The sequence below is a fragment of the Streptomyces klenkii genome, assembly GCF_003626645.1.
Lineage (GTDB): Bacteria > Actinomycetota > Actinomycetes > Streptomycetales > Streptomycetaceae > Streptomyces > Streptomyces klenkii.
The window spans coordinates 1-112,628 of record NZ_RBAM01000016.1; the positions used below are offsets into that span (position 1 = coordinate 1).

The window sequence follows — 112,628 nt, forward strand, 5'->3', positions numbered from 1 at the left end:
TGAGCTGGAAGTATGCCGCCCGCTCAGCGGTCAGCTTCTTCCGTCCCTGCGGCCTCCGGTCCCCCCGGATCTGGTGGTCCATCGCATCCCCTGAGCTGGGGTGTTGCGACGACCACTAGAACGGAAGTGACCCGGGCGGGCTCTTCTCCACCGACTGCGACTGCGGGCCGAGCTCAGCCCGCCGGCGCCGCTGCCCGCGCCTTCTCCTCCTGCGCCCCGGCCCGCGGGGTCAGGAGCCGCTCGGCGAAGTGGCCGAAGAGGAGGCCGAAGCCCGTCCACAGCAGGAGCTGCATGGCGAGGGCCGACAGGCGGAACTTCCAGAGCAGGCCCGCCGGGAAGTCGTCGGGCAGTTCGTTGACTCCCGGCAGGAACGCGTACGCGAGGCCGACCGCGACCACGAAGGCCGCGCCCGCCACGACGGTGGCGTTCCAGTTGCCCAGGCGGGGCGCGAGGCGCTTGCCGAGGATGACCGTGCCGACCGACAGCAGGACGCTGAGCGCGATCATCAGGAAGTACAGCGCGGTGCGCTTGCCGATCGTGTCCGGGTCGCCGACGGACGGCGGGTTGGCCGGATACTTCAGGAACGGCACGAGGTAGACGGCGATGAGCGCGCCGAGCGAGATCAGCGCGGCCGTGGCCCGGGGGCCGAAGCGGCCGATCCGGCCCAGTGCCGTGCAGAAGGCCAGCGAGGCGATGCCGCCCAGGGCGACGCCGTACACGAGGACGCCGGTGGCCAGCCCGGCCGTGGATTGCAGGGTGCGGCTGACCGGCTCCTCACCCCCGCCGTGGTCGTGGCTGTGCGCCTCCTCGAAGGAGATGGCCGCGTCCACGTGCGGCTCGCCGAGCAGATAGGCGACGATGAGGGCCAGGACGCCTGCGGCGAGGCCCGCGAGCATGCCGCGGACGAGCAGGGCTCTGACGGAGATCGAGTTCACGGTGGTACCCCCGGCCGGTCGTCAGTGGCAGGGGAAGCCGAGCAGGTGGCGCCCGTCGTGGACCCACTCGTGGACGTTCTCGCCGGAGACGAGGGAGGTGGCGCCCTGCTCGGCGCCGACGAAGTACAGCAGGAGCAGCATGAGGACGCCGACGAAGAGCGCCCACGGAGCGATCTCCTTCAGCGAGATGGGCGCTACCGCGGGTATGGCGGTGGACGCAGCGGGGGCGGGGGCGGCTGACTGAGCCATGGCAGAACCTCCTGGGAAAACACGCGTCCCAATAGTCGGGGCCTAGGACGACAGTGCGGGGTCTGACTTCCCTGCGGGCGTTCCGCCGGGTACACAGTGGCGCGACCGTGCCGGGTTCTCACCGGGCTTCCGTCACACCGTCGTCGTTGCCACGCGACCGTACCGCGCGCCGGTGGCCCGCGCCACGGCGTACGGATGCGCACCCCGGCGCGCGCCTCCGGCCGTGTCCGTGATCTGCTGATTCGCGGCGGACACCGCCCGCCCGCAGACCCGTTGGCAGAGGGGGACGACGATCACCATGACCGTCCGTGTGATGCTGATCTCACCGGCCGCCGTGGCCGTGCGCGAGGCCCGGTTCGGGGAAGACGGCCCGCTCGACGCGGCGGGGCTGCGCCGCACGAAGGCGGCCGGGCGGCTGCCCGCGGCCGGCCGGGTGCTGACCGCGCCGTCCCCCCGCTGCCGTCAGACCGCGGAGGCCCTGGGCGCGGACGCCGCCCGCGCCGAGCCCGCCCTGCGCGACCTGGACGCGGGCCGCTGGCGGGGCCGCGAGCTGGCGGAGGTCGGCGCGTCCGAACCGGAGGCGGTCGCGGCCTGGTTGACGGACCCGGACGCGGCGCCGCACGGCGGCGAGTCGGTCCGGGACGTGGTCGCCCGGGTCGGGAGGTGGCTGGACGGCCTGGAGGACGGCAGGGTCCTGGCCGTCGCCGCCCCGGCGGTGATCCGCGCCGCGGTCGTCCACGGTCTGGCGCTGCCGGCGCAGTCGTTCTGGCGCCTCGATGTCCAGCCCCTGTCCCTGACCGGGCTGACGGGCCGCGGCGGCCGCTGGAACCTGCGCTGCGGCGTTCCGCTGACGCAGGAGCAGGAGGAGCCGCCCGGCGGCGCGGCGGGCGACCGAGGTCACCCCACCTCGCCTGCGGGAACCCAAAGTTCTTAGGCTAGCCTTACCTTATGACTGTCTCGCAAGTGGGCCCCCCGGAGGTGCAGCCCGCCGCCCAACCGGCCCCGGCGGGGCGCCTGCACGGCAACCGGGCCCTCCTGACCGCCTCGGCCGCACTCGTGCTGGCGGTCCTCGTGCTGTCCGCCCTGTCGCTGTCCGTAGGGGCGGGCGAGGTCGGGGCCGGGGACGTACTGGACTACGTCCTCGGGCGGCACGGGGCGCGGGACAGCTCCCGCCTGTCGCTGGTCGTGGGCGACCTGCGCCTGCCCCGCACGCTCACCGCGCTGGCCGTCGGCGCCGCCCTCGGCACGGCCGGCTGCCTGCTCCAGGCCGTCACCCGCAACCCCCTGGCCGAGACGGGCCTGCTCGGCGTCAACGCGGGCGCGTCACTCGGCGTCGTCGTCGGCATCGCCTTCCTCGGCGTGCACAGCGGCTACGGCTATCTGCTGTGGGCGTTCGGCGGCGCCGTCCTCGCCAGCGCGCTGGTGCTGCTCATCGCCAACCGCCGCGGCGGCGGCTCGCCGATGCGGCTGGTGCTCGCCGGGTCCGCGCTGGGGGCCACCTTCGGCGGCATCACCAGCGTGCTCATCGTGAACTCCGCCGAGACCTACGACCGCTTCCGCTTCTGGGTCCTCGGCTCGCTCGCGGGCGTCGAGGGCTTCACCAAGCTGACGAGCCTCGCCCCCGTCCTGGCCGCCGGCTTCGTCGTGGCGCTCCTCATCGCCCGCCCCCTGTCGGCCCTCGCCCTCGGCGACGACCTCGCCAAGGGGCTCGGCCACCGGCCCGGCGTCATCCGCGTCGTCGTGGCCGTCGCCGTCACCCTGCTCACCGCGGCGTCGGTGGCGCTCGTCGGCCCCATCTCCTTCCTCGGCCTGCTCGCCGGATTCCTCGCGCGGGCCGTCACCGGGCCCCGCCTGACGGCGCAGCTCCTGCTCGCCGGCCTCATCGGCGCGGGCGTGCTCACCGGCTCCGACGTCCTGGCCCGCGTGGTCTCCCGCCCGTTCGAGGCGCCCGTCTCCGTCATCATCGCGCTCTTCGGCGCCCCCGTCCTCATCGGCATCGTCCGCTCCCGGCGGATGGCCTCGATGGGCATGACCGACCCCGCCGCGGACGAGAGCCCCAAGGGCGGCCGCGCGGCGGCCGTCCGGGCGCCCCGCCCCGCCGGCAGCGACAGCCTCGTCGTCCGCACCGGCTCCCTGTCGCTGCTCGTGCCGCGCCGCGCCGCCGTCGCCGCGTTCGCCCTCGCCGCCCTGCTCGTCGGCGCCGTCGTGCTGTCCGCGTACGCCGGGCAGAGCCAGATGGGCCTGAGCCGTACGTTCGGCGCCGTCTTCGGGTCGGGCGACCGCTTCGACGTCCTGCTCGTCCAGAAGTTCCGGCTCGGCCGGATCGTGGCCGGGCTGGCCGCGGGCGCGGCCCTCGGGCTCGCCGGCTGCCTGACGCAGACCCTCGCCCGTAACCGGCTCGCCACGCCCGAGCTGCTCGGCGTCAACGACGGCGCCACCGCCGCGGTCCTGCTGTCGGCGACGCTCAGCGGCACGTTCGGCGCCTGGTGGGCCGGGCCGCTCGGCGCGCTCGCCGCCGTCCTCGTCGTCACCACCGTCTCCGGCGGCCTCGGGCAGCGCGGCTACCGCGTCCTCGTCGTCGGCCTCGCCATGTCGGCGCTCGCCTCGGCGGTCACCCAGGTCGTCCTCTCGCGCCGCTCCCTGAACTCGGCCGGCTCGCTGTACGTGTGGACGTCCGGCAGCCTCAACGGCCGCAGCTACTCCGTGGCCGTCCCCGTCCTCATCGGCCTCGCCGTGCTCGTGCCGCTCGCCCTCGCCGTCACCCGCCACCTCAACGTGCTGCGGTTCGACGACTCCACCGCGGCCTCGCTCGGCGTCGCGCCGGGGCGGGTGCGGCTGGTGTGCATGCTGCTCGCGGTCGGCCTCGCCGGCCTCGCGGTCGGCATCTGCGGCCCGGTCGGCTTCGTCGCCCTCGCCTCCCCCGTGATCGCGGGGCGGCTGGCGGGGCCGCTGCGGGTGCCGGTGGTCGGCTCGATGCTGGTCGGCTCGGCGCTGGTCGTCCTCGCGGACACGGTGGGGCGGATCGCCCTCGACGGGGCGGAGATCCCGGTCGGGATCGTCACGACGGTGCTCGGCGGGCCGTTCCTGCTGTGGGTGCTGCTGGGGCGGTCGGCGGCGACGCGGGTGTAGCCACCGCCCGGCCGCTTGTCCTTCCCCGTGGTTCCGCCTGCCTGAGACAAGGAAGCCTATGGAACTCCAGAGTCCCCTCCTCCGCGAGCTCGACGCCGCCGTGCGCCACGGCATACCCGACGCCCTCGGCGTCTTCTGGCGGCACGCCGCCACCGCCGGCACCCCCCTGGTGGAGCCGGACCCCGACGGCGACCCCGCTCGGCGGCTCGTCACCTTCCTCCGGCGCGACGACCCCGCCCGGCCCGCCACGGACGTGCTGGCCCTCCTCCACACGGTCACCGACAAGGACCGGCACGCGGGGAACCTCGCGCCGCACCTCATGCGCAAGGTGGGCGGCACCGACGTGTGGGCCATCAGCCACCGGCTGCGCGCCGACCACCGGGCCTCGTACCAGTTCTTCGTGGCCCGCGGCCCGCGCGAGGACACGCTGCGCGCGGACCGCCGCTCCTGGCTGCGCGTCCTGGACGCGGCCGAGCCCGACCCGCTCAGCACGCGCCCGCAGCTGCCCTCGCGCGACGGGCGCAACCCGTCCTCGGTGCTGGAGCTCCCGGACGCGCCCGCCCAGGAGTGGGCCGCCCCGCGCCCCGGCACGGCCCGCGGCGAGCGGGCCGACGCCGTCGTCGACGGGCGGCGCGTCCACGTGCACCTGCCCGCCGGGCACCGGGCGGACGGCGGCCCGTACCCCGTCGTCGTGCTCCTGGACGGCGAGATGTGGGGACCCGTCCTGGACTTCGGCACCACGCTCGACAACCTGTACGCGGACGAGCGCCTGGCGCCGGCCGTCACGCTGATGGTGGACACCATGGGCCGCGCGCGCCGCATGGAGGACCTCAGCTGCAGCGAGGAGTTCATCGACTGGCTGGCGGACGTGCTGCTGCCGTGGGCCGCGACGGCCTACGGGGCGTCGGACGACCCGGCGCGCACGGCCGTCGCGGGCCAGAGCGCGGGCGGGCTCACGGCCGCGTTCGCGGCGTTCCGCCGGCCGGAGCGGTTCGGCAACGCCCTGTCCCAGTCGGGCTCCTTCTGGTGGCCGGACGGGACGGAGTTCGACAGCGGCAGCGAGTGGCTGACCCGGCAGTTCGCGGTGACCGAAAAGCGGCCGGTGCGGATCCGGCTGGAGGTGGGCCTCCAGGAGTGGATGCTCCTCCCGCAGAACCGCCACCTGCGCAACGTCCTGGAGGCCCGCGGCTACGACGTCGCCTACGGCGAGTTCAACGGGGGCCACGACTACGCGTGCTGGCGCGGGGGGCTCGCCTCCGGGCTGGCGGCCCTGCTGGCGCCGGAGTAGGCCTGCCCAGCGGGTCACGACGCAGTTGTACGGCGGGGCCGTCCCGGGCCGCAGCGCGGTCCGGGACGGCCCCGCCGGGACTGCCCTTGCGTCAGGCCGCGGCCGGTATCGCCTCGTCCCGCGGCTCGTCGTCGAACGGCGGCGGAGCGGGGGCGTCCTTGGGCATCCGCAGCGCGACGAGCGCGCCGAGGGCCACCAGGCCCGCCGTGACCAGGATCGCCGCCCGGTACGGGCCCGGGGCCGTGTCCTGGGCGTGCGAGCCGCCCCCGGCGGCGATCACCGCGGCCGTCGCCGCGATGCCCAGCGCGCCGCCGAGCGTGCGGACGATGGTGAACAGGCCCATCGCCTGGCCCATGGCCGGCGGCGGGACGTCCGCGAACCCGGCGATCTGGACGGTCAGGACGGCCGTGCCGAGCACGAGGCCGACGCAGAACATCAGCGCCCGCACCGCCCACGCGCTCTCCGCGACGCCCGGCACGGCCAGCGCGGCGAAGACCCCCGTGGCCAGCAGCAGGGCGGGCACGGCGAGCAGGCGCGGGCCGAGCTTCGGCATCAGCCGGTCGGCGACCTGGGAGGCCAGCATCAGGCCGAGCGCCTCGGGGAAGACGCTCAGGCCCGCGTCCAGGGCGGAGGCCCCGAGCGCCGCCTGGTAGAGCAGCGGGAACGCGAAGAGGACGCCCATGAGGCCGGCCGAGGTGAGCAGGGCGAGCACCGAGGCCGAGGCGAACACCTTGTCGGCGAGCAGCCGCAGCTCCAGGAGCGGGTTCTTCGCCCGCAGCTGGTGCACGCACCCGGCGACGAGCAGGGCCAGCCCGAGCGGGCCGGCCACGGCGACGGACGGCGAGGTCCAGCCGTGCGCGGGGCCGAAGCCCAGCGCGTACGTGAGCAGGCCGAGCGCGGGGGTAGCGAGCAGGAAGCCGGTGAGGTCAAAGCCGCCCTCGGCGTTCTCCTTGTGCTCGCGCAGTCCCACCATGCCCAGCAGCACCGCCGCCGCGCCGATCGGCACGTTGACGAAGAACAGCCAGTGCCAGGAGAAGTGCTCGGTGAGGAAGCCGCCGAGCGGCGGGCCGAGGGCGGGCATCAGGGCCGTCGGCACGATGAGCACCTTCGACAGCTTCATCCGCTCGTGCGGCGGGAAGGCGCGGAAGAGCAGCGTCATGCCGACCGGGGTGAGCAGGCCGCCCGCGATGCCCTGCACGACGCGCGCGAGGACCAGCGCGGTGAGGCCCTGGGAGAGCCCGCAGGCGGCCGACGCCGCGGTGAAGACGGCGAGGGAGCCGAGGAAGACGCGCTTGGTGCCGAAGCGGTCGCCGAGCCAGCCCGCGACGGGCAGGGCGACGGCGAGCGCCACCAGGAAGGCGACCTCCACGGTGTTGGCGGCGGAGACCGGTTCGCCGAAGTCCCGGGCGATGGTGAGGAGCGCCGGGCCCACGATGGTGGAGTCGAGGCCGTTCATGCACATCGCCGCCGTGTACACGATCACGACGGCGACGCGCGGGTTCACGCCCTTCACCCCTGGGCCGCCGGGGTCAGGTCGGTCCAGTTCTCGGTGATCCAGTCCAGGGCCTGCTGCCGCTCGCAGGGGCCGTGGACGGCGGTCCAGCCGTCCGGTACGGCGGCGAAACCCGGCCAGAGGCTGTGCCGGCCCTCGGCGTTGACGAGGACGTGAAAGGGTCCGTCGCCGTCGAAGGGGTTGGCGGGTGCGTCGCTCATGGGGTCAGTTCTCCAGGTTCTGCAGGCGGTCGGCGATCACGCTCGCGATGTGCGCGATCGGTTCGGGCAGGGTCATGTCCTTGTGCGAGCACGCGACGTCCGTGTTGTCGATGCGCCCGGTCACGTACGGGGTCCAGGTCTCGGGGGTGAGCTCGTCGTCGATGGTGTCGACGGTCGCGCGGAAGAAGAGCACGTCGCCCTCGTAGACGCGGTGGTCGAAGGCGCGCACCAGGTGGTTGGTGTTGAGGTAGGTGCGGTTGAGGGCCTCGATGGTGGCGTCGTCGAGGCTGGCCAGCGGGGAGCCCTCGCGGCGCAGCACCTCGGTGACGTGGGCGAGTTCGAAGGGCTTGCCCTCCAGGCTGTCCGGCCCGTAGCCGCCCATGGCGAGGAGCGCTTCGAGGGCCTCGGCCTGGTCGGGGACGGGCAGCTCGCGGAAGCCCTCGGCGGGGTAGGCGTCGAGGATGGCGAGCAGTTCGACCGCGTGGCCGAGGTCTTGCAGGCGGGTGGCCATGGCCTGGGCGATGATGCCGCCGGTGGACCAGCCGAGCAGCCGGTACGGGCCTTCGGGCTGGACCTCGCGGAGCCGGTCGGCGTAGTGCGCGGCGAGCTCTTCGAGGGTCTGCGGCAGCGGCTGTGCGGCGGTGGCCGGGCCGACGCCCTGGGCCTGCATGCCGTAGATGGGCACGTCGGCGGGGAGGTGGCGGATGAGGCCCGCGTAGCACCAGCTGAGGCCGCCGGCGGGGTGGACGCAGTAGAGCGGCGCCTTGTCGCCTTCGGCGGCCGGGCGCAGCGGCAGCAGGACGTCGAGGGCGTCCGTCTGCCGGGAGGCCTCGATCGCCGTGTCGAGGGCGGCGACGGTGGGCGCCTGGAAGATGGTGCCGATGCCGACGTCGGCGCCGAGGGCGTCCTTGACGCGTCCGGCGAGGCGCACGGCGAGCAGGGAGTGGCCGCCGAGGTCGAAGAAGTTGTCGTCGACGCCGACGCGGGGCAGGCCCAGCACGTCGGCGAAGATCGCGCAGAGCTGTTCCTCGCGGGGGCCGCGGGGGGCGCGGCCCTCGGTGACGGCGGAGGCGAGGTCGGGGGCGGGGAGGGCCTTGCGGTCGAGCTTGCCGTTGGCGGTGAGGGGCAGGCGGTCGAGGAGGACGACGGCCGAGGGCACCATGTGGACGGGGAGCCCGCCGGCGGCGTGCTCGCGCAGTGCGGCCGGGGTGGTCTCGCGGGCGGGGACGGCGTAGGCGACGAGACGCTTGTCGCCGGGGGTGTCCTCGCGGACGACGACGGCCGCGTCGGCGACGTCGGGGTGGTCGGCGAGGACGCCCTCGATCTCGCCGAGTTCGATGCGGAAGCCGCGGATCTTGACCTGGTGGTCGGCGCGGCCGAAGTAGTCGAGGTTGCCGTCGGGGCGGCGGCGGGCGAGGTCGCCGGAGCGGTACATGCGGGTGCCGCTCTCGCCGAAGAGGGCGGCGTACGGGTCGGCGACGAAACGTTCCGCCGTGAGGGCGTGGCGGCCGAGGTAGCCGCGGGCGAGGCCTTCGCCCGCGACGTACATCTCGCCGGTGACACCGGGCGGCACGGGTTGCAGGTACGGGTCGAGGACGTAGACGCGCAGGTCGGGGATGTTGACGCCGATGGTGCTGGAGGCGCCGGCGGCGGCCTTCTCCCGGTCGAGGGCGATGTAGGAGACGTGCACGGTCGTCTCGGTGATGCCGTACATGTTGACGAGCGTGGGGGCGTCCTCGTCGTGGCGCTCGTACCAGTCGGCGAGCCGGGCGAGCTCCAGTGCCTCGCCGCCGAAGACGACGTAGCGCAGGGCCAGTTCGCTGCCGGGGTTCTCCTTGTCGGCGGCCATGAGCTGGTAGAAGGCCGACGGCGTCTGGTTGAGGACGGTGACGGACTCGGCGGCGAGCAGGCGCAGGAAGGCGGCCGGGTCGCGGCTGACGAGGTGGGGCACGACGACGAGGCGGCCGCCGTGCAGCAGGGCGCCCCACATCTCCCACACGGAGAAGTCGAAGGCGTAGGAGTGGAAGAGCGTCCAGACGTCGGTGTGGCCGAAGCCGAACCACTGGTCGGTGGCGGTGAACAGCCGGACGACGTTGTGGTGGGTGACGGGGACGCCCTTGGGGCGGCCGGTGGAGCCCGAGGTGTAGATGACGTAGGCGACGTCGTCGGGGCGCACGGTCCGCACGCGCTCGTCCGGGGCGAGGTCGGTGCTCGCGTACGCGTCGGCGTCGGTGCCGTCGACGAGGACGACCGGGAGGTCGTGCGCCGGGATGCGGGCCGCGGTCGCGCTGTCGGTGACGACCGCGGCGGGTGCGGCGTCCTGGAGCATGTACGCCAGGCGGTCGGCCGGGTAGTCGGGGTCCATCGGGAGGTAGGCGGCGCCGGCCTTGGCGACGGCCAGCAGGCCGGTGACCAGCTCCAGCGAGCGGGGCAGGGCGAGCGCGACGATGGAGCCGGGGCCGATGCCGCGAGCGGCCAGCAGCCGGGCGAGGCGGTTGGCGCGCGCGGACAGCTCCGCGTAGTCCAGGGACGCGCCGTCGCAGGTGACGGCCGTGCGGTCCGGGTGGCGGCGGGCGGCGTCCTCGTAGAGCTCCACGAGGGTCTGCTTGGCGGGCGCGGGGGCCGGGGTGCCGGTGTTCCACTCGACGAGCAGCCGGTGGCGCTCGTCGTCGCCGAGCAGCGGCAGCCGGCCGATGGGCGCGCCGGGGTCGGCGGCGGCCGCGGCCAGCAGGCGGGCCAGGTGGGCGGAGAGGCGCTCGGCGGTGGCGCGGTCGAAGAGGTCGGTGCGGAACTCCAGGAAGCCGGCGATGCCGCCGCCGGGCCGCTCCCCCGCGTTCAGGGTGAGGTCGAACTTGGCGGTGCCGGACGGGGTGGCCGCCATCGCGGCGGTCAGGCCCGGGCCCATGGCGAAGGCGGCGTCGGGCAGGGACTGCCAGGCGAGCATGACCTGGAAGAGGGGGTGCCGGGCCAGCGAGCGCGGCGGGTTGAGCTCCTCGACGAGCCGGTCGAAGGGCAGGTCGCCGTGTTCGTACGCGCCGAGGGTGGCGGTGCGGACGCGCCCGAGGAGGGTGCGGAAGTCCGGGTCGCCGGAGGTGTCCGCGCGCAGCACGAGGGTGTTGACGAAGAAGCCGACGAGGCCGGCGGTCGCGTCGTCGTCGCGCCCGGCCACGGGGGTGCCCAGCGGGATGTCGGTGCCGCAGCCGTAGCGGGTCAGGAGGGCGGCGAGGGCGGCCTGGACGACCATGAAGACGCTGGTGCCGGTGGTGCGGGCGAGCGCCTCGACGGCGGCGTGCGCGTCGGCGCCGAGGTGGAAGGGGACGGTGTCGCCCGCGTAGGAGGCGACGGCGGGGCGCGGCCGGTCGGTGGGGAGTTCGAGCTGGTCGGGCAGGCCGGCGAGGGCCTGCTTCCAGTGCTCCAGCTGCCGGGCGGCGAGCGGGGTGGGGGCGTCGGCGGTGCCGAGGAGCCGCTGCTGCCAGGCGGTGTGGTCGGCGTACTGGACGGGCAGGGGCGCGAGTTCGGGCGCGCGGCCGGCGGCGCGGGCGGTGTAGGCGGCGGCGAGGTCGTGGGCCAGCGGCGTGGTGGAGGCGCCGTCGCCGGCGATGTGGTGCAGGAGGAGGAGCAGGGTGTGCTGCTCGCCGCCGTCGCTGAAGAGCGTGACGCGCAGGGGCGGTTCGGCGGCGAGGTCGAAGCAGTGCCGGACGGCGGCGGTGACGTCGGCCGTCAGCGGGGCGGTGTGCAGCTCGGGGTGCGCCTGGCCGGCCGTCAGGATCCGCTGGTGGGGCTCGTTGTCAGTGGCCGGGTATACGGTCCGGAGTGTTTCGTGACGCTCGGTGAGGTCCCGGAGGGCGAGGCGGAGTGCGTCCTGGTCCAGGGGGCCGGTGAGGGTGAGGAGCAGGGGGATGTTGTACGTGGGGCTGGGGCCTTCGAGCCGGTGCATGAACCACAGCCGCTTCTGCGCCGGGGAGAGCGGCATCCGCTCGGTGCGCGGTGCGGGCACGAGGGCGGGGCGCTCGTCGGCGGCGGCCCGGGTCGCGCGGGTGCTCTCCAGGAGGGCGGCGAGGGCGGCCGGGGTGGGGTTGCGGAAGACGTCGGCGAGGCCGAAGTCCTCGTCGTGGGCCTCGCGGATGCGGGCGGCGAGGCGGCCGGCCAGCAGCGAGTGGCCGCCCAGCGCGAAGAAGTCGGCGTCGGGGGACGCCGGGGCGTCCAGGCCGAGCACGTCCTGGAAGAGGCCGCACAGCGCGGCTTCCCGCGGGGTGCGGGGCTCGCGGGCGGCCGGGCCCGCGGTGGGCTCCGGGTCGGGCAGGGCGCGGTGGTCGAGCTTGTCGTTGGCGGTGCGGGGCAGGGCGTCCAGGGCGAGGATCGCGGCGGGCACCATATGGGCGGGCAGCTGCCCGGCGAGGTGGGCGCGCAGGGCCTCGGTGTCGAGGTCCGCGGCGGCGGTGCCCTCGGCGGGGACGGCGTAGCCGAGGAGGCGCTTGCCGTGGGCGGTGTCGCGGGCGATGACCGCTGCCTGGGAGACCGCGGGGTGGGCGGCCAGCGCGGCCTGGATCTCGCCGAGTTCGATGCGGAAGCCGCGGATCTTGACCTGGTCGTCGGCGCGGCCGAGGAATTCGAGGGTGCCGTCGGCGCGGCGGCGCACCAGGTCTCCGGTGCGGTACATGGCGGCGCCCGGGTCGCCGTGGAGGGCGCCGAAGGGGTCGGCGGTGAAGCGCTCGGCGGTGAGGTCGGGGCGGCCGAGGTAGCCGCGGGCCAGGCAGGCGCCGGCGATGTAGAGCTCGCCGGTGACGCCGTCGGGTGCCGGACGCAGCGAGTTGTCGAGGACGTAGGCGCGTGAGCCGCGGACGGGGCTGCCCTGCGGGGTGCCGTCCTCGCCGGGCAGCCAGTAGTAGGCGTCGACGGTGGTCTCGGTGGGGCCGTAGAGGTTGACGGGACCCACGCCCTCGGTCGCGGCGAGGCGGTGCCAGAGCGGGTCGGGCACGGTCTCGCCGCCCACGACGACGACGGCCGGGCGGTGCCGGCCCGGATCCAGCAGGCCCTCGGCGAGGAGGGCTTCGGCGTAGGAGGGGGTGACGTCGAGGTAGTCGAGGCGCTCGTCGTGGACGTAGGCGGCGAGAGCTGCGGGGTCGCGGTAGCCGGCGTCGTCCAGCAGGTGCAGCTCGTGGCCGTGGACGAGCCAGATCAGCGGGTCCCAGGAGGCGTCGAAGGCGAAGGAGGCGCTGTGGCCGATGCGCAGGCGGTCGCGGCCGGTGCGGGCGGTGGCGCGGGCGATGTGGTCGCTGCCGTGCCCGGCGTGGAGGTTGGCCAGTGAGGCGTGGGTGACGACGACGCCCTTGGGGCGGCCGGTGGAGCCGGAGGTGTGGATGATGTACGCGTCCTGACGGAGCGCGGGCGCGGCCGGTGCGGTCGCGGGGCGGGCGTCGATGCGGGCGCGGCTGGCCGGGTCGTCCAGGAGCAGGACGGGCACGCCGTGCGGGGGCAGTGCGCGGACGGCGTCGGCGGTGCCGATCAGGCAGCCGGGGCGCGCGTCGTCGAGGACGGCGGTGATGCGCTGGGCGGGGTGGCCGAGGTCGAGGGGCTGGCAGACGCCGCCGGCCTTGAGGACGGCGAACAGGGCCACGACGGTGGCGGCGCTGCGGGGCAGGGCCAGGGCGACCGGGGTGCCGGGCGTGACGCCGGCCGCGGCGAGTTCGTGGGCCAGGCGGTTGGCGGCGGCTTCGAGCTCGGCGAAGGTGAGGGCCTCGCCGGCGCTGCGCACGGCGACGGCGTCCGGGGTACGGGCCGCCTGCGCGGCGAAGAGCTCGGGCAGGGTGTGCTCGGCGGGCGGCTCGGTGCGTCCGGCGGTGGCCCGGCGGATCGTTTCGGCGTCCAGCAGGTCGAGGCTGCCGACGGGCCGCTCCGGGGTGTCGAGCAGGAGGGCGGCGAACGCGTCGAGGTAGCGCAGGAAGGCCGCTTCGTGGGCGGCGAGCTCCTCGGCGGTGTAGCGGCCGGGGTTGGCGTCGAGGCCGACGACGAGGGAGTCGCCGGGCCCGGGGGTGACGGTGACGGCGAGGTCGTCGACGGGGCCGGCGGCGAGGTTGCGGACGGTGCCGGGCAGGCCCGCGAAGTCCAGGTCGCCGTCCTCGAACGGCTTGATGTTGACCATCGGGCCGAAGAGCGGCCGCTCGCTGCCGGAGAGCCCGAGGTCGCGGCGCAGCTCCTCCAGGCGGTAGCGCTGGTGGCGGCCGGCGGCGCGGGCGCCGAGGACGGCGCGCTTGAGGAGCGCGGCGCCGGAGTCGTGGGGGCGGACGGCGAGGCGCAGCGGCATGACGTTGACGGTCATGGCGGGCGTGCGGAGGGCCTCGGTGCTGCGCCGGTTCTTCTGCGGCAGGCCCAGGAGGACGTCCTGGGCGCCGGATATGCGGTGCACGTAGCCGGCGCTCGCGGCCATGACGAGGTCGGCCCAGGTGCTTCCGGGGCGGGCGTGCGCGGCGGCCTCGGCCAGCCGGGTGCGGGTGCCGCCGGGGAGGGTGGTGAGGCGGCGCAGGACGGTGGTCGCGGGCGCGGCGGGGCGGGCGGAGAGCGAGGCGGGCTCGGGCCGGTCGGCGAAGGTCTCGCGCCAGTAGTCGCGGTCGGTGGCGTGCCGGTCGCTCGCGCGGTAGGCGGCTTCCTCGTCGGCCAGGGCGCGCAGGGAGGCGAAGCCGGAGGCGGCGGGCTCCTCGCCCGCGGCGAGGGCGGTGTAGACCTCGGCGGCGCGGCGGCCGATGAGCGTCAGGGCGTAGGCGTCGACGGCGAAGTGGTGGACGCGCTGGTACCACCAGTGCAGTTCGCCGTCGATACGGAAGAGGGCCTGGGTGACGAGGGGGCCTCGGGTGAGGTCGACGGGGCGGTCGAGGTCGGCGCGCATCCACGCCTCGGCCTCGGCGCGCGGGTCGCCGGCGGTGCGCAGGTCGATCCGGTGGAGCGTCAGTTCCCGCCCGGCGGCGAGGCGCTGGGCGGGGACGGCGTTCTCGTCGGCCGGGTCGGCGGGCACGGCGAGGAGGGAGAGGGTCTCGGCCTCGGCGGCGGTGCGGAGCAGGGCGCGCTCGAAGAGCTCCTCGTCCAGGGGGCCCCGGATCTCCACGCAGTCACCCGTGTTGTAGACGGGGTTGTCAGGGGCGAGTTCCTGGGCGTACAGGATTCCGGCCTGGGCGGCGAGCAGCGGCAGCTCGGCCTGATCGGTCTCGGCCTCGTGGTGACGCATGGTGTGGGGACTCCCGTTGTAGGACAGCGATCTGGCCACACCGGTACCCCCCGGTATGTCAGCTTAGGTAAGCCTAAGCTATTTTCGGCCTATCCGTGAGAGTCTCCCACCACAGCGTGCGGACGGAACAGGAGCACCAGAACATGACCGCGGCCGACGGCCTCAAAGCAGCCCTGCGCGAGCGCGTACTCGCCCACCGCGACGACCTCCTGTCGCTGAGCCGGCGCATCCACGCGCACCCCGAGACGGCCTTCGCCGAGCACCGCGCCGCCGGCTGGTGCGCCGACTTCCTGCGCGGGCACGGCTTCGCCGTCACCGCGCCCGCGTACGGCCTCGACACCGCGTTCGCCGCGACCGTGGGCAGCGGGCCCGTGACCGTGGCCGTCGCCTGCGAGTACGACGCGCTGCCCGGCCTCGGGCACGCCTGCGGCCACAACCTGATCGCCGCGGCCGGCCTCGGCGCGGCCCTCGCCCTCGCCCCGCACGCGGACGAACTGGGCCTGACCGTACGGGTCCTCGGCACGCCCGCCGAAGAGCGCGGCGCGGGCAAGGCGCTGATGCTGGAGGCGGGCGCCTTCGAGGGGGTCGACGCCGCGATGATGGTGCACCCGTGCCCGTTCGAGGTCGCCGAGTTCCGCTCGTTCGCGCTCGGCACCCTCTCCGTCGCGTACACCGGCAAGGCCGCCCACCCGAGCCTCAACCCGCACGAGGGCCGCAACGCCGCCGACGCCCTGACCGTCGCCCAGGTCGCCCTCGGGCTGCTGCGCCAGCAGCTGCCGCCGCAGTGGAAGGTGCACGGGGTGACGACGGGCGCGGGCACGGCGCCCAACCTGATCCCCGACCGGGCCACGGCCGAGTACGAGATCCGCGCCTCGGCCGCGGAGGACCTGCGGGAGCTGCGCGAGCGCGTCGAGGCCTGCTTCCGCGCGGGCGCGCTGGCCACGGGCTGCGAGGTCGAACTGACCCGCCCCGAGCCGGACTACCTCGACTTCCGCACCGACGCGGAGCTCATCGCGCTCTGGCAGGACAACGCCCGCGCGCTGGGCCGGCCGGAGCCGCTCCAGCGGGACGCCTTCGCCTGCACGGACATGGGCAACGTCTCGCACGCCGTGCCGTCGATCCACCCGGTGCTCGACATCACCGGGGGCGCCTGCGGGCCGCACGAGGCGGAGTTCGCCGAAGCGGCGGTTTCGCCTCGCGGCGAGCAGGCCGTCCTCGACGGGGCGGTCGGGATGGCGTGGACGGCCGCGGACTTCGCCGCAGCACGCCGCTGACCCCCCGGGGCTCCGCCCCGGACCCCGGTCCTCAATCGCCGGACGGCTCTCTTCATTGCCTGTCCGGCGATTGAGGCGAGGGGGTTACTTCGCCGAGAGCGCCTTCACGATGTCGTCCACGACGACGCCGCTCGCGATCGGGCCGCCGCGGGTCGACCAGACCGAACCGTCCACCGTCACGGCGTGGTTCTTCTTGACCGCGTTCAGGTCCTTGTACGCCGGCTTCTCCTGGACGTCCTTCAGCGCCTTCTCACCGTCGGAGGTGAGGGTCGACAGGAACAGCCAGTCGCCGTCGATCTCGTTGATCTTCTCCAGGCTGAGCGCCGGGGTGTGGGCGTTGCCGTCCTTGTCCTGGTTCTTGGGCCGCTTGAGGCCCATGTCCAGGGCGACGCCGCTGGCGAACTGCTTCTTCTCCATCCAGCTGGGGCCGTCCGGGTTCCAGCGGACGATGCTGACCTCGGCGCCCTTGTTGCCGCCCAGGCCCTCGCCGGCCTTCTTGGCCTTGGCCTCGTAGTCGCTGATGACCTTGTTGGCGTCGTTCATCTTGTTCAGGGCGTTGCCGATGCCCCGGAAGGAGAGCTTCCAGTCATCGGTCGGGGCCATGGTGACCAGCGTGGCCGGCGTGATCTCGCGCAGCTGCTTCAGCATCTGCTCGTCCTGCATGTCACCGGCCAGGATGAGGTCGGGCTTGGCGGCGACGACCTTGTCCATCACCGGCTGGAGCAGGTTGCCGACGACGTTGATGTCCTTGACCTTGCCGGCGAGGTAGGCCGGCGGCTTGCTCAGGCCCTGGCCGTTGGTGATGCCGACCGGCTTGACGCCGAGCGCGAGCACCGCGTCCAGGTCCTCCTGGGTGAGCGTCACGATGCGCTTGGGGTTGGCCGGGACCTTCACCGCGGTGCCGGTCGCGTCCTTGACCGTACGGGTGCCGCCGCTCGCCTCGGAGGCGTTGTCCGACTTCTTGTCCGAGCCCTTGTCGGAGTCGGAGCCACAGCCGGTGACCAGCAGCGCGGCCGCCCCCACAGCGGCGAGCACCTGCACCGCGCGGCGCGGGGCGAAGGGGAGGAGGCGGGTGGGTGTGGTCATCGAATGCTCCGGACGTGGTGAAGAAATGGGGGATGGAAAAGAAAGGACAAAGGGGCGGCAGGAAGCACGAGGAACCCCTCGCACCCACCCGCAATAGACATTAGGTTAGCCTTACCTTAAAGCTCTCCCCCCGGGAGGGTCCACAAAGAACCGGCGATCTTCTGGAAAGGCCCGCCCGTGGAGCTCCGCGTCGAACAGCTCGTCGCCGGTTACCCCGGCCACCGCGCCGTGGCAGGGGTCGACCTGACGATCCCTTCCGGCCAGGTCGTCGCGATCGTCGGGCCCAACGGCTGCGGCAAGTCCACGCTGCTGCGCTCCGTCGCCCGGCTCCACCAGCCCGAGTCGGGCCGGGTGTACGCGGGCGACGCCGACGTCTGGCAGCTCAAGCAGCGCCGGGCCGCGCACCGCATCGCCCTCCTCCCCCAGGCGCCGCTGGCCCCCGAGGGCGTCACCGTCGCCGGGCTCGTGCGCTACGGACGCCACCCGCACCAGGGCCTGTTCCGCCAGTGGTCGCGCGACGACGAGCGGGCCGTGGCGGAGGCGCTGCGCGCCACCGGCGTCGACGGGCTCGCCGACCGCCGCCTCGACCAGCTCTCCGGCGGCCAGCGCCAGCGCTGCTGGCTCGCGATGGTCCTCGCCCAGGAGACGCCGGTCGTCCTCCTCGACGAGCCGACCAGCGCCCTCGACATCGGCCACGCCGTCGAGGTCCTCGACCTCGTGCGCGAGGTGGCCCTCGCCGGGCGCACGGTCGTGATGGTCCTGCACGACCTCGCGAGCGCCGCCCGCTACGCCGACGGCATCGTCGCCATGAAGGACGGCCGCGTCGTCGCCCACGGCGCCCCGCGCGACGTCGTCGACACCGCCCTCGTGCGCGAGCTCTACGGCATCGAGGCCGACATCCTGGAGGCCCCCGCCGACGGCTCGCCCGTCGTCGTCCCGGCCCGCCGCGCACCGGTGGCGGCGGCCGCGGCCGTCTCGTAGGCCGGGCGCGCCGTCCGTCAGAAACCGGCCGCGTACCGCCAGAAGTCCCGCATCAGGGCGGACGGGGTCGGCCCGGTCATCAGGACCTGCGTGAGCAGGATCGCGACCAGCCCGGTCGACGGCACGATGTGCGCGGCCGTCCCGGTGCCGCCGACCCAGCCGTAACGGCCCGGCACGTTCCACGGCTCGGCCGCCGTGATGTCGACCGAGCCGCCGTACCCCCAGCCCTGGCCCTCCAGGAACAGCGCGCCGCCCTCGCGCTGGGCCGGCGTCAGGTGGTCGGTGGTCATCCGCCGTACGGACGCGGGCGACAGCAGCCGCTGCCCGCCGGGCGCGGTGCCCCCGGCGAGGAGCATCCGGGCGAAGGCGTACAGGTCGCCGGCGGTGGAGACGAGCCCGCCGCCCGCGGCCGGGAACGCGGGCGGGCGGCTCCACTCCCCGTCAGGAGGGTCCACCGGCTCCGGGCCGCCCTCGCCGCCCTCGGGAGCGGGCCGGTAGAGCGTGGTGAACCGGCCGAGGTCCGCGGCCGGGACCGAGAATCCCGTGTCGGCCATGCCCAGCGGTTCGAAGAGCCGCTCGGCGAGGAAGGCGGGCAGGGAGCGGCCCGCGGCCCTGGCGATGAGCACGCCCAGGATGTCGGAGCAGGTCTGGTAGAGCCAGGCCTCCCCCGGCTGACGGAGCATCGGGATGCGGGCCAGGTCCGCCAGCCACGCGTCCGGCAGCGGGGCCTGCTGCGGGGCCAGGAGGTGCCGGTGCGCCTCCTGGTGCAGGAGCACGACCGCCGGCAGCGAGAAGTCGGCCGGGAAGCCGTAGCCCGCGCGGAAGGTGAGCAGATCTTCCACGGTGATGGGGCGGGCGGCCGGGACCACGTCGTCGACGGCCGCGTCCGGCGTACGGACCACGACCGGCGACGCGAGCTCCGGCAGCCACTGTTTCACCGGGTCGCCGGGCGCCATCCGGCCGTCCTCGATCAGCATCATGGCGGCCGCGGCGATCAGGGGCTTGGTGAGCGACGCGATGCGGAACAGCGAGTCCTGCGCCACGGGCGCGCTGCCCGGGCCCCCGGCCGAGCCGGTGGCCTCCGCTTCGGTGCGGTCGCCGCGCGCGACCAGCGCCACCGCGCCGGGCACCGCTCCGCCGCTGACGTACGGCCGGAGGACCTCGCGCAGGCCCGTCACGATCCCGCCGCGGGCCCGGCCGTCCGGAGCGGGGTGATCTGCTCGATGTCGTAGCGGACGCGCAGCTTCGCGATGGCCTCCAGGTCGACCGGCGGGCCCGCCTCCAGGATCTCGAAGAGCTCCTCGAAATAGCGCTCGTGGTCGGGCGGCGGCGAGGCCTGGAAGAACATCCGCACCGGCTCGGACGTCGGGTTGGCGAAGGCGTGCGGGCAGCCCGGCGGGACGACGATCACCGTGCCCGGGGTGGCCCGTGCGTACCGCTGGCCGGCCGCCGAGCGCCACTCCCGCCAGTGGTCCGGCGTCCGCACGAGCGGCTCGAAGGCGAGCACGTCCAGCTCGCCCTCCAGGACGTAGAAGAGCTCCTCGCTGCGGGTGTGCAGGTGCGCGCCGACGTCGAAGCCGGGCGGGACGACGACCTCGAAGCTGGAGGCCGCGCGCGAGTGCTCCCCCGTGACCTTGAAGGTGACCTGCTGGGCGGGGCTGACGAGGGTGCGGCCCCCGCCGGGTGGCACGACGAGACCGTCCTGGGCGGAGATCAGGGTCATCGCGGCGGTCCTTCCCGGCGGCGCTCCACGGCGTGGCGGAACCACGGCGTCCGATATTCCGTAGATTTCCCGTTCGGACCGCGCGGCACCCCTGCCCTCACCCGTACGGGTCACACCTCGCGGGACAGCCGCTCCACGAGCCCGGGGTCGGGCTGCGGCACCTCGCCGAAGTCCGCGTCGTCGCCGGCGACCGTGAGGCGGTTGACGACGCTCTCCAGCGCGGCGGGCAGATGGGGCGTCAGGCCGCTGTGCCACTGCACGAGCAGCTCGTGGCGGGCCGCGTCGGACAGCAGCTTGCGGCGGCCGGCCGGCCGGGGCGCGGACCGCGGCGGCTCCTGCGGGTCGTGGGCGGCCTGGGCGCGCCAGAACGCGGCGTCGCGGAACTCGCCGTTGCGGCGGTGCGAGAGGTGGAGGCAGTACGCGGCGGTCCGGCTGCCGCCGCCGGCGGCGAACTGCCACCAGAAGCCGGCCGCCCCGGTGTGCCCGGTGACGTGCAGCAGGCAGGCGAAGACGAGGGCGCCCTCGGGGTCGATGCCCCGGTCGTCCGCGAACCGTTCGAGGCTGGCCGCCGCCTCGGCGGCGTTGATCACCAGCACGCAGGCGAGGTCGAGCTCGTGCCCGGCCTCGTCGCGGGCGCTCGGGCCGCCGGACGGGGCGGCCCGCTCCGGCCTGCGGCGGTCCGGCCGGCGCCGGCTCTCGAACGCCACAGCGATGGCGCGGGCGTCCGAGGTGAGCATGGCTTCGATGACGTCGCCGTCGGTGTCGTCGTGGCTGCGCGGCATTACTTCCCCCTGCCGGAGTGCTGGACCTCTGATCCCGATAATCCGGAGTGCTGGACCTCTAATGCGGACAAGGCCGCGGAGACCTTGCGTTTGGCGTGGCCGACGAGGGAGCGCACGGCCGCCCGGTCGACGCCCAGCAGGTCCGCGACCTGGCCCACGCTGTAGCCGATCACCAGGTTGAGGACGAGGGCGTCGCACTGCCGCTCGGGCAGCCGGGCTATCGCCGCGTACAGCGCGATGCGGCTCTCCAGGAGGCGGAAGCGCTCCGCGCGGTCCGGGCCCGGCGTGTGCGCCGCGCGGTGGAAGGCGGCCGTCGCCAGCGCCGTGCCGCGGCGGTGCCGGGCCAGCCGGCCGGCGACGTGCTCCTTGAGCAGCGACCAGGCGTAGGAGTCGGCGGAGGGCTGGCGCAGGGCGTGCGGCCACTGGACGCACAGCCGGTCGAGGGCGGCCTCCGCGATGTCCGCGGCCGCCTCGGCGTCCCCGGTGTGCAGGAAGGCGTAGGCGCCCCACCTGTGCTCGTGCAGTTCTCGGAAGGCCGTGAAGGCGATCTCCATCCGGCGCTCGGCCGGGACCGTGGTCCCGGCGGGCGCGGGCGTCCGACCGCTGTCCGTCATGGGCGCCTCTCGTCGTGTGTCCCGCTGCTTCTTCTGCGTTGTTCCAATGAACCGGAAAAGCGGGCCCCGCCGTGCCGTAACCCCGCAAATGGTCCGGCCCTCCGCTTCGGCGCGGTTTCCCGCCCGCGACCGGGGACAGGTATGGGGCAGCCGTAACGCGAAGGGGAGGCAGAGAAGATGGGCGAGGCCCGCGAGGAGCCCGTGGTCGACCTCCGGCTGGACCGGGCCCACTCGGCCCGCATCTACGACTGGTTCCTGGGCGGGCGGACGAACTTCGCCGCCGACCGCGAGGCCGCCGGTCAGGTCCTCGCCGTCTTCCCGTCGGCCGGGGAGGCGGCCCGGATGAACCGGGCGTTCCTGCACCGGGCCGCGGCCCACCTCGCGCGCGAGGGCCTGACCCAGTTCCTCGACATCGGCACGGGCATCCCCACCTCGCCCAACCTGCACGAGACCGTGCAGGACATCGTCCCCTCGGCCCGCGTCGTCTACACCGACAACGACCCGATCGTCCTCGCCCACGCCGCCGCGCTGCTGCGCGGCCGCCCCGAGGGCCGCACGGCGTACGTGGAGGCCGACGTCACCGACCCCGGCAGCGTGCTGCGGGCGCCGGAGCTGCTCGCGACGCTCGACCTCGGCCGGCCGGTGGCCCTGACCCTCAACGCCCTGCTGCACTTCATCACCGACGACGGCCGGGACCGCGCCCATGCGGTCGTCGAGCGTCTCAAGGCGGCGCTGCCCAGCGGCAGCGCGCTCGTCCTCACGCACGGCACCTCCGACTTCTCCCCGCTGGCGACGGGCCGGATCATGGACATCTACGCGCGGGCCGGGACGCCGCTCCAGCTGCGCAGCGAGGCCGAGTTCCGCCGGTTCTTCGACGGCTGGAAGCTGGTGGAACCGGGCGTCACCCTCGCCCACCGCTGGCGCCCCGGCGGGCCGGAGGGGCCCGGAGAGGCGGACCGGCCGACGGCGGCGGAGGCGGTCTGCTACGCGGCGGTGGCCTTCAAGCCGTAGCGGCTGCCGCCGGTTCCCGCGGACGTACGAGCCGCGGCCCGGCGGGATCGCACGCTCAAATCGCGTACTTCCACACCGTGAGCATGAACGCGCCGTACCAGCAGCCGAACAGGGTCGCCGCGCACAGCACCGTCACGGCCGTGCGGGTGCGGGCCGCCGCCAGGGCGCGGGCCGCGGGGACGAGGAAGAGGACGGCGGGTATGAGGAGCCGCAGTTTGGAGTGGGAGTAGTTGCTCTGGGCCAGGGTGAGGACCACGATGCCGGTGCCGTACACGAGCAGCGGCGGCCAGGTGCCGCGGTGCCAGGTGAGGACGGTGGCGCAGAGGAGGGCGAGGAGGAGCACGGCGGTGCTCACCGACACCCAGCCGTCGCCCCGGCGCAGCGTCTCGCCGAGGAAGTCGAGGAAGGCGGCGCCGTTGTCCCAGTGGGTGCCCCAGCCTGCCTCCTGGATGCGGAACCAGGCGCCGAGGTCGCCGACGCGCTGCCCGACCCACCACAGGTAGAGGGGCGTGCCGAGGCAGCCGAGGGCGACCGCCGCCAGGGGCCTTGGGCGCAGGCGGCGTTCGCGCAGCAGGTGCAGTCCGGCGGCGACGGCGAGGGCGGCGACCACGGCCGCGGCGGCCGGCCGGGTGAGCCCGGTGAGCAGGGCCAGGGTGCCGGCGGTGAGCCAGGCCTTGCGGTGGGCGGCCAGGAGCGTGCCGGCGGCCAGGGCGAGGAAGAGGGACTCGCTGTAGGACATGAGGAAGGACAGGGACATCGGCTGTGCCCCGGCGAGGAGCACGATCGCGATGAGGGCGGTGCGGGTTCCGTGGAGCGCGGCGAGCAGGCGGTGCACGGCGATCAGTGCGGCGATCAGCGCGAGGTGGGCCGCGACGATGCCGGAGGTGCCCCAGCCGAGGCCGGTGACGGCGTGGACGGCGCGGATCAGCATGGGGAACAGCGGGAAGAACGCGAGGTCGTTGCCGGTGAGGGTGCCGTCGGCGGCGTAGGAGTAGCCGTGCGGGTAGCCGTGTTCGGCGATGCTCACGTAGAGGTTGCCGTCCCAGGCGAGGAGGCGCTCGCGCAGGGCGGGGCCGTACGGGTCGCTCATGGCGGCCAGGACCAGCAGGTGGAGGACGGTGGTGACCGCGTACACGGCGAGCGCGGGCAGCGCCAAGCGGAAGATACGTTTCCCTCGCTGCCGCACGGACGGGGCGGACGGGTCCGGCGGGGTCGGAGTTGCCGGTATCGCGCCGGGGCCGGCGGTGGAGGGGTCGGGTGCGAGTGCCGTCATGGGCGGTCATGCCGTTTCGTCGGGGGCGTACGGGAGTACGCGGTGGGGTGGTGCGGGGCCGGGCCGTCACACGGCGGGATAGTGCTCCGCGCGGGCGGCCGTGATCAGCGCGGAGACGTCCGTCCAGTCGAGGCCCTCCCGGCGGGCCCGGCCCATCCAGTCCGCGAGCTCGCCGCGCAGCGGGGAGTCGGCGAGGGTGCGGGGCCGCGCCGGGGAGGTGCTCACGAAGGTGCCGACTCCCGGCCGGGCCTCGACGAGCCCGAGGTGTTCGAGCTCGCGGTAGGCCTTGAGCGTCGTGTTCGGGTTCAGCTTGGTGACGGCGGCGACGCGGGCGGCGGTGGGCAGCTGGTCCCCGGCGGCGAGGATGCCCATGCGCAGCGCCTCCTGCACCTGCTGGACGATCTGGAGGTAGGCGGCCATGCCGCTCTGCCGGTCGATTCTGAACTCGACCATGGTGCGGCCCCCCTCATCCCGTCCCGGCGTGCGGTGACCGTGCGGCGCGGTTCACAGCGGGCGCCGCCGGCCCCACCACAGGGTGAGGGCGAGGATCGCGAGGGCCGCCGCCAGCACGAGAGCCGCGTAGGTCCACTGCATGCCGGGCATCTGGTCGTACCCGAAGTATTCCAGGCGCTCGGCGACGATGCCCTTGGCCCTGCACTCCGCGGGGGTGCGCGCGTTGAAGCACTCGCCGAAGCCGTGGAGCCCGCCGTGCGCGTCGACGGTCCAGTTGTCGAACCGCACCGCGCCTTCGGGCAGCCCGGGTTGTCCCTCCTCGACGGGGTTGACGAGCACGCGCGGCTCCGTGAAGACCCGCCGGAGGGGGCCGGCCAGGACCTCCCAGGCGAAGGAGAAGCCGAGGGTGAGCACCATGGCGGGCACGGTGCGGCGCAGGAGCATGCCGAGCGCGGCGCCCACGGCGAAGTGGAGCAGCGCCAGCGCGACGGGCACGGGGCCGGTGTTGTCGAAGATGTCGCCCGCGCTCCAGTCGCCGGCGTTGAAGAGGTCGTGCGCGGGTTCCCACCAGGAGGTGAAGGCGGCCGAGAGCGCCGCCGCGCACACGACGGCGATCAGCGCCGCCGTGCCGAGCTTGACGGCGAGCCAGCGGCCGCGGGTGACCGACTGGGTGGTGACCAGCTGCACGGTGCCGCGCTCGCGGTCCCCGGAGATCAGCGGGGCGCCGAGGAGGACGCCCGCGACGACGGGCACCAGCGACATCATCCAGGTGCCGTTCCGGAACGCCTCGGCGTACGGCTGTCCGGAGGCCTCCACGAGCTTCAGGGGGCCGTGGGTGCGGGCGGGGCCGAGCCAGCCGAGCGTCACGTGGCGCTGCCAGAGCATGTGGACGCAGCCGGCCGCGGTGAGCAGCAGGCAGGCCACGAAGGCGGTCCGGTGCTGCCGCCAGACCAGCCAGGGCAGGCCGCGCAGGATGCGGGGCGGCTGCTTGCCGGTCTGCGCGGCGAGGGGGTCTCGTACGGCGGTGCTCATGCCGTCACCTCTTCGTCTTCCTGTTCCTGGCCGTGCGAGCCGGCAGCTTCCTGGTCGTGCGGGCCGTCGACGCGGGCCGCGGCGGTGAGCAAGGGGGGCGCGGCGGGCGAGCGCATGTAGCCCAGCAGCACCTCCTCCAAGGAGGGTTCTACGGTCTTCCAGTCGCCTTCGACCGGGCCGTGGGGCCGGATGAGGGCGGTGAGCTGGCGGCCCGTGGTGCGGGATTCGACGACGGTGTGCCGGGCGATCTCCGCGGGGACGCCCTCGGTGAGGTGCACGCCGGTCACCAGCCGGTGGGCGGCGAGCAGTTCGTCGGTCTCGCCGGCGAGGCGGACCCGGCCGCCGGCGACGGCGACGAGGTGGTCGCACATGGTCGCCACGTCGGCCAGCCGGTGGGAGGACATCACGACGGTGGTGCCCTGTTCGGCCGCCTCGGCCAGCAGGAGGCCGCCGATCTCGTGGGCGGCGAGCGGGTCGAGCTCCGCCATGGGTTCGTCGAGGAGCAGGAGGCGGGGGCGCTTGCCGAAGGCCAGCGCGAGCGCCACGCGGGCGCGCTGGCCGCCGGAGAGGCTGCCGACGCGGGCGCCGAGGGGCAGCTTCCCGGACCGCACGATCCGCTCGGCCGCCTCCTGGTCCCAGCGCGGGTTCAGCTCGCGGCCCAGGCGCAGGGTCTCCTCGACCGTGAACTGCGGGAAGAGCGGCTTGTCCTGGGCGAGGAAGGCGGTGTCGGCGAGGCCCGCCGGGTCGTCGACGGGCGAGCCGAAGATCCGCAGGCTCCCCTCCGTCGGCCGGATGATCCGTGCGGCCATGCCCAGCAGCGTGCTCTTGCCGGCGCCGTTGGGGCCGACGAGCCCGCAGACCGCGCCGGCCGGGATCCGGACGGAGAAGTCCTGGACGGCCCGGCGCCGCCGGAAGCACTTGCCCAGCCCGCGCGCCTCGACGGCCCAGCGGCTCGCGCCGTCGGCTGAAGTCATCCCACCCCACCTGCCCCGCCTGCTCATTCCACTAGTCAGCTAGTGGAATGAGCATATAGAACACCCCTGCGCTGTCAATATCCGGTTCAGAAAGGGGCAAATAGGGATCTAACGGCCTTACGGCGTCACGCCCGTGGCCTTCCGGCGGGCCCGGTGGGCGGCCGCCGTCGCGCGGTTGCCGCAGATCTGAGGCGAGCAGAAGCGCCGCGACAGATTGCGGGACGTGTCCACGAAGACCTCGGCGCAGCGGTTGCCCACACACACGTGGAGCCGCTCCACGCCGCTCGTGGTGACCACGGTGAGCAGGCCCATCGCGGCGTTGACCGCGTACTGGTCGACGACGGGCGCGCCGGGTGCGGCGACGTGCAGGTGCCAGGAGCCGTCGTGGTCGGTGTAGTGCGGGACGGCGCCGCGGCCGGCGAGGACGCCGTTGAGCAGGGCGACGGCCGTCGCCGCGTCCGGGGCGCCGAAGACCTCGCGCAGCACGGGCCGCAGCTCGCGCGCCGCGGCGAGGTCCGCCTCGGTCGGGGCGGCGGGCGGCCGGATGCCATGGGCGTCGAGCAGAGCGGACAACGCCGCAACATCGGGCATCTTCTCCACATTGCGCACGATATTGAAGGTATTGACCAGGTCCTCAGCCAGGGTCACCGAACCGTCTGAGTAACTAGTAAACCTCACCATGACTCCGTACTATTGCTGCTCGTAGTCGCCACCGCATCACGTACGGCGGCGCTGTTTCCTGTTGCCCGCATGTCCGCGGAGGACGTCGATGGACTCTCAAGAGGCATTACCCGCCGAGGGGTCGGCGCCATCGCTGGAAACGCCCGCCCCCGCCGCCGGATTCCGGGAGGAGGCACTCTACGGTCTGCGGGCCGCCGTGCCCCTGGCCATCGCGGTCTTCGGATTCGCGGTCTCCTTCGGGATCGTGGCCCGCGCGGCGGGCATGGGCGTGCTGGCCCCCGTGGTGATGTCGCTGACCACGTTCGCCGGGTCCGCGCAGTTCGCCGCCGCCTCCGTGCTGGGCACCGGGGGCGGGGTCGCCGCGGCGATCGTCGCGGCCGTCCTGCTCAACTCCCGCTATCTGCCCATCGGGATCAGCGTGGCCCCCGCGATGACCGGCGGTGTCGTCAAGCGCTTCCTCTCCGCCCAGCTCGTGGTGGACGAGTCCTGGGCCGTCGGCCACATAGGCAACGGCCGCTACTCGCGCGGCCGGCTGCTCGGCGCCGGCGTCCTCGTCTACGCGGCCTGGGTCGGCGGCACCGCCGTCGGCCTCCTGGGCGCCCATTACCTGGGGGACCCCGAGCGCTTCGGGCTCGACGTCGTCTCGCCCGTGCTGTTCATCGCCCTCCTCAAGGGCCAGATCACCAGCCGCAAGGCGCTCGCCGCCTCGATCCTGGGCGTGGCCATCGCCCTGGCGCTGGTCCCCTTCGCCTCCCCGGGCGTACCGCTCATCGCCGCCACCGCCGCCTGCCTGCTGGGACTGAGGAAATGACCGGACTCTGGCTCGCCGTGCTCCTCGTCGGCGCCGTCTCCATGGCGCTCAAAGCGACCGGCCCCGTCCTGCTCGGCGGCGAGGAACTGCCCGCGGCCATGCAGCGCGTCGTCACGCTCATGGCGCCCACCCTGCTGGCCGCGCTCATCGCCACCCAGATGTTCGGCCACGGCAGGTCGCTCGTCATCGACGCCCGCGCCGTGGGGCTCGTCGTGGGCGCCTTCGGCGTCTGGCGCAAGTGGCCCACCCTGCTCGTGGTGGTGCTCGGCGCCGCGGCCACGGCCCTCACCCGGCTGGTGACCGGCTGACCGCGCCCGCGGGCAGCCCCCGCAGCCGGCCCGCGGCCCCCTCGGGCCGTCCCTCGCTCCCCGACCGGAAGGAGGCACCCATGACACCCACGCCGCCCCTCGACCGCACGGGCACCACGGCCGCACCGGACGGCACGGCCGCCGGCACCCCGGCACCGCTGCCCACCGCGGCCCCCCTGCCCACCACGGCCCTGTGGGACGCGGGCGTCCGCCTGGGGGCCGGGGTCGAACTGCCGCCCCTGCCGCTCGCGCCGGTCGCGGCGGGCATGCGCTGCGCCGGGCCGCTGCGCCGCGTCCAGCACACGGAGGGAGTGGTCTCGATCTTCGCCGGGATGGACGCGGCGGCCCCGGGCGACATCCTCCTCATCGACAACTCCGGCCGTACGGACGAGGCCTGCGTGGGCGACCTCGTCGCCATCGAGGCCCTTCAGGCCGGCATCGCGGGCATCGTGGTGTGGGGCTGCCACCGTGACAGCGACGAACTGGCCGCCATCGGCCTGCCGGTGTTCAGCCTCGGCCCCTGTCCGGCCTCGCCCCGGCTCGGCCCCGGCCGCCCCGCGCCGCCCGCCCTTCCCCGGATCGCCGGGCGGGACGGCGACGGCGTGGCGGCCGACTCCGACGGCGTGCTCTTCCTCCCGGCCGCGGCCCGCGACGGCGTGAGCGCCCTCGCCGCGCGGATCGTCCGGGCCGAGCGGTCCCAGGCCGAACTGGCCCTCCAAGGCATCAGCCTGCGCGAGCAGCTCCGCTGGGACCGCTTCCTGGAGCGGCGCCGCACCGACCCCGGCTATGCGTTCCGCTCCCATCTCGCCCAGGTCGACGGAGCGCTGGAGTAGCCGGGCCCGGGCACGTACGAGGGAAGGCCCCGCCGCAGCAGCAGGTGCCGGCGGGACCAGGGGTGGGGCTCAGGAATCCCGTCCCGGAGGCGCGACGAGAACGCGAGCACGGCCAGTCCGTTCACGGAACCGTTCAAGGAGGTCTCCTCATCCTCATGCCGTCGAGGTCGGTACAGGCACAGCGGGCTCCGGCCCGGTTCCCGGTGGACCCCCGCCGCCGGGGACCGGACCAGAGCCCGCTGCGCCGTGCCCCCGGCCCGGCCGGGGGCGGCTCGCGGGACGGGCTACGGCCCGGCGGGCGGCAGATGGGTCCGCGCGAACTCCAGCTGCCGGCGGAACAGCGCCACGCGCTCCTCCACGCCGGTCACGCTGTGACCCCCGTCGTGCACGTGCAGCCCGTACGGGACGCCGCGCCGCGCGAGCCGCTCGGCGTAGTCCTTCACCTGGGCGACGGGGCAGCGGGCGTCGTTGGCTCCGGTGAGGATGAGCACCGGCGCGCGGACGTCGTCGACATAGGTCAGCGGCGAGGACTCCCGGTAGCGCTCGGGCACTTCGTCCGGCGTGCCGCCGAAGAGGCTGCGGTCAAGTGCCTTGATCTCCTCCATCGCGCCGTGGTGCGCGGCCGCGCAGTCGGCGACCGGCGCGCCGGCGAGCCCCAGCGCCCACTCCCCCGGCCGGGTGCCGAGCGCGAGCAGCGTGAGGTAGCCGCCCCACGACCAGCCCGCCACGACCAGGCGGCGCGGGTCGGCCACGCCGTGGTCCACCGTCCACTGCCGGACGGCGGCCACGTCCTCCAGCTCGGTGAGGCCGACGCGGCGCCGCAGCGCCTCGGTCCACTCGCGCCCGTAGCCCGTGGAGCCGCGGTAGTTGACGCGCACGACGGCGAAGCCGTGGTCGGTCCAGGCGGCGACGGCCGGGTCGAAGGCGTCCTCGTCCTGTTCGTCCGGGCCGCCGTGCAGCAGGAAGACCGTGGGGTACGGGCCCGGGCCCGCGGGCGTGTTCAGCAGGGCGTGGATGCGGCCGCCGGGGCCGTCCACCCACAGGTCGCGGGCGTCGGCGGCCGGGGGCGGCGGCTGGTCCGGCAGGGGCAGCCGCGGGGCCTCCAGCAGGCCGCGGAACTCCGGCGGGCGGGCCGAGCTCGACCACAGCAGCCAGGCGTCGCCGCCGGGCCGGGTCCGCGCGTGGGCGATGACGCCGGCCGGTGTGCCGATGCGCTCCAGCCGCCCGCTGCCCAGGTCGTAGCGGTGGAGGGTGGAGCGGGCCTCGTGGTCGTGGACGACGAGCAGCGAGCCGGCGTCCTGGAACCACTGGACGGAGACGTCGCCGGGCAGGCCGAGGCGCAGCTCGGTGCGCTCGCCGGTGCGCGGGTCGAACAGGACGGGCTCCCAGCGGTCGTCGCGCTGGTGCGTGAGCAGCAGCCGCGGGTCGCCGCGCACGGGCGAGAAGCCGACGGCCTCCAGGCCGCCTTCGTCGTCGGCCAGGTCGGCCACGGTGGTGCCGTCGCCGGTGGCGAGGACGCGCACGCCGAGGTCCCAGAGGTCGCCGCGCTCGCTGTGCGCGATGACGGCCAGGTCGAGGGAGCGGGAGAGGTCGACGGCGTAGGCCGGTTCGTCGTGCCGGTAGAGGAGGCGGGCCGCGCCGCCGGGCAGGACGAGGTGGACGGTGGCGCCCTCCTCGGTCGAGCAGCCGAGCAGGGCGTGCCCGTCGAGGCCGACGGCCAGGCCCGAGGGCCAGTAGCGCCCGGTGGAGGGGACGGCCGGGGTGTCGGGGCCGCCGGTGAAGGGCTGGCGCATCCAGCAGCCGTATTCGTCGCCGTCGCCGTCGTCGAACCACCACACCGCTTCGCCGGAGGCCTCGATCGCGCACTGCTGGGTGCCGGCGGGCCGGTCGGTGACGCGGCGGAGGGTGCCGGCCGCGCGGTCCCAGGCGTACACCTGGGCGATGCCGGAGAGGTCGCTGACGAAGACGCAGCGGTCGGGCGCGCTCTTGGCCCAGGCCGGGAGGGTGTGGCGGGGGGCGCGGAAGCGCCGTTCCCACACGGGTCCGTCGGCGAGGTGGTGCCGGGGTGCGGTCGTGGTCATCGAGGGGGTTCCTCCCGTGGCTGGCTGGGGTGTGCGCCCCCGCCCCTCTCGCACGCGCAGCGATCGGCCGCCGCCGGCGGTGGGCCGGGGCGGCCGGCGGGCGGCACCGGCCGCCCGTGCGGGGTGGCTCGTGCGTCAGTGGCAGCCGCAGCTCGCCGAGGTGACCCGGTTCATCCGGCGCCTGGGCCGCTCGCCGCCGGTCTCCGTGCCGGCGCCGGCGAGGGCCTCGGTGGCGCCGGGGGCCGTGACGGTGCTGGTGGAGCAGGCCAGGGTGAGCTGGTACGGGGTCTGCGGCAGGGCGCCCAGGACGATGTGGGCGGAGACCGCGGCCTTGCCGGCGGCCGCCGAGTTGGCCTCGGTGTTGAAGGGCAGCGGCTGCGTCCCGCTGCTCAGGCCGAATTCGATGCCGGAGACCAGCGCGTGGTCCCCGTGCTCGGCGAAGAGCCGCTCCAGTTCGGCGGCGGCCGTGCCGGAGCCGGTGGCGGCGGCCTTGAGGTCGGTGACCGCGCCGTTGTCCACGGTGAGCACGAGCGGGTAGTGCGAGAGCCCGGTCAGCTGGTCGTAGATCTCGTGCCGGCGGTCGGCGCTCGCGCTGCGGGAGCGGACGACGGGCCAGCCCTTGACCGTGATCTGCCCGGAGAGCGCGGTGCCGGTGACGTCGGTGGCCAGGCGCAGCCGGCCGGTGGGTGCGGTCCGCACGGCGCCCGGCTGGAAGAGGCCGGCGTCGGTGCGCGACCAGGTCGGCTTGTCGTAGGTGAGCTCGGCGACGGAGCCGGTGAGCGCCTCGGTGAGCTGGAGCCCGCCGGAGGCGGCGAGGGCGGCGGTGAGCCGGTCGGCGCGGGCCTGCACCTCGGCGGGGTCGGTCTTCTCCAGGGCCGCGAGGACGGTGCCCACCTGGTCGAGGGCGAGCGGGCCCTGGCCGGCGCGGACCGCGGCGACGGTACGGCCGGGGCCGATGTCGGCGGCCGGGGCGGTGAGCAGGGCGTCGGCGGTGGCGATGACGAGGACGTCGCAGTTGTCCGGCACGTCGGTGCGCAGGATGTGGCCCAGGGTGCGGCCGGCGTCGGCCGCCACGACGGCGCTCCGCTCGTACCGGTCTCCGCCGTCGAGGCGGAAGAACTCGGCGAGCGCCTTTTCGAGGACCAGTATGAAGTTCGTGCGGCCGACCGGATACTGGCGGTAGGCCTCGGGGCGGACAATAATCATCGCGACACCACTCCCAGATATGCGTGTTGCGTGTCGGCGAGGCGGGTCGAGTCAGCACCTCGACCCGCCTCGCACCAGGGCTGTGAATTCAGCCCGTCACCCGGGTTCAGCCCAGCAGGGTCCCGAGGTAGTTGCTGTTCTTGCGAACCTTGATGGTCTTCTTCATGGGAACTCACCTCCCGCCAATGGCCAGGGTTTCCGGATGGGATGCGGGGCTATTAGCCCAGCAGGGTCCCGAGGTAGTTGCTGTTCTTACGGACCTTGATGGTCTTCTTCACGGGAACTCACCACCCTCCATTGGCTCGGATCCGGCCGGGTACCGGGCTATTAGCCCAGCAGGGTCCCGAGGTAGTTGCTGTTCTTGCGAACCTTGATGGTCTTCTTCATGGGGAATCACCTCCCGTCGTCATGGATTTCGCGCTCCCGCCGCGTCCGCCGCGGGCCGCCGCTTCAGGCGGCCGGTGCGACGCGGACGCTCGGGGCGCCGCCCTTGTTGCCGAGCACCACTTCACCGCTCTCGGTGTAGACGGTGGTGTCGGGCGAGATGATGTCGAGGTGGTACTGGGTGAAGGGGGTGAGCCCCAGTCCCCAGTGCAGGCAGCCCTGGTCGCCGCCGTAGACCTCGTTCATCGCGTGGTTGCCCCGGACGATGTCCAGGCTGGTGTTGAGGGCGTGGCCGATCTCCCAGACCAGGGTGTAGCGGGAGTCGATCTCGAACATCGCCTCGAAGACGTCGGCGACCGGGGCGCCGGCGGGGCGGAACGGGCGGAGCGAGGTGATCGCTCCCTTCCGCACCTCGGCGACGACCGCCTCGTGCTCCAGCCCGGCCAGCTTGCCCTGGAGGCGGGCCTGGTCCTTGCGGAGGAACGAGGGGGTGCCGTTGTGCAGGATCGGGAAGCCCCGGAAGGCGATGCTGCCTTCGAGCGGCAGGTGCAACGACTCGTCGAATTCAACGATCTGCATGGGCAGGACGCTGATTTCGCCCGAGGGCACGATCTGCTGCTCGCCCCATTCGAGGGGGCCGGCCTGCTGGTTCCAGACCAGGTCGTCCGCGAGGTGGTCGAGGACGGCGCGGGTGCCGTGCCGCTCGTCGACGTACACCAGGTGGTCGGTGGATTCCGCGAGCTCGAAGAAGCGGTCGCTGAACTCGGCCTGCTCCCGGGCGGAGGTGCGCTCGATGACGCCCAGGAAGTGCCGGATGATGCCGAGGTCCGTCGGCGTCGAGTTGCACGCCATGCCCATCAGCTTGCGGCGCGGGCCGAGCGCCTCCTCGGACGGGGACTCGAAGAACCGGTAGGGCGAGATCACCAGCGAGTGCGAATTCTGCGGAACCGTTTCATCGGCGAGCATCTTCTCGAAGTCGTCGCCGGGCTTCAGGATGATCGTCCGGTACTCCGCGTAGGGGGCGTCCTTGACGATTTCGAATTCCTGCACCATCTCCTGATTGGTGATCAGGCAGAAGATGCTTCCGTCGGCCGGGCCGAACTGACTGAATCGCGCCGGGTTGATCTTGATTGCCATAATCGGCGATACCCCCAGGTGGCTGATTACCTGGCCGTAAGAAAACAGCACCCGGTGAACCCCGCGCAATATGCCGGGGGGTAATGGCCGGAACATATGCCGGTTTGAACGGTGACCCTGTCCGTTTTGTGCGGCTGGTGACGCTTGACCGGCTCTATGGGCGTCTCGCGGTAGATAAATCCACGAAAACCGGGGTCCAGGACGCCCGGCGGACCGGCAAACAGACCGTATGCCCTCTTCACCCTTCACTTCTACAGCACCCCCCACGACCCGCCCACCCCCGTCCGGGGGAGGCTCGGGAGCCTCTGAGGCAAACAGAAAAACCCTCCCCCGCACGTTTTCGGCCATGATCCACAGGGTGATTGGCGCCCTACTCGGCGTCACGGGCCGGAATCCTCGCCTCCACCCTGCTGTGATGTGAATCACCCCTGCCGCTGGATCATGGATTCCGGGCACAAGAATGCCGGGCGGTCGCGCGCAGTCGGGGGTGTCTGCGCGCGGACCGCCCGGCTCGTATGCCGCGGTTGTCCTGTGAGCGTCAGGGCATTACGCGGCTGGCTTCTTGGGGCGGGGGATGAACAGGCAGGCCACGGCGGCCAGGGCCGTCGCGACGAGGACGAAGTCCCAGCCGTGGTCGAAGGCCGTCACGGCGGCGTCCGCGGACGCCGGAGCGCCGATGAAGGCGACCAGCAGGGCCACGCCCAGCACGGAGCCGACCTGACGGGCCATCGTGACCACCGCCGAGCCCGTGGAGAAGCTCTGCGGGGGCAGCGCGGACACGGCGGCGCCGACCAGGGTCGGGACGACCATGCCGACCCCGACGCCGGTGAGCAGCATGCCCGGCAGGAGGCCCGCGGCGTACTCGTGGGCGGTGTCGAGGCGATAGACCCACCAGCCGATGCCGGCGCCGAAGAGGACGCTGCCGACCGCGGAGACCGCCGCCGCGCCGAACCTCTTGATGACGGGGCCCACGCCCATCGCGAAGGCGGGCACGAGCACCGGTCCGGGCGCGATGGCCAGGCCCGTCTTCAGCGGCGACCAGTGCCACACGTTCTGGCACCAGAGCACGGCGGAGAGCAGCATGGCGCCGAAGGAGACCGCGAACAGGAGGTTCGCGAAGGTGGCCGGGCCGACCCCGGGGATCCTCAGCAGGCCCAGCGGCAGGACGGGCGAGGGGTGCCGGGCCGAGCTCGCGAAGAACGCGGCCAGGAGCACGACGGCGGCCGCCAGGGAGAGGATCACCTTGAGCGAAGTCCAGCCCCAGTCCTCGCTCTTGACCAGGCCCAGCGCGAGGACCGCGATGCCCAGCGTGAGCAGGACGGCACCCGCCAGGTCCAGCCGCGCGGCGGCGGGGCGGGCGGCGATGCGCGGCAGCACCCGGGCGCCCAGGAGGAGGGCGAAGACGCCGATCGGCAGGTTGACCAGGAAGACCCAGCGCCAGTCGAGCTGCGTGAGCAGGCCGCCGATCACGGGGCCGAGCGCGGCGGCGAGGCCGCTGATCGCGGTCCAGCCACGGACGGCGGGGATCCGCTTCTCCGGCGGCGCCGCGGCGAGCAACAGGCCCAGTGAGGACGGGATGAGCATGGCCGCGCCGATCGCCTGGATGACGCGGGCCGCGACCAGGAGCCACACGCCCGGCGCGACGGCGCACAGGGCGGAGGCGACGGTGAACACCGCGATGCCCAGCAGGTACGCGTTACGGGGACTGGTGCGGTCCGCGAGGCTGCCCGCCGGGACGAGCAGGGCGGCGAAGACCACCGCGTAGGCGTTGAGGATCCACGACAGCGATGCCAGGGAGGACCCGGAGAACTGAGTGCCGATGTCGGGCAGCGCGACGTTGACGATGAACATGTCGAGGTTGGACATCGCAACCCCGGCCACAACGACGGCGAACACCGGCCCGAAGGCGGGCTTCGGCACGCTGACCGCCTGTCCGGCGGCAGTCTGAGTCATCGCTCTCCTCGCTAGTGAGTTGGCTTTTCCAACTCACGTGAGCATACAGCGTTCCCCGGGAGGCCGGCGGTGTGATGTAGGCGTCACATCAGGATGGCTGAGGGTTTGTCAGCTCGTGACGCCCCGGTAAGCCGCGGCTCCCGCGACCACGAGGAGCAGACCGGCGGCCGGGACGAGGCAGCCGCCTCCCAGCAGCCGCAGCGGCAGCCGCCAGGCCTTGCGGCCCGTGGCGGCGCGGCGGTCCGCGGCCAGGGTCAGCAGGCCGGCGGGGACGAGGGCGGCGGCCGCCCCCAGCCACCAGGACAGGCATGCCGCCGGCTGCTCGACGAGGGCGCCGGAGTGACCCGACATCAGGAGCACGGCCAGGACGGCGGCCGCGGCGGCGGGCAGGGCGAGGACGGGCAGCGGTACCGCCGTGCGGCGGGCCAGCGCGGCGGTGGGGACGACGAGGGCGGCGGCGAGGGCGGCGCACACGAGGGTCCAGAGGCCCAGGAAGAGCGGGAGGAACACGATGCCGAGGGCTCCGCTGTCGTCCTGGGAGGGCGAGAGCGCGTCCGTTACGGGTGCCGCGGGCCGTACCCACGCCCAGAGGATCAGAACGACGACCGCGAGGGCCGTCTCCGCGACCAGGGCGCCGACGGCGGTGAGGAACGTGGGTGGTGCCCAGAGGCTACGACGTGCGGTTTCTTGCTTCACGGGCCCATCATGCGGGGCGCGCTCCGCGCGGGGACGCGGGGGCCCTCCGGGCGGGCCGGCGCGGGTGGCGGGGGGGGCTTCCCGCCCGGTCTCTTCCTTCCGCCGCAGCGGCGCGCGACCACCAAAAACGCGACCGGCGGTGCCGCACTCACCTGAGGTGAGCACGGCACCGCCGAAGACCGCCGCGGGGGTTGAGCGCCGCTGCGGCGGAGGGTGGGGCGGGGCCCCGGACCCCCTTTGCCGCCGCGGCAGCGGACCCGTCAGCCCAGTTTGACCGGGAGCGTGGCGAAGCCGCGCTGGACCAGCTGGTCGCGGAACGTGGGTTCCGAGGCGAGCGCGAGGCCCGGGAAGCGCCGCAGGACCGCCGGCAGGGCGACCTCCGCCTGCATCCGGGCGAGGCCCGCCCCGAGGCAGTAGTGCGCCCCGCCGCTGAGGGTCAGCGCGTGGTTGCCCGTGCGGTACGGGTTGAACGTGCCGGGGTCGGCGTACTGCCGCGGATCGCGGTTGCCCGCGGCGATCAGGAGCGTGACCTTCGTACCCGCCGTGAGCGGGACCCCGAAGAAGTCGAAGTCCTTGACGGCCATGCGGTTGAGGGCCTGCGCCGCGGGGTCGAAGCGCAGCACTTCCTCGACGTAGCCCGGCGCGAGCGAGTCGTCCTCGCGGAGCGCGGCGGCGTGCTGCGGGTGCTCCACGGCGAGCCGCAGCCCGTTGCCGATGAGGTCCATCGGCGCTTCGGTGCCGGCGACGAGCAGCAGCATGAAGTTGGCGACGAGCTCCTCCTCGCTGATGCCGCCCGTCGTGTCCAGCTGCCGCACCAGCTCGCTGACGAGGTCGTCGCCGGGCTCGGCCCGCCGCTTGGCGACCAGGTCCCGGAAGTAGACGGCGAGCTCCTCCATGGCGGCGTCGCCGGGCAGCAGCTGGGCGAGGTCCTGGATGGGCTCCAGCGCGGTGGTGATGGCGCCGATGTGGCCCCGGAACCCCGCCTGCTCCTCCTCGGGTATGCCCAGCAGCTCACCCATGATGGCCATGGGCACGCGGAAGGCGAACTCGGCCATGAAGTCGACCGGGGCACCGCCCTCGCCGAGCGTGCCCAGCCGGTCCACGAGCCCGCCGATCAGCCGCTCGACCGCCGGCTGGAGCGCCGCGATCCGGCGCGGCGTGAAACCGACGCTGAAGAAGCGCCGGTAGCGGTCGTGGTCGGGGTTGTTGCTGAAGAGCATGTTCTTGGTGAGCCACACCCAGGAGGAGTGGTCGCGCCAGCCGGGCATCATCGAGTCCTGCACGGCCCCGTCGGTCGACAGGAGGGCGGGTTCCCGCAGCGCCCGTGCGCACTCGGCGTGCCCGGTGACCACCAGCTGGCCGGGGCCGAGCGGCAGCAGCGGCCCGTAGGAGCGCAGCGCCTCGTAGAGCGGGTAGGGGTCCCGCTTCCCGGCCGGGCTCAGCAGCGTCATCATCGCCCGGCCCGGATCCATCACCGGTGTGGTCATGTCACTTCTCCTAGAGGTCTACAGCGGTTCTACAGCGGTGCCATGACGAAATCGGCCTTGGTGGTGCCGCAGTCCGGGCACTCCCACTCGTCCGGGATCTCCTCCCAGGGCGTGCCGGGGGCGATCCCCTCCTCGGGCAGTCCGAGGGATTCGTAGTAGACCCAGCCGCAGACGAGGCACATCCATGCCCTTTTCCCTGCGTCTTCGCTCACGGGATGGTCTCTCCAGTTCTCGTTCCGTGTTCGGCGACGAACGCGGAGATGGCGCTTTTCACTTCGGGGGACATGAGGATCCCCATGTGGCCGCGGCCCGGGGCCTGTTCGAGCCGCACGTCCTTCAGCCCGGCGGCGATGGCCTCGGCCTCGCAGTACGGGACGACGGGGTCGCCGGGGTCGTGCAGGGCCAGCACCGGGACGTCGAGGTCGCGGCCGAGGCCGACGACGTCCCAGTGGCTGACGGGCACCCCGTTGCGGCGGTGCAGTTCGCGGTAGATGCGGTCGACGACGGCGCGCGAGAGCATCAGCTCGCCCCGGGACCAGCGTTCCAGGACGGCGGTGAGGGTGCAGGTGGGGGCGACGAGCGCGATGCAGTCGACGTCCGGCCGCTCCTCCATCGCCACCGCCCCGACGGCGGCGATCGAGCCCAGCGAGTGGGCGACGATCACCCGCGCGCCGCCGAGCGAGTCGAGCGCGGCGCGGACGGCGGCCGTGTACTGGGTCATGGTGGCCTGCGTGCCGCGGTTCACGCCGTGGGCCGGCGCGTCGAACGCGGCGACGCGGTAGCCGAGTTCCCGCAGCGGGGCGATCAGCGAGTACATGCTGCTGCTGTCGGCCCCCCAGCCGTGCACGAGGAGCGCGGTGGGCCGGTCGTCGTCGCCCCACAGGTATCCGCCGTGCACGTCGGGGTTGCCGAGGACGTCGAAGCCGCGGGCGCCGAGCGGCAGGACGTTGTCGGGCTGCGTGCCCAGGGCGCGGGTCCGGCTGAAGACGTCGGTGGCCCAGCGGCCGCCGGGCCCCGGGGCGAGGGCGCCGGCGGCCGCGTGGGCGAGCCTTCTCAGGACGAGGGGCATCATGACGGGGCGTTCACCGTCTCCGCCGCCACCGGCTTCGCGTCCGCGGGGTCGATCCGCGTCCGCTTGAAGTCGGTGTAGAAGCCCGACTCGGTGTCGTAGAAGTGCAGCCGCCGCACGATGGTGCGCAACTCGCCGATCTTGACCGGCTGTTCGCGGACCATGCCCGGGTAGGCGTCCTTCAGGGCTCTCTGCGCCTTTTGCAGGTTGTAGAAGGGAACGACCGGGGCGACGTGGTGTGCCGTGTGGATGGAGATGTTGTGCGTGAGGAACAGCAGCCACTTCGGGTACACGTAGTCGGTGGTCACCAGGAGCCGGCTGGCGTTGCGCGTCCAGTGCTCGTTGGTCAGGTACGGGATGTCGCTGGAGCTGTGGTGCATCAGCGTCGTGGCGCTGAACCAGGCGTGGGTCGCGAGCCACGGGGCGACGAAGTAGATCAGGAAGCCGGTGAAGCCGGTGAACCAGATCAGCGGGACGAAGTAGACGGCCATGACGGCCAGGACGAAGAGCATCGAGCGGCGGACGTCGCGGCGCGCCTCCCGCTTGGGGAAGTAGCTCGGCCGGAAGCCGGACTCGCGCCAGTAGTTGATGGTGCCGCCCCAGAACGCCCAGGTGCGCGTCCCGTGGTAGATGATCTTCTCGTGCAGCGGCATCCGGTCGTAGAGCGCCGCCGGGACCGGGCGCCAGTCGGTGTCCAGCTCCAGGTTGTTGGTGTGGCTGTGGTGCAGGTTGTGCACGTGCCGCCAGGCGTGGAACGGGTAGATCAGCGGCAGCAGCGAGACGTGCCCGATCGCGAAGTTGAACTTGCGCGAGCGGGAGAAGGAGCCGTGCCCGCAGTCGTGCGCGATGCAGTGCAGGCCCCAGCCGCCCAGGCCGGCGACGATCCACAGCGGGATCCACAGCAGCCAGTGCGGTGCGAACGCGATGCCGGCGAGGGCGCCGATGTACAGCGCCCAGCTGACGGCGAAGCCGAGCAGGCCGCGGCCCACCCGTGGTTCGAAGAATTCCCTCGGGATGGCCCCCGCGAGCCTTTCGCCCTCGATCTGCTCCGACTTGCGCTTGAAGTCCTCGAACGCCCGGTCCGGAGCGGACGGAAAGTTGTATGCCCCCATCGTCGTGGTTCCCTTCAGCCGGTCCGGCGGGACAGCCTGAGTTCCTGCGCCAGGTAGCCGCTCAGGTCGTCGATGGTCTGGTGCTCGTAGAGCAGGCCGGGCGAGAGGCGGCGCTCGACGACCTTCTCCAGGGCGCCGGAGACCTGGACGGCGACGCGCGAGTCGAGCCCGTAGGACTCGAACGACTTCTGCGTGTCGATGTCGGCGGGCTGCACCTCGATGCGCTGGGCCAGGTGCTCGACGAGCCACTGGCGCAGGGAGTCCTCCGTGAGCGGGCCCTGGATCTGCTGGGCGTCCTTCTTGCGTCCGAACATGTGGTTACGCTCCTGCTGGTGTGCGAGGGTGAAGCGCAGTGCGGGTGAAGCACTGCGGGTGGAGCACTGCTGGGGGCGGGCGGTTACGCGGCCTGCTTCATGGCGCGCTTCCGCTCGATGGTGGCCTTGTCCGGTTCCCGCAGGTCCCAGACGACGCCGGCCTTACCCAGGCCGAAGAGGAGCCAGCCGCTCAGATCCGGCTCCCACCAGGTCACGCCGTGGCGGTACGAGCCCGGGAAGGCGTGGTGGTTGTTCTGGAGGCCCTCGCCGAAGGTGAAGGCGGCGACGGGCCAGTTGTTGGCGCTGCGGTCCTTGTTGTCGAAGGGGCGGCCGCCGATCGCGTGGCAGACGGAGCCGACGCACCAGGCGGCCTGGTTGGCCACGAAGATGCGGGCGAATCCGCCGAAGACCAGGCCGGTCAGCAGCGACATCGGGGTCTGCTCGACGGCGAAGCCGACGACGGCCGGGATCAGCAGGCCGGTGAGGACCCAGGCCGGGTAGGTGCGGTGGTACCACATCAGCCGGCGGTCGCGCAGGACGTCGGGGGCGAAGACGCTCCACTTCGAGGTCTCGTCGCTGAGCATCCAGGGCATGTGCGCGTACCACAGGCCGCGCAGCCGGGCCTTGAGGCTCCAGCCGTGCAGGTTCGGCGAGTGCGGGTCGCCCTCGCGGTCGCTGAAGCGGTGGTGGCGGCGGTGCGTGGTGACCCAGAACATCAGCGGGCCCTGGGCCCCCATGGACCCGGTGACCATCATGACGGCCTGGAACGCGGGCGAGGTCTTGAACGCCTTGTGCGAGAGGTAGCGGTGGAAGCCGATGGTGATGCCGCCCATATGCACGAAGTACATGACGACGAACATGACCAGGTCGGTGGTGGTGTAGTTGCCGGTCCACAGGAACCAGGCCGCGACGGCGGTGCCGATCAGGGGCAGCGTCATCGTGGTGAGTGCGGAGAAGCGCTTGATGCGGCGGCTGGCGGGGTCGAGCTTGACGATCGCCGCCGCGAGCGGGTCGGCGGTTGCGGAAGACACGGGGCCGCTCCCTTTCTCGGAGTGCTACTTGGAGTGCTGCTCGGACCGTGCGCGCTTGGGATAGCGGACGTTGGTGACCAGCCCCAGGACGTCCAGCAGCCGGATGAAGCCGCCGGCGATGTCGATCTGCCAGAAGGTGTGCCGGTTGTGGGCCAGCGCGGGCTGGGCGTGGTGGTTGTTGTGCCAGGAGCCGCCGACCGAGAAGGGCGCGAGCGTCGCGACGTTGCGGCTGTTGTCCCGGGTGCGGTGGGGCCTGCTGCCCAGCGTGTGCCCGATCGAGTTGACGCTCCAGGTCACGTGGTCGAGCAGGAAGATGCGGGCGAGGCCGCCCCAGAGCAGGCCGCCGGCCGCGCCGCGGAGGCTGCCGCCGGTGAGCGCCCAGCCCAGCAGGGCGGGCAGCGCGAGCCCGGCCAGGACCCAGACGAAGTAGTACTCGTTGATCTTCATCACGAGCCGGTTCTTCATCAGGTCCGGGACGTACTTGCTCCAGCTCTGCCGGCGGACGGTGAACAGCCAGCCGACGTGCCCGTGCCACAGGCCGCGCAGCCGCGGGTACTTGCGTCCGTCCTGCACCGGCCGGGGCGAGTGCGGGTCGCCGTCGCGGTCGGTGAACGCGTGGTGCTGGCGGTGGGTCGCCACCCAGAAGACCACGGGGCCCTGTGCCGCCATGCTGCCGGCGATGCCCCAGAAGGCGGTCACGCCCGGCTTGGCGGCGAAGGACAGGTGCGAGAAGAAGCGGTGGAAGCCGCCCTCGACGCCCAGGGAGGTCAGCAGGTACATCCCGATGAGCAGGCCGAGGTCGGTGCCGGTGAAGCCGTAGTGGTACGCGAAGACCACCGCTCCGGCGAAGCCCAGGGTGGGCACGCCGACCGTGAGGTAGGCGAGCCGGCGGGCCGAGGCGTCGGTGTCGGTCGCGGCCTGCTGCTGCGGGGCCGCGGCCGGGCGGGCCGTGCGCGGGGCGCCGGAGGCGGCGGCCCCGGGCGATTCAGGCGACATCGTCATGGTGGGCTCCCGTCACCGCACGGCCTGCGGCGTGTCGTCGGTGACCGGGGTCAGCTTCTTCAGCGTCCCCTGGAGGTAGGCCTTGCGGGTCGCGTCCCGGCGGACCTTGCCGCTGGTGGTCATGGGGATCGCGCCGACCGGCCCGAAGTGCACGGCGGCGGGCCGGACCCCGTGCTCGGCGGTCACCGCGGCGATGACCGCCTCCAGCACGGCCGCCCCCTCCGCGGCCAGCCGGCGGGCGGTGCCGCGGTACTCGGCGGCCACGACGAGCTGTTCGCCCTGCTCGCCGGGGACGGCGAAGGCGGCGCAGCCGCGGATCTGTTCGTGGGCCTGACGGACGGTGAGCTCGATGTCCTGCGGGTAGAGGTTGCGGCCGGCGATGACGACGAGGTCCTTGAGCCGGCCGGTGACGAACAGCTCCCCGTCGAGCAGGAATCCGAGGTCGCCGGTGCGCAGGTGGGTGCGCCCGTCGTCGCCGGCGGTGCGCGCGGTGAACGTGGCGGCGGTGAGCTCCGGCCGGCCGAGGTAGCCCTGGGCGACGTTGGGCCCGCTGACCCAGATCTCACCGACCCGGCCCGCCGGGAGCGGACGCAGGGTCTCCGGATCCACCACGGTGACGTCGTGGCCGTCAGCGACGGTGCCGCAGCTGACGATGTGCGCGACCTGCCCGGGCTCCCCGTCCGCTGCGCCGGAGCGGCGCACGGTGCCGTTCTCCAGGGCTTCCCGGTCGAGGCGTTCGGTCCGCAGCGGGGTGCCGGCGGGCTTTCCCGATACGTAGAGCGTCGCCTCGGCCAGGCCGTAGCAGGGAATGAGGGACGTCTCGTCGTAGCCGCGGGGTGCGAATCGCTCGCGGAACTTCTCCAGGGTCACCCGGGAGACGGGTTCGGAGCCGCAGAAGACCTGGCGCAGCGTGCTCAGATCGAGGGTTTCCAGCTCGTCGTCGGTGATGCCCGACGTGCACATGTCGAAAGCGAAGTTGGGCCCGACGGAAATGGTGACCTTGTGGTCGGTGATCGCCTTGAGCCAGCGGTAGGGCTGCTGCACGAAGTGCGCGGGTGACATCAGCACCAGCGGCCATCCGCCGTGCACCGCGAGCATGATGGTGCCCATGAGGCCCATGTCGTGGTACGGCGGAAGCCAGGTGCAGCCGACGCGGTCGGCCTCGTACCCCATGTTGTGTTCCAGGGAACGGCAGTTGCTCACCAGGTTTTCGTGGGTGAGCACGATTCCCTTGGGGTCTCCGGTGGAACCGGAGGTGTACTGGAGGAGTGCCGGATCGGAAACGGCGTCGGGTATCGCTTCGGCGGGCTCCGGTCCGAGGAAGTACGCGTCGTCGACGAAGAGCCATTCCGGGGCGCGCACGGTGGCGGGGAGTTCCGCCGCGAATTGTGCGACGCGGCCCTCCAGCCGCCGGTCGGCAATGATCACGTCCGGCGTGCTGTCCACGACGATGGAGGCGAAGCGGGCCACCGCGCGTTTCCCGGTGGGCGGGAAGGACGGCACGGCGGTGGCGCCGGCGCGGAATATCCCGAACAGGGCGGCGATGTAGTGCAGCCCGGGATCCAGGGCCAGCACCACGCGGCGCCCGGCGAGTTCACGGCCGAGCAGGTCGGCGGCAATACGGCCGGCGTGTGCGTGCACGTCGTGGTAGGTCCAGTCGACGGCCTCGTCGCTGGTACCGTCGGCAAGAAAGCGGAATGCCAAGCGCCGTGGTCCGGCAGCCCGTTCCTGGAGAATGCCGGGCAACCCCGGCAATGCGGGATGGGCCCGCCCCGCTATGTGGTCCACAACGCCCCCGTGAGTTCAGTTCTGTAGCGCGGGCCGCCGGCGCCCGGTGTTCCGTCACCGGGGCGCGGCCCGCGTCGTGGTGTGCTCCGTACCCTGCGGCTGTCGCCCTTGTCAGCCGGTACGGACGATGCGGAGCTGCTGTGCGGAGCCCAGGTGGGCGCCGTCCCTGCCCCAGGCGTCGATCTCCTCGTCGACCCAGCCCTCGGCGGTGGCCGAGCGGGTCCGTGCGCGCAGCAGGATCCACGGCGAGGACGCCTGCGCGAGGTTGCTTCCGGGCCGCACCGTGAGTTCCACGGTCGGCACCAACGCTAGTGTCGACAGTACCGCCGCGTAGGACGGAGCGAGTGAATCCATCAGGAACACGAATCGCACGGGATCCGGAGGGCGTTCGTCCTCCAGGATCCTGATCCACGCGATCAGTTCGGGCTCGGCGCCGCCCGCGTACGGCCGGCTGGGGCCGACCGGGCGGATCTCCAGGTAGGTGGAGATGGCGACGAACTCGGGCGGAATGACGAAGACCTCGCACTCCTCCGGGGCCGGGGCCTCGGGAGCGGCCGGGGCGAACGTCTGCCATTCGGCCGGCTGCGGATTTCCGAAGACGGCCGATCCCGCTACGTGAATACCCTTCTCGGTGACGGCGTCGGCACCGAGTGTAGTGAGGGTGCGCCCGGCACGGATCAGCGAGGTCTCCAGGCGGAAATCATCGCCGATCGGCCGCAGAAAACGCGCCGTTGCGCTCTGCAGCCGGAGGCCGGGTGACACCTTCTGTGCGGCGTCCTGCATGGCGGAAGCCATGAGCGCGAGCGTCAGGCCGCCGTGAAAGCCGCCGAAGCCGTGCAGATGACTTCCGGCGGCGATCCCGGGGCCGGTCGGCCCGTCCAGGAGCGCCACCGGGGAAAGCGGTGAAGCGGTGCTGGTCATGGCCCCTCCGAGGCGATGGCGCACGGGGCGGCATCGGTGCGGATGAGGGGCGGATTAGTGTGGTGGTGCTCGGTTCCTGGCAACACGCCATTCAACGTTCCGAGTTGGATCACATGGGTGACCGTAGAAGGGCCCTGCGTCACCAAGCAAGCGAAAAAAATTGTGACCCGCATCACCATGCATTTGAATCATGGGCGCGGCGTGACGTTCAACACTGACACTCGGTGCCGTAGTGGGTTGCGTGGTCCGGTCCACCCGGAGATAGTCTCGCCGCCGACACGTTCAGAAGTGGCTTGGGGGGGCCTGTATGCGCGGATTGACGCTGCGAACCGCCGGAGACGGCGCGGGAATTCTGGGGATCGGCGCGTACCGCCCGCACCGTGTGGTGGGCAATGAGGAAGTCGCCGCCCGCACCGGCCGTGCGGCCGAGTGGATTGAGCGCCGGACGGGCATCGTCGAGCGCCGATATGCCGCCGCGGACGAATCGGTGATCGATATGGCGGTGGAGGCCGCGCGGAAGGCCGCGGCCGACGCGGGTATCGCCCCGGGAAAGATCGGCGCGGTCGTCCTGGCCTCCATGTCGTATCTGAAGCAGAGCCCGGGCGGTGCCGCGGAGATCGCCGGCCGGCTCGGAATCCACGCCGCCGCTTTTGATCTCAACGCCGCCTGCGCGGGGTTCTGTTACGGGCTGGCCGTCGCCGCGGGCATGGTGCGCGACGGATCCGCCCGCTACGTCCTGGTGGTCGGCTCCGAGCGGATGACGGACATCGTCGCGCCGGACGACCCGTCGGCGGCGATCCTCTTCGCGGACGGGGCGGGCGCCGTGGTCGTCGGCCCGCGGGACGGCGAGGGCATCGGCCCCGTCGTCTGGGGCTCCGACGGCAGCCGCGCCGGGCTCATCGCGCACGACGCCCCGTGGAGTGCGTTCCGGGACGACCCGGCGCGGGCGTGGCCGGTCATGCGGATGGCGGGGCCCGAGGTGTTCCGCTGGGCCATCGAGGAGATGCCGGCCGTCGCCCGCGAGGCCCTGGACGCCGCCGGCGTCACGGCCGCCGACCTCGACGCCTTCGTCCCGCACCAGGCGAACCTGCGCATGATCGAGACGATCACCCAGCGGCTCGGCCTGCCGGAGCACGTGACCGTGGCCCGCGACGTGGTGCACAGCGGCAACACCTCGGCGGCCTCGGTGCCGCTCGCCGTGGCCCGCCTCAAGGAGCTGGGCGCCGTCGGCAGCGGCGGGCTCGCCCTCCTCGTCGGCTTCGGCGCGGGGCTCACCTGGGGCGCCCAGGTCGTCCGGCTGCCCTGACCGGCCGCACAGCAGGCCACCCCGCCCCTTCTTCGCCTCCTGTCCCCCTTCTTACGGGAACACCCTTGCGGATGCTTGGCCGAACGATGCATTCCGGCCAGCCGATCCGGTAATCGGCCTAGTGTCGAGAGCAGGCGCATCCCCGTACGAAGGCAGGAACCACCATGACCACCAGCCCGCCGTTCGCACACTTCGGCCCCGACGTGCTGCACGCCGCCCTGGGCGCGCTCCCGGCGCGCGCCGTCGAGGAGTTCACGGGTTCGTGGAACGACCTGCCGGCGGATGCCCACCTCGGCACCGACACGCCGTACCGCTTCCGCCGCTACGGCCTCTTCCGGATCCACCCGGACCGGCTGGAGCGCCTTCCGCACACCGCGTTCTTCCAGGACAAGTCGGTCAACAAGGTGCACGGCGGGGTGGAGCGGCTGTTCGCGCCGCTCGCCGGCGCGGTTGCCGGCGGCGAGGTGCTGCGGACGGTCGTGCACACCCTGCGCCGCCATCTCCCGGGCCCGCGGGCCGGCATGGACACCTGCGGCGTGCACCAGATACGCGTCACGGCCACGACCCGCGCCGAGGGCCACCCCGCGCCGGAGGGCATCCACCGGGACGGGCACTGCTACGTGGCCCAGGTGCTGATCCGGCGCGAGGACGTCCGGGGTGCGGAGTCGTGCCTGTACGACCTGCGCCGCCGCCCGGTGCACCGGGCCCTGCTCACGACCCCGCTGGAGACGATCGTCCTCGACGACCGCCGCCTGCTGCACGGCGTCTCACCGGTGCGGCCGGCGCCGGGAGCCGCGTCCGGCGTGCGGGACATGATGCTGGTCGACTTCTTCACGGCGGGGAAGCGGCCCTTGCCCGCCTGAGGCCCGGGGCCCCCGGCGCCGGAGGAAGCGGAAGCCCTACGCGGGCGGGCGCTGCGCGAGCCGCGGCAGGTGGAGGCCGAAGTGCAGGGCCCCCATCCGCACCGCGAACACGAGGGACGCCGCGACGGACGCGGCGGCGGTCGGGCCGGTGCCGAGGCGGTCCAGGATCAGGTACGCCACCGCGCCGAGCAGCGCCGCGGTGGCGTAGACCTCCTCCCGCAGCAGCAGCGGCGGGAACTCCCCGCACAGCACGTCGCGGATCACCTCTCCGGTCACGCCCGTGAGCACGGCGAGGATGACGGCGGCGAAGGGGGTGACGCCGGCGTCGATCGCGGCCCGCGCGCCGATCACGGTGACGACGGCGAGGCCGACGGCGTCGACGGTCATCAGCGAGCGGTGCGGCAGTTCGCGGTAGCGGAGGAAGACCATGGTCGCCACGGCCGTGGCCGCGATGACCGTGAGCAGGATCCAGTCGTGGGTCCAGTACAAGGGGTGGCGGCCGAGGATCAGGTCCCGCAAAGTGCCGCCGGAGATGGCGGCGGCGAAGGCGAGGACCAGCCCGCCGAAGGGGTCGAGCCGGGCGCGGTGCGCGGCCAGCACGCCGCTGGCCGCGAACGCGGCGATCCCGGTCAGGTAGAGCACGTGGAGCATCGCTCCAGCCAATCACCCGCGGCTCCCCCGCCGCCTCGGCCGATCGGCCGGAACCGCATCGGCCGAAGGGACGAGCCCCCGGCCGCTGCGGGCGGCGGTCACTCGGCGGTGCGGGCGACCACGTCCTCGATCCGGGGCGAGCGGTTGACGTGCAGGACCCCGAGCTCGCTGTAGCGGCCGGTGTCGTTGCTCCAGTCCAGGTTGCCGCGCATGCAGGCGCGGTTGGTGTCGAGGAAGAGCCGGGTGTTCTCGCGCTGTTCGGGAGTGAGGCCGAAGACGCCGCAGAGCCGGTCGGCCTCGGCCTCCAGTTGCAGGAAGCGGGCGGTGCGGCGGTGGATCATGCGCTGGACGTGGGCGATGGCCTCCGCGCGCGAGCACTGGTGCTCCATGCCGAGCAGCAGCACGGCGTTGTTGAGCTCTCCGTTGGCCAGGTCCTTCTCCAGGGAGTGCAGGTCGTTGGTGAGGGTGACGACCTCGGCCGTGATGGCGCGGGCCTCCAGGACGGCCATGCTCTGGTGGATCTCGGGGGGCGCCTCGAAGTGGCCGCAGCGCTCGGAGACGTCCACGACGACCTCGCTGCCGATGCCCAGGCGGCGCAGCTTCAGGTACGAGTCCATGCTGAGGACCGTGCCGCTGCGGCGGTTGACGGCCTCCGACACGTAGGTGAGGAAGTACTCCTCCCAGTGCCGTACGGACCGGGCGCGCCAGGCGGCGGACATGCCCAGCTGGGACTGCTCCCACAGCCCGGCCCAGACGCGGGCGAGCGGGAAGGAGGGGGTGACGTCCGCCGTGCCCGGCTCCTGGCGGGCGAGGGCCGCCATCTCGTGGCAGATCTCGTAGGTGGCGGCGGGGTCCTCCCCGAGCCCGCTGTCGAAGAGGTCGTCGAAAAAGAAGAAGAAGCTCTGCACGGCGAGCCCGAACGTCAGCTCACCGACGCTCACGCCGGGCAGGAAGCCGGCGGCGAGCCGCTCGATCCGCCAGGTCCGGTACCGCTCGACGTTGTGCGGGCTGCTCAGCAGACCGGCGGAGACCAGCCAGTGTTCGTTGCGCGCCCGCGCCACCTCCACGTAGGGGTTCAGCCGCTTGGGGAAAGGAATGTCCAGGGCGATGTCCTGTGGCATCGAGGCCAGCCTCCTTCAGGGCCGTGCTGAGCCGATCTCGATCCTTCCGCGGTGCCTGCCGGGGCCATTGCTCCACCTGCGCGTTCGCGGCCCGGCATGGCAGAGTGCTGCCCTTTTGGCACACCCATTAAAACGACAACCATATCTTCCATGGGTGCATTGGGGCCGCCCGGCGCACTCGCAGCCCACTGCATAGGACACGGGCCTTAGTCCACAAGCCGAGCGCCCCGCGAAGCCCTCGGCAGGGCTTAGCGGGGCGCAGTCGCGGCGGGGCGCCGGCACGGCGTCACCGCGTCACCGGTGGCCGGAAAGCGGCACCGGAAGGCGTCGGCGTTACTTCAGGGCGCTGCGCTTCTGCCACTGGTCCCAGCTCTCCTGCCAGACCTCCAGGCCGTTGCCGGGGTCGGTGACCTTGGTGCTGGTGGTGTTCTTGACCTCGACGGTGGAGCCGATGGGGAGGAAGTCGTAGGCGCGCTTGGCGTCCGAGGTGGTCATGCCGAAGCAGCCGTGGCTGTTGTTCTCCACGCCGATGGAGTTGTTCCACGGCGCGGAGTGCAGGAAGGTGCCGGAGGCGGTGAGGTGCGTGACCCACTTCGCGTCCAGCATCCACTCGTTGCCGTGGCCGATGGTGGCGGAGTCCATGACCTCGTCGGCGTTCTTGCTGCGGACGGTGTGGACGCCGCCGCGGGTGGGGTCGACCGCGGAGCCGGCGGAGCCCTTGATGGTGCCGACGGCCTTGCCGTCCTCGTACATGGTGAGGGTGTGCGAGGGCACGTCGATGACGGCCTTGTGGTCGGCGCCTATGGTGAAGCCGAAGTCGTAGTTGCGCGCGAACACGCCGCCCTCGCCGGTGTCGACGCCGGCCAGCAGGCCCTTGACGGAGACCTTGGTGCCGCTGGGCCAGTAGGTCTTGGGCCGCCAGTCGATGCGGTCCTGGCCGGACCAGTCCTTCACCCAGCCCCAGCCGCCCTCCACCTTCGGCTCGGAGGTGACGGTCAGGGACTTCTCGATCTCGGCGCGCTTGCTCTTGTCCACGGGGTGGTCGAAGAGGATCGAGACGGGCATGCCCGTGCCCACGGTCTGCCCGTTGGAGGGGGTGTTGGCGAGCTTGTTGACGCTGTCCGCCGCCTGCGTGGTGAAGGTCGCGCTCGCGGAGGCCTCCTTGCCCTTGCCGTCCTTGCCGCCCTTGGCCTTGGAGCGCACGGTGTAGGTCGTCTGCGGGCCGGCCTTGCCGTCGGAGGTCCAGGTGGCGCCGTCCTCGGCGAGCTTGCCGGGCACCTTGTCACCCTTGGTGTCCTTGACCTCGACCTCCGTCAGCCGCCCGCCCTCGGCGCGCACGGATATCGGGGAGCCGAATTTCACGTCCTTGCCGTCGCCGGGCGTGACGGTGATCTTCGGCTCGGCCCCCGCGTCGATACCGGCCCCGCCCGAACCTCCCGAACAGGCGCTGAGCACCAGCGAGCCCACAAGAGCGGCGGATGCCCACAGGGCGGAGCGACGACCCGTTCCGAGGTGCACGGTGAGACGACCTTTCTGGCTTTCTGCGCGTTATTCCTTCGCTCGTACAGATGATCCACACGCGTGTGCGGTTGCAGGAAGAAAAGAAACATTTGTGCATCAGAAGCCGGAAGGCCGGACTCCGCCCTGTGGGGGCGATCAGACTGACGGGTCGTCGCCGACGCTGACCGCCTTGTTCTCGCCGTCGACGAAGACCACGCGCGGCTTGAGGGCGCGGGCCTCGGCGTCCTCGACCGACGCGTAGGCGATGATGATCACGATGTCGCCGGGGGCGACGAGACGGGCGGCGGCGCCGTTGATGCAGACCACGCCGGAGCCGCGCTCGCCCTCGATGACGTAGGTCTCCAGGCGCGAGCCGTTGTTGACGTCGACGATGTGGACCTGCTCGCCGGGCAGCAGGTCGGCCTGCTCCATCAGCACGGGGTCGAGGGTCAGCGAGCCCACGTAATGGAGGTCGGCCCCGGTGACGGTCGCGCGGTGGATCTTGGACTTGAGCATGGTGCGGTACATGGAGACTCCTGATGTGTCGGCTCCCTGCCTGCTCGTGCAGGTCAAGGGCTCTCTCCGCACCTTACAACGGGCCCCTGACAGGGCCGCTCGCCCGGGCTGCCGGAGCGGGCGCGCGGGGCGCGGCGGACGGGCGGGGCCGCTTCGCCGCCCCGGTTTGGTGCGCCGCTCCACCTCCCGAATGAGTGAAGAAACAGGGTGGTTCACTATCCGCACCCGCCCGGGAAATGCCTCACCCATGGAGCCCTTCGCCCCTCCACCCGCCCCGCACGAACACGAACCCGTCGCCGTCGTGGGCACGGCCTGCCGGCTCCCCGGCGGCATCACCGGCCTCGGCGGCCTGTGGACGGCCCTCGCCGAGGAGAGAGACCTGATCACCGCGGGCCCGCCGGCCGGCCGGGTGGACGCGGCCCGCTTCCTGGACCCCGACGTGGAGCGCCCCGGCAAGGCGTACACGATGGCCGGCGGCTACCTCGGGGACGTCTCCGGCTTCGACCCCGAGTACTTCGGCATCTCGCCGCGCGAGGCCACGCACATGGACCCGCAGCAGCGGATGCTGCTGGAGATGACGGCCGAGGCGCTGGACGACGCGGCGATCGACGCGGCGGGCCTCGCCGGGTCGGACACGGCCGTCTTCGTCGGCATCAGCGACATGTCCTACGGCGGCTTGCAGATGGCCCGGCCCGAGGAGGTCACGGCGTACGCGATGAGCGGCTCCGCGCTGTCGATCGCGGCCAACCGGCTCAGTTACGTCTTCGACCTGCGCGGCCCCAGCATCGCCGTGGACACCGCCTGTTCCTCGTCGCTCACGGCCGTACACCAGGCGTGCGAGACGCTGCGGGCGGGCCGCGGCCGGGTCGCCCTCGCGGGCGGCGCGAACCTGCTCCTCAGCCCGTACCACTTCATCGGCTTCTCGCGCGCCCTGATGCTCTCGCCGCGCGGGCGCTGCGCTGCGTTCTCCGCCGGAGCCGACGGCTACGTACGGGCCGAGGGCGGCGGGATGGTGGTGCTGAAACGACTCTCCGACGCGCTGGCGGACGGGGACCGCGTGCACGCGGTCATCGCGGCCAGCGGCGCCAACTGCGACGGCAACACCTCGGGGATGACCGTGCCGAGCACGGAGATGCAGCAGCGGCTGCTGCACGAGGTGTACGAGCGGGCCGGGACCGGCCCCGACCAGGTGCTGTACTTCGAGGCGCACGGCACGGGCACGCCCGTGGGCGACCCGCTGGAGTGCCGGGCCGTCGGCGAGGCGCTGGGCCTGCGGCGGGCGAACGGGCCGCTGCCCATCGGGTCGGTGAAGACCAACCTGGGGCACGCGGAGCCCGCGTCGGGCATGGCGGGCCTGTTCAAGGGGATGCTGGTGCTGCGGCACGGCCGGATCCCGGCGTCGCTGCACGGCGAGCCCGCCAACCCGGAGATCGACTTCGCCGGGCTGAACCTCAGCCCGGTCGGCAGCATGCGCCCCGTGGCGGACTGCGGTGACGGCGGCGTGGTCGGGGTGAACAGCTTCGGCTTCGGCGGCGCGAACGCGCACGTGGTGCTGGGCGCGGCGCCGCCGCGGCAGCGCACGGTGCCGGCCGGGCCGCGGGGCCCCCTGCCGCTCGTGGTGTCCGCGCGCACCCGCAAGGCGCTGTCGGAGGCGGCCCGCGCCGTCGCGGAACGGCTGGACGGCGTCGGCGACCACGAGTTCTACGACGTGTGCTGGACGGCCTCCCGCAGGCGGACGCGGCACCCGCACCGCGCGGCCGTCCTGGCCGCGGGGCCCGGGGACGCGGCGGCGCAGCTCGCGGCCCTCGCGGCGGACGAGAACGCGCTGGCGGCCGCCTCCGCGCACGTCGAACGGCCCGCGCAGGGCGGCGTGGTGTTCGCCTTCTGCGGCAACGGCACGCAGTGGGCGGGCATGGGCGCGGCCCTGATGGCACAAGAGCCGGCGTTCCGCACGGCGGTCGGGGAGGCGGACCGGCACCTGGAGCCGCTGCTGGGCTGGTCGGTGGCGGAGCTGCTGGCGGCGGGGGCGGGGGCGGACGCGGGTTTGGAGGACACGCCCGGCGAGCGGGGGATGGCCGGCGCCGAGCGGATGGGCGATACCGCGTTCGCGCAGCCCGCGCTGTTCGCCTTCCAACTCGGGCTCGTCGCGCTTCTGGAGGAGTACGGGGCCGTTCCGGCCGCCGTGCTGGGGCACAGTGTCGGCGAGGTCGCGGCGGCGTACGTCTGCGGGGCGCTGGACCTGCCGGCCGCGGCGCGCGTGGTCGCCGAGCGCAGCCGGGCGCAGGCCGCGACGGCCGGTACGGGGCGGATGGCCGCGGTCGGGCTGGGCGAGCAGGAGGCGGCGGAGGCGATCGCGGGGTACGGCGGGCGGCTGGAGGTCGCCGCGGTGAACAGCGCCCGGGACGTGACGGTGTCCGGGGAGCCGGGAGCGCTGCGGGAGCTGGGCCGGGAACTGGCCGTCCGGGACGTGCCGTTCCGCGAGCTCGCCGTGGACCACGGCTTCCACAGCGCCGCGATGGACCCGGTCGAGGAGCCGCTGCGGGCGGGCCTGGCCGGCCTCGTCTCCCGCGAGCCGCGGCTGCCGATGTACTCCACGGTGACGGGCGGGCTCGTCACCGCCGGGCAGCTGGACGCCGCGTACTGGTGGCACAACGCCCGCCGTCCGGTGCGGTTCGCGGACGCGGTGGGGCGGGCGGCCGGGGCGGGGCTCGCGGCGGTGGTGGAGATCGCCCCGCACCCGGGCCTGGCCGGTGCACTGAACCGCATCGCCTCCGACGCCCGGAGCGGCTCGTTCCCCGTCGTCTCCCCCGTGACCCGGGAGCTGTGCGACGGCGCGGCCGTACGCCGGGCCGCCCTGCGGCTGCTGGCCGCGGGAAGCGTGAACGGCGTGCACGGCAACGGCGGGGGCGGCGTGGACCGCTGGTTCCCGCGGCCCGGCGCGGTCACGGGCCTGCCGTCCTATCCGTGGCAGCGCGAGCCGTACTGGCACGGCACTCCGGAGCACTGGGTGCGGACCAGCGGCGACGGCGTGCTGGTGCACCCGCTGCTCGGCGAGCGCGCCCCCGTCCTGGAGCCGACGTGGCACACGCCCGTCGAGCGCACCCGTACGCCGTGGCTGGCCGACCACCGCGTCGCCGGGGCCGTGGTGATGCCCGCGACGGGGTTCGTCGAACTGGCCCTGGCCGCCGGGCGGGAGGCGTTCGGCGGCCCGGCCGAGCTCGACGACCTGGAGATCACCCGTGCGCTGCCGCTGACCTGGGACGCGGCGATGGACGTGCGCTTGCAGACGTCGCTGTCGGACGAGGACGGCATCGTGCGCGTCGCCAGCCGCACCGGCGACTCGGGCGGCTGGCGGCTGCACGCCCGCGGCCGGATCCGGCGCCTGGCGGCCGAACGGCCCGCGCCGGCCGACCCGGCGGAGGTGCGCGGGCGGTTGCCCGGCCGCGTCACCGGCGAGGAGCACTACGCCGCGGTCGCCGCGGCGGGCCTGGCCTACGGCCCGGCGTTCCGGGTGCTGCGCGAGCTGCGCACCGGCCCCGGCGAGGTCCTCGCCGCGTACCACTGCGACCCGCCGGACGACGGCTACGGCGGGTACGTGGTCCATCCCGCGCTGCTCGACGGGGCCCTCCAGGCCGGGGCGCCGCTGCTGGCGGACGCGGAGACCGGCTTCCTGCCGTCGGCCGTCGACGGGGTCCGCATGTGGGCGCCGCCGCCCGCGGACGGGCTGGTGCACGTGCGGCAGCGCTCGCGCAGCTCGCGCGAGGCCGTGTGGGACATCACGGTCGTGGGCGAGGACGGCGCGGTGGCGCTGGAGCTGACGGGCTGCCGCCTCCAGCGGCTGGTCCTGCCGGCCGGGGACCGCGGCGAGGAGTACGTCCCGGTGCTGCGCGCCGCGCCGCTGCCCGGCCAGCCGGTGCCGGCGTGGGTACCGCCGTCGCCGGCCGAGGTGGCCGCGGCGGCGGAGGGGGAGCTGGAGCGGCTGCGGAGGCTGCCGTCGATCCAGCGGTACGGGACGGCCGACACGCTTCTGCGGCGGCTCACCGGGGCCGGTGCGGCCCGGGCCTTCGCGCAGCTGCTCCCGGGACAGGACGCCTTCACGTTCGGCGACCTCCTGGACGCCGGGGTGCTGCCGCGGCACGAGGGGCTGGTGAGGCTGCTGGCGCGCACGGCGGAGAAGGAGGGGTTGCTGGAGCCCGCCGGGGAGGGCTGGCGGCGGCTGGGGACCGGGGAGCCGCCGGAGGCGCGCGAGGTGTCCGGGCTCGCCGACTACCTCCCCGCGCACGCCCTCAGCCTGCGTTTCGCCACACGGTTGCCGGAGCTGCTCCGCGGGCGGTGCGACCCCCTGGAGCTGCTGTTCCAGGACAGCGGCCCGGAGCTGGTCCAGCAGTACTACGACATCAACCCGCCGGTCGCGGTCCACAACGACATGGCCGCCGCGCTGCTGGCCGCACTGATCCGCGCCTGGCCCGCGGACCGGCCGTTGCGCGTCCTGGAGGTGGGCGCCGGCACCGGCGGGCTGACCGTGCGCCTCTTGCCGCTGCTGGACGACCGCGCCCAGTACGTCTTCAGCGACGTCTCCGGCGCCTTCTTCCCGACGGCTCAGGCCCGGCTCGGCGAGAACCCCTGCCTGACGTACCGCGTCTACGACCTGGACACCGACCCGGAGGAACAGGGCTTCGACGCGGGCTCCTTCGACGTCGTCGTCGCCGGGTTCGCCCTGCACACGGCCACCGACCTGCGGGCGGCCCTGCGGCGGCTCGCGCGGCTGACCGCCCCGGGCGGCCATCTGCTGGCGCTGGAGCTGCACGATCCGGAGGTCGTGGCGCTGCTGTTCGCCACGCTGGAGGACTTCTGGGAGGTCCGCGATCCGGAGCTGCGGCCCGAAAGCATCCTGCTGCCGCGCGAGCAGTGGCCGGACGTGCTGGCCGGGAGCGGATTCCGGGACGCGGTGCACCTGGGAGTCGCGGACGCGCCCCTGAACGAGCACTTGTCGCTGCTCCTCGCCCGTACCCCGGCGGAGGCCCGTACCCCGGCGGAGAGAGGTGCCCCGCCGGCCGTCCCCGCCGGGCCGCCCGCCCGCGACTCCTGGCTCCTCGTCACCGAGGACGCCTCCGAGAGCGCCCTGGGCACGCTGGTGGCCGCGGAGCTGACCGCCGCGGGCCGCACGGCGGCGCGCGTGGTGCCGCTGCCGGAGGGCGCGGAGGGGTGGCAGGACGTCCTGCGGGAGGCGCCGTCCGCGGCAGTGGTGCTCATGCTGGGCACGGCGGCGGACCGGGCCGCCGAAGGCGACCCCGCCGCCTGCACGGAGACGGCCGTGCGCCGGGCGGCCGCGCTGCGTTCCCTCACCCTCGCCGATCAGGCGCTGCAAGGCACGGCGCGGCGCCACCTCGTCCTGGTGACCCACCCCTGCGGGGCCCTGCCCGCCCCGGAACGGCCGGCCTTCCCCGGCCAGGCGGCGGTCTGGGGCGCGACCCGTACCCTGGCCAACGAATCGGGCATGACCGTACGGCGCGTCTCTCTCGACCGCGGGCCGGGCCCGGCCGAGGACGCGGTGCGGCTGGCCCGCGAGCTCCTCGCCGCCGCGCCCGAGGCCGAGCAGGACGAGGACGAGGTCGCGCTGACCCGGGGCGGCCGGTTCGTCCACCGCTTCGAGCGCGCCGCGCCGGTCCCGGAGCCGGCCGGTCCGGACAGCGGGGTCGCCTACCGGCTGCACGTCCAGGACCAGGGCCTGGCCTACGGGCTGCGGTGGACCGAGACGACCGCCGGGGAGCCGGGGCCGGACGAGGTGGTGATCGCGGTACGCGCCGCGGCGCTCAACTACCGCGACGTGATGGTCGCTACGGGGCTCCTGCCGCCGATGGCCGAGGACGGCGTCTCCTCGGAGGACTATCTGGGCCTGGAGGGGGCCGGGGTCGTCACCGCCGCCGGGGAGGACGTCACGGAACTCGCCGTGGGTGACCGGGCGTTCGGCCTGTTCCCGGGCGCCTTCGCCTCCCACGTGCGGATCCCGGCCGCCGCCCTGCGCCCGGTTCCCGGCGGCATGACCTTCGCGGAGGCCGCGACCCTGCCGGCGGTGTTCTTCACCGTCCAGCACGGTCTCAAGCACCTCGCGCGCCTCCGGCCGGGCGAGACGCTCCTCGTCCACGGCGCCGCGGGCGGAGTCGGCCTGGCCGCCGCGCAGTACGCCTCGCTCGTCGGCGCCCGGGTCATCGCGACGGCCGGCAGCCCCGCCAAGCGGGAGGTGGCACGCGCCCTCGGCGCGGAACTGGTGCTGGACTCGCGCACCCACGCCTTCGCCGACCTGGTCCGTGCCCACACGGGCGGCCGGGGCGTCGACGTCGTGCTGAACTCGCTCAGCGGCGAGGCGGCGGCCCGCACCCGTGAACTCCTCGCCCCCTGCGGGCGGTTCATCGAGCTCGGCAAGCGGGACGTCCTCGGCAACCAGCGCATGCTCCAGCGGGCCCTGGCCGGGAACTCCACGCACTGCGTCGTGGACGCCGCCGGCCTGGTCTGGCAGGCGCCCGGCCACGCGGCCGTCGTGTTCGACGAGGTCCTCGCGCACGTCCGGGCGGGCGACTACCTTCCGCTGCCCCACCTGGCCTACCCCGCCCACCGCGTCGAGGAGGCGTTCCGCCTCCTCCAGCACTCCAAGCACATGGGCAAGATCGTGATCACGTTCGACGAACCGGTCCCCGTCCACCGCGCGCCCCGCTCCCCGCGGCCCGCCGCCGACGGGACGTGGCTCGTCACCGGAGGCCTGGGCGGCTTCGGCGCGGAGACCGCCCGCCGGCTGGCCGCGCGCGGCACCCGCCGGCTGGACCTCGTCAGCAGGCGCGGCGAGGACGCTCCCGAGGCCGGCGAACTACTCGCCGGGCTGCGTGCGCAGGGCATCGACGTACGGGCGCACGCCGCTGACATCAGCGACGCGGAGGCGGTGCGCGGGCTGGTGGCGGGCCTCGAAGCGGACGGCCGTCCCGTCCGGGGCGTCGTGCACGCCGCCATGCACCTGGAGGACGACCCGCTGACGGAGCTCACCGACGAACGGCTCCGTGCCGTCCTCGCCCCGAAGTGGACCGGCGCCCTCCTGCTGGACGAGCTGTGCCCGCGAGCGGACTTCGTCGTCTACTCCTCGATCAGCGCCGCGGTGGGGATGACGCACCAGGCCGCCTACGCGGCGGCCAACCTCGCGATGGAGGCGCTCGTACGGGCGCGGCGGGCCGCGGGCCGCCCCGGCCTGGCCGTGGCCTGGGGCGCCATCGACCGCGTCGGCTACGTCGCCCGCAACGACCTGGCGGCCGTCCTGAGCGCCGTCGGCGCCCTCCCCGTCGAACCGGACGACGCCCTGACCGCGATGGACGGCATGCTCGGCAGGGGAACGGAGCGGGCCGCGTTCGCCCGCCTCGACTGGGGCCGGACCACGGGGCTCTTCCCGTCCGTGAACCGCCCCCGCTTCGCCGGCCTGGTGCCCGCCGTGGTCGAGGGCACCACCTGGCGCCTGGAAGAGCTCCTCGGCCGGCTCGCCGGCGCCGCCCCCGCCGAGGCCTTCACCCTCGTCGAGGACCTCATCACGTCCATGGTCGCCGACACCCTCCGCATGCCCGCGGAGGAGGTGTACCGGCACCGGCCGCTCCAGCAGTACGGCATGGACTCGCTCATGGGCATGGAGATGCTCGCCAAGTTCCGCACACACCTCGACCAGGAGGTGCCGGTCATGGAGCTCCTGCACTCCGACGGCTCCGTCCACGGCATCACCGAGACCGTCCTGCCCCACCTCATGAAACAGGCCCGGGCCGGCACGGTGCCCGCCGGGCTCCCCGCCCTGCCCGGCGTGCTCCCGGCCGCGCCCGGCGGCCCGGAGAAGGGCGAGGCGGGCAAGGCGTGACCGTCGTCATCACCGGCGCCACGGGCTTCCTCGGCTCCCGGCTGCTGCGGGCCCTGCTCGCCGGCGGCCGGCCCGTGGCGGCCCTCGGCCGCGACGGCGCCGGGCAGCCCCTGGCCGCCCGGCTGGAGGCCGCGCTGCGCGCGTGCGGTGCCGGTGAAGGCGAACTCGCCCGGGCACGCGACCTGCTGACCGCCGTGCCCGCCGACCTGACCCGGCCCGGGCTGGGCCTGAAGCCCGCGGACCACGACCGGCTCGCCGAGGAGGCCGAAGCCGTCTGGCACTGCGCCGCCGCCCTGTCGCTGATCGGCACCGAGGACACCCTCGCCCCCGTCAACGTCGGCGGCACCCGCCACGTCGCCGGACTCGCCGGCCGCTCCCCCGGCCACGTTCCCCTGCTGTACTTCAGCACCGCCTATGTGGCCGCCGAACCGGCGAGCGACCAGGCGGAGGAGCTGCCCATGTCCTCCGCCCTGCATGCCGTCACCGGCTACGAACGGACCAAGCTGCGGGCCGAAGCCGTCGTGCGGGACTGGGCCGCGGACCGGCGGCGCCCGGCCGTGATCCTGCGCCCCAGCCTCCTGGCCACCGACCGGCCGCTGCCCGCGGGCGCCGCGCAGCAGCCCCTGTCCGCGCTCGGCACCGTCCTGGCCGAGCTGATCGGCCGGATCCCCCCGCTGCTGCGGCGGAGCATCCTGCACAAGCGGCCCGGCCTGCCCCGCCTGCGCCTGCGCCTCCAGGGCGACCCCGCAGCCCACATGAACATCGTCCCCGTCGAGTACGCCGTCGGCGCCGCGCTGCGCCTGGCCGCCCTGGAGCACCCGCCGGGCGCCGCCACGTACCACCTGGTGCATCCGGTGGAGACGCCCGCGCCGCTGCTGATCGAGGCCGTGGGCGGGCTCGTCCCCGGCGTCGAGCTGGTGCTGCAAGCCGCGGTCGACCGCCCCAACCTCATCGAGCAGCAGATCAACCCGATGCTGGCGAACTTCCTCCAGCGGGACTGGCGCAGCCGCTCCGACGGCCACACGCCGCTGCACGAGGTCCTGCCCGGCCTGGCCGGGCCCGCCCCCGTCGATCTCGCCTACCTGAGGGCCGCCATGAACTTCCTTGTTTCCGAGCTCGGTTGACAGTCGAGAAGGGACCCGCCGTGGAACCGTCCGAGGGCAGGACATCGTGGAAGAAGGCCGCGGTCGTCGCCGTGCCGGCGCTCGCGGCGGTCGCCGCGATGGCGGTCGGGATGGCGGAGGGCGTGCTGGCGTCGTCGTTCGCCGTGTCGGGGTCGGCGTTCCAGGTGTCGTCGGGCGCGCTGTCGAGCAAGGGTCTCGCGTCGTACGTCCACGTCGACCGGTCCGCCGACGGCGCCGGCCACCCGGTCGCCCTGCTCGGGCTCGGCGAGGCGACGCTCTCCGACATCTGCCAGTCCGCGCAGGTCGCCACGCCGCTGGGCACGGTCGTGTTCAAGCTGACGGCGGGCGGCACGGCCGGGGAGGTGCGGGCGAGCAACCTCGTCCTCGACAGCGAGGACCTGACCGGGGACGCCTCCTTCGGCCGGGTCCAGATCGGCCGGGACGCCTCCACGCTGGACACCGTGCCCGGTGTCCGGGGCGAGGCCGGGCAGTTCGGGTTGCAGGCCTCCGAGGTGTCGGTGTCGGGGGTGCGGTCGCACGCCCGGTCGGCCACCGGCGGCGACTTCAAGCTCAAGGGACTGGCGCTGGACGTGCAGCTGAACGGCAAGGCGTGTTTCTGACCCGGCGGACCCGGGGGACCCGGCGACGGGCCCGGTTCGCGGCCTGGCGGCGGACGCGGCCGTTCTGGGCGGGCGCCCTGCTCGTCCTCGCCGGCGCCGAGATCGCCGCCGTGCCGCTGGCGCCCGTGTCGGTCCTGGTCGGCCTGGGGCTGGGGGGCGTCGCCGCGCTCGGCATCGGGGCGGCGCTCGTCGCGGCGGGCCTGTTCCTGTGGTTCCTGCCGCACACCCGGCACTACGTCGGGATGCACGCGGTGATCCTGTCGGTGCTGTCCTTCGCGGTGACGAACCTGGGCGGGTTCCTCGCCGGCATGCTGCTGGGGATCGCCGGCGGGGCGATGGGGTTCGCGTGGAGCCCGGGGCAGCAGCCGCCCGCGCAAGCCTCGGAGCAGCCGGCGCCGGAGCCCCCGCGGCTGCCGGACCCGGACCCGGGCGCGGCCGCGCACCCGCCGCACAAGACGCTGGCGGTCGCGCTGCCCTTCGTGCTCCTCGCCGCGACCGCCGTCCCCGCGCCCGGCCCGCGCCCGCCGGCCCCCGTCCCGGGCTCCGTGAGCGTGCCGCGCACGCCGCCGACCGTGACCACGACCCGGTTCACCCCGGACGGCTTCACGCTCGCCCGCGTCGCCGAAGTGCCGACCGCGGACGGCCCGCGCAGGGCGATGGTGCTGAGCATGCGGGCGGCGTCCCTGCGCGACTACCGGCTGCGGACGCGGGACGGCGGCGGCGCCGAACTGGCCCTGGACGCCGACGAGCTGAGGCTGGGCGGGCGGGTGACGCTGTACCTCACCCGGCTCACCGGCTGCGTCCAGGGCATCCTCTGCCTCACCTTCACCCCGGACCGGCTGCCCGTGCCGCCGGTGGCGCCGCCGTTCGTCTTCATGACGGACGTCACGGCGGAGCAGGCCCTGGTGGCCAGCGGCACCATCGGCGCCGCCGGCCTGGCCCTCAGGCCCGGCCGTTCCCCTGCTCCCCCACCGGCTCCCCCACCGCCGTGAGCGCCTCGGTGAGCCACTCCGTCCAGAACGTCTCCAGGCCGATGCCGCCGCGCAGCACCACGTGGCGCAGCCGGTCCTCCGCGCTGTCGCGCTCGGGCGGGAAGTCGCGCTCCTCGATCGCCCGGTACTCCGCCAGCTGGCGCCGGTGCAGGTCCAGGTGGCGCCGGATCTCCTCCGCCAGGCCGGCCGTGCCCACGACGGCCGCGGCCCGCATCCGCAGCAGCAGGGGGTCGCGGACGGGCCGGGGGGCGCCGGCCTCGGCGACCCACGCGCTGAGCGCGGCCCGGCCGTCGGGCAGGACCTCGTACTCCTTCTTCTGCCCGCGCGCGGGGGCGGCGGGCAGGGCGCGGATCAGTCCCGCCTTTTCGAGCCTGCCCAGCTCCCGGTAGATCTGCTGGTGCGTGGCGGACCAGAAGTAGCCGATCGACTTGTCGAAGCGGCGGGCCAGCTCCAGCCCGGAGGAGGGCTTTTCGAGGAGTGCGGTGAGGATCGCGTGCGGGAGGGACATGCCCGCATCCTAAGGACCGGACGCGGGCACGGGCCCTCGTCGTCTCAGATCTCCGCGGCCAGCTCCGTTCCCTGGCGTACGGCGCGCTTGGCGTCGAGTTCGGCGGCGACGTCGGCGCCGCCGATGACGTGGACGGAGTGCCCGGCCGCGCGCAGCTCCTCGTACAGCTCGCGGCGCGGCTCCTGGCCGGTGCAGAGCACGACGGTGTCGACGGGCAGGACGGTGGGCGTGCCACCCACGGTGATGTGCAGGCCGTCGTCGTCGATGCGGTCGTAGGTGACGCCCGCGGTCATGGTGACGCCGCGGTGCTTGAGCTCGGTGCGGTGGATCCAGCCGGTGGTCTTGCCGAGCCCGGCCCCGACCTTGGTGGCCTTGCGCTGGAGGAGGTGCACAGTGCGCGGCGGCGCGGGCCGGTCGGCCTCGCCGAGGCCGCCGGGCGTGCGGTAGCCGGTGTCGACGCCCCAGCGGCGGAAGTACGTCTCCGGGTCGAGGCTCGCGCCGTCGCCGCTGTCGGTAAGGTACGCGGCGACGTCGAAGCCGATGCCGCCCGCGCCGACGACGGCCACGCGCTCGCCGGCTTCGGCCCCGTCGCGCAGGACGTCGAGGTAGCCGAGCACGCTGGGGTGGTCCGTGCCGGGGATGTCCGGGGTGCGGGGGGTGACGCCGGTGGCGAGGACGATCTCGTCGTACGCGGCGGCCGTGAGATCCGCGGCGGTCACGGGGGTGGACAGGCGGACGTCGACGCCGTGGAGGGACAGCTGCGTGCGGTAGTAGCGCAGGGTCTCCTCGAACTCCTCCTTGCCCGGGATCCGCTTGGCGATGTTGAGCTGCCCGCCGATCTCGGCGGCCGCGTCGTACAGCGTGACGGCGTGGCCGCGCTCGGCGGCGGAGACCGCGAAGGCGAGGCCCGCGGGGCCCGCGCCGACGACGCCGATGCGCTTGCGGCGGCGGGTGGGGGCGAGGACGAGCTCGGTCTCGTGGCAGGCGCGCGGGTTGACCAGGCAGGACGTGATCCTGCCGCTGAAGGTGTGGTCGAGGCAGGCCTGGTTGCAGCCGATGCAGGTGTTGATCTCGTCGGCCCGGCCGGAGCGCGCCTTGGCGACGAAGGCCGGGTCGGCGAGGAAGGGCCGGGCCAGGGACACCAGGTCGGCGTGGCCCTCGGCGAGCAGCTTCTCGGCGAGCTCGGGGGTGTTGATGCGGTTGGTGGTGACCAGGGGGACGGACACGGAGCCCATGAGCTTCTTCGTCACCCAGGCGTACGCGCCGCGCGGCACCGACGTGGCGATGGTCGGGATCCGGGCCTCGTGCCAGCCGATGCCGGTGTTGATGATCGTGGCGCCGGCGGCCTCGATCTCCTTGGCGAGGGTGGTCACCTCGGCCAGGGAGGAGCCGCCGGGCACGAGGTCGAGCATCGACAGCCGGTAGATCAGGATGAAGTCCGGGCCGAGGCGCTCGCGGGTGCGGCGGACGATCTCCAGGGGGAAGCGGATCCGGTTCTCGTACGTGCCGCCCCAGCGGTCGGTGCGCCGGTTGGTCGCGGCGGCGGTGAACTCGTTGATCAGATAGCCCTCGGAGCCCATGATCTCGACGCCGTCGTAGCCGGCGTCCCGGGCGAGCTCCGCGGTCCGCACGAAGTCCTCGACGGTCTCCTCGACCTCGTCCCCGGTGAGGGCGTGCGGGACGTACGGGCTGATGGGCGCCTGGATCGCGCTGGGGGCGACGAGGCCGGCGTGGTGGGCGTAGCGGCCGAAGTGGAGGATCTGCAAGGCGATGCGGCCGCCCTCGCGGTGGACGGCGGCGGTCACGGCCCGGTGCTCCTCGGCCTCGGCCGCGGTGGTCAGCTTGGCGCCGCCCTCCCAGGGGCGTCCCCGGTCGTTGGGGGCGATGCCGCCGGTGACGATCAGCCCGGCGCCGCCGCGGGCGCGCTCGGCGTAGAAGGCGGCCATCCGTGCGAAGCCGTGCTCGGCCTCCTCCAGCCCGACGTGCATCGAGCCCATGATCACGCGGTTGGGAAGGGTGGTGAACCCGAGGTCGAGGGGGCTCATGAGGTGCGGATACGGGCTCATCGGGGGCCTTTCTCACGGTGCGGTCGTACCAGTTCTAGAGCCCCCGAGGCACTTTTGCAACTAGTTGCATAAGGTTCTGCACCGTTCCAAGATCAACTACAACTTTGCCAACCCTTGGTGTTGTTGACCCAATCCATGCACGAGCCTCAAGATCACCCCCCGGAATCACTGATTCCGCCGCATGGAACCAGTGGCTCCCTCACGTGAGTTGAGAGGCAGGAGATCACGTTGAACAAGCAGGCGATGCGCAACGGCGCCAGACTGGCGGCCCTTTCGGCGGCCGCGCTCGGACTGATGGCGGCCATGGCCGCCCCGGCCGCCGCCGACGACCAGCCCACGCGCAAGCAGCTCATAGCCGACTGCTCGTCCGGCGAGGGGAAGTGCAGCTTCAACGACCCCGTGCTCGGCAAGGCGTTCCTCGGCGAGTTCCGCCAGGTGTCCAACTCGCTCTACAACTGCAGCACCTCGGACGCCACGCAGTCGATGGGCTGGTCCGACTCGGTGGGGTCGACGGACTCCGTCGGCGTCTCCGTCACGGCCGGCGGCAAGATCGCGGGCATCGTGGACGTCAGCGTCACCGCGAACTACGGCCACACGTGGTCGAGCAACCACGAGGAGAACAGCTCGCTGAACATGACGGTCAAGCCCGGCGAGGTCGGCTGGATCTCCCGCGCCCAGGTGATGCAGACCGTCACGGGCACGTGGCAGACCCACTACGACAGCCCGAAGTGGGGCCACTACTACTGGTACGTGCCGGACACCATCACCGGCCCGGCCGCCAACGGTACGGACGGCAAGAGCAACGCGGTGGTCGTCAAGTCCCGCAAGATGACCGCGGAGGAGAAGGCGTCCTGCTCCGCCGGCAGCAAGTCGGGCCGGGCGTTCGTCGCCAAGCGCTGACGCGCTTCCCCGTGACCCCGTGCGGCGGCGGAGCGCTCCGCCGCCGCACGGGGCGTCCCGGATCACCAGGTGACGGGCATCCCCGCGGGCATGATGGCCATGCGGTTGGGCACCCACGGGACCTCGTCCGCGGGCACCGCGAGGCGCAGGCCCGGCAGGTGGTCCAGCAGGGCCTGGAACGCCGTCTCGGACTGGCGGCGGACCAGGTGCGCGCCCGCGCAGTGGTGCCGCCCGTAGCCGAAGCGCAGGTGCGGGTTGGGCGACCGGCCGGGGTCGAAGTCCGCGGCGTCCTCGAAGGCGCCGGGGTCGAAGTTGACGGCGTCGAGGGAGAGCAGGATCAGGTCCCCCTCCTTGACGGCCTCCGTGCCGAGCTCGCCGTCCTGCGTGACGAAGCGGGGGATCGCGTTGCCCAGGACGACGCTGCACCGCAGCAGTTCCTCGACGCACCGGGGCATGAGCTCCGGCTGCGCGCGCAGGGTGTCCATGAGCTCCGGGCGCCGCAGCAGGTTGAGGGCCGCGACGCCGAGGAAGCTCGCGAAGTCCTCGTAGCCGGTGACGTAGAGCATGGCCGCGATGTTGGAGAACTGCCGCTCGTCGAGCGCCTGCTGCCGGCCGTCGAGCTCCTCGCGCGCGTTGAGTCCGGCGAGGCGGTCCAGGAGGCCGCGGGGCTCGGCCGGGCGGGCGGCGGTGTACTCCTGCATGTAGACGCGGAGCTCCTCCCAGTTGCGGGCGAGCTCCTCGTCGGTGGCCGTCTTCATGGTCAGGTCGAGGTCGGCGCGGACGGCCAGCCAGTGGCGGTCCTCGAACGGCAGGCCCAGCAGGCGGCACATGCACTGCGCGGCGACCCATTCGGCGAAGTGGCGCTGGAGGTCGCCGGGGGCGCCCTCGCGGACCATGGCGTCCAGGCCCTGGACGGTGATCCCGGCGACCCAGTCGGCCGGCAGGTCGGGCTGCTTGCGGCCGAGCGCCTTCAGAGCCTCGTCGCGCAGCCCGGCGCGCTGGAGATGGTTCATGGCGTCCAGCAGCTCGGGCGCGAGGATCGGGGCGTCCTGGGTCGGGCCGCCGGGCGCGCCCAGCACCGACCGGGCGAACTTGCGGTCCCGCAGCACCTGCTGGGCGAGCTCGTAGCCGGTGACCAGCCAGGCCTCACCGCCCGCGTTCGTGCGGACCCTGGCCACCGGGCAGCGGCTTTGCAGGTCGTGGAGCTCGGGGGCGAGCCGGTCGCCCCGGTCGCTGAAGGGGTAGTGGGGCAGGGCCTGTTCCGGTGCGGACACGGTACGCGAAACCTTTCGGGGGCTGGGGGCGGGCGAAGCGGGCGGGGTGGGCGGGGTCACCAGCGGACCGGCAGCCGGGCCGGGGCGCGCAGCGGCGTGGTCTCGTCCCAGGGCAGGGAGTCCGCCGGCTCGGCGAGCTCCAGGTCCGGCAGCTTCTCCAGCAGCACGCGCAGGGCGACGGACAGCTGGAGCCGGGTGAGGTGGGCGCCCGTGCAGTAGTGGGGCCCGTAGCCGAACGCGGTGTGCGCGTTGGGCGAGCGGGTCAGGTCGAGCAGGTCGGGCTCGGGGAAGGCCTCCGGGTCGCGGTTGGCGGAGGCGATCACGGGGAGGACGGCGTCGCCGGCGCGGATCCGCTGCCCGTGCAGCGTGAAGTCCTCCAGGGCGACGAGGACGTTGATCGCGTTCATCAGCGGGACGTACCGCAGCAGCTCCTCCACCGCGGCATCGATGCCCTCGGGCTCGTCGCGCAGCCGGCGGAGCTGCCCGGGGTGGGTGAGCAGCGCCAGCAGGGCGTTCGCGGTGTGCTGGATGTTGGTCTTGTAGCCCGCCATGAGCATGGTGACGACGAAGCTGACGACGTCGTCGCGGGTCAGGTCGCCGCCCTCCCGGCGGCTCTCGGCGAGGAGGAGACTGATGTAGTCGTCCCCGCCTGCCCCTCCTGCCCCTCCTTCTTCGAATTCCTTCTCCCTGCGGTCGATCAGGCCGGACGCGTAGTCCTGAAGGGCGTAGAGCGCCTCAAGGATCTCGTCCATGGACAGGCCGGCGGCGCTGAGCAGGGTGAGGGTGTGCGGCAGGTAGAGGTCGCGGTCCTCGTGCGGCAGGCCGACCGTCTCGCACAGGACGCGCAGCGGCAGCGGCTCGGTGAAGGACGCCACGAGGTCGCCCGTCCCGTCCGCGGAGCCGCGCACCATGGTGTCGATCAGCTCCTCCGCCATGGCGCGGATCCGCGGGGCCATGAACTCCAGCCGGCGGCGGCTGAAGAGCGGGGACACGGCGCGGCGGACGCGGGTGTGGTGCTCGCCGGTCATCTCCAGGAAGGTGGGCAGGCACGGCGGCGGGGCGTCGGCGTCCTCGCGGGGCGGCCAGGCGGAGAGCAGGGGCCGGGTGAGCCGGGGGTCGGCGAAGGCGGCGCGCACGTCCTCGTGGCGGCTGATGAGCCAGCCCGTCTCGCCGTTGGGCATGAGCGCCTTGACGACGGGCTGCTCGGCGCGCAGGCGCGCGTAGGCGCAGGGCGGGCCAGGGTCGGCGGGGTCGAAGGCCGGGACGGTCATGGGGGCGTCAGTGGCGCCCGTTTCATCGGTGGATGTCATGTCATGCCCCCTCGGCGGCGGTGCGTTCGGGCCGGGCGATGTAGCCGGAGGTGAAGAAGTACTCCAGGTAGCGGTCGAGGAGGGCGGCGTCGACCGGCGGGCACTCCAGCCCGCTGCCGGCCAGCGCCTCCTCGGCGTTGCGCCGCCCCAGGACGGGGAAGACGCCGTTGAGGTACATCTCCTTCACGGAGATGTCGGCCTTGTTGCTCCGGTCGACGCACAGGGAGACGAACGGGGCCGTGGGGCTGGTGGGGTTGCGGGCGACGTGGCGGACGAGTTCGCCGACCCACTGCCCGTACGGCAGCGTCCGCAGCGCGAAGCCGGCCGCCCGCATGCGGTCGAGGACGCCGGCCAGCGTGGCCGGGCGGGGGTTGGTGACGTGATAGACCCGCCCCGTGGCCGGGCGCTGCGTGGCGATGTGGACCACGGCCTCGGCGAGGTGGTCCACGGGCACGAAGTCCATCGGAAGGTCGATGCCGGGCGCGAGGCCCGTCTCGGCGATGGTCTTGAACAGCGAGCAGATCGCCGTCTCGGTGTTGCAGGCGCCGTGCTGCCGGTCGCCGGTGACCTCGTACGGCCGGTACACGGCCGTCGGCAGGCCCTGTTCCGCCGCGCTGCGCAGCACCCCTTCGGCCACCCACTTGCTCTCCGCGTAGCCCATGGTGAGCCCGTCGGCGTGGTCGAGCGGCAGGTCCTCGTCGACGGTGCGCACGCCGGCCGTGCCGAAGCCGGCGACGACGGCGACGGTCGACAGGAAGTGGACGGGGACGCGCCGGGCGGCGGCGAGCTTGACGATCTCGCGGGTGCCGTCGACGTTGGCGGGGCGCAGGGCCTCGTACGGGTAGAGGAAGTTGACGCGCGCGCCGTTGTGGACGATGAGGTCCAGGGAGCGCGACAGCTCGGCGGCGTGTCCGGGGGCCAGTCCGAGGCCGGGGGCGGCCAGGTCGGCGGGGAAGCACCGTACGCGCTGCCAGGCCGCGGCGTCCGGGCGCAGGCCGTAGCGCAGGAGGCCGGCCTTCACGCGGCGCTCGGCGTGCGCGGGGCCGGAGGCCCGGACGGGGCAGTGGATGACGGCGGTGGTGGCGCGCAGCAGCCGGTCGAGGAGGAAGGCGCCGACGAATCCGGTGGCTCCGGTGAGCAGCACGTGCTCCGGCCGGCCGGGGCGGGGCGCCGGGCCTTCGGCGGGCGGGAGGACGAAGCCGAGCTCGGTCTCGCGGCGGAAGTCGACGGCGGCGCCGGGTGCGACCCGGCCCGCGGAACCGGTGCGCACTTCGCGGACGGCTTCGGCGAACCCCGCGAGCGTGGGTGCCGCCAGCAGGGCCCTGACCAGGGTGGAGCCGAGTCCGGCGTCGAGCTGGAGGACGGCCAGGGTGCGCGTGACGGCCTCGCCGGCCAGGAGGGAGTCGCCGCCGAGGGCGAAGAAGTCGTCCTCGGGCGCGGGGCGGACGCGCAGCACGAGCTGCCACACCTCGGCGAGCGCGTCGAGCAGGCCGGCGACGCCGGGGTCGGTGCCTTCCGGCGCGGGGTCCCGGGTCGCGGCAGTGGTCGCGGCGGTCGTCACGGCAGTGCCCGGGGACGCCGCCGTGTCCGCCGCCAGCCGGGCGCGGTCGATCTTGCCGCCGCTCGTCACGGGGAAGGACTCCCTGGCCACGAGCGCCGGGACGGCCTGGGCGGGCAGCCACTGCGCGCAGTACGCGCGCAGGTCGGGAAGGCGCAGGGCATGGCCGGGCTCCGCCGGGGTCACGTAGGCGGTCAAGGCGCCCGCCTCGATCTCGACGGCGGCCTCGCCTATCTCGGGGTGGGTACGCAGCCGGGCCTCCACCTCGTCCAGTTCGATGCGGTGGCCGCGCAGCTTCACCTGGCGGTCCAGCCGCCCGCGGTACTCCAGGGTGCCGTCGGCGGCGCGCACGGCCCGGTCGCCCGTGCGGTACAGCAGGCCGTCGGGCTCGGCGGCGGGCATGCGGACGAACCGTGCGGCGGTCAGCTCCGGGTCCCCCGGGTAGCCGAGGGCCAGGCCGTCCCCGCCCACGTACAGCTCGCCCTCCTCACCCGGCGCCGCGAGGGAGCCGTCGGGGCGCAGGACGTGGCAGGTGGAGGCGCCGAAGGGGCGGCCTATGGGGACGCTCGTGGCGTCGGCGGGCAGGGTGCGCAGCACGTGGGCGGTGGAGACCACGGAGTTCTCGGTGGGCCCGTAGAAGTTGACGACCGTGGCGTCGGGGCAGGCCTCCAGGACCGCCCGCGCGAGGGCGGGGTCCATGGCCTCCCCGCCGGCCGAGACGAAGCGGAGCCGCTTGAACGCGCGGGGCCGGTTCCGGGCGACGAGGTGGAAGACGCTGGTGGTCAGGTAGGCCACGGTGACGCCGTGGGCGTGGAAGACCTCCTCCAGCGCCGCGGGGGACAGCAGCTCCTCGCGGTCGGCGAGGACCAGGCAGGCGCCGGTGAGGAGCGCGCCCCAGATCTCGATGGTGGACGCGTCGGAGGAGAGCCCGTAGCCGTGCAGGACGCCGTCGCCGGGGCCGGGCGGCGGCAGTTCGGGCTCGGAGAACACCAGGCGGACCACGCCGCGGTGCGGGATCGCCACGGGCTTGGGCCGGCCGGTGGACCCGGACGTGAACATCACGTAGGCGCAGTCGGTCGCGGGGACGGGGGCCGCGGGGGCGGGGGCAGCACCCGGGGCGGCCGCCGTTTCCGTGCCCACGGCGTCGACCTCGATCCAGGTCAGCAGCCCGCGTATGCGCCGCCCGCTGCCGGGCAGGACGGCGGCCGCGCGCAGCCCGGCGTCCTCGGCCATGGCCCGCAGCCGGGCCGGCGGGAGCTCCTCGTCGAGCGGCACGTACGCGCAGCCGGCCTTGAGGATGCCGAGGAAGGCGACGAGCGCCTCCAGGGAGCGGCTGCCGCACACGCCCACCGGCGACCCGGGCTCGATGCCGTGGGCGAGGAGGCGGGCGGCGAAGGCGTCGGACCGGGCGGCGAGCTGCCCGTAGGTCAGGGTGCGGTCGTGGTGCCGGGCCGCGGGGGCGTGCGGCCGCAGGCCGGCCTGTTCGGCGAAGAGGTCGGTAAGGCTGCGCTCCCGGGGATAGCCGTGCGGGGTAAGGGGAGCGGGGTGCGCCGGGACGTGCAGGTCTGCCATGTGTACGTGCTCGCTTCCGGAAGGGTTTCGGCTGCTGGTCCGTCAGATCTCATGTGCGTCATGGCTCACCCGTCCCGGTCCATCCGGTCGGCCTCGGAGAACTCGGCGGCGAAGGCGGCGAAGTTGGCGGTGCGCCAGCGCTGCGGGCGCATCCGGAACGTGATGTCGTCGGCGAGCTGGTCAGCGGTGGACTTCAGATAGGCGCGGGCCTCCTCGGGGTCGAGGTAGCGGTGGGCTATCGCCTCGCGCTCGACCGGGTCCACGGGGTCGTTGACCGCGGTGACCGGGCCTTCCACGCTCACGTACCGGTAGGGCGGGTTCTCGTCCTGGACGCAGAGGCTGAAGCGGCCCGCCGCGCGCAGCAGCCGCGCCTTGACGGTCTCCCGGCCGGTCTGTACTACGACCTCACCCCCGGGCTCGTACCGGTACCAGACGGGCACGAGCAGCGGCGCGCGGCCGTCACCGGTGTCGGTGACGCCCAGCACGCCGACGTGGAGGCCGGCCAGGAAGTGTTCGCGTTCTTCTCCGGGCATCGCAGGCACCATGAAGGGCTCCCTGTCTCAAGTAATGAAGGTGATGAAAGTGATGAGGGTGTGAGATGAAGGTGATGACGGTGTTGAAAGTGCGGCGGCGATAAGGGCGTGATCAAGGCCGGATTACCGCGGGTAGCCTCGGCGCACCGGGGGTGGCCGGTGTGACCAGTGCGGCCGGAGATCCGCGTTCCCGCCCGTCACTGCACAGGCCTCCACACAAGGCCCCGTGCAGCCGGACAGGAACGCGCACCTCCGCAGCCGTCTACGCGCGGATACCTTGTATCTCACCCGCGGCCGGGCGCCCGGCAGGCCGCAAACCGGCCATGAACGAATTCGAGCCGGAACCGCTCGCTTCCAGGGAGCCCCGGCGAGCCCCGGAGTCACACACCGCCGGACATTCCGGCCATACGGCAACGCTCGCCCTGTGATCAACGTGACGGGTCCGCTGAAGCGGCCGGCACCACCCGCCCTCACCTGCCCCGTCATCGCGAGCGCGCCGATCATGGCGGGTACGGGCCTGCCGCGCCACCCGCCCGGCCGATCGCCGGTGGCCGAGAGCGCCGGCTACGGCACCGCGGGCGATCCCGCGGACACGGGACTGGCGGGATTCGCGCTGCTCACGCTCCCCGCCGCCACGCCCGGACGCGACACACCCCCAGGCGGGGTACGCCAGGCCCGAAAAAGACCCATATATCCATGATGTCTAGATACGATATGCGGCATGGTCAAGCCCGGACAGCCGCGACCCCGTCGCCCTCAGGGCCGGTGGTCCCCAGTTCAGCTGTCACCGGTGATCCTGACCGTGGTGATCGCCGGTCTGGCGTACGCCACTCCCCCGGACATGGCCTTCAGCCGCATCCTGCCCGCGGCCCCCGCCCTCGCGGCCGCCATGTGGCCCGTGCTCCCCACGGTGCTGCTGGGCACGGTCTGCTTCCTGCTGATGGTCGGCCTCAGCCTCGTCTTCCCCGGCCTGGGGGCCTGGTACACGGTGGCGGGCATCGTCGCGGTCACCGTGGCGGCCGCCTACGGCAGCCACGTCCGGCTCCAGCGCGAGCAGTCCCTCTTCCAGGTCCGGCTCGTCGCGGACGCGGCGCAGCAGGTGGTCCTGAGCCCGATGCCGCGCCGCTTCGGGGCCGTCGAGATCGAATCGCTGTACCTCGCCGCCGCGGCGGAGGCCCGCATCGGCGGCGACTTCTACGAGGTGGCCGACACGCCGTACGGGGTCCGGCTGCTCATCGGCGACGTGCGGGGCAAGGGCCTGCCGGCCGTGGGGACGGCCGCGGCGGTGGTCAACTCCTTCCGCGAGGCCGCCTACGACGAGCCCGACCTGGCCGGCATCGCGCGCCGCCTGGAAGCCAGCAGCACCCGCTACAACTCCGCGTTCTCCCCCGACGACCTGGCGGAGCGCTTCTCCACCGCCGTCCTCGTCGAGATCCCGCACGAGGACAACAGCGTCAGGATCCTCAACTGCGGGCACCCCCCGCCGCTGCTCCTGAACCGCGACGGGGTCCGCGTCCTGAGCCCCACCGACCCGTCGCCGCTGCTCAACCTCGCGAGCCTGATCGGCGATTGCTACAGCACCGACACCTTCGCCTTCACGCCGGCCGACCAGCTGCTCCTCTACACCGACGGCGTCACCGAGGCCCGCGACCGCACCGGCGCGTTCTTCCCCCTGACGGACTGGATGCGCCGCCGGACGGCCCCGCAGCGCCCGCGCGAACTGCTCGACGGCCTCCACCGCGACCTCCTCACCTACAGCAACGGAGGCCTGGACGACGACATCGCCGCCCTTGCCGTGGGCTTCCGCAACGGTCCGGACAGCGGCCACGGCCCCGCCGGCCGGGAAGAACACTGACCGGCATCGCCGGGCGCACGGCGAACCGCCCGGCCCTGCCTGTCGGGGGAGGCAGGCGGACCGGGCGGCATTCAGGGAGGGCCCTCAGGCCCTGGTGGGAGTGCTCTCGCGGTAGCGGAGGCCGGCCAGCGCGGCCAGCAGGGCGGCGACGATCATGTAGATCCAGCCGTGCCGGAAGGCCTCCATCGCCGGGTGCTCCGAGCTGCCGAGGATCGCGGTGAGCAGGGCCACTCCCAGGGCGGAGCCGATCTGGCGGGACATCATCAGCGTGCCCGAGCCCACCGAGAGCTGCTCGGCGGGCAGCCCGCTCGCCGCGCCGAACAGGGCCGGCTGGATCAGGGCGTTGCCCGCGCCGACGAGGATCGCGCCGGGCAGGTAGGCGGTCGCGTAGTGCGGCGCGGGGCCGGCCGCGGCGAGCCACCAGGCACAGCCCGCGGCGAACACCAGGCCTCCGGCCACCGCGGAGGCCCGGGCGCCGGTCCGGCGGATGATCTTCCCCGAGAGGGCGGAGAGGATCATGACGGTGACCGGGGTGGGAGCGATGCCCAGGCCGGCGCGCAGGACCGAGTAGTGCCACTGGCCGGTCAGGAAGAGGGCGGCCTCGAAGAGCATCGCGGCGAACGCCAGGTAGTAGAGGAAGATGCCGGTGGTGCCGACCCGGAACAGCCGGCTCGCGAACAGGGTGGGGCTGATGATCGGGTCCGCGGCGCGGCGGATGTGGCGCAGGCAGACGCCGGTCAGCACCAGGGCGGCGGCGAAGCAGCCCAGGGTGCCGGGCGACGCGTAGCCCCAGTCGGGCGCCTCGACGAAGGCCATGGTCAGCGCGCCGGACGCGAGGAGGATGAGGGCCGATCCGAGCAGGTCGAGCCCCTGTGAGGCCTTGCGGGGCACCGTCGGCAGCAGGCGTACGCCGGCCAGGACGGCCACGGCGCAGACGGGGATGTTGATCAGGAAGATCCACCGCCAGCTGATCTGCACCAGCAGGCCGCCCAGCACCGGGCCGCTGCCCGCGGCGACGGCCGCGACCGCCGTCCAGATGCCGATGGCCGTGGAGCGCTCGCGCTCCGGGAAGGCCGGCAGGGCGAGCCCGAGGGACGTGGGCACGAGGACGGCGGCGGCCACCGCCTGCACCACACGGGCGATGATCAGCACGGTGAGGCCGGGGGCGAGGGCACAGCCGACCGAGGACAGGCCGAAGAGGACCATGCCGGTCAGGAAGCTGCCCTTGCGGCTCGTCTCGTCCGCGAGGCGCCCGGCGGGGACGAGGAGCGCCGCGAGGACGATGGTGTAGCCGTTCAGCACCCACGACATGGAGGCGAGCGATGCCCCGCGGAACGAGCCTTCCAGGGCGGGGAAGGCCACGGTGACGGCGAACAGGTCGAGGATCGCGAGGAACTGGGCGGCCGACGCGACGGTCAGCACCAGCCAGCGCCGGGGATCCGCCGGTGCGGAACCGGCAGGCGCGGCCGCATCCACCGGCCGGGTTCGGGGAGTTGAGGTCATGGACGTATCCGCCGTCTCTCCGTAGTGCGAATCCGTAATACGAAGCCGTAGTGCGAATCCGTGGTGCGAACTGGAGGCGCTTCCCACTATCGGCGCGCACGAACACCCCATCGAGTGGCAGATCTGCCATGAGCCGTTAGATTGCTGCCATGACTCAGCAGCCCGGCAGGCCCCGCACCGTGGCCGTGGCGGTCACCGACGGCATGCCGATCCTCGAACTCGCCGTGCCCTGCCACGTGTTCGGCACGCCGCGCCCCGATCTCCACACCCCCTGGTACGACTTCCGGCTCTGCAACCCCACGGAGGGCGACGCCGTCCCGGCCCGGCAGTGGTTCACCACCCACACCTCGCACGGCTACCAGGAGCTGGTCGAGGCGGACACGGTCATCGTTCCCGCCAGCGCGGACGTCCGCGGCGAGCCTCCCGCACGGCTCCTGGAGGCCGTCAGGGAGGCCCACGACCGCGGCGCGCGGATGGTCTCCCTGTGTTCGGGGGCCTTCGTCCTGGCGGCGGCCGGGCTGCTCGACGGGCGCCGCGCCGCCACGCACTGGGAGCACGCTCCGCTCCTGGCCGAGCGCTATCCCGCCGTGGACGTCGACCCCACCGTCCTCTACATCGACGACGGGGACATCCTCACCAGCGCGGGCAGCACCGCCGGCATCGACCTGTGCTTGCACCTGCTGCGCAAGGACCTGGGATCCCGGGTGGCCGGTTCGGTCGCCCGTCACCTGGTCGTCCCCGCCCACCGGCCCGGCGGGCAGGCCCAGTACATCGAGACGCCGGTGCCGCCGGCGGAGACCGACGGCGGGCTGGCCCCGCTGCTGCACTGGGCCGCCGAGCGGCTCCACCAGCCCCTCACCACCCCGCAGCTGGCCCGGCAGGCCGGCACGAGCGTACGGACGCTGATGCGGCGCTTCCATCAGTCGACGGGCACCACCCCCCTCCGGTGGCTCCAGGCCCAGCGCATCACCCGCGCCAAGGAGCTGCTGGAGACCACCGACCAGCCGATGGACAGGATCGCCGAGCAGTGCGGGCTGGGCGGCGCCGGCAACCTCCGGCTCCACTTCGCCCGCAGCGTCGGCATTCCCCCCGGCGAATACCGCCGCGCGTACCGCGCCGCGGACAGCCGTAACGGTGCTCCCGCCGCCGGATCTTGCACCAAAGTCGGATACCCGGCCGACCTGCTCCGCAGGTAGAAACAGAGGTGACTGCCCTCGCCGGAACCTCGCGCAGGGACCTCTCCGGGAAAAGGATCTGTATGCCTGTCATCTCTGTCGACATGTTGCGCGGCCGGACCGATGCGGAGAAGGCCGCCCTGGCGCGTGAGCTCACCGACGCCTTCCAGCGCACCTGCGGGAGCGCCCGGGAACGCATCTACGTCGTCATCCACGACATTCCGCAGGAGGACTGGGCGGTCGGCGGCGAGATGTGCACGAACCTCCCCGCCTACGCTCCCCCGTCCGAGCCCGCTCCGTCCCCGGCGGGCTGACCGGATGCCGTCCTCCGAGCGGTACGCGGAAGGCGACCGCATCCGCAGGGAAGTCCTGGGCGACGCGCACGTGAACTCCATGCTGAGCGACTGGCCTCCGGCGAAGCCGTTGCTCGACCTGATCACGGAGTATCCCTGGGGCTCGGTCTGGGCGCGCGAGGGGCTGGACCGCCGGACGCGCAGCCTCGTCAACCTCGCTCTCCTCACCGCCTTGAACCGGCCCGAAGAGCTGCGCCTGAACGTCCACGGCGCCCTGCGCAACGGGTGCTCCGTGGAGGAGATGGCCGAAGTGGCCCTTCAGTGCGCCGCCTACGCCGGTGCTCCGGCCGGCATCGCGCTGATGAAGGCCATCCACGAGGTCCATGAGACCCATGAGGTTCACGACGTCCATGAGGCCCACGACTCCTGAGCCGGAGCACAGAGGAACGACAAGGGGCGGGCCCGGGGAACTCCCCCGGGCCCGCCCCTTTGCTCCGGCCGTCCGGCGGCGCCGTCAGTGCACGGGCGCCGGCAGCTCCGCGTCCCGCTCGGCGGCGCTCCCGGATGCGGTGAGGCGGTTCAGGCCCTGCTTGAGGCAGGACCGGGCGATGGAGTCGCCCTGGAGCAGCGTGCGGGAGTTGACGTGCGGCCGGGCGCCGATCGCGGTGACCCACTGCACCGACTCCACCGGAGGACCGTAGGAGAAGCGGGCCGGGTGGGGAACGCCCCGGCCGTCGATGACCTGGAAGGTCACGTCCGTGACGTCCAGGCCGCCGGTCTCGTAGCCGGGGCCCTCCTCGTCGGGGATGAAGTGGGCCCGGCATCCCCCGGCGGCGTGCAGCGAAGCCAGCAGCGGGTCGGTGGCCCGGCGCACGTCGGTCACCGGCAGGTGGGCCTCGACGAGCGCCGTCACCCGGACCGGCGCGCCCGGCACCCGGGGCGAGCCGACCAGGAACGCGCCGGCCTCGTCGTCGGCCGTCACCTTCATACGGGGGCCGAGCAGCTGGACGACCCCCGCCTCGACCAGGGCACGGAGCTGCCGGACGCGCGCGGCCGGCGGTCCGCTGGCGGCGTAGTTGTTCAGCCCGCTGAACCACCGGTCGATGTGGTCCCGGTAGGAGGCACCGCTCAGGCCCCGGTGGGAGATCACCTGCCGCACCTCGTCGCGCAGGTCGCGCATGACCGCCGCGGCCGCCTTGACGGCGCTGGTGGCCGGGCCCAGGTCCGAGTGCCGCAGGTCCTCGTCGAGGACGGCGAGGATCCACGCGCGGTAGTCGGCGGAGCCGGTGAACTCGCGCCGGTCCGCGGGACGGTCGAGCGCCTCCCAGTTCCAGCGCAGCTCCGGATCGGGCACCAGGTCGCTCAGGAGCGCCTCCATCTCCGGGGATCCCCAGGCGTGGCGCGGGTACTCGGCCAGCAGCCGGGCGTGGCCGGCCGGGTCGCCGGTCCGCAGCAGCATCTTGTAGTAGTTCCAGGCGACCTCCTTCGCCACGAGGGGAAACAGGTCACGCATGAAGTCGGTGCGGCCGGTGCCCGCCGGGCCCCTCAGCCGGGCGATCTCGTCGGCGGACAGGAACGTCGCCCGGTAGCGGGGCACGATCTCCTGGCGGATCTCCGCCCGCGCGCGGTACGGGACGCCCCGTCCCGAACCGGCGTGGACGACCGGCTCGTCGCCGCTGGGCAGATAGGTCAGCCCGCCGTCGGAACCGGGGACGAAGCGCCCTCCCCTGCCCTCGGTGAGCAGGGCCATGTAGTCGTAGAAGTTCAGCCCGAGCCCCCGCAGGGCGACGGGCTGCCCCGCACCGATCGGCGCCAGGTCCGCCTCCGCCGGGCTGCTCGGCGGTACGTAGTGCAGACCGTGACGGCCGGCGAAGCCGGCGAGCTCGCGCTGCCCGCCCACGGGCTCGACGTCGTAGTGCCCCTGCGCGAGGACCACCGCGTCGACCGTCAGCGGCAGGTCCCGGCCTTCCAGGAACACCTGCTGCGCGCCGTCCGCGCACTCGGTGAGCGACGTCGCCCGCGTACGGTGCACCTGGACCCGGACTCCGGACGGAGCGTTGCGCACGATGTGGGCGAAGGCCCAGCCGAGGTACTCCCCCTGGAACGCCCGCGAGGCGTACGACCACGGTTCCATCTCCGCGGCCTCGGCCTTCGCCTCCTCGCTCACGTCGGTGACCTCGCCCCCGGCGACCATGCGCGCCCACTGGTACTGGGTGGGCCCGGGCGTCAGCGGGCCCTCGCAGGTGACGGTGTCGTCGGTGAACACGGTCACGTCGCCGGCGACGGTGTTCATCAGCAGCCGGCGCGACTGGCCGAGCTGCCACACCCGCCCGCCTCCCGCGGGGTAGGGATCGACGACGTGCACCTCCACCGGCGCGTCCCCCGCGACTTCGGAGGCGTTGGCGCAGACGCGCTCCAGCGCCACGGTCCCCCTGGGCCCGGCACCGACGATGCAGATGCGTATGGGTACTGCTTCCGTTGACGTACTCAGGGCGGTCACTCGGAGTCCTCTCGCTTCATTTCCCGGAAGAGGGTGGGGAAGTAGTTGATGTCGTCGGTGAGGCCGGTCAGCAGGGACCCGATGACGGGGCCCGTGCTGCCGGCGCCCTTCAGGAGGTCGCTGTTGTGCCGCCGGGTGCGGTCGCCGAACGGGAGGGAGCCCGTGGACAGGTAGCGGATGGCGCCCTCGGCGTCGCGCTTGGGGATGATCTCGGACTTGGCGTAGCGGCTGGCGCTGAAGGGGATGTCCAGGCGGCCGGCCGCGAACGCGTCGGCTATGGCGGTCATGGTGTCGGGTGCGGCGAGGACGGGTTCGACGATGTCGGCGACCTCGTCGACGATCCAGGCGAGCTCGTCGGCGACGCGTTCCTCGTCGGCCTTGACGAAGTCCAGGAGCGGCGAGTTGGCGCGGTCGGCCAGCCGCAGCCCGTCGACGTTGGCACGGGTGTCGGGGATGCCGAACGCTTCCTGGTAGGTCTTGGTGATGAGTTTGGAGGCCCCGCCGAGGCGGGCGACGAGGGCCCCGTAGAAGATCAGGTCCTCCGCGTTGCCGCGCTTCTTGGGGAAGACCCCCATGAATTCGTGGAGGACGGCGTGCACGTCCACCCCGGGCGGCAGGTAGGTGCGGGCGAGGACGGGGATCGCCCGCAGCGCGGCGACGTCCTGGACGAGGTGGCCGCTCTGCGGGTAGGACACGGAAATGCAGCGCACCCCGGCGCGGGCGGCGAGCACCGCTTCGAGGACGCTGATCGCGAGGCTGATCGAGGGCGGGACGAGCACGGCGGTCAGGGTGCCGAAGAGCTCGCGGTCGATGATCAGGCCGAGGCCGGCGAGTTCGCCGCACACCGTGTCGACGTCGTGCCACGCGGCCAGCGACTCCGCGAGCGGGACCGCCTTGGAGTACGGCAGGTTGTAGGAGATGCCGCCGCCCTCGAAGGAGGTGATGCCGGAGGCCACGGCGACGTCGAAGAGGATGCGGGCGTCGGGCGAGCCGTGGCGGATCTCCAGCGGGGCGGTGACCGACTCGTTGATGTCCCTGCCGCGGAGGTAGCCGTGGCTGACCAGGGGGTAGCCGTTGAGGTCGGCCGGCGCCCGGTTGAGGGAGCGCAGGGCCTGCTCGAAGCGTTTCAGGCGGGTGTGCGAGTCGATGGTGAGCGTGAGGATGTCGGGCTGCGCCTGGTCCTCGAGTTCGCGCAGGAGGGCCTTCATCTCCTCGTGGCCGCCGACGCCGCAGCGCGGCTGGATGGCGACCCGGCCCGCGTCGCGGGCGTCCATGAGGACGCGGGCGGCCGTGGGCTTGCCGAGGGAGCCGATGTAGTCGACGGACTCCGCGAGGGGCGGCAGGGTGTCCGCGCCGGGGCTCCCGGAGTGCCCCGGCAGGTAGCTGATCTTCGTCATGAGGCCACGGGCAGGCGCTGCCGGTCCGCCGTGCGGTCCGACCGCAGCTCGTCGAGTGCGGGCAGGAGCTGGGCCGGGTCCTCCAGGATGAGGTCGACGCCCAGGTCGTGGAGGCGCTCCAGGTCCCTGGGGTCCTTCCTGCTGCCGACGGAGAGGTTGCCCCCGACGATGACGGGGCAGGTGATGCGGCCGGCCTCGCGTGCGGCGGGCAGGTCGCGCAGGTCCTCGTGGACGTGGCCGTTGAGGCTGCCGATGATGACGGCTTCGGCTTCGGGGTGCTGCTCGCAGGCCTGGGCGAACTCCTCGACGGGCGTGCAGGTGCCGAGGTTCTCGACCTCGAAGCCGAGGCCGCGCAGGGCGTGGGCGATGAGGTGATTGGCGACAGCATGGCTGTCGCTGGCGGCGACTCCGAGGATGACGAGACGGCGTTCGCTGTGCGACATGGGAATGCTGCTCCTTCGGGGGGTGACGATGCCGAGCGTGGTGGGGGCGCGCCGTTGGACCGGTCCGGAGTCAGTCGTCGAAGGCGGCGAAGAGCTCGCGCTTGCTGACCGAGCGCAGCCGGGCGACGTCGTACTCCGCGGCATCGGCGACCGCCAGGGAGTCGAAGACGTAGTTGATCGCCGGGACCAGGCCCCACACCTCGTGGTACGGGGGCCAGCCGGGGTGCCCCGCGTCGGCGTCCTGCCGGCGGGCGAAGAGGTAGTCGGCCCAGGTGCGGCTCGACGGCGCGCGGTGGTGGTAGTCGTGGACGACGGTGTCGCCGGTGAGGACCAGGTAGCGCGAGGGGGCGTGGACGAACAGCATGCGCAGGGTCCAGCGGGCCCAGGCCAGGGTGCGCCGGCCGGCGGGGAGCGCCCGGTCGGGGGCGGCTTCGCCGATGAAGATGGCGTTGGTCAGGGACGCGAAGTACTCACGGCCGCGCCGGACTTCGGTGCCGGCCGGGGGGAAGGTGTGCTTGACGCACAGCCGCAGGGTGTTGCTGACCTGGAAGAGCGGGATCAGCGGGACGAACCAGACGACGAGCAGGGCGTCCCAGGTGCCGGTGGCGATCGTGGCGGCGGCCGCGGCGCCGTAGAGCAGTACGGAGGTGGCCTTCTCGCTCGTCGCCGACTTGTTCCAGAAGGAGCGGGTCCGGGCGACGGCGAAGGCGAAGTGGAAGCGCGGTGAGCCGAGCTTCGCCAGCACACGGCGCCACATCTGACGTCGCGTCATGCCCGGGTGCAGGCCGAGGCTGACGAGGAACGCCTGCACGGTGGGGTCGCGAAGCGTCATGTGGTGAGCGGCGTGGTGGTCGCTGACGTGCTCACGGCTGTACCGCTCGAAGTTCTGGATGATCAGCAGGCTGGAAGTGGCCCGGCCGATGGCGGCGTCGAGGGTGCGCCTGCGGTACATGTTCTTGTGGGAGCACTGGTGGTAGACCATCATGCGCAGGTTGCGCATGCCGTGCAGGGTGACGGCCCAGCCGGGCAGCAGCAGGAACAGGAACCAGGACCCCAGCGCCCACCCGGTCGCCCCGATGCCGGCTCCCACGGCCATCGCGGCGACCGCGGCGACCAGGTGATAGGTCGGCGACCAGCCGAACGGGGCCTGTCCGGCCAGGGGTTTGCCCGTGAAGACGGTGAGCGGGGCCTGGAGGAGCCCCGGCAGGCTCCTCATGGTCTCCCTCGGGTCGCGAGCCTCGGCGGTGGCCGGGCCCGCCTGCCGCGGATGGGCATCGGTGACGGACACGTACTCTCCTGGATCGATCCGGGTCTGTCATTCCTGGACTTTCCTGGAATGGCCCTCCGGCGCCCTCCGGAGGACGGACAAGGGCGGCGGCCGTGGGAATCGACGTCGCGGAGCATGAGCGACGCCCCCGGCCCCCGATATCGCCGGGGGCCGGGGGCGGAACGTCCGGCCGCCGCCTGGAAGATTTCTATCGGACCTCGCAGCCGGCGGCCATTGGACTTTCGTTGAAGAGCTGGTGCGCGTAGGAGACCAGCCCCGCCTGGAGCCGGGACTCGACGCGGAGCTTGCCGAGAATCTGTGCCACGTGCGCCTTGACCGTGCCTTCGGTCACCTGAAGTCGTGTGGAAATACTGCGGTTCGAATGACCGGCCCCCAGCAGCAAGAACACCTGGCATTCCCGGTCGGTCAGCAGGCCGATGCGCCGGCGCTGCTCGAGCCACGATTCCTGCTCAACGGTTTCAGTGCCGATCATGCCTTCCACTGCAACAACACCCCCATTTAAGCGCAGCACTCGGGACACCCATGACGAAAGAATGACCAGCCTACAGTTCGGCAACTCTTTGCCTCGACAAAAGCCTCGTAAAATGTGTGCCCCATGCATGGACATTTCGCCTGATTGCCTGTCATAGACGTACCAAGCATCGACGAAAACCCCGGGATTACCCAGTACGGGGAAGTTGAAACTAATCCTTAGTTTCAACTTCCGAGGCAGATTTCAACCGGGCCGTTAGCCGGTTTTCCGATCGATCACAGAAGGTCGATAGACGCGCACACAGCGCGACGACGAAACGGGAAACGACGGACGCGCCGCACGGACTCCCCAGGTGCATTCTGAAGGCTCTTCACCGGCTCAAATAGCGGCCCGCCGGCGGGCGCCGACCGGGCGTTTCGGCGGCACCGCCTCCCACGGCCGGGCGCCGCACCGCCCGGCCGTCCCGCATCGAGCTGCAGCCGTATCTTTTCCCGCCCTCGAACACGACAGTCTCCGGAATTTACCCGAAAATCGCTGGGGAAATCCGTAGAAATTCTGTGGCGCCCGCCGCCCCCGGGCGCCCTCATATGCCGGGGGCGGGCTCTTCGCTCAGGACCAGATCCAGCAGGCCGGGGAAAGCCGCGTCGAACTCCGGCCTGCGCAGCCTGTTCAGACGGCGCGAGCCCGCGTCGCGCTGCTCGACGACGCCGGACTGGCGCAGCACCGCGAAGTGGTGGCTGCGCGTCGCCTTGGTGACCGGCAGGTCGAACGTGCCGCAGGCCCGGGTCCAGTCGGGGCCGCCCGCGAGCTCCCTCACGATGGTGCGCCGCACGGGATCGGCGAGGGCCGTGAGCGCGTCGCTCAAGGTCACGTCGGCGGGATGGACGTGCGAAAGGCTCCGCGCCCGCCGCGACTGGGCGCGCCCCTCGGCCGAAGCGGACCCCTCGCCCGCGCCGTACTCCTCACCCGGCGGGCGGGAAGCGGGACTTGACGAAGTGTTCGACTCGGGTCTTACATTCATAGTGATCGACCTCCGTCTAACACTTTATGTCGTCCCAGGAAGCACGGTGGTGTGTCATGCCCGGCCGTTCGCCGTCCCGCCAGGTCACGGCCGCCGGGAGCGAACCCCCGGTCGCCGTCCCCCGGCCCACCGGCCCCCTCGCCCTCTTCGCCGTCTGTCTCGGCTTCTTCATGGTTCTCATGGACAGCAGCGCCCTCAACGTCGCGCTGCCCGCCATCCGGAAGGACCTCGCCGGAAGCCTGGCCGGCCTGGAGTGGCTCCTCAACGGCTACACCATCACCCTGGCCGCCTTCCTGCTCAGCGGAGGCGCGGTCAGCGACCGCTGGGGCGCCCGGCGGGTGTTCGGCGTCTCCCTGCTGGGATTCGTCGTGACCTCGGCGGCGTGCGCGGCGAGCCCGGACCTGGGCTCCCTGGTCACCGCCCGAGTGCTTCAGGGCATCACCGCCGGCGGGCTGCTGCCCGCCTCCCTGGCAGTGATCGCCGGCATGTACCCGGACCCCGCCCGGCGGGCCAGGGCGCTCACCGTCTGGGGCGGGGTCAGCTCCCTCGCCCTCGTGTTCGGCCCCGTCCTCGGCGGAGTGCTGACCACGGCCGTCGGTTGGCGTTCGGTCTTCCTGATCAACGTGCCCATCGGGCTGCTGGCCTGGTGGCTGACCAGGTTGCAGGTGCCTCCGTCCGCCACCCGGGAAGCGTCCCTCGACCCGGCCGGGCAGGCGCTGGCCGTCCTGGTCGTCGGCTGCGGCATCGGCGCGCTGATCGAGGGCGGCGCCCGGGGCTGGACCGACACCGTGACCTGGGTGCTGCTGGCGGTCACCCTCGTCGCGGGCGCGGCGTTCGTCGCGGTCGAGCGCCGCGTGACGGCCCCCGTCCTGCCCCTGGACCTGCTCGCCCGGCCACGGTTCGCCTGCGGCCTGGTCATCGGCGCGCTGTTCCAGTTCGGTGCCTACGGTGCGCAGTTCGCCCTCTCGCTGCGGCTCCAGAACACCTGGGGTCTCGACGCGCTCGGCGCGGGGCTGTCCTTCCTGCCCTTCGCCGGGATGTGGGCCTTCGCCTCCTTCTTCCTGGCCCGCGCCGTCACCCGCACCGGCCCGCGCCCGCTGCTGATCGGCGGTGCGCTGGCCGCCGCGGCCGGCGCCTGCGCGCTGCTGCCGCTCGGCGGGCATCCCGGCTGGTGGATCTTCTTCTGCGGCAGTGCCCTGCTCGGACTCGGTGCGGGGCTGATGGGGCCGAGCCTGCCCGCCGTGGTCCTGGGCGCACTGCCCGCCGACCGCTCGGGCCTGGCCTCCGGCGCGCTCAACGCCCTGCGCCAGATCGGTGGGGCGGTGTCGATCGCCCTCTTCGGCGTCCTGCTCGACGGCTCCCCGGGGCCGGCGGGGCTGCGGATCTGCCTCGCCCTCGTCGCACTCGGATTCCTGGTCGTCGTCCTCGCCGTACCCGCGGCCCTGCCCTCCCGCGCCCGCACGCCGCGGACCGCCCGTCCCTGACCCCCGCCCCCTGCAAGCCGTCCCCTGCCTACCGCCCAGGAAGGAATCATGCGCGCTGTCGTCGTCACCCGGTACGGAGGCCCCGAGGTCCTCACCGTCGCCGAACTGCCCGATCCGGTGCCCGGGCCCGGCGAGGTGGTGGCCCGTCCCTCGGCCATCGGCGTCAACTTCAAGGACGTCTACGAGCGCGAAGGCCGCGCGAAGCCGACCCCGCCCTTCACCCCCGGGTCCGAGGGCGCGGGCACGGTGACGGCCGTCGGCGAGGGCGTGACCTCCCTCGCGCCGGGCGACCGCATCGCCTGGTGCGCGGCCCCCGGCAGCTACGCCGAGCAGGTCGTGGTGCCCGCGCGGGCGGCCGTCCCCCTGCCGGCGGACATCACGGACGAGGACGCGGCGGCCCTGCTGCTCCAGGGCCTGACCGCCCACTACCTCACCACCTCCACCCACCCCCTGGACGAAGGCGGGACCGCCCTGGTCCACGCGGCCGCCGGAGGCGTCGGCCGCCTGCTGACCCGGCTGCTCACCCGCCGCGGCGTCAAGGTCGTCGCCACCGTCTCCACGCAGGCGAAGGCCGAAGCCGTCCGGCCGCTCGGCCCCTGGCAGACCCTGGTGACCGCCGGCGGCACCGACATCGCCGCGCGGGTCCGCGACCTGACCGGCGGCCGCGGCGTCGACGTCGTCTACGACGGCGTGGGCCGCGACACCTTCGAGGCGGGCCTTCAGTCCCTGCGCCCGCGCGGCACGTTCGTCCTCTTCGGCGAGGCCTCGGGTCCCGTTCCCGCCGTCGACCCTCGTTCGCTCGCCTCCCACGGCTCTCTCTTCCTCACCCGCCCCACGCTCAACGACCACGCGACCGACCCGGCCGAGCTCCTCGCACGCTCGGCGGAGCTGTTCGCCTGGCTGCGCGACGGAGAGATCGACGTCTCCGTCAGTGGACGCTACGCACTGGAGGACGCGGCACGGGCCCACCACGACCTCCAGCAGCGCCGGACGACGGGCAAGCTCCTGCTCCAGCCGTAAGGGGCGCCGGCCCGGCCGTGGAACGGGCAAGCCCCCTCAGCTGCCGTGCAGTTCCCCGATGACCGGGGCGAAGGCCTCCATGCCCGGCTCCAGGACCGTGATGTACGAGAAGCCGTACCGCTCCCGCTGCTCGCGCAGTTGCCCGGCCATCTGCGCGGTCGTGCCGACGAGGAGGATCGGGAGCTCCAAGGCCTCGTCCTCGGTGAGGTGCGGGATGAGCTTGAGGGAGGAGCGGATCACGGCCCTGCGGTCGTCGGTGGGCACGACCATCTGGACCAGGAGGTTCAGCTCGGCGGGCTCGGCGCGGCCGGCCGCGAACCGCCGGTACGCGGCGACGCGCTCCTCCAGTTGTGCGGCGGTGAGCACGGTAGGGATGCCGCTCGGGGCGTCGGGCTCGGTGCGGGCGCCGGTGAAGGCCGCGATGTCCGCGTGCGCGGCGATCAGCTTCAGCATGCGGTCGCCGTTGCCGCCGATCAGATAGGGCGGGCGGGGCCGTTGCAGCGGCTGCGGCCGGTGGCCGGGGAGGGCGAAGAGGCGGTCCAGTTCGCCGACGGTGCGCTGAAGGTGGGACACGCGCTCGCCGGGCGTCCCGAACGGCAGGCCGGCCGCGTCGTGTTCGGCCTTCACGTAGCCGCTGCCGAGGCCCAGCTCCAGGCGGCCGCCGGTGAGCGCGTCGGTCGCGGCCACCTCACGGGCGAGCAGCGTGGGGTTCCAGAACCCGGCGTTGAGCACGAACGTGCCGAGCCGTGGCCGCTCGGTCGCCTCGGCCGCGGCGACGATCGCAGGGAAGGGCGCGGGCATGCCGAGGTGGTCGGGGACCAGGATGACGTCATAGCCGAGCTCCTCGGCCCTGCGGCACTTCTTGCGCCACTCGCCTCCATCGGAGGGGGTCATCAGGTTGACGCCAAAACGGAATGGCCGGGTCATGCTCTCTCCTCGGAGACGACGGGCGTTCGGGGGTCACGTGCCGGCCAGCCGGTTCACTGCGGCGACGACCGGGGCCGTCCCGTCCTCCGCGCGGATGCGGGCGCCCAAGGCGCGGGCCCGCTCCCGGTAGGACGGGTCGGTGGTGACGCGCAGCAGGGCGGCGGCCAGGGCGTCCGCGGTGAGGCGGCGCAGCGGTACGGCCGGGGGCGCGACGCCCAGGGCGGTGAGGCGGCCGGCCCAGAAGCCGGTGTCGAGCTGGAGGGGGAGCGGTACGGCGGGCACTCCCGCGCGCAAGGCGGCCGCCGTGGTGCCCGCTCCGCCGTGGTGCACCACGGCGGCGGTCTCCGGGAAGAGCGCGGCGTGCGGGAGTTCGCCGACGGTGAGCATGTCGTCGCCGTCGGCCTCCAGTCCGCTCCAGCCGCGCTGGACCACTCCGCGCAGCCCGGCCGCGCGCAGGGCCCGTACCACCGTTGCGCCCACCCGAGCCGGGTCGCGCACGGGGATGCTGCCCAGTCCGACGAAGACCGGTGGCGGGCCGGAGTCCAGGAAGTCCCTGACGTGCCGGGGCAGTCCGGTGCCGGGCGGGTCGTGCTGCCACCAGTAGCCGTCGACGGTCAGCTCCGGGCGCCAGTCGCGGGGGCGGGGGACGACGAGCGGGCTGAAGCCGTGCCGGACGGGCCAGCGCTGCCGTTCGCGGGCGCGGCGGGCCGCTCGGGTGCTGCTGGGCGGCAGGCCGAGGCGGGCCCGCAGGGTGCGGGCGGTGCCGGAGTAGACGGCGTCCACGACGGAGTTCACGGCCCGCGCGGCGATCCGGTTGCCGGCCGGGCCCCAGGAGCGGGTGCTCAGGACGCTCGGGGCGAACTCGCCGGTGACGTGGAGGGGCTGGAGGTAGACGCCCATGCCGGGCAGGCCGAGCCCCTCGGCGAGGGTGTGCCCGAGCAGTTGCAGGGAGCTCGACACGAGCAGGACGTCGGCTTCCTGCGCGGCCGCCAGCAGGCCGTCCGCCATCTGTCGCGCGCCCTGCCGGGCGAGCAGGAAGGCCCGGGCCCGCTGCTCGGCGTCGGTGGCGCTCCCCCGCAGCGCGCGCCCTCGCGCCGTGTCCAGTTCGGCCCGCGGGTCCACCGGCAGCGGGTGGAAGCCGATGCCCGCGTTCTCGGCGAGGGGCGCGAAGCGGGCGTGGGTGACCAGGGTGACCCGGTGCCCGGCCCGCTCCAGAGCGTGCCCCAGCCCGGTGTAGGGAGCCGCGTCACCGCGCGAGCCGGCGGTCAGCAGCGCCACTCTCATCGGTCCGCGCCTCGTTGGTGACGGCTCGACGCGGTGAGCATGATCTCCCGCACCCGGTCGAGGTACTTCGGCACGCCCGCCGCTGCCTCCGGAGTGTCCGGCATGCTGACCACCAGGTCGGCCCGGTCGGGGAGCCAGTTGAACCACATCGACACGCCGCTGGCGTTGTCGGGGCCGGTCAGGATCGTCGCGTCCGCGTGGAGGTAGTCACGGGAACCCGGTGCGGCCCGCCCGTCCAGATAGGACGCCATGGGCGGGATGGCCGGAATGGCCGAGATACTGCCCTCTTCCAGGAGCAGTTCGAGCGCCCGGTGCAACGGCACGTCGTACGCCGCACGGGCGGTCTGGAAGCCTTGCTGTGCGGCGGTGATCGCCCCGGCGAAGGTCGGGGAGGCGGGCAGGCGGAACAGCAGCGGCGCGAGGTTGACCAGCCAGCCGTGGACGTGGAGCAGCCGGGGGTAGGCCCTGGTCGACACGGCGGTGAGCACGCGGTAGACGTCGTTGCCGGTGAACTCCCACTGTGCGAGGGCCAGCGCGGCGAAGGCGCCCGCGCCGAACCCGCCGCCCTGCTCGGCGCAATAGGCGCGGAACGCGCGTGCCTGTGCACTGGTGAGCACCGGGTACTGGAGGCGCGTGCCGGGCAGCAGTTCGCCGGTTTCGTTGCCCAGCGCGACGGGGAAGCCGGGGAAGCCGCCGTCCCCCGTGGCCAGGAACTCCGACCAGGCGGCGAGCTCCGGCGCGGCCGCCGTCAGCGATGCGGAGCGTTCCCGCTCGCGGCGGTTGTGGTCCAGGTAGCCGGGTACCGGCGCCAGGTGGACCGAGGTGTTGCCGCGGGCCGCCCGGTACCGGGCGCGGATCTCGTGGAACAGCAGCGCCAGGGAGTGCGCGTCGGTATAGGAGTGGTCGATCGCGAAGTACACCGTGGACGTCGTGTCCCGGCGGACCACTCCGGCGAGGAATCCCAGCCGGCTCGCCGTGGTCCGCTCGTCGATCCGCCGGTGCAGGTGGGCGCGCAGGTCGTCCGCGCTCGTGAACTCGCCCACGCGCACCGGACGCACCGTGAGGGAATCGGGCGGCAGGCGGAACCCGGGCAGGTCCTCGCTGTCCGGCTCGTACCAGGTGTGGAACGCCTCGTGTCTTCGCGCGAGCCCTTGCCACGCGTCGGTGAGCGCGTCGAGATCGGCCCGGCCTTCGAGCTCGAAGGCCAAGGCCACCCAGGGCGACTGCCGCCGGCCGGCGGCGCGGTTGGCGGCCGACGACTGCAAGTGGGCCCGCTGGAAGAACGACGCGGGCACGTCGTGCCGTACGGGCTCCCGGTCGGCGGCCGGTTCGAACTCGACCACTTCGCCCGGCTCGGGTCGCCAGTCGAGGATCTGGGTCATGCGCACGGTGAGTCTCCTCCTCCGAAGGACGTACGGTCCTGGGAGTGTCGGTTCCTGGGAAGTCCGGTCCTGGGAAACGTCCGGTCCTGGGAACGTCCGGTTAGGCGGGCATGGGAACGGCGTCGGCACGGTGACCGTCCGCGACGCGGGCGGCGGCGTGCGCGGCGGCCACGACGAAGCGGCCGACGTTCGCGCGGGCAACAGCCGTGTCGGGGAAGCGTGCCGACAGGTGCACGCCGCGGTCGCTCCTGGTCAGCCACACGTACACCTCGGCCGGGCCGTGGATCCGGCTGCGCAGCATCACGTCTTCCTGCTGGGGCGGGGCGCCCGGCACGCGGCGTACGTCGAGATAGGACACGACGAACCTGGGGTGGATCTCCCTGCGCAGCATCCGGCTGATGTGGGGCAGCGAACTGCCCGGCCCCGGTCTGTGCCTGCGCAGTTCGGCGGCGGCGAAGGCGATGGTGTCGGCGAAGCCGGCCCCGGCCGCCGCCGGGATCCGCACCGGGTGCAGGCCGACGAACCAGCCCGGCGCCGTTCGCCACCGGTCGGGCCGGGTGTTGGCCAGGTTCACCACGGACAGGTGCCGCTCACCCGCGACCTCCGCCGCGGCGAGCGCGAGGCAGGCGAGCAGCCCCGCGGCGGTGGTGCCTCCGCCCGCGCGTGACGCGTCGGCGAACCTGGCGGCCGCCGGCCCGTCGAGCAGCCGGCGGTAGGTGCTGCACTGCGTGTGCGGCGCCTCGGCGGCGCCGAGCGGCAGCGGGAAGGCGGGGGTCTGACCGTGCGCTCCGCGGAGCAGGGTCCGCCAGTGGTCCGCGCGCTCGGGCCCCGCCGGCAGCCGGTGGGCCAGGCTCCGTTCCTCGGCCCCGAAGTCCAGGAACGTCGGACCGGGCACGTCCTCGGCGCGGCCCGCCAGGCGGCCGCGGATCTGCCCCGGGATCATGGCGAGCGTGTAGCCGTCCACGACGCCGTGGTCCGCCCCTGCGAACACCGTCACTCCGGCCGCGTCCTCGACCGTCGCGAAGGCCACCTGCGGCCAGCCCAGGGGGCTGACGCTGCGGTCGAAGAAGGCCTCGATCTGCCGCCGGACCGATGCGCCGTCGGCGAAGACACCGACGTCCTGCCGTCGCAGCGTGACCGCGCTCGCCGGGAGCGTGCGGCGCACGCAGCGGTCCGGGGCCGGCACCAGCTTGCTGCGCAGGTGCTCGTATCCGCGCAGCCAGGCCGAGAACGCGGAAGCCACCCGGTCCGGGCCGGCACGCCCCACGCCGAACGACACCCCGACCCACGCCGGATCCACGTGCCGCGGCCCCCGCGCCGCCGCGGCACGCACATGGTGCTCGTGGACGAGTGCGGGCGCCCGCGGGTCGTCCGCCCAGGCCGATGCCGGGGCGGACGGTGTCCAGAACACCAGCCGGCCGGCGGGCACCGCGCTGTCTCCCAATTCTGTGAACTCCAAAATTTCACCGGCCCGACACAGTGCGACGCCGGCTCCGAATCACCATCACGTTGCTCTCCTTATGACACCTCTGTGCGGCCGCTGAAGCTATCCGACAACGATGAAACAAGGATGAAAGAGAACCCTCTTGTTGCCCATGGAATGCACTGGTAGCGTCCGCCACCGTCAATTCGTTCCGTGCTGAGCCGACCTCTTGACCGGCCGGCGGAGGGGGAATTCATGAATTCATCAGCAGACACCGGATCATTACCGGCCGCGGGCGGTGCGGAACCGTCCACGGACTACGCCGCACTGCGCCGCGACCCGGAATACGCCGAGTTGAACCGCGCGCTGCTCGACCTGGTTCCGGTCGGTTCCGGGCCGGCCGTCCTCGACCTGGGGTGCGGAGACGGCGCCGTCAGCGAGCAGCTGCTGCTGCGCGACCCGGCCATGTCCCTGACCGCTGTCGACCCCGACCCGGCCCTGCTCGACGCGGCACGGGCCCGCCTGGGCGACCGGATCCGTTCCGCCGTGGGCGACGCGGCCTCCGTCTCCCGGCTGTTCCCGCCGGACGCCTTCGACACCGTCGTCCTGGCCAACTGCATTCATCTCGTCCCGGACCTCGGCGAGGCGCTCGGTGCGATCGGGCAGGTTCTCGCAGGTGGCGGGCGCCTGGTGTGCAACTCGGCCTTCTACTCGGGCGCGGAGAGCGCGGCCGACCTGCCGGTGTACGCCGAGCTGGTCGGCACGGCCCGCCGCCTCGCCCGCAAGCGCGGACTCCCGCCGGCCCGGTCGGCCGCCGGCCGCCCCGCGGGGCTGCGCAGGAGCGCCGCGGACTACCAGGCCGCCCTGGCCGCGGCCGGCTTCACCGGCGTGGTCACCACCGAGCGGGTGATCACCCTCGGCCGGTCCTTTCTCGCCGCACTGTGCTCGACCCCGATGTTCGCCACCGCGGCCCTGCCCGGCATCGACCGGCACACCGCCGCGGAACTGCTCGCCGAGGCGCTGGAACAGCAATACGAGCGCGCCCCGTTCACGATCACGCGGCGCTGCGTCTACTTCTCCGCGACCAAGCCGTAGAAACACCGGGAAAGGAATTCCTCATGACCGACGTACTGGACGCCGTCACTCAGGCCATCATCAACATCCGGCCGGACCTGGCCGAATCCCGGGCGGAAATCACCCGCGACTCGGCCATATTCTACGCCGCTGACCCCGGCCGGCCGATGCTGGGACTCGACTCCATGGAGGCGCTCGAACTGATCGCCGTCCTGGAAGAGGAATTCGGGATTCAACTGGGGGACACCAGCATCAGAATCGTCGACCTCCGCACGGTCGGAGATGTGGTCGACGCGATGTCGGCGGCGTTGTGACGTCCGGAGCGCCGGCGCGCGACCGCGTCCTCGTGACCGGCATCGGCATCGAGTCGTGCGCGGGCGGCACACCGCAGGAGCTGTGGGACGCCCTGTCCGCAGGGCGCCCCGCGATCTCGGCGCTGGAACTGGAGCAGCCGCTGCCGTGCCAGGTGGGGGGCGTGGTCCGGGGGTTCGACCCCCGGGAGCACATGTCCGTCCAGCAGACCCGCCGCACCTCGCGCTTCCAGCAGCTGTTCTTCGCCGCGGCGATGAAGGCACGGGCGGACGCGGAGCTGCGCACGGCGCCGGGGGCGGTGTACGCCGGCACCGGCGGCGGCGGGCTCGACGAAACGGCGCGACTCGTCACCACGCTGCGCCGGAGCGGGTGGCAGCAGATGAACCGGCTCGGCCTGCTCCGCCTGCTGCCCAACCAGGCCGCCGGGCTCGTCGCCCAGGAACTGGACGTCACCGGACCGGTCATCACCCTCTCGACCGCCTGCGCGGCCTCGACGGACGCCATCGGGGCCGGGATGCGCGCGGTGCGCGACGGCACGGCCGACGTGGTCCTCGTCGGCGGCGTGGAGAGCTGGCTGGACGTGCCGGCCCTGGCGTCCTTCGCCTTGGTGGACGCGCTCTCCCGGCGGCCGGCGGCGGAGGCGGCGGCCGCGTCCCGGCCGTTCGACCGCGACCGCGACGGCATGGTGCCGGCCGAAGGCGCCGCCGTGCTCGTGCTGGAGTCCGAGCGGTCCGCGCTGCGCCGCGGCGCGGAAGTGTACGGCGAGGTGCTCGGCGCCGCGTCCGGCTGCGACGCCCACCACCCCCTGGCTCCCCGGGCGGACGGCGCGATAGCGGCCAGGACGATCCGCATGGCCTGCGCCGACGCCGGCCTCGGCACCGACGCCGTCGACCTGGTCAGCGCGCACGGCACCTCGACACCGCTGAACGACCGGGCCGAAACCGCGGCCGTCAAGCTCGCGTTCGGCTCCCATGCCCGGCACCTGGCGATCACGGCGCCCAAGTCGGTCATCGGCCACGCCTGCGGCGCGAGCGGAGTGCTGGAGAGCGTCGGCGCGCTGCTCGCCATCCGCGAGAAGTACGTGCCGCCCACCGCGAACCTGGACAACCCCGACCCCGACTGCGACTTGGACTACACGCCGCTCGTGGGCCGGCCCGCCGCGATCAACGTCTGCGTCAAGCAGAACTTCGGCTTCGGCGGCCACAACTCGGCGGTGGTGTTCGGCGCCGCGTGAGCGGCCGGGGCGCCGAACACCACGGTCATCGCGCGGGCGCCGCTCCGCCGGGCCCGGCCGGCTGCCGGCCGCGGGCCCTGGACGCCCGGTAGGTACGGGCGAGGTGGGCTTGCAGGCGGGCGTGGCGGAACTGGTAGACCGCGCCGGCCTGGCGGAGCACGCCCCGCTGGTAGGCGTCCTGGAGGAAGGCGGCGACATTCCAGGGCAGCCGCCCGGTCAGCGGCAGCCAGATCCGGGCGAAGACCGCCCACTGGCCCCAGGCGCTCAGGCTGAATCCGTAACCGAGGCCGCCGCCGATCCCGCTGATGAGGCCGAGCTTGATCGAGGACGGAACGTTCCATACGAGCGGCCCCAGGAACGGCGACAGGGGCCGGACCATCGCCCCGGCCGCGTAGCCGACCAGGAGACCGAAGAGGGGTGACCAGACGATGAACTGGGCGGTGATCGTCCTGCGGTTCGTGCGCAGCAGGCCGGCAGGACTGACGGCGGACCGGATGTCGAGAGGGGTTTCGAGAAGGGCCACGAGCCCGAAGACAGGGCCGGCTGCCAGCGCGAACACGATCCCGAAGAACGCGCCGTTGGCGAGACTGACGCGCAGGGTGGCGGCGAGGCCGACGAGGTGGAGGACGGCGACGATCCCTGCCTGCAGGAAGCCGTAGCCGAAGCCGAGGAAGAGCCCGAGCAGCAGCCCGATCAGGCAGCGGGCGGCGGTTCCCCGCCAGGCCGTCCCCCTCGCCCCGTCGAAGATCTTCATGCCCATGTTGGACGGCTGCACCGCCACGTCCTTGGCCGCGACCATGAACCAGTACACGATCCCGAACATGACCCCGGAGACGGCCGCCACCACCAGCCCCTCCGCGAGCAGGAATCCGAGGGAGTCGAAGAAGGCGCCGACGACGACGTGGACGAGCCCCATGCTCAGGAAGATCATCAGCGCGGTCACCAGCGTGCGGGTGAACCGGGGCAGTCCCGAACCGAACCGCCACCACTCCAGGTCGGGGGTGTCGAGCCGGGTCAGGTGGTGGGCGAGGTAGCCGAGCCAGTACTGGGCGCGTTCCGGGTCGAAGCCGCGGCGCGAACCGCCGGCCGGGCGGTGCCCCGGCCGGTGCCGGTAGGCGGAGGCGGTGAATTTGTCGAGGAGGTGGTCCTCCAGCTCCTCGGGGCCGGCGAACCGCCGGGTGTCCAGAAGTGCGGCCGGGTCGCGGCCGGGGGTGTCGCTGTAGACGGCCCGGGCGAGCGTGACCATCAGCGGGGTGGAGAGCACCGCGGCGAGGCCGGCACCGGCCCGGCTGCGCGGCTGCCCGCTCAGCTCCTTCAGCACGGGGTCCCAGGCGGTGGTCATCGGGTCCCCGCCGCGTGCCTTGCGCGTGGCGCGCGGCAGGTAGTCGGCCAGGTCGCTCAGGGTGAGGTCGGCCAGCTCCACCGCGGCGGCGGACGTGAGCACGTCGGTCTCCGCCACCGCGGCGGCGTACTCCGCCGGGCGGCTCGTCAGCAGCAGGGGAAGCGTGGTGGCGTTGAGCGCCTCCAGCGCGGGCCGGTGCAGTCCGCCGGCGATCTCGTCGAAGCCGTCCAGCACGGGGAGCACCCGGCCGGTCTCGACCAGTGCGGCGGCCAGGCTCAGCCCGCCGGGCGCCGGAGCGGCAAGACCGGGATGGTCGCGGGTCAGTTGCACGGTCAGCCAGTCCCGGAACGTGATGGCGGTGGGATCCCATCCGCCGATGCTGAAGATCACCGGCACGGCCTCGGTGCGGGCCCTCGACGTCAGGTAGTCCAGGACGAACCGCATGGTGAGGATCGTCTTCCCGGAACCGGGACGGCCCAGCACCACCAGCCGCCCGGACGGGACCCGCCGGTACACGCCCACGATCGCGTCGAGCTGCCCGCTGAGGTCCAGCGGGCCGTGCTCGCCGCCGGCGGGCAGACGGCGGATGTTGGCCCAGTGGTCGGTCAGTTCTTCGGGAACCGGCTGCCAGCGCACCGGCAGCGGATAGGGATCGTGCACCTGCCGCTGCTCCTCCTCGCGCTGCCAGCGGGCGGCCACCGCGTGGGCGAGTTGCTCGGCGACGTCGGCCAGGGTCTCGCGCAGGGCCGAAGCCGGCTGCCCGGTGGCCGGTCCGGCGGGGCTGGCCGAGCGGCCGGTCTCGACCAGGCCGCCGGGACCGACCGGGCCGTCGCGGACGGCTGTCTCGTCGCGGGCGGCCGAGTCGTCGGGCCGGGCCCCGTCCCCGGTCCGGCGGACGGCGGCCGCCAGCAGCTCCTCGCGCTCCACAGGCCCCAGCCCGAGGGCATCGGCCAGCAGCCGCACCGTGGTCACCCTGGGGTCGGCGCGCTCTCCGGTCTCCAGCCCGCGGATGGTGCGCACGCCCACCCGGGCACGCTCCGCCAGGGTCTCCTGAGTCATTCCCGCGTCGTGCCGCAACCGCCGTAACAGCGTGCTGAACTCACTGGCCACAGGTCACGGCCTCCCCTTCGGATGTGGTGTTTCCCCAGCTGAGGGACTCTAGCGCGGCCACCGGCCGCATACGGCCGGTCTTTTGGCCTGTCTGTTGTCCGGCGCCGGGGCCAGCGTCGGCGGCGTCCGCCAGACCCACCAGACAGGAGAACGGGGAGTCACGATGCCGACGACAGGAGCCACCATCCAGCCGCCCGCCACCCCGCTCGGACACCAGGAGTGCCGGGTGCTCCAAGCGGTCGGCTGCGGTCTGAGAGACGACGAGATCGCCGCCTGCCTCGGCATCCCCGAGGACGCCGTGGCCGGGCACCTCGCGCGGATCCTCGCCAGGCTCGGGCTGCGCGACCGGGCCGCCGCCATCGTCCACGCCTTCGACTGCGGCGTGGTCACCCCCGGCCGCGGCCCCCGCGGTCAGGTGACGAGCCCGGTGCCGCCCCCCGCCGCCCGCCGCGTGTCCGGACCGCGCTTACAGATCTCGATGCTCGGACCGCTGCGGGCATGGCGCGACGGACGCCCCCTGGACCTGGGGCACCTGCGCCGGCAAGCCGTCCTGACAACGCTGGCCCTGTGCCCGGGCCGGACGGTCAGCCAGCAGGAACTCCTCGACAGCGTCTGGGGGGAGGAGCCGCCGAACACGAACGTGATACCGGTGTACATCTACCGGCTGCGCAAGATCCTGCACGCGGAAGGCAGCCCGGACCCGGCGATCGAGAGCGACCGGCACGGCTACCGGCTGCTCCCCGGCGCGGTCACCGTGGACGTGGCGCGCATGGAGGAACTGGCCGGCGCGGCCGGCGCCGCCGAGCGGGCGGGCGACCTGGCCGAGGCGGTCCGGATCTGCTCCCAGGCACTGGACCTGTTCCGCGGCGAGCCCCTGGCCGGTCTGCCCGGGCCGCTCGCCGAGCTGGAGCGGCTGCGGCTCACCGAGCGCAGGGTCGTCCTCGTGCAGCGGAAGCTGGACTGGCAGATGCGGCTGGGCCGGCACGCCGAACCGATCGCCGAGCTGTCGGCCTTGACCGCGGCGCAGCCCCTGAACGAACCGGCCGCCGCGATGCTGATGCGCGCGCTCTACCTCAGCGGCCGGCAGGCCGACGCCCTGACCGTGTTCGACCGCACCCGCCGCCGGCTGGCCGAAGAACTGGGAGTCGACCCGGGCCCGGTGCTGCGGCGGACGCATCAGATGATCCTGCGCGGGGACGACGCCCGCCTCGGCCGCGCCGGAACCGCGCAGTGACCGGACCGGCACAGCACCCGCACAACGAGGAGCTCCTGCTGGCGAGGATCTCAGCGGCGGCCGGCCGCGAGCACCTCGGCAAGCGGCTCGCCACCTACGCGGGCGCCGCGCACACGGCACCCGCGAAGTCTCCCGGGGCCCGGGGGATCCGCAGTCTGCTGAGCTTCCTCCGGTCCGGCGGGCCTTCCGCGGCGCACGTACGCGATGACGCGCGACTGGACCTGTACGCGTACGGAATGACAGTCGCGGTCAAGGGGCGGATCCACGTCGTCCGCTACGACACCACCTCCGTGTTCCGGACGAGCACCACGGACGACCCGGCCCGTGCCGGCACCACCTGCACGCTCACCGGTGCCGACGGGGAGCGGGTCGTGCTGCGCGGCGGGCCGGAGCACGGCGGCGCGGCGGAATGGTGGTCCGAGATCGAGCGGGGCGTCACCCGCGCCCAACTGCCCCGGGCCCTGGCTGCGCTCGACAAGGGCGAGCGCCTGGCCTTCGGCGACATCTGGCTCACCAGGGAGAAGGCCGGGTGCGGAGAAAAGTGGGCGCCGTGGCCGCAGGTCCGGCACAGGCGGACCCGGGAGGGGGCCGTCGAACTCGGCATCGGCGGGACGTGGCACGGGCCGGGCTCCGGGGCGTCCGGGATCCCGAACGCCTTCGTCCTCCGCGCGCTCGTCGAGCGCCTCGGTCCGGACGGCGCGCGCTGACCTTCGGCGGCCCGGGGCGGGCCAGGCCGTGCCGTTTGCCGACACAACATCAGAAAGGCCGCCCCCGCATCATGCGAGAACGGCCTCCGACCTGCGAAAATCGCTGGTCGGGACGGCGGGATTTGAACCCACGACCCCTTGACCCCCAGTCAAGTGCGCTACCAAACTGCGCCACGTCCCGGTGCTTGTCCGGCCCGGGCTCTCGCCCTTGCCGACCGCGCACGAGAACAATACCGCACTTCAGAGGGTGATCGCGCACGCCTTTCAACGGGACGATCATCCCTGAATGTCTCGTTTGGGTCACTTATTCGATATATACCGACCCTCTCCTCTCTCACGCGGTATTGACCGCCCTCCCGGCCCCCGTGGGACCATCGGGCCTTCGGACGTCGCTCGCGACGCGCGCAACTCCCCCGCCCCAGGAGGACAGTTGGCAACCTCGGACGCCCCGGAGACTCCCTCTTCCGCCCTCTCCCGGCGCAGGTTCCTGCAAGCCGCGGCCGGTACCGCGGCGGCGGCCGGGGTCGTGGGGGCGCTGCCCGGGGCCGTGGCCGCGGCGGCTTCCGCGCCTTCCGGGGCGCTGTCGTTCACGGCCGCCACCAACGGGGCGGCCAGCCTCGCGCCCGCCGGGGACCGGCTGGTCGCCGAGGTGCAGAACGTGCTGTGGTCCGTGCCCCGCAAGGGCGGGGAGGCCGTGGCGATCACCCCGGCCGATCTCGAGCCGACCCGGCCCGTGCACTCGCCCGACGGCCGGCAGCTCGCCGTCTGCGCGTACCGGGGCGGCGGCTTCCACATCTGGACGCTGCGGCCCGACGGCAGCGGGCTGCGGCAGGTCACGGACGGGCCGTGGGACGACCGCGGGCCCGCCTGGTCGCCCGACGGCACACGGATCGCCTTCGCCTCCGAGCGCGGCGGCGACCCCGTGGCCGGGAGCCCGTACCGGGTGTGGGTGGTGGACGTGCGGACGGGCGCGCTCACGCGGGTCACCGGGGTGAGCGGGCAGGAGGGGCCGCTCCAGGACGGCGCGTGGGAGGACTTCGACCCGGTGTGGTCGCCGGACGGCGCCCGGCTGCTGTTCGTCCGCGGGCGCCTCGCCGGGAGCGCGCTGGACGCCCGTACGGTCGCGTCCGTGCCCGCCGACGGGCACGGGCCGGTGCGGACCGAGCACACCGAGGCCGCGGCCGGGCAGATCATGACGCCGGCGGTCGCCCCGGACGGCCGCCTCGCCTATCTCCGCACGACGCCCGCCCCGGGGGCCGGCTGCACGCTCGTCGTGGACGGCGCGCCCGTGGCCGTCGACGGCGACGTCGAGCCCGTGCCGCCGCGCTGGACGGCCTCCGGCGAGCTGCTGCTGACCGTCAGCGGAGCGTTCCGGGTCCTCCGCCCGCAGGCGCCGCGCGACGCCGAGGCCGTCCCCTTCGCCGGGCGGCTCACGGTTCCCCGGCCGCGCTACCGCACCAAGCGGTACGACTTCGACGCCGGCGGCGTGCACGCCGTGCGCTCGCTGCACTTCCCCGCCCTCTCGCCCGACGGCCGCCGCGTCGCGTTCGGCGCGCTCAACGCGCTGTGGGTCGCCGACGTGGCGGGCGGCCGCCCGCCGCGCCGGGTCGTCAAGGCCGACCCCGCCCGCTACCCCTTCGGGCCGGTCTGGAGCCCCGACGGGCGCTCCCTGGTGTACGCGGGCGACAGCGGCGGCCTGCTCGCCGCGCGCCGGCACGACCTCGCGTCCGGCGCGGACACCGTGCTGGCCGAGGGCGGCCGCGCGTACCCCGTCCTGTCACCCGACGGCAGGAGACTGGCCGCCCTCGACCTGGCCGGGAACCTCGTCGTGCGCGACCTCGCCGCCGACGAGGACCGGGTCCTGGCGGCCGCCCTGGGCGGCGGCGGGCTGCCGGGCCGGCCGAGCTGGTCGCCGGACGGCCGCTACGTCGCCCTGTGCGACCGCAACCGGCTGAACCAGCGGTTCCGCGAGGGCTACAACCTCATCCGCGTGATCGACACGGCCGGCGGCGCCGCCCGGCTGCACGCGCTCGCCCCGCACGTCTCGCTCAGCGACCGCTACGGCTCCGGGCCCGTCTGGTCGCCCGACGGGCGGCACATGGCGGTGATCGCCGAGTCCGCGCTGTGGCTGCTGCCCGTGCGGCCCGACGGCACCCCGGACGGCGAGCCCCGCCGGCTGACGGACGAGGCCGCCGAAGATCCCTCCTGGGCGGCGGACTCCCGCACGCTCCTCTACCTCTCCGCGGGCCGCCTGCGGCTGCTGGACGTCCACGGCGGCGGCGCCGCCCGCACCGTCCGCGTCCCCCTCGACTACCGGCGCCCGGTGCCCGCCGACACGGTCGTGCACGCCGGCCGCCTCTGGGACGGCACGGGCGACACGGTGCGCGAGGACGTCGACCTGGTGATCCGCGACGGCCGGATCGCCGCCGTCGAGCCGCACCGGGCGCGGCGTGCGGCCGCCCGCAGCGTCGACGCGTCGTCCGGCACGGTCGTCCCCGGGCTCTGGGACACCCACACCCACCCGTACCAGAACACCTACGGCGGCCGGCAGACCGCGCTCCAGCTGGCGTACGGGATCACCACCGCGGTCTCGTTCGGCGGCGGCGCCCACGAGCAGGCCCGCATCCGCGAGGCCGTGGCCGCGGGCGAGCTCGCCGGGCCGCGGCTGCTGGCCACCGGGGAGCTGCTCGACGGCGCGCGCGTCGCGTACAGCATGGGCCGCGCGCACCGCACCCGCGAGGGGCTGCGCCGGTCGCTCTCCCGCGCCGAGGCCCTCGACTGGGACTTCGTGAAGACCTACGTCCGCGCGCCCGGCTGGCTGATGGAGGAGGCGGCCCGCTTCGCGCACGACCGGCTCGGGGTCCGCTCCGGCAGCCACCTCCTGTCGCCCGGCGTCCAGCTCGGCCAGGACCTGACCACCCATCTCCAGGCCACACAGCGGCTGGAGTTCGGCCACGCGACGACCGCGTCGGGGCGCGCGTACCAGGACGTGGAGGAGATCTACACCCGCGGGGGCTTCCACCTCGTCGCCACGATGTTCACGTCCGTGCCGCTGCTCGGCGAGGCGCCGGCGCTGGCCCGGGACCCGCGGGTGACGCGGATGATGCCGCCGTGGGACGTGGAGGTCGTCCGCCGCACCGCGGCCGCGCCGCCGACCGCCGACCAGCTGGCGACCCTGGAGCGCGAGGCCGGCGTCTACCGCCGGGTGCTCGCGGGCGGCGGCCTCGTCGCGCTGGGGACCGACGCTCCCCTGGTGCCCGTGGGCCTCTCCCTGCACCTGGGGCTGCGCGCGCTCCACCGGTACGGGCTGACCCCGGCACAGGCGCTGCGGACCGCGACGGTGCTGCCCGCACGGGTCTTCGGCGCGGACCGGGACCTGGGCACGCTGGAGCCCGGCAAGCTCGCGGACGTGACGGTGGTGGACGGCGATCCGTTCACGGACTTCGACGCGCTGGTGCGGACGGTTTCGGTGCTGCGGGGCGGGGTGCGGTTCGATCAGGCGGGCCTGGTCGACGCGTACGAGGCGGCGGGCACGGCGGGCGCGCCTCCGGCGCCGCACGGGGTGCGGGCCGCGGAGGCGTGGCTAGCCGTGAGCCGCCAGCTCCGCCGGGACTCCTGCTGCGACATGGAACCCCACGGGGGGTGACGGTGGGGCGCGCCGGGCGCTCGGAGGCTGTTTCTCCGCCGCAACGGCGCGCAACCACCGGCAAACGCATCCGGCGGTGCCGGACCGGGCTCAGGCCCGTAGGGACACCTTCGGCCTCGCCTCGGGCTCTGCGGGCCGCTCGGCCGCATCCGTCGCCGGCCGGGCGGCCACCGCCCGCCACCACGGATCCACCGGGAGGCCGTCGCCGTCCGCCGGCTCGAAGGGCTGCCCCGGCCGCGGCGTCGCGACGCGCGCGCCGTGGCTCCGGGCCGCCGCGACGGAGCCCTCGGCCGGCTCCTCCCAGGGGTGCGGCGCGAGATTGAACGTGCCCCAGTGGATGGGCAGCATGACGCCGTGCGCGGCGTCGCCTTGCAGATCGGCGTGGGCCTGCATGCCCTCCTCGGGCGTCATGTGGATGTCGGGCCAGAACTCGGAGTACGCACCGATCTGCACCATCGTGGCGTCGAACGGCCCGTACTGGGCGCCGATGTCCTTGAAGCCGGGGAAGTAGCCGGTGTCGCCGCTGTGGAAGACGCGGTGCGCGGGGCCGGCCACGACCCAGGAGGACCAGAGGGTGTGCTGGGTGTTGCGCAGCGCGCGGCCGCAGAAGTGGCGGGCGGGGGTGGCGGTGAAGGTGAGGCCGGCGACGCGGGCCTGCTCGTGCCAGTCGAGCTCGGTGATCCGGTCCTCGGGCACGCCCCAGTGCTCCAGGTGGGCGCCGACGCCGAGCGGTACGACGAAGTGCGCGCCGGTGTTGCGGGCGAGGGCGCGGACGGTCGGCATGTCCAGGTGGTCGTAGTGGTCGTGGGAGATGACCACGGCGTCGAGGGGCCCGGTCTCGCGCAGCGGCACGGGCACCGGGTGCAGCCGCTTCGGGCCGGCGAAGGCGAAGGGCGAGCAGCGCTCGGACCAGACCGGGTCGAAGAGCACCCGGGCCCCGTCGATCTCGGCGAGCACGCTGGAGTGCCCCATCCAGGTCAGCCGCAGGCCGGACGCGGCGGGCACGGCCAGGTCGGCCACGGTGGTGGGGTGGACCGGCACGGAGCCGGCGGGCGCCCGGCGGGCGCGCTCCTCCGCACGGAAGTACGTGGGCAGGAACTTCAGCATGGCGCGGGAGGGCGTGCGCTCGGTGCCGGCGGGGTTGGTGAACACGCCGTCGGCGAAGTGCGGCGACCGCCGGATGCGTGCCATCCGCTCCCCGGACGGGTCCGCGCCGAACGCGGCCGGGCGCAGGGCGTCGAGCGGTGAGCTGGTGAGGCGGAAGCCGGTCACGGCACCTCCAGGGCGAAAGCGGCCAGGTCACGCCATTATCTGCCCCGGCCCGGCGGGCGGCCGGGCGGCCCCCGGCCGACGGGCGGGCGGCTGTTTCGGGGAGCGCCGGTGAACTCTCCGGCTGCCGCCGCCCGGGCTCACCCCCGTGATATGAGCCCGGACGCGCGGCCGGCGCACTGCCGGGGACCCACTGTGCAGGGTCGTGCCCCCACCCGCACGTGATTTTTTACGGGGTCTTCCCCTCCGTTTGCGGGGCACTCAGTCCGCTGACCCGGAGGGTGATGTTCAGCCGGCCGGTGAGCCCGAGCGCGGCGGGTCCGGTGCCGGGGTGGGTGCGGGGCACGCCGTGGAAGGCCGGGCGCGAGGGTCCGCCGAAGACGAAGAGGTCACCGCTGCGCAGCTCGACGTCGGTCCAGGGGCGGTTGCGGTTGCGGGTGTTGCCGAAGCGGAAGACGCAGCTGTCGCCGAGGCTGAGGGAGACGACGGGGGCCGTGGACCGCTCGTCGCCGTCCCGGTGCATGCCCATCGACGCGCCGCCGTCGTAGAAGTTGATCAGAGCGATGTCGTACGGGGCGGGTGCGGGGGCGGTCTCCGGGGGATCGTCGCCGTACGCGTCGGTGAGGGCCTGCGCGGCCATCCGCTCCAGCTGAGCGGGGAACGGCTTGACCGGCGCGCCGTCTCCGTCCACGACCGTGCGGGCGTAGCCGTACGGGTACCAGTGCCAGCCGAGGCAGACCATGCGGACGGACATCTGCCCGCCGCTCGGCATGCGCACGGTCCGCAGCCCGGCGGGCGGCCGGGCCCAGGTGCGGCAGGCAGCGAGCAGGCGCTGCTGGGCGGCGAGGTCCAGCCAGCCGGGGACGTGGACCGCTCCGGGCGCGATCTCGGCCCGGGGCCGGGGGAAGAGCTCGTCGTCCATGCCCCCAGGGTAGGCGGGGGCGCTCCAGGCATCGATCATCGGGTGTGACGACCATCACATGGTGGCGGTGCGCCGCGATGTCACACATCCGCCGGCCGGATCCGTCGTACGGGCGGAAGCGCAACGACTGCGACGGAGGAACCAGCCATGGCCAGGATCTCTCTCACCCCGGACCGCACCCCGCTCATCCGGATCGTGGAGTGGTACAGCAAGCGCACCTACGGGAAGGTGCTGGAGCCGCTGATGGCTCTCTCCCACCACCGGCGCGTGCTGATCACGACGTCCCGCTTCGAGCTGTCGGTGGGCCGGTGGAAGAAGCTCGACCCGCAGCTGAAGGCGCTGGCCGAGCTGGCGTCGGCGACGGTCATCGGCTGCTCGTGGTGCACGGACTTCGGCTACTGGCTCAGCCGCGGGCACGGCATCGCGCACGAGAAGCTGCGCGACGTGCCGGTGTGGCGGGAGAGCGACGTGTACACGCCGCTGGAGCGGGACGTACTGGAGTACGCCGAGGCGATGACGGTCACCCCGCCGGCCGTCGGGGACGAGCTGGCGGAGCGGCTGCGGCAGCGCCTGGGCGACGCGGCGTTCGTCGAGCTGACCTCGATGGTCGCGGTGGAGAACCTCCGCTCGCGCACCAACGCGGCGCTGGGCCTGCACAGCCAGGGCTTCAAGGACACCTGCGACGTACCGGCCGGCGCCCGGGCGGACCGGGCGGCCCGTTAGAGCCTCGTGCCGCCGGCCTGCCGACCCGCCACGTCCGTGGTACCTCGCCGTTGCGGCGGAAGAAAATGCCCGCCGCAACGGCGCCGCACCACAACGGCGGGAGTCCGGCGGAATGCGCAGCCGCAGGAACGACGCGTACGGGCCCTATCCCTTGCGTCCCACTCCCCCGTAGAAGATCGTGTCGTTGAGCTCCTCGGGGCCCGGGACCGGTCCGTCCGGCCGCCAGAGCGGGACGCGGACCACGCCCGGGTCCAGGAGTTCGAAGGCGCCGAAGAGCGGCTCGACGGCGGACCGGTCGCGCAGGTTGAGGCCGGCGGTGGCGTTCTTGTACGTGCCGACGACGCTGTCGCGGGCCTTCACGTCGGTGTAGCCGCCGGCGTAGCCCTCGTACGGTTCGGCCGTGGCGTGCGAGAGCACGAGGTGGCTGCCGGCGGGAAGGGCGTCCGCGAAGGCCGCGACGATGCCCGCCGGGTCCTCCTCGTCGGTGACGAAGTGGAGGACGGCGACGAGGAGCAGGGCCACCGGCTCGCCGAAGTCGATCAGCTCGCGCACCTCGGGGCGGGCGAGGATCGCCTCCGGGTCGCGCACGTCGCCGAGGACGAAGCCCGCCCGCCCGGTTCCGGTGAGCTTCGCGCCCGCGTGCGTGGCGACGATGGGGTCGTTGTCGACGTAGGCCACCCGGACGTCCGGGGCGATCTCCCGTGCCACCTCGTGGGTGTTGGGCGAGGTGGGGATGCCCGTGCCGACGTCGATGATCTGCCGGACGCCGCCGCGGACGACCTCCCGCACGGCCCGCTGGAGGAAGGCCCGGTTGGCCCGGGCGGAGAGCCGCACCTGCGGGTGCGCCCGGATGACGTGCTCGGCGGCCTGCCGGTCGACCTCGTAGTTGTCCCAGCCGCCGAGGTAGTAGTCGTACATCCGGGCCGGGTGCGGCCGGCTGGTGTCGATGTCCTCGGCCGCGAAGCCCTGCTGGTTCATGCGGTGCTCCGATCCCAATGTCATGCCCGTGGCGTCATGCCTGTGCTGTCATGGCCGTGCTGTCATGCCGTGGTGGCGCGGTGCGCGCACGTGCGTGCGCGGTGTCAGCGGTCTTACTCGCAGGCGGCGCCGGAGCCGGCGAGCAGGAAGTCCGCCGCACCCGCCTTGGCGCCGTTGATGAAGCTCTCCATCTCGTGACGCGTGTAGATCAGGGCGGGGCCCCCGGGGTCGGTGGACTGGCGCAGGGCGATCCGGCCGTCGCCGAGCCGCAGCGCCTCGACGCACGAGCCTCCGTTGCCGCCGCTCCACGGCTTGCTCCACCCCTCGGTGCCGAGGTCGGTGGCGGGCATGCCGTTGTAGATGCGATCCATGGTTCAGATCTCCTTACGAATCCCACCCAGGACTGCCTCGGTGGTCTGTGCCGGTGCGGCCTGCGCGCACATGCGGTCCAGCGCTTCCAGGAAGGCCGAGACGTCCTCGCGCTGGTCGAAGTACGAAGCGCCGACGAGGTTTTCGGCGTACGCGATGTCCGGGAGCTCCGGGAGCGGGAACCGGAAGATGTGGAACGGTCCGTACATCGCCGGGTGCGGCCCGGCGGCGAACGGCATGATCTGCAACCGCACGTTGGGCAGGGTGGTGGCCTCGGCGAGCCGGGAGACCTGCTCGCGCATGATGTCCGGCCCGCCGATGGGCCTGCGGAGCACGGTCTCGTCCATCACCACCCACAGCAGCGGCGCGCCCTCGCGGGTGAGCAGCGACTGCCGTTCCCGGCGGACCGCGACCGCGCGCTCGATGTCGGCCTCGGGGGCGTGCGGCATGCCGGCGCGGAGCACGGCGCGTGCGTAGCGCTCGGTCTGGAGCAGCCCCGGGACGTAGTGCGGTTCGTAGGCCCGGATGAGGTTGGCTTCGCCCTCCAGGCTGACGAACGCGCTGAACCACTCGGGCAGGACGTCCCGGAAGCGGTGCCACCAGCCGGGGCGGTTCGCCTCGCGCGCGAGGTCGAGGAAGCCCTCGACCTCGGCGGCGTCGGTGACGCCGTAGACGCGCAGCAGCTTCTCCACGTAGGGGAGCTTCAGGCCGACTTCGGCCTTCTCCATCCTGCGGACCGTGGCGTGCGTGACGTCGAGGGCACGGCCCGCCTCCTCGTAGCTGAGGCCGGCCTTCTCCCGCAGGTCGTGCAGCCGTTTGCCGAGGACGACCCGCAGAACGGTCGGGGCGCCCGCCGGACGCACTTCGGCCACTGTTCCTCCCCCTCCATGCCGACCCGCTGTCAGATGCGTGTCATATGCCCGCAGTCTGTCACGCGCGCCCCCGGAGCCAACAGACTGCTCTGACGATTCTGTAATTTGCAGATTGAACCTTGCCACACCTCGGCGGTATCGCACATAGTTACGGCGTGGTCCCCTCCCATGACGCACCTTCGCTCGGGCGCTTCGGCTGTTCCATGGCCGCGCGTCTCCAGGACGCCTTCCACTTCCCGGCCCGTGGCGCCTCGGTGGCAGCCGCCCGAAAACGGGTCCTCGCGCAACTGCGGGAGTGGGGCATCGACGAAGTGGCGTGCGATGACGCACAGTTGGTGGTGTCCGAGCTCTTCACCAACGCCGTCCGGCACACGGACAGCGCGAACGTCAGCTGTCAGCTGAGGGTGCTCGGCGCGCACCTGCGCATAGAGGTGGCCGACCAGGGCCGCACCCCGACGGAGCCGCGGGCGCGGTGCAGCGGGGCGGACGAGGAGAGCGGCCGCGGGCTGCTGCTCGTGGGCGCACTGTCCAAGGCCTGGGGGGTCCGGCCCGACGACAGCGGCCGGGGCCGCGTCGTCTGGGCCGATCTGGCCGCCGGGCGGCCCACCCCCTGAATTTCCCCTCCCCCGAAGTCCCTCCCCTTTTAAGCTCCCTCCCCCTCGAAGCGGCGCTACAGCGGCAGCAGGTCCGGCCGCTTGGGCTCCACGTGGTCCCCCGAGGACTCGCCGCGCAGCCGGCGGCCGATCCACGGCACCAGGTGCTCGCGCGCCCAGTGGATGTTGTCGCGCCGCACCTCGGCGGGCGAGCGCTGGCCCTCGTCCGGCCAGGCCTGGTCCGGGTCGGCCGGCACCTCCAGGCCGAGCACCTGGGCGGCCCGCAGGGCCACCCGCGTGTGCCCGTCGGGCGAGAGGTGGAGCCGGTCGTCGCTCCAGGCCCTGCGGTCCTGCACCGAGCGCAGCGACCACAGGTCCAGGACCGGGCACCCGTGCCGGTCCGCAATGGCGCGGACGTGGGCGGTGTACGTCGCGATCTTGCCGCGCAGGTGCCGCAGCACGGGCATCCCGCGGGTGTCGAAGCCCGTGCACAGCAGCACGGTGCCCACGGAGGAGGCCAGCTCGGCGACGGCCTTCTCGTAGCGCTCGGCCACGGCGTCCGGGTCGCTGCCCGGGCGCAGGATGTCATTGCCGCCCGCGCAGAAGGTCACGAGCTCGGGGCCGAGCTCCTTCGCCCGGGGCACCTGCTCCGCGACGATCTGGTCCAGGAGCCGGCCGCGCACGGCGAGGTTGGCGTAGCGGAAGTCGTGCTCGGGACGCTGGTCGGCGAGGAGTACGGCGAGTCGGTCGGCCCAGCCGATGAAGGTGTCGTCCGGCCCTGGGTCGCCGACGCCTTCGGTGAAGCTGTCCCCGACGGCTGCGTACGACCCGATCGCGCTCTTGCTGAATGAATTCGAATCGTCTGCCACGTCAGTACATCTTTCCTCCCCAGGAGTGACCTACGCCACCGTAACCAGGGGTTGACGTGCCGTGATGTATCCCACCCCGGCGAAGTCCCCGCAAGCGGAATACGTCGGCGCGGCTACCGCACGGAGCGGATTGCCCGTACAACCGGTGTCGTAAGGTCGTTGAGCCGCCTCGCCGACGACCAGCGCCGGCAGCCGAGACCCAGGGAGCGCCCGTGACGCAGACGCCGCATGTGCCGTCCACCGAGCCCGAGCTCGCGGGGGTGCGCAACTTCCGTGATCTGGGCGGCCTGCCCACGGCTGACGGCCGGCGGTTGCGGCACGGCGTCCTCAACCGCAGCGGGCACCTGGCCCACGCCACCGAGGAGGACGCCCGCTTCCTCGGCACGCTCGGCCTGCACACGGTCTTCGACTTCCGCAACGCCGCCGACATCGCGCTCGACGGCCCCGACGTCGAGCTCACCGGCGTCCGCAACGTGAACCTGCCGCTCAACGACCCTGCTCACGGCGCCGAGTTCTGGAACATGGTGCGCGCCCGCGACCTCGCGCAGATCCGTGCGGCGCTGGCCGACGGCAGAGCGGCGGACCGGATGGCCGAGACGTACCGCGAGGTGATCACGGGCCGGACCGCCGAGCTCGGCCACGTCCTGCGCTCCGTCGCCGAGGACAGCGTGCCCGCGCTCATGCACTGCGCGGCCGGGAAGGACCGCGCCGGGCTGTCCGTCGCGGTCACCCTGCTCGCCCTCGGCGTCGCCCGCGACGTCATCGAGGCCGACTACCTGGAGTCGAACGCCCCGCACCGGCGCTACCGCATGCGGCGGGCGCCGGAGGCGACCGGGCCCGAGGACCGGGAGATCGCGGAGCTGCTGTCGCCGATGTTCGAGGCGCGCGCCACGTATTTGCTGGCCGCATTCGAGACGATCGACGCCGTATGGGGCTCGGCGGACCGCTATCTGACCGACGGGCTCGGGCTCGCCCCGGCAGCCCGGGAGCGGATGCGGAGCCGACTCCTCACAGACTGACGTGATCCGCCGGGCGGCTGAGCGATCGCACAGCCGCCCGGCGGAGTAGCTAGCGGTTCGCCACCGCCTGCTTCACCAAGGTGCGGCCGAAGTCCCAGAGCAGCCCGCCGCCTCCGTGGGCGTCGTCCATGACGGCCGTGAAGGCGTCCACGAAGCGGTCCACCTCGCGCTCTCCGATGATCAGCGGCGGGATCAGCTTGATCACTTCCAGGTGGTCGCCGGAGACCTGGGTGAGGATGCGGTGCTTCTGGAGCAGCGGCGCGACGACCATCTGCGCGAAGAGGCCCTTGCGGGCCGCCTGGAGCATCGCCCAGCGGCTGCGCAGCCCCAGCGAGGACGGCTTGCCGAACTCGATGCCGATCATCAGGCCCCGGCCGCGGACGTCGTGCAGCAGCTCGTACTTGCCGGTGAGCGCCGCGAGCCGGGTGCGCAGCAGGTCGCCCGTGCGCCGGGCGTTCGCGACGACCTGCTCGTCCTCCAGGACCGAGAGCACCGCGAGCCCGGCCGCCATCGCCTGCGCGTTGGCGCCGAAGCTCGCGGAGTGCACGAGGACCCGGTCCATGGAGGAGTAGACCTTCTTGAAGATCCAGTCCTTGCCGAGGGTGGCGCCCACGGGCACGTAGCCGCCGGAGAGCGCCTTGGCCACGCACACCAGGTCCGGCTCGACGCCGGCCTCGTGCTGGTAGGCGAAGAAGTCGCCGGTGCGCCCGACGCCGGTCTGCACCTCGTCGGCGATGAGCAGCGCCTTGTGCCGGTGCAGCAGCTCCTGGGCGGCGCGCAGGTAGCCGGGGGGCGCCTCGTGGACGCCCTTGCCCTGGATGGGCTCGATGACGAAGGCCGCGACGTCGCCGCGGGCCAGCTCCCGCTCCAGCGCCGCGAGGTCGCCGAGCGGGACGGCGGTGTCGGGCAGCAGCGGCGCGAAGCCGTCGCGGAAGCCGGACTCGCCGTTGACGGAGAGCGAGCCGGTGGTCAGGCCGTGGAAGGCGTGGTCGCAGTAGAGGACCCGCGGTCTGCCGGTGGCGTACCGCGCGAACTTCAGGGCCGTCTCCACGGCCTCGGTGCCGCTGTTGCCGAAGAACACCCGGTCCAGGTGGGGTGCGTACGACAGCAGCTTCTCGGCGAGGAGGCCGGGCAGCGGCTGGCAGTCGAAGCGGGTGAGGTCGGCGAGCGAGGCGTCGAGGACGTCGTGCAGCGCCTTGCGGACGACGGGGTGGTGGCGGCCGACGCCCATCACCCCGAAGCCCGCGAGCATGTCGAGGTAGTCCTGCCCGTCGGCGTCCCAGAAGTAGGCGCCCTCGGCCCGCTCGTAGACCTTGTCGAAGCCGATGGTGTGCAGCATGCGCGGCAGCTGGTGGTTGAGGTGCCGGGCGTGCAGGTCGTACCGCTCGGCGCCGCGCTCCGCGAGGAGCCGGGTCAGGTCGAAGCCCTTGGCGCTCGCGGCGGGGGCGCCGGCCGTGCCGGCGGTGTCGGCTGTCATGCGTCGTCGTTCTCCTTGACGGCCGCGGGGGCGCCCGCGGCTTGCGTACGGGCCGGGGCCGGGGCCTTCTTGCGGGCGGCCGGGGCTTGCGTGCGGGCGGGGGCCGGGGCGGCGCTGCGGGCCGGGGCTTCGTCACCACCGGCCGGGGCCGCGTGACGGGCCAGCGCGGCGCTGATCCGGCCGGCGATCTCGGCGGGGGTGAGCCCGAGGTCCGCCAGGACCTCGCCGCGCTTGGCGTGCGGCAGGAACTGCTCGGGGATGCCGAAGGTGCGCAGCGGCACGTCGACGTCGGCGTCACGCAGCGCCTGCCCGACGGCCCAGCCGACGCCGCCGGTGCGGCTGTTGTCCTCGACGACCGCGACGAGGCGGTGGCGCGCGGCGAGCGGGGGCAGGGCGGGGTCGACGGGCTTGACCCAGCGCGGGTCGACGACCGTGCAGGGGGTGCCGCGGGCGGCGAGGAGCGCGGCGGCCTCCAGGCAGACCCCGGCCATGGTGCCGACGGCGACGAGCAGGACCTGCGCCTCGTCCTCGCCGGGACCGGGGCGGGCGATGACGTCCATGCCCCCGGCGCGGGCGAGGGCCGGGACGGGCTCGCCGACGTTCTCCTTCGGGAAGCGGATCACGGTGGGGGCGTCCTCGACCTCGACGGCCTCGCGGAGCTGGGCGCGCAGCTGGTCGGCGTCGCGCGGGGCGGCGATCCGCAGGCCGGGCACGACTTGCAGCAGCGACATGTCCCACATGCCGTTGTGGCTGGGCCCGTCGGTACCGGTGACGCCGGCCCGGTCGAGGACGAACGTCACCCCGCACTTGTGCAGGGCGACGTCCATGAGCACCTGGTCGAAGGCGCGGTTGAGGAACGTGGCGTAGACGGCGAAGACCGGGTGCAGACCGCCGGTGGCCAGGCCGGCCGCGGAGACGGCGCCGTGCTGCTCGGCGATGCCGACGTCCCAGACCCGGTCGGGGTAGGCCTCGGCGAACTTCGTCAGGCCCACGGGGTGCAGCATGGCGGCCGTGATGGCGACCACGTCGGGCCGTTCGGCGCCGATGGCGAGCATCTCGTCGCCGAAGACCGAGGTCCAGGACCGGCCGGCCGAGGGGGCCAGCGGCAGGGACGTGAGCGGGTCGATCACGCCGACGGTGTGGAAGCGGTCCGCGTCGTCCTCCAGGGCGGGCTGGTAGCCGCGCCCCTTCTCCGTGCGGCAGTGGACGAGGACGGGGCCGTGGAAGCGCTTGGCCCGGCGCAGCGCCGACTCGACGGCGTCGATGTCGTGGCCGTCTATCGGGCCGAGGTACTTCAGGCCGAGGTCCTCGAACATGCCCTGCGGGGCGAACGCGTCCTTGAAGCCCTTCTTGGCGCCGTGCAGGGACTCGTAGAGGGGCTTGCCGATCAGGGGCAGGCCCTGGACGGCGTCCTTGCCCCAGGACAGGGCGCGTTCGTAGCCGTCGGTGGTGCGGAGCGTGGCGAGGTGGTCGGCGAGGCCGCCGATGGTGGGGGCGTAGCTGCGCTCGTTGTCGTTGACGACGATGATCAGCTGCCGGTCCTTGGCGGCGGCTATGTTGTTGAGCGCCTCCCAGGCCATGCCGCCGGTCAGGGCCCCGTCGCCGATGACGGCGACGACGTGCCGGTTCCAGCGGCCGAGGACCTGGTTGGCCTTGGCGAGGCCGTCGGCCCAGCCGAGGACGGTGGAGGCGTGGCTGTTCTCGATGACGTCGTGCTCGGACTCCTCGCGCGAGGGGTAGCCGGACAGGCCGCCCTTGCCGCGCAGCTTGGAGAAGTCCTGGCGGCCGGTGAGCAGCTTGTGGACGTAGCTCTGGTGGCCGGTGTCCCACAGGATGCGGTCGGCCGGGGAGTCGAACGAGCGGTGCAGGGCGATGGTGAGCTCCACCACGCCGAGGTTGGGGCCGAGGTGGCCGCCGGTGCGGGCGACGGCGTGGATGAGGAAGTGGCGGATCTCCTCCGCCAGTTCGGTCAGCTCCTCGGCGTCCAGGGTCTTCAGGTCGCGCGGACTGCGGATGTTCTCGAGCAACGACACGCGGGCCCCCTCCTCGTCTTGCGGCCTGGGCCGGGGCGGCCGCTCGGTCGCTGTTCCTACGGTGGCGGTCGCCGGTTCAGGCGATGGTGACGTGCGGTGCCCCGCCGGGGGCGCCGTCCGCCGCCATGACTTCGGCGATCTTCATTGCTTCCTCGATGAGGGTCTCCACGATCTTCGACTCCGGCACGGTCTTGATGACCTCGCCCTTGACGAAGATCTGGCCCTTGCCGTTGCCGGAGGCGACACCCAGGTCGGCCTCACGCGCCTCACCGGGACCGTTTACGACGCAGCCCATCACCGCGACGCGCAGCGGCACCTCCATGCCCTCCAGACCGGCACTGACCTGGTCGGCGAGCTTGTACACGTCCACCTGCGCCCGGCCGCACGACGGGCACGAGACGATCTCCAGCCGGCGCTGCCGCAGCCCCAGGGACTCCAGGATCTGCATACCGACCTTGATCTCCTCCGCCGGCGGCGCCGACAGCGACACACGGATCGTGTCACCGATGCCCTCCGACAGCAGCGCACCGAA

The 112,628-nt window shown here is 73.4% G+C and carries 91 protein-coding genes and 1 tRNA gene; 31 read left to right on the top strand and 61 right to left on the bottom strand.

Annotated elements, in window-relative coordinates; translation table 11 throughout:
- Nucleotides 1-173: 173 nt before the first annotated feature.
- Entirely contained in the window at nucleotides 174-935 is a 762-nt protein-coding gene (locus tag D7231_RS28885) for a CbtA family protein (protein ID WP_120758549.1), read from the bottom strand.
- Between the two features lie 21 nt (nucleotides 936-956).
- Nucleotides 957-1,184, bottom strand: coding sequence for a CbtB domain-containing protein (locus D7231_RS28890; RefSeq protein WP_120758551.1), 228 nt, complete (start codon nucleotides 1,182-1,184; stop codon nucleotides 957-959).
- Nucleotides 1,185-1,482: 298 nt separating this feature from the next.
- Here D7231_RS28890 and D7231_RS28895 point away from each other — a divergent pair, with 298 nt between their 5' ends.
- The 3 genes from D7231_RS28895 to fes are packed head-to-tail and all read left to right on the top strand — an operon-like array spanning nucleotide 1,483 to nucleotide 5,601.
- A complete protein-coding gene (locus D7231_RS28895) occupies nucleotides 1,483-2,118 on the top strand; it encodes a histidine phosphatase family protein (RefSeq protein WP_120758553.1) in 636 nt (211 codons plus the stop codon).
- A gap of 14 nt (nucleotides 2,119-2,132) precedes the next feature.
- On the top strand, nucleotides 2,133-4,313 hold the full coding sequence (gene fhuB / locus D7231_RS28900) for a Fe(3+)-hydroxamate ABC transporter permease FhuB (RefSeq protein WP_120758555.1): 2,181 nt from the start codon (nucleotides 2,133-2,135) through the stop codon (nucleotides 4,311-4,313).
- Nucleotides 4,314-4,371: 58 nt separating this feature from the next.
- The gene (gene fes / locus D7231_RS28905; protein ID WP_120758556.1) at nucleotides 4,372-5,601 is read left to right on the top strand and encodes an enterochelin esterase; all 1,230 of its coding nucleotides are present in this window, start codon (nucleotides 4,372-4,374) and stop codon (nucleotides 5,599-5,601) included.
- 91 nt (nucleotides 5,602-5,692) lie between these two features.
- On the opposite strand, the gene D7231_RS28910 is transcribed toward fes, so the two are convergent.
- Genes D7231_RS28910 through D7231_RS28920 form a run of 3 tightly spaced genes read right to left on the bottom strand, consistent with a single transcriptional unit; the run spans nucleotide 5,693 to nucleotide 14,533 of the window.
- Nucleotides 5,693-7,063 carry a DHA2 family efflux MFS transporter permease subunit gene (locus D7231_RS28910; RefSeq protein WP_120758637.1) on the bottom strand — a complete coding sequence of 457 codons (1,371 nt, stop codon included), beginning with the start codon at nucleotides 7,061-7,063 and terminating at the stop codon, nucleotides 5,693-5,695.
- 47 nt (nucleotides 7,064-7,110) lie between these two features.
- Nucleotides 7,111-7,314 (bottom strand): MbtH family protein, encoded by a 204-nt coding sequence (locus tag D7231_RS28915; RefSeq protein ID WP_120758558.1) that lies wholly within the window; start codon nucleotides 7,312-7,314, stop codon nucleotides 7,111-7,113.
- A gap of 4 nt (nucleotides 7,315-7,318) precedes the next feature.
- On the bottom strand, nucleotides 7,319-14,533 hold the full coding sequence (locus D7231_RS28920; protein WP_120758560.1) for an amino acid adenylation domain-containing protein: 7,215 nt from the start codon (nucleotides 14,531-14,533) through the stop codon (nucleotides 7,319-7,321).
- Nucleotides 14,534-14,676: 143 nt separating this feature from the next.
- Between D7231_RS28920 and D7231_RS28925 the strand changes: the two genes are divergently transcribed.
- Nucleotides 14,677-15,807, top strand: coding sequence for a M20 family metallopeptidase (locus D7231_RS28925; protein WP_120758563.1), 1,131 nt, complete (start codon nucleotides 14,677-14,679; stop codon nucleotides 15,805-15,807).
- Nucleotides 15,808-15,891: 84 nt separating this feature from the next.
- On the opposite strand, the gene D7231_RS28930 is transcribed toward D7231_RS28925, so the two are convergent.
- Entirely contained in the window at nucleotides 15,892-16,893 is a 1,002-nt protein-coding gene (locus D7231_RS28930) for an ABC transporter substrate-binding protein (protein ID WP_120758564.1), read from the bottom strand.
- A gap of 177 nt (nucleotides 16,894-17,070) precedes the next feature.
- Here D7231_RS28930 and D7231_RS28935 point away from each other — a divergent pair, with 177 nt between their 5' ends.
- Nucleotides 17,071-17,874 (top strand): ABC transporter ATP-binding protein, encoded by an 804-nt coding sequence (locus tag D7231_RS28935; protein ID WP_120758566.1) that lies wholly within the window; start codon nucleotides 17,071-17,073, stop codon nucleotides 17,872-17,874.
- Between the two features lie 17 nt (nucleotides 17,875-17,891).
- On the opposite strand, the gene D7231_RS28940 is transcribed toward D7231_RS28935, so the two are convergent.
- The 4 genes from D7231_RS28940 to D7231_RS28955 form a co-directional block, all read right to left on the bottom strand.
- Nucleotides 17,892-19,052, bottom strand: a complete 1,161-nt coding sequence (locus tag D7231_RS28940; protein ID WP_120758568.1) for a serine hydrolase domain-containing protein — start codon at nucleotides 19,050-19,052, stop codon at nucleotides 17,892-17,894.
- Nucleotides 19,049-19,597, bottom strand: a complete 549-nt coding sequence (locus tag D7231_RS28945) for a cupin domain-containing protein (RefSeq protein ID WP_120758570.1) — start codon at nucleotides 19,595-19,597, stop codon at nucleotides 19,049-19,051. Before D7231_RS28945 ends, D7231_RS28940 begins: the two co-directional genes overlap by 4 nt.
- 110 nt (nucleotides 19,598-19,707) lie before the next feature.
- The gene (locus tag D7231_RS28950; RefSeq protein WP_120758571.1) at nucleotides 19,708-20,379 is read right to left on the bottom strand and encodes a hypothetical protein; all 672 of its coding nucleotides are present in this window, start codon (nucleotides 20,377-20,379) and stop codon (nucleotides 19,708-19,710) included.
- Nucleotides 20,379-20,993 carry a sigma-70 family RNA polymerase sigma factor gene (locus D7231_RS28955; protein WP_228773949.1) on the bottom strand — a complete coding sequence of 205 codons (615 nt, stop codon included), beginning with the start codon at nucleotides 20,991-20,993 and terminating at the stop codon, nucleotides 20,379-20,381. The genes D7231_RS28950 and D7231_RS28955 overlap by 1 nt, the downstream gene beginning before the upstream one ends.
- Before the next feature lie 177 nt (nucleotides 20,994-21,170).
- On the opposite strand from D7231_RS28955, the gene D7231_RS28960 reads away from it, so the two are divergent.
- Complete coding sequence (locus tag D7231_RS28960; protein WP_120758572.1) at nucleotides 21,171-22,004, top strand: SAM-dependent methyltransferase; 834 nt, start codon at nucleotides 21,171-21,173, stop codon at nucleotides 22,002-22,004.
- Nucleotides 22,005-22,059: 55 nt separating this feature from the next.
- On the opposite strand, the gene D7231_RS28965 is transcribed toward D7231_RS28960, so the two are convergent.
- The 5 genes from D7231_RS28965 to D7231_RS28985 form a co-directional block, all read right to left on the bottom strand.
- Nucleotides 22,060-23,277: a hypothetical protein gene (locus tag D7231_RS28965; protein WP_241999974.1), complete on the bottom strand. Its 1,218-nt coding sequence runs from the start codon at nucleotides 23,275-23,277 to the stop codon at nucleotides 22,060-22,062.
- Nucleotides 23,278-23,343: 66 nt separating this feature from the next.
- A complete protein-coding gene (locus D7231_RS28970; RefSeq protein ID WP_120758573.1) occupies nucleotides 23,344-23,730 on the bottom strand; it encodes a GntR family transcriptional regulator in 387 nt (128 codons plus the stop codon).
- 51 nt (nucleotides 23,731-23,781) lie between these two features.
- Nucleotides 23,782-24,762 carry an ABC transporter permease gene (locus tag D7231_RS28975; protein WP_120758574.1) on the bottom strand — a complete coding sequence of 327 codons (981 nt, stop codon included), beginning with the start codon at nucleotides 24,760-24,762 and terminating at the stop codon, nucleotides 23,782-23,784.
- Nucleotides 24,759-25,736, bottom strand: coding sequence for an ABC transporter ATP-binding protein (locus D7231_RS28980; RefSeq protein WP_120758575.1), 978 nt, complete (start codon nucleotides 25,734-25,736; stop codon nucleotides 24,759-24,761). Before D7231_RS28980 ends, D7231_RS28975 begins: the two co-directional genes overlap by 4 nt.
- Nucleotides 25,737-25,853: 117 nt before the next feature.
- The gene (locus D7231_RS28985; protein ID WP_120758576.1) at nucleotides 25,854-26,417 is read right to left on the bottom strand and encodes a CGNR zinc finger domain-containing protein; all 564 of its coding nucleotides are present in this window, start codon (nucleotides 26,415-26,417) and stop codon (nucleotides 25,854-25,856) included.
- Between the two features lie 88 nt (nucleotides 26,418-26,505).
- Between D7231_RS28985 and D7231_RS28990 the strand changes: the two genes are divergently transcribed.
- The 3 genes from D7231_RS28990 to D7231_RS29000 all read left to right on the top strand — a co-directional run bounded on the left by D7231_RS28990 (nucleotide 26,506) and on the right by D7231_RS29000 (nucleotide 28,369).
- The gene (locus D7231_RS28990) at nucleotides 26,506-27,228 is read left to right on the top strand and encodes an AzlC family ABC transporter permease (RefSeq protein ID WP_120758577.1); all 723 of its coding nucleotides are present in this window, start codon (nucleotides 26,506-26,508) and stop codon (nucleotides 27,226-27,228) included.
- On the top strand, nucleotides 27,225-27,536 hold the full coding sequence (locus D7231_RS28995) for an AzlD domain-containing protein (RefSeq protein ID WP_120758578.1): 312 nt from the start codon (nucleotides 27,225-27,227) through the stop codon (nucleotides 27,534-27,536). Before D7231_RS28990 ends, D7231_RS28995 begins: the two co-directional genes overlap by 4 nt.
- 80 nt (nucleotides 27,537-27,616) lie before the next feature.
- The gene (locus tag D7231_RS29000) at nucleotides 27,617-28,369 is read left to right on the top strand and encodes an RraA family protein (protein WP_120758579.1); all 753 of its coding nucleotides are present in this window, start codon (nucleotides 27,617-27,619) and stop codon (nucleotides 28,367-28,369) included.
- Nucleotides 28,370-28,653: 284 nt separating this feature from the next.
- Here the strand turns inward: D7231_RS29000 and D7231_RS29005 are convergent, their stop codons facing one another.
- The 14 genes from D7231_RS29005 to D7231_RS29070 all read right to left on the bottom strand — a co-directional run bounded on the left by D7231_RS29005 (nucleotide 28,654) and on the right by D7231_RS29070 (nucleotide 44,550).
- Entirely contained in the window at nucleotides 28,654-30,450 is a 1,797-nt protein-coding gene (locus D7231_RS29005; protein ID WP_120758580.1) for a prolyl oligopeptidase family serine peptidase, read from the bottom strand.
- A gap of 135 nt (nucleotides 30,451-30,585) precedes the next feature.
- Nucleotides 30,586-31,656 (bottom strand): hypothetical protein, encoded by a 1,071-nt coding sequence (locus D7231_RS29010; protein ID WP_120758581.1) that lies wholly within the window; start codon nucleotides 31,654-31,656, stop codon nucleotides 30,586-30,588.
- Between the two features lie 450 nt (nucleotides 31,657-32,106).
- Nucleotides 32,107-33,177: a hypothetical protein gene (locus tag D7231_RS29015; protein WP_120758582.1), complete on the bottom strand. Its 1,071-nt coding sequence runs from the start codon at nucleotides 33,175-33,177 to the stop codon at nucleotides 32,107-32,109.
- Between the two features lie 546 nt (nucleotides 33,178-33,723).
- Nucleotides 33,724-35,130, bottom strand: coding sequence for an MFS transporter (locus D7231_RS29020; RefSeq protein WP_120758583.1), 1,407 nt, complete (start codon nucleotides 35,128-35,130; stop codon nucleotides 33,724-33,726).
- Between the two features lie 108 nt (nucleotides 35,131-35,238).
- A complete protein-coding gene (locus D7231_RS29025) occupies nucleotides 35,239-35,826 on the bottom strand; it encodes a hypothetical protein (protein WP_120758584.1) in 588 nt (195 codons plus the stop codon).
- A 260-nt stretch (nucleotides 35,827-36,086) separates the two neighbouring features.
- The gene (locus D7231_RS29030; protein ID WP_120758585.1) at nucleotides 36,087-37,313 is read right to left on the bottom strand and encodes a cytochrome P450; all 1,227 of its coding nucleotides are present in this window, start codon (nucleotides 37,311-37,313) and stop codon (nucleotides 36,087-36,089) included.
- A 29-nt stretch (nucleotides 37,314-37,342) separates the two neighbouring features.
- The gene (locus D7231_RS29035; RefSeq protein WP_391475430.1) at nucleotides 37,343-37,525 is read right to left on the bottom strand and encodes a rubredoxin; all 183 of its coding nucleotides are present in this window, start codon (nucleotides 37,523-37,525) and stop codon (nucleotides 37,343-37,345) included.
- Nucleotides 37,522-38,385: an alpha/beta fold hydrolase gene (locus D7231_RS29040; protein ID WP_120758587.1), complete on the bottom strand. Its 864-nt coding sequence runs from the start codon at nucleotides 38,383-38,385 to the stop codon at nucleotides 37,522-37,524. The genes D7231_RS29035 and D7231_RS29040 overlap by 4 nt, the downstream gene beginning before the upstream one ends.
- Complete coding sequence (locus D7231_RS29045) at nucleotides 38,382-39,494, bottom strand: fatty acid desaturase (RefSeq protein ID WP_120758588.1); 1,113 nt, start codon at nucleotides 39,492-39,494, stop codon at nucleotides 38,382-38,384. Before D7231_RS29045 ends, D7231_RS29040 begins: the two co-directional genes overlap by 4 nt.
- Before the next feature lie 14 nt (nucleotides 39,495-39,508).
- Nucleotides 39,509-39,808 carry an acyl carrier protein gene (locus D7231_RS29050; protein WP_120758589.1) on the bottom strand — a complete coding sequence of 100 codons (300 nt, stop codon included), beginning with the start codon at nucleotides 39,806-39,808 and terminating at the stop codon, nucleotides 39,509-39,511.
- Between the two features lie 83 nt (nucleotides 39,809-39,891).
- Nucleotides 39,892-40,839 carry an acyl-CoA desaturase gene (locus tag D7231_RS29055; RefSeq protein ID WP_199739484.1) on the bottom strand — a complete coding sequence of 316 codons (948 nt, stop codon included), beginning with the start codon at nucleotides 40,837-40,839 and terminating at the stop codon, nucleotides 39,892-39,894.
- Nucleotides 40,840-40,863: 24 nt separating this feature from the next.
- A complete protein-coding gene (locus D7231_RS29060) occupies nucleotides 40,864-41,841 on the bottom strand; it encodes an acyl-CoA desaturase (RefSeq protein ID WP_241999975.1) in 978 nt (325 codons plus the stop codon).
- Nucleotides 41,842-41,853: 12 nt separating this feature from the next.
- Complete coding sequence (locus D7231_RS29065; protein ID WP_241999976.1) at nucleotides 41,854-43,545, bottom strand: fatty acyl-AMP ligase; 1,692 nt, start codon at nucleotides 43,543-43,545, stop codon at nucleotides 41,854-41,856.
- A 195-nt stretch (nucleotides 43,546-43,740) separates the two neighbouring features.
- Nucleotides 43,741-44,550 carry a thioesterase family protein gene (locus D7231_RS29070; protein WP_241999977.1) on the bottom strand — a complete coding sequence of 270 codons (810 nt, stop codon included), beginning with the start codon at nucleotides 44,548-44,550 and terminating at the stop codon, nucleotides 43,741-43,743.
- Between the two features lie 307 nt (nucleotides 44,551-44,857).
- On the opposite strand from D7231_RS29070, the gene D7231_RS29075 reads away from it, so the two are divergent.
- Both D7231_RS29075 and D7231_RS29080 read left to right on the top strand, forming a co-directional pair.
- Nucleotides 44,858-45,856, top strand: coding sequence for a beta-ketoacyl-ACP synthase III (locus D7231_RS29075; protein ID WP_120758590.1), 999 nt, complete (start codon nucleotides 44,858-44,860; stop codon nucleotides 45,854-45,856).
- A 164-nt stretch (nucleotides 45,857-46,020) separates the two neighbouring features.
- Nucleotides 46,021-46,719 (top strand): 2OG-Fe dioxygenase family protein, encoded by a 699-nt coding sequence (locus D7231_RS29080; protein WP_120758591.1) that lies wholly within the window; start codon nucleotides 46,021-46,023, stop codon nucleotides 46,717-46,719.
- A 36-nt stretch (nucleotides 46,720-46,755) separates the two neighbouring features.
- Here the strand turns inward: D7231_RS29080 and D7231_RS29085 are convergent, their stop codons facing one another.
- From D7231_RS29085 to panD, 4 genes are all read right to left on the bottom strand, one after another.
- A complete protein-coding gene (locus D7231_RS29085; RefSeq protein ID WP_338419888.1) occupies nucleotides 46,756-47,382 on the bottom strand; it encodes a trimeric intracellular cation channel family protein in 627 nt (208 codons plus the stop codon).
- A gap of 86 nt (nucleotides 47,383-47,468) precedes the next feature.
- Nucleotides 47,469-48,491: a terpene synthase family protein gene (locus D7231_RS29090; protein ID WP_120758593.1), complete on the bottom strand. Its 1,023-nt coding sequence runs from the start codon at nucleotides 48,489-48,491 to the stop codon at nucleotides 47,469-47,471.
- 333 nt (nucleotides 48,492-48,824) lie between these two features.
- A complete protein-coding gene (locus D7231_RS29095) occupies nucleotides 48,825-50,009 on the bottom strand; it encodes a L,D-transpeptidase (RefSeq protein WP_120758594.1) in 1,185 nt (394 codons plus the stop codon).
- A 138-nt stretch (nucleotides 50,010-50,147) separates the two neighbouring features.
- Nucleotides 50,148-50,519 (bottom strand): aspartate 1-decarboxylase, encoded by a 372-nt coding sequence (gene panD, locus D7231_RS29100; RefSeq protein ID WP_120758595.1) that lies wholly within the window; start codon nucleotides 50,517-50,519, stop codon nucleotides 50,148-50,150.
- A 235-nt stretch (nucleotides 50,520-50,754) separates the two neighbouring features.
- Here panD and D7231_RS29105 point away from each other — a divergent pair, with 235 nt between their 5' ends.
- Genes D7231_RS29105 through D7231_RS29120 form a run of 4 tightly spaced genes read left to right on the top strand, consistent with a single transcriptional unit; the run spans nucleotide 50,755 to nucleotide 61,125 of the window.
- Complete coding sequence (locus D7231_RS29105) at nucleotides 50,755-58,389, top strand: type I polyketide synthase (RefSeq protein ID WP_120758596.1); 7,635 nt, start codon at nucleotides 50,755-50,757, stop codon at nucleotides 58,387-58,389.
- The gene (locus D7231_RS29110; RefSeq protein WP_120758597.1) at nucleotides 58,386-59,513 is read left to right on the top strand and encodes an SDR family oxidoreductase; all 1,128 of its coding nucleotides are present in this window, start codon (nucleotides 58,386-58,388) and stop codon (nucleotides 59,511-59,513) included. Before D7231_RS29105 ends, D7231_RS29110 begins: the two co-directional genes overlap by 4 nt.
- Before the next feature lie 20 nt (nucleotides 59,514-59,533).
- Nucleotides 59,534-60,133: a DUF6230 family protein gene (locus tag D7231_RS29115; RefSeq protein ID WP_120758598.1), complete on the top strand. Its 600-nt coding sequence runs from the start codon at nucleotides 59,534-59,536 to the stop codon at nucleotides 60,131-60,133.
- Nucleotides 60,124-61,125, top strand: coding sequence for a DUF6114 domain-containing protein (locus D7231_RS29120; protein ID WP_120758599.1), 1,002 nt, complete (start codon nucleotides 60,124-60,126; stop codon nucleotides 61,123-61,125). The genes D7231_RS29115 and D7231_RS29120 overlap by 10 nt, the downstream gene beginning before the upstream one ends.
- Here D7231_RS29120 and D7231_RS29125 read toward each other — a convergent pair.
- The gene (locus D7231_RS29125; RefSeq protein ID WP_120758600.1) at nucleotides 61,076-61,633 is read right to left on the bottom strand and encodes a PadR family transcriptional regulator; all 558 of its coding nucleotides are present in this window, start codon (nucleotides 61,631-61,633) and stop codon (nucleotides 61,076-61,078) included. The two genes, D7231_RS29120 and D7231_RS29125, sit on opposite strands and share 50 nt — an antisense overlap.
- A gap of 44 nt (nucleotides 61,634-61,677) precedes the next feature.
- Complete coding sequence (locus tag D7231_RS29130) at nucleotides 61,678-63,699, bottom strand: NADPH-dependent 2,4-dienoyl-CoA reductase (RefSeq protein ID WP_120758601.1); 2,022 nt, start codon at nucleotides 63,697-63,699, stop codon at nucleotides 61,678-61,680.
- 228 nt (nucleotides 63,700-63,927) lie between these two features.
- Here D7231_RS29130 and D7231_RS29135 point away from each other — a divergent pair, with 228 nt between their 5' ends.
- Nucleotides 63,928-64,599: a hypothetical protein gene (locus D7231_RS29135; RefSeq protein ID WP_228773943.1), complete on the top strand. Its 672-nt coding sequence runs from the start codon at nucleotides 63,928-63,930 to the stop codon at nucleotides 64,597-64,599.
- A gap of 62 nt (nucleotides 64,600-64,661) precedes the next feature.
- On the opposite strand, the gene D7231_RS29140 is transcribed toward D7231_RS29135, so the two are convergent.
- The 4 genes from D7231_RS29140 to D7231_RS29155 form a co-directional block, all read right to left on the bottom strand.
- A complete protein-coding gene (locus D7231_RS29140; RefSeq protein ID WP_241999978.1) occupies nucleotides 64,662-65,873 on the bottom strand; it encodes a cytochrome P450 in 1,212 nt (403 codons plus the stop codon).
- A 56-nt stretch (nucleotides 65,874-65,929) separates the two neighbouring features.
- Nucleotides 65,930-67,183: a cytochrome P450 family protein gene (locus D7231_RS29145; protein ID WP_120758603.1), complete on the bottom strand. Its 1,254-nt coding sequence runs from the start codon at nucleotides 67,181-67,183 to the stop codon at nucleotides 65,930-65,932.
- A 1-nt stretch (nucleotide 67,184) separates the two neighbouring features.
- Nucleotides 67,185-70,313, bottom strand: a complete 3,129-nt coding sequence (locus D7231_RS29150) for an amino acid adenylation domain-containing protein (protein WP_120758604.1) — start codon at nucleotides 70,311-70,313, stop codon at nucleotides 67,185-67,187.
- A gap of 65 nt (nucleotides 70,314-70,378) precedes the next feature.
- Complete coding sequence (locus D7231_RS29155) at nucleotides 70,379-70,846, bottom strand: pyridoxamine 5'-phosphate oxidase family protein (protein WP_228773942.1); 468 nt, start codon at nucleotides 70,844-70,846, stop codon at nucleotides 70,379-70,381.
- 721 nt (nucleotides 70,847-71,567) lie between these two features.
- On the opposite strand from D7231_RS29155, the gene D7231_RS29160 reads away from it, so the two are divergent.
- The gene (locus tag D7231_RS29160; protein ID WP_120758606.1) at nucleotides 71,568-72,701 is read left to right on the top strand and encodes a PP2C family protein-serine/threonine phosphatase; all 1,134 of its coding nucleotides are present in this window, start codon (nucleotides 71,568-71,570) and stop codon (nucleotides 72,699-72,701) included.
- Nucleotides 72,702-72,785: 84 nt separating this feature from the next.
- On the opposite strand, the gene D7231_RS29165 is transcribed toward D7231_RS29160, so the two are convergent.
- Entirely contained in the window at nucleotides 72,786-74,204 is a 1,419-nt protein-coding gene (locus tag D7231_RS29165; protein WP_120758607.1) for an MFS transporter, read from the bottom strand.
- 149 nt (nucleotides 74,205-74,353) lie between these two features.
- Here D7231_RS29165 and D7231_RS29170 point away from each other — a divergent pair, with 149 nt between their 5' ends.
- The 3 genes from D7231_RS29170 to D7231_RS29180 all read left to right on the top strand — a co-directional run bounded on the left by D7231_RS29170 (nucleotide 74,354) and on the right by D7231_RS29180 (nucleotide 76,102).
- Nucleotides 74,354-75,400: a GlxA family transcriptional regulator gene (locus D7231_RS29170; RefSeq protein ID WP_120758608.1), complete on the top strand. Its 1,047-nt coding sequence runs from the start codon at nucleotides 74,354-74,356 to the stop codon at nucleotides 75,398-75,400.
- A gap of 62 nt (nucleotides 75,401-75,462) precedes the next feature.
- Nucleotides 75,463-75,693 (top strand): tautomerase family protein, encoded by a 231-nt coding sequence (locus D7231_RS29175; protein ID WP_120758609.1) that lies wholly within the window; start codon nucleotides 75,463-75,465, stop codon nucleotides 75,691-75,693.
- Nucleotides 75,694-75,697: 4 nt separating this feature from the next.
- The gene (locus D7231_RS29180; protein WP_120758610.1) at nucleotides 75,698-76,102 is read left to right on the top strand and encodes a carboxymuconolactone decarboxylase family protein; all 405 of its coding nucleotides are present in this window, start codon (nucleotides 75,698-75,700) and stop codon (nucleotides 76,100-76,102) included.
- 84 nt (nucleotides 76,103-76,186) lie between these two features.
- Here D7231_RS29180 and D7231_RS38180 read toward each other — a convergent pair whose 3' ends face one another.
- The 6 genes from D7231_RS38180 to D7231_RS29210 form a co-directional block, all read right to left on the bottom strand.
- The gene (locus D7231_RS38180) at nucleotides 76,187-78,172 is read right to left on the bottom strand and encodes an FAD/NAD(P)-binding protein (protein ID WP_120758611.1); all 1,986 of its coding nucleotides are present in this window, start codon (nucleotides 78,170-78,172) and stop codon (nucleotides 76,187-76,189) included.
- The gene (locus tag D7231_RS29190) at nucleotides 78,169-79,569 is read right to left on the bottom strand and encodes a methylaspartate mutase (protein WP_120758612.1); all 1,401 of its coding nucleotides are present in this window, start codon (nucleotides 79,567-79,569) and stop codon (nucleotides 78,169-78,171) included. The genes D7231_RS38180 and D7231_RS29190 overlap by 4 nt, the downstream gene beginning before the upstream one ends.
- Nucleotides 79,566-80,012, bottom strand: coding sequence for a cobalamin-dependent protein (locus D7231_RS29195; RefSeq protein WP_120758613.1), 447 nt, complete (start codon nucleotides 80,010-80,012; stop codon nucleotides 79,566-79,568). Before D7231_RS29195 ends, D7231_RS29190 begins: the two co-directional genes overlap by 4 nt.
- Nucleotides 80,013-80,082: 70 nt before the next feature.
- Nucleotides 80,083-81,300, bottom strand: coding sequence for a fatty acid desaturase family protein (locus D7231_RS29200; protein ID WP_241999979.1), 1,218 nt, complete (start codon nucleotides 81,298-81,300; stop codon nucleotides 80,083-80,085).
- 187 nt (nucleotides 81,301-81,487) lie between these two features.
- Nucleotides 81,488-81,772 carry a response regulator transcription factor gene (locus D7231_RS29205; RefSeq protein ID WP_158673828.1) on the bottom strand — a complete coding sequence of 95 codons (285 nt, stop codon included), beginning with the start codon at nucleotides 81,770-81,772 and terminating at the stop codon, nucleotides 81,488-81,490.
- Nucleotides 81,773-82,355: 583 nt separating this feature from the next.
- Nucleotides 82,356-82,643 carry an ArsR/SmtB family transcription factor gene (locus D7231_RS29210; RefSeq protein WP_241999980.1) on the bottom strand — a complete coding sequence of 96 codons (288 nt, stop codon included), beginning with the start codon at nucleotides 82,641-82,643 and terminating at the stop codon, nucleotides 82,356-82,358.
- A 206-nt stretch (nucleotides 82,644-82,849) separates the two neighbouring features.
- On the opposite strand from D7231_RS29210, the gene D7231_RS29215 reads away from it, so the two are divergent.
- Both D7231_RS29215 and D7231_RS29220 read left to right on the top strand, forming a co-directional pair.
- On the top strand, nucleotides 82,850-84,277 hold the full coding sequence (locus tag D7231_RS29215) for an MFS transporter (RefSeq protein WP_158673829.1): 1,428 nt from the start codon (nucleotides 82,850-82,852) through the stop codon (nucleotides 84,275-84,277).
- A 48-nt stretch (nucleotides 84,278-84,325) separates the two neighbouring features.
- Nucleotides 84,326-85,297: a quinone oxidoreductase family protein gene (locus tag D7231_RS29220; RefSeq protein ID WP_120758617.1), complete on the top strand. Its 972-nt coding sequence runs from the start codon at nucleotides 84,326-84,328 to the stop codon at nucleotides 85,295-85,297.
- Between the two features lie 36 nt (nucleotides 85,298-85,333).
- On the opposite strand, the gene D7231_RS29225 is transcribed toward D7231_RS29220, so the two are convergent.
- The 4 genes from D7231_RS29225 to D7231_RS29240 form a co-directional block, all read right to left on the bottom strand.
- Nucleotides 85,334-86,224 carry an LLM class F420-dependent oxidoreductase gene (locus D7231_RS29225; protein WP_120758618.1) on the bottom strand — a complete coding sequence of 297 codons (891 nt, stop codon included), beginning with the start codon at nucleotides 86,222-86,224 and terminating at the stop codon, nucleotides 85,334-85,336.
- Nucleotides 86,225-86,257: 33 nt separating this feature from the next.
- Nucleotides 86,258-87,508: a glycosyltransferase gene (locus D7231_RS29230; protein WP_199739485.1), complete on the bottom strand. Its 1,251-nt coding sequence runs from the start codon at nucleotides 87,506-87,508 to the stop codon at nucleotides 86,258-86,260.
- Nucleotides 87,505-88,890, bottom strand: a complete 1,386-nt coding sequence (locus tag D7231_RS29235) for a condensation domain-containing protein (protein WP_228773992.1) — start codon at nucleotides 88,888-88,890, stop codon at nucleotides 87,505-87,507. The genes D7231_RS29230 and D7231_RS29235 overlap by 4 nt, the downstream gene beginning before the upstream one ends.
- Before the next feature lie 100 nt (nucleotides 88,891-88,990).
- Nucleotides 88,991-90,334, bottom strand: a complete 1,344-nt coding sequence (locus tag D7231_RS29240) for a condensation domain-containing protein (RefSeq protein ID WP_158673830.1) — start codon at nucleotides 90,332-90,334, stop codon at nucleotides 88,991-88,993.
- 234 nt (nucleotides 90,335-90,568) lie between these two features.
- Here D7231_RS29240 and D7231_RS29245 point away from each other — a divergent pair, with 234 nt between their 5' ends.
- The 3 genes from D7231_RS29245 to D7231_RS29255 are packed head-to-tail and all read left to right on the top strand — an operon-like array spanning nucleotide 90,569 to nucleotide 92,933.
- Nucleotides 90,569-91,408, top strand: coding sequence for a class I SAM-dependent methyltransferase (locus tag D7231_RS29245; protein ID WP_120758621.1), 840 nt, complete (start codon nucleotides 90,569-90,571; stop codon nucleotides 91,406-91,408).
- Nucleotides 91,409-91,431: 23 nt separating this feature from the next.
- Nucleotides 91,432-91,701, top strand: coding sequence for an acyl carrier protein (locus D7231_RS29250; RefSeq protein ID WP_120758622.1), 270 nt, complete (start codon nucleotides 91,432-91,434; stop codon nucleotides 91,699-91,701).
- The gene (locus tag D7231_RS29255; protein WP_120758623.1) at nucleotides 91,698-92,933 is read left to right on the top strand and encodes a beta-ketoacyl-[acyl-carrier-protein] synthase family protein; all 1,236 of its coding nucleotides are present in this window, start codon (nucleotides 91,698-91,700) and stop codon (nucleotides 92,931-92,933) included. The genes D7231_RS29250 and D7231_RS29255 overlap by 4 nt, the downstream gene beginning before the upstream one ends.
- A 25-nt stretch (nucleotides 92,934-92,958) precedes the next feature.
- Here the strand turns inward: D7231_RS29255 and D7231_RS29260 are convergent, their stop codons facing one another.
- Nucleotides 92,959-95,385, bottom strand: a complete 2,427-nt coding sequence (locus tag D7231_RS29260) for an NACHT domain-containing protein (protein ID WP_120758624.1) — start codon at nucleotides 95,383-95,385, stop codon at nucleotides 92,959-92,961.
- A gap of 163 nt (nucleotides 95,386-95,548) precedes the next feature.
- Here D7231_RS29260 and D7231_RS29265 point away from each other — a divergent pair, with 163 nt between their 5' ends.
- Together D7231_RS29265 and D7231_RS29270 are read left to right on the top strand one after the other, a co-directional pair.
- Entirely contained in the window at nucleotides 95,549-96,619 is a 1,071-nt protein-coding gene (locus tag D7231_RS29265; protein WP_120758625.1) for a BTAD domain-containing putative transcriptional regulator, read from the top strand.
- Nucleotides 96,616-97,326, top strand: coding sequence for a DUF6585 family protein (locus D7231_RS29270; protein ID WP_241999982.1), 711 nt, complete (start codon nucleotides 96,616-96,618; stop codon nucleotides 97,324-97,326). The genes D7231_RS29265 and D7231_RS29270 overlap by 4 nt, the downstream gene beginning before the upstream one ends.
- Nucleotides 97,327-97,430: 104 nt before the next feature.
- On the opposite strand, the gene D7231_RS29275 is transcribed toward D7231_RS29270, so the two are convergent.
- Nucleotides 97,431-97,507 (bottom strand) — tRNA-Pro (locus D7231_RS29275).
- A gap of 249 nt (nucleotides 97,508-97,756) precedes the next feature.
- Here D7231_RS29275 and D7231_RS29280 point away from each other — a divergent pair.
- The gene (locus D7231_RS29280; protein WP_241999983.1) at nucleotides 97,757-100,972 is read left to right on the top strand and encodes an amidohydrolase family protein; all 3,216 of its coding nucleotides are present in this window, start codon (nucleotides 97,757-97,759) and stop codon (nucleotides 100,970-100,972) included.
- A gap of 90 nt (nucleotides 100,973-101,062) precedes the next feature.
- On the opposite strand, the gene D7231_RS29285 is transcribed toward D7231_RS29280, so the two are convergent.
- The gene (locus tag D7231_RS29285; RefSeq protein ID WP_120758627.1) at nucleotides 101,063-102,244 is read right to left on the bottom strand and encodes an MBL fold metallo-hydrolase; all 1,182 of its coding nucleotides are present in this window, start codon (nucleotides 102,242-102,244) and stop codon (nucleotides 101,063-101,065) included.
- A 226-nt stretch (nucleotides 102,245-102,470) separates the two neighbouring features.
- Complete coding sequence (locus D7231_RS29290; protein WP_120758628.1) at nucleotides 102,471-103,163, bottom strand: alpha-ketoglutarate-dependent dioxygenase AlkB family protein; 693 nt, start codon at nucleotides 103,161-103,163, stop codon at nucleotides 102,471-102,473.
- A gap of 147 nt (nucleotides 103,164-103,310) precedes the next feature.
- Between D7231_RS29290 and D7231_RS29295 the strand changes: the two genes are divergently transcribed.
- Complete coding sequence (locus D7231_RS29295) at nucleotides 103,311-103,886, top strand: carboxymuconolactone decarboxylase family protein (RefSeq protein ID WP_120758629.1); 576 nt, start codon at nucleotides 103,311-103,313, stop codon at nucleotides 103,884-103,886.
- A 144-nt stretch (nucleotides 103,887-104,030) separates the two neighbouring features.
- Here D7231_RS29295 and D7231_RS29300 read toward each other — a convergent pair whose 3' ends face one another.
- The 3 genes from D7231_RS29300 to D7231_RS29310 form a co-directional block, all read right to left on the bottom strand.
- Entirely contained in the window at nucleotides 104,031-104,888 is an 858-nt protein-coding gene (locus tag D7231_RS29300) for an SAM-dependent methyltransferase (protein WP_241999984.1), read from the bottom strand.
- A gap of 89 nt (nucleotides 104,889-104,977) precedes the next feature.
- Nucleotides 104,978-105,235, bottom strand: coding sequence for a DUF397 domain-containing protein (locus D7231_RS29305; RefSeq protein WP_058042627.1), 258 nt, complete (start codon nucleotides 105,233-105,235; stop codon nucleotides 104,978-104,980).
- Between the two features lie 3 nt (nucleotides 105,236-105,238).
- Nucleotides 105,239-106,105, bottom strand: coding sequence for a helix-turn-helix domain-containing protein (locus D7231_RS29310; protein WP_120758631.1), 867 nt, complete (start codon nucleotides 106,103-106,105; stop codon nucleotides 105,239-105,241).
- A gap of 155 nt (nucleotides 106,106-106,260) precedes the next feature.
- On the opposite strand from D7231_RS29310, the gene D7231_RS29315 reads away from it, so the two are divergent.
- On the top strand, nucleotides 106,261-106,719 hold the full coding sequence (locus D7231_RS29315; protein WP_241999985.1) for an ATP-binding protein: 459 nt from the start codon (nucleotides 106,261-106,263) through the stop codon (nucleotides 106,717-106,719).
- Between the two features lie 56 nt (nucleotides 106,720-106,775).
- Here the strand turns inward: D7231_RS29315 and D7231_RS29320 are convergent, their stop codons facing one another.
- On the bottom strand, nucleotides 106,776-107,567 hold the full coding sequence (locus D7231_RS29320; RefSeq protein WP_120758633.1) for an SGNH/GDSL hydrolase family protein: 792 nt from the start codon (nucleotides 107,565-107,567) through the stop codon (nucleotides 106,776-106,778).
- 212 nt (nucleotides 107,568-107,779) lie between these two features.
- Between D7231_RS29320 and D7231_RS29325 the strand changes: the two genes are divergently transcribed.
- A complete protein-coding gene (locus tag D7231_RS29325; protein ID WP_120758634.1) occupies nucleotides 107,780-108,586 on the top strand; it encodes a tyrosine-protein phosphatase in 807 nt (268 codons plus the stop codon).
- Between the two features lie 49 nt (nucleotides 108,587-108,635).
- Here the strand turns inward: D7231_RS29325 and D7231_RS29330 are convergent, their stop codons facing one another.
- From D7231_RS29330 to D7231_RS29340, 3 genes are all read right to left on the bottom strand, one after another.
- A complete protein-coding gene (locus D7231_RS29330) occupies nucleotides 108,636-110,063 on the bottom strand; it encodes an aspartate aminotransferase family protein (protein WP_120758635.1) in 1,428 nt (475 codons plus the stop codon).
- Nucleotides 110,060-112,096: a 1-deoxy-D-xylulose-5-phosphate synthase gene (gene dxs / locus D7231_RS29335; RefSeq protein WP_120758636.1), complete on the bottom strand. Its 2,037-nt coding sequence runs from the start codon at nucleotides 112,094-112,096 to the stop codon at nucleotides 110,060-110,062. The genes D7231_RS29330 and dxs overlap by 4 nt, the downstream gene beginning before the upstream one ends.
- Before the next feature lie 76 nt (nucleotides 112,097-112,172).
- Nucleotides 112,173-112,628: flavodoxin-dependent (E)-4-hydroxy-3-methylbut-2-enyl-diphosphate synthase (locus D7231_RS29340; protein ID WP_158673831.1), on the bottom strand; the 456-nt coding region annotated here is incomplete at its 5' end.

Coding starts and splice junctions, on each gene's coding strand:
- D7231_RS29175 (WP_120758609.1), top strand. CDS start 75,463: ATGCCTGTCATCTCTGTCGACATGTTGCGCGGCCGGACCGATGCGGAG.
- D7231_RS28980 (WP_120758575.1), bottom strand. CDS start 25,736: ATGACTTCAGCCGACGGCGCGAGCCGCTGGGCCGTCGAGGCGCGCGGG.
- D7231_RS29180 (WP_120758610.1), top strand. CDS start 75,698: ATGCCGTCCTCCGAGCGGTACGCGGAAGGCGACCGCATCCGCAGGGAA.
- D7231_RS29165 (WP_120758607.1), bottom strand. CDS start 74,204: ATGACCTCAACTCCCCGAACCCGGCCGGTGGATGCGGCCGCGCCTGCC.
- D7231_RS29000 (WP_120758579.1), top strand. CDS start 27,617: ATGACACCCACGCCGCCCCTCGACCGCACGGGCACCACGGCCGCACCG.
- D7231_RS29170 (WP_120758608.1), top strand. CDS start 74,354: ATGACTCAGCAGCCCGGCAGGCCCCGCACCGTGGCCGTGGCGGTCACC.
- D7231_RS28985 (WP_120758576.1), bottom strand. CDS start 26,417: ATGGTGAGGTTTACTAGTTACTCAGACGGTTCGGTGACCCTGGCTGAG.
- panD (WP_120758595.1), bottom strand. CDS start 50,519: ATGTACCGCACCATGCTCAAGTCCAAGATCCACCGCGCGACCGTCACC.
- D7231_RS28915 (WP_120758558.1), bottom strand. CDS start 7,314: ATGAGCGACGCACCCGCCAACCCCTTCGACGGCGACGGACCCTTTCAC.
- D7231_RS29070 (WP_241999977.1), bottom strand. CDS start 44,550: ATGACCAGCACCGCTTCACCGCTTTCCCCGGTGGCGCTCCTGGACGGG.
- D7231_RS29205 (WP_158673828.1), bottom strand. CDS start 81,772: ATGATCGGCACTGAAACCGTTGAGCAGGAATCGTGGCTCGAGCAGCGC.
- D7231_RS29125 (WP_120758600.1), bottom strand. CDS start 61,633: ATGTCCCTCCCGCACGCGATCCTCACCGCACTCCTCGAAAAGCCCTCC.
- D7231_RS28975 (WP_120758574.1), bottom strand. CDS start 24,762: ATGAGCACCGCCGTACGAGACCCCCTCGCCGCGCAGACCGGCAAGCAG.
- D7231_RS29225 (WP_120758618.1), bottom strand. CDS start 86,224: ATGACCCGGCCATTCCGTTTTGGCGTCAACCTGATGACCCCCTCCGAT.
- D7231_RS28970 (WP_120758573.1), bottom strand. CDS start 23,730: ATGGTCGAGTTCAGAATCGACCGGCAGAGCGGCATGGCCGCCTACCTC.
- D7231_RS29245 (WP_120758621.1), top strand. CDS start 90,569: ATGAATTCATCAGCAGACACCGGATCATTACCGGCCGCGGGCGGTGCG.
- D7231_RS29300 (WP_241999984.1), bottom strand. CDS start 104,888: ATGACATTGGGATCGGAGCACCGCATGAACCAGCAGGGCTTCGCGGCC.
- D7231_RS29305 (WP_058042627.1), bottom strand. CDS start 105,235: ATGGATCGCATCTACAACGGCATGCCCGCCACCGACCTCGGCACCGAG.
- D7231_RS29090 (WP_120758593.1), bottom strand. CDS start 48,491: ATGCCACAGGACATCGCCCTGGACATTCCTTTCCCCAAGCGGCTGAAC.
- D7231_RS28945 (WP_120758570.1), bottom strand. CDS start 19,597: ATGACCCTGATCTCCGCCCAGGACGGTCTCGTCGTGCCACCCGGCGGG.
- D7231_RS29250 (WP_120758622.1), top strand. CDS start 91,432: ATGACCGACGTACTGGACGCCGTCACTCAGGCCATCATCAACATCCGG.
- fes (WP_120758556.1), top strand. CDS start 4,372: ATGGAACTCCAGAGTCCCCTCCTCCGCGAGCTCGACGCCGCCGTGCGC.
- D7231_RS29005 (WP_120758580.1), bottom strand. CDS start 30,450: ATGACCACGACCGCACCCCGGCACCACCTCGCCGACGGACCCGTGTGG.
- D7231_RS28965 (WP_241999974.1), bottom strand. CDS start 23,277: ATGACGGCACTCGCACCCGACCCCTCCACCGCCGGCCCCGGCGCGATA.
- D7231_RS28925 (WP_120758563.1), top strand. CDS start 14,677: ATGACCGCGGCCGACGGCCTCAAAGCAGCCCTGCGCGAGCGCGTACTC.
- D7231_RS28990 (WP_120758577.1), top strand. CDS start 26,506: ATGGACTCTCAAGAGGCATTACCCGCCGAGGGGTCGGCGCCATCGCTG.
- D7231_RS29150 (WP_120758604.1), bottom strand. CDS start 70,313: ATGGCAGACCTGCACGTCCCGGCGCACCCCGCTCCCCTTACCCCGCAC.
- D7231_RS29130 (WP_120758601.1), bottom strand. CDS start 63,699: ATGAGCCCGTATCCGCACCTCATGAGCCCCCTCGACCTCGGGTTCACC.
- D7231_RS29105 (WP_120758596.1), top strand. CDS start 50,755: ATGGAGCCCTTCGCCCCTCCACCCGCCCCGCACGAACACGAACCCGTC.
- fhuB (WP_120758555.1), top strand. CDS start 2,133: ATGACTGTCTCGCAAGTGGGCCCCCCGGAGGTGCAGCCCGCCGCCCAA.
- D7231_RS29045 (WP_120758588.1), bottom strand. CDS start 39,494: ATGGGGGCATACAACTTTCCGTCCGCTCCGGACCGGGCGTTCGAGGAC.
- D7231_RS29235 (WP_228773992.1), bottom strand. CDS start 88,890: ATGACCCAGATCCTCGACTGGCGACCCGAGCCGGGCGAAGTGGTCGAG.
- D7231_RS29015 (WP_120758582.1), bottom strand. CDS start 33,177: ATGGCAATCAAGATCAACCCGGCGCGATTCAGTCAGTTCGGCCCGGCC.
- D7231_RS29155 (WP_228773942.1), bottom strand. CDS start 70,846: ATGCCCGGAGAAGAACGCGAACACTTCCTGGCCGGCCTCCACGTCGGC.
- D7231_RS29295 (WP_120758629.1), top strand. CDS start 103,311: ATGGCCAGGATCTCTCTCACCCCGGACCGCACCCCGCTCATCCGGATC.
- D7231_RS28920 (WP_120758560.1), bottom strand. CDS start 14,533: ATGCGTCACCACGAGGCCGAGACCGATCAGGCCGAGCTGCCGCTGCTC.
- D7231_RS28950 (WP_120758571.1), bottom strand. CDS start 20,379: ATGCCGCGCAGCCACGACGACACCGACGGCGACGTCATCGAAGCCATG.
- D7231_RS28895 (WP_120758553.1), top strand. CDS start 1,483: ATGACCGTCCGTGTGATGCTGATCTCACCGGCCGCCGTGGCCGTGCGC.
- D7231_RS28930 (WP_120758564.1), bottom strand. CDS start 16,893: ATGACCACACCCACCCGCCTCCTCCCCTTCGCCCCGCGCCGCGCGGTG.
- D7231_RS29230 (WP_199739485.1), bottom strand. CDS start 87,508: ATGAGAGTGGCGCTGCTGACCGCCGGCTCGCGCGGTGACGCGGCTCCC.
- D7231_RS29040 (WP_120758587.1), bottom strand. CDS start 38,385: ATGATGCCCCTCGTCCTGAGAAGGCTCGCCCACGCGGCCGCCGGCGCC.
- D7231_RS29195 (WP_120758613.1), bottom strand. CDS start 80,012: ATGTCGCACAGCGAACGCCGTCTCGTCATCCTCGGAGTCGCCGCCAGC.
- D7231_RS29265 (WP_120758625.1), top strand. CDS start 95,549: ATGCCGACGACAGGAGCCACCATCCAGCCGCCCGCCACCCCGCTCGGA.
- D7231_RS29215 (WP_158673829.1), top strand. CDS start 82,850: ATGCCCGGCCGTTCGCCGTCCCGCCAGGTCACGGCCGCCGGGAGCGAA.
- D7231_RS28995 (WP_120758578.1), top strand. CDS start 27,225: ATGACCGGACTCTGGCTCGCCGTGCTCCTCGTCGGCGCCGTCTCCATG.
- D7231_RS29330 (WP_120758635.1), bottom strand. CDS start 110,063: ATGACAGCCGACACCGCCGGCACGGCCGGCGCCCCCGCCGCGAGCGCC.
- D7231_RS29220 (WP_120758617.1), top strand. CDS start 84,326: ATGCGCGCTGTCGTCGTCACCCGGTACGGAGGCCCCGAGGTCCTCACC.
- D7231_RS29050 (WP_120758589.1), bottom strand. CDS start 39,808: ATGTTCGGACGCAAGAAGGACGCCCAGCAGATCCAGGGCCCGCTCACG.
- D7231_RS28910 (WP_120758637.1), bottom strand. CDS start 7,063: ATGTGCATGAACGGCCTCGACTCCACCATCGTGGGCCCGGCGCTCCTC.
- D7231_RS29020 (WP_120758583.1), bottom strand. CDS start 35,130: ATGACTCAGACTGCCGCCGGACAGGCGGTCAGCGTGCCGAAGCCCGCC.
- D7231_RS29080 (WP_120758591.1), top strand. CDS start 46,021: ATGACCACCAGCCCGCCGTTCGCACACTTCGGCCCCGACGTGCTGCAC.
- D7231_RS29290 (WP_120758628.1), bottom strand. CDS start 103,163: ATGGACGACGAGCTCTTCCCCCGGCCCCGGGCCGAGATCGCGCCCGGA.
- D7231_RS29075 (WP_120758590.1), top strand. CDS start 44,858: ATGCGCGGATTGACGCTGCGAACCGCCGGAGACGGCGCGGGAATTCTG.
- D7231_RS28955 (WP_228773949.1), bottom strand. CDS start 20,993: ATGACGGACAGCGGTCGGACGCCCGCGCCCGCCGGGACCACGGTCCCG.
- D7231_RS29010 (WP_120758581.1), bottom strand. CDS start 31,656: ATGATTATTGTCCGCCCCGAGGCCTACCGCCAGTATCCGGTCGGCCGC.
- D7231_RS29030 (WP_120758585.1), bottom strand. CDS start 37,313: ATGACCACACCGGTGATGGATCCGGGCCGGGCGATGATGACGCTGCTG.
- D7231_RS29190 (WP_120758612.1), bottom strand. CDS start 79,569: ATGACGAAGATCAGCTACCTGCCGGGGCACTCCGGGAGCCCCGGCGCG.
- D7231_RS29145 (WP_120758603.1), bottom strand. CDS start 67,183: ATGACATCCACCGATGAAACGGGCGCCACTGACGCCCCCATGACCGTC.
- D7231_RS29160 (WP_120758606.1), top strand. CDS start 71,568: ATGGTCAAGCCCGGACAGCCGCGACCCCGTCGCCCTCAGGGCCGGTGG.
- D7231_RS28890 (WP_120758551.1), bottom strand. CDS start 1,184: ATGGCTCAGTCAGCCGCCCCCGCCCCCGCTGCGTCCACCGCCATACCC.
- D7231_RS29060 (WP_241999975.1), bottom strand. CDS start 41,841: ATGACGATGTCGCCTGAATCGCCCGGGGCCGCCGCCTCCGGCGCCCCG.
- D7231_RS28960 (WP_120758572.1), top strand. CDS start 21,171: ATGGGCGAGGCCCGCGAGGAGCCCGTGGTCGACCTCCGGCTGGACCGG.